The sequence below is a fragment of the Paraburkholderia eburnea genome (assembly GCF_002917095.1).
GTDB classification, from domain to species: domain Bacteria; phylum Pseudomonadota; class Gammaproteobacteria; order Burkholderiales; family Burkholderiaceae; genus Paraburkholderia; species Paraburkholderia eburnea.
On sequence record NZ_PQGA01000002.1, the window covers coordinates 337,628 to 450,905 of the forward strand.

Below are 113,278 nucleotides of genomic sequence, written 5' to 3' on the forward strand. Positions count from 1 at the left end.
CAATGCGCCACCGGTTCTGCTCACTGCCAGTGACGGAGAGGCGGATGCCAATTACGAGTACGAGATGTACGGCATCGCCAGGAAACTCTATCCGAGCTGTCCGAGTGCATGGATGGCGTTCGTTTCTCCGGCAAGGGAATGATCCAGTTAACCGGCGGCGACAATTATCGAGGCTATCAGTCCTATCGCGGCGGCCTGAACGTCACGGTCGATCCCGGCCCGGAATCGATCATCACGGACGCGAACAACGCGTGCGATGCGGGCGGCTACTTCTGGACCAGCAAGCAACGTATGCATAGTGATCCGGTGACCCATCATCTGGTGCCGTACGGGAAAATGAGCATCAATTTCTGGGCCGACAAGGATATTCGTCTTGATCTCGGCGACGACCAGAGCCTGGCGGTGTTTGCCGATGTCACTCGATGCGTGAATACGGCGCAGGACCAGGTGGAAAACCGCCGAAGGTATTTCAAGCATGCGTATTCATACCTTTCCGATTTCGCAAGCGGCCTGCCAGCCGAATATCAACCACTCAGGGACTAAGATGGCTGCATCAAAATTGATCGCATTTCTCGGTACGCTTGTATTCTCGGCGTCCGCGTTGGCGTCTTCCGCCTGTGGCTTTGCGATACCAGACGATGGCGCGATGAAATTGCAGGTGGACGACGGCTGTACCTACGTCATTCAGGACAAGAAGAATTATGCACGCCTCGATTATCTCGGCTTCTCCGATTCCCGCAGCATTCAAACCTTGCTTGGCGACGATACGTACTTCATCGAAGAAAACGGCGCGCATTATTTCATCAGCGAGGACGTCGAAGATGCGCGCGTCACGATCAAGACGCTGCATCTCGATCCCGCCCGGCCTGTCTCGTTCAACGGTTTGACCGGCTATGCCGGATCGGGCGAGTTTTTCGTCCAGGTGCTGCCGGCGTGGCAGAACAGAAAGGAGGGAGGCTATTCCCTGAAACTCATGTGCAGTTTCATGGCCGCCGGCAACGACAAAAAATCCTTCCGCTCGCGCCTTTGCGTGCCGGAAACCGCTGCTGGCAAGAAACTCGCCGAAAGCTATTACGCGAAACTTATGGCCATCAAGCCGCTCGACTGAGCGCCAGGCCACCCCGGCACACGGGATGGCATTCGTCCCTCGCTGCCACATCCTCACCAACGCAGGCGCAATACCTCCGCGAGCCGCGCGTCGATCCGATTCGACCCAGACCGGCCCAGCTCGCTATTTTCACCGAATGGATCAATAACTGAACTCGTCATGCATGATTTCGAGCTGTTCGCCGAGCCTTCCTCTGTCTTGCAGCAATCGTGCTGCTGATCAACCTGACGTCGATGCGGGGCATGGCATTGAGTCCAGGGATCAGAACGGTGAGAATCCGGTGCCACCTCACGACTCGACTCTCGGGCGTTGCAATCGGGGCTGTCCGAATGGCTAAATTGGTGCCGAATAGCCTGGGGGCTTGGCCGTATCCCGCGCTTTGAACTGCGTGAAATCCGGCTTGACAGGGCCTTTTTTCTAGCACGCGCCCCTCAAACCGCCCGACTAACCAGCAACGGATCAACCGCGCCAATCGCCTCGATATCCCGGCTCGCATACGGCATCTTCTGCAGCACATATCGCATCGCATTCAGCCGTGCACGTTTTTTGCAATCAGAGCGGATCACCGTCCACGGCGCGTCTGCCGTATCGGTCTGCGCAAACATCGCTTCCTTGGCCTGCGTGTAATCGTCCCATTTGTCGAGTGACGCGAGATCGACGGGACTCAGCTTCCATTGCTTGAGCGGATGCACGCTGCGTTCCTTGAAGCGCCGGCGCTGCTCCGCGCGGCTCACCGAAAACCAGAACTTGATGAGGTGGATGCCGCTGCGGATCAACTGACGCTCGAACTCCGGCGCTTGCTGCATGAAGTCGGCGTATTCATCGGCGGAGCAGAAACCCATCACGCGCTCCACGCCCGCGCGGTTGTACCAGGAGCGATCGAAAAGAACGATCTCGCCCGCCGACGGCAGGTGTTGCACATAACGCTGGAAATACCACTGGCCGCGCTCAAGCTCGGTGGGTTTTTCCAGCGCGACGACACGTGCGCCGCGTGGGTTCAGATGCTCCATGAAGCGTTTGATCGTGCCGCCCTTGCCAGCCGCGTCGCGTCCTTCGAAGAGAATGACCACACGCTGCCCGGTCTCGCGCACCCACGCCTGGAGTTTCAGCAACTCGACCTGTAGCCGATATTTCTGGCGCTCGTAAGCGCGCCGCGACATCAGATTGCGATAGGGATAAGTGCCGTCGCGCCAGCCGCTTGCGAGTTCGTCGTCGGGGTGACGCGAATGGGACTGGCTCCAGTCCGCCGGATTGCCTTCGAGGACGAGGCCGCGCAGCCGCGCGCCCTCGTCGGGCGATAGCCCGCGCATGAGCGCGGCGATGGAATCAAGCAACGTCGCGGGCGGAGTGCCGCTCGCGTCGCGCGCCGCATGACTGCGCGTGGCGATCACGTCCTGCATGGCGCCGGCAATGACCTGCGACGCCGCTTCTACCGATGCATCGACCGTCCGCAATTCGGCGCTGTGCGGCGTGACGTTGGGTTGGCGCGCGCCGGGGCCGTGGGCGCTGTCATCGGCAATTTGCGTGAGTTGTACGGAGTTCGGACCGAGGGATTGGGACGCGGTTCTGGACATAGTTGTTCTCGCGTGTTGGGCAGGGCCAGACGCGGAAGTCGGCCCGATTGGCGCTCCCGCGCGGCAAGCCCACCAGCATGCCGCGTAACGAGAGATTTTTTGAAGCGGTTTAAAAAGAAAGACTTGGCGCGCGACGCTCAGGCGTTGGTGGTCTTGCGCAGGATCGTGTAGAGCGAATCCTTGAGGTGCAGTTTCTCTTTCTTCAGATGCTCGATGGCCACGCCGTTGGTCGGAACGATGCCGGCTTCCATGTTCTTGATCTGCTGGTCCAGTTCGTTATGGCGATTGAAGAGCCGCGCGAAATGTTCGTCGTGGACCTTGAGATGCGAGATTTGTTCTCTGTATTCGGGGAACACTCAATACTCCTTATAAAAATTAGATTAATCGAAACGATATCCAGGTATTTTTCCACCTTCGTCTCCTGTCGGTCTTGATCGCCGTCAGCTAGCGCAAGCGAAGGCGCAGACTGTTCCCGAAAGTATCGAAAGTGCTCCATCGTGTACTATCGGGGCGGTAACGCGGTCGCGCCAACGAACCCTGGAGCGTTCATGGTCCGTCGTCTGGAACTCGTGCTGGATGTCGTGAATATCGAGCCGCAGGCCTTGTCCCCGGCTATCCCTGCGACGCATTGTCAATGTGCGTCGATCTTGTGCGCTGCATTGCCGTCTCTCGTGAGGCAGGCCGCGGCGGACGAATCCGTCTCGAACATCTCAAACGTCTCGATCGTCACGTTCGACCGCGATGGCGCGCTTGCGAAGGCGGGCTGGCGGATTGCGGTCGAAATGCGCGGAACGGCGCACTGTGTCGTCGTGTCCAGCCGACGCGAGTGGACGCCGGGCGTCGCCGTCGTCGAGCCGATATTCTCGGCGCATCTCGAAACAGAAGGCCTCGACGATGCGCTGTTCGACGCGGCTCCCGCGGCATTTCGCGAGGCATTGGCAGCGGCCGCCCCACTGGCGCCGTCGGCCTCGCTGACCGCGATGCGTAGCGCATGGGCGTGGCCGCGCGCGAGCGGCGAGGTGGAACTCCAGCTCGATGCCGATGTGCGTGCGCCACGCGACGAAATGGCGCGCCTGCATGAATTACGCGTGAGCGTGTGCTGGCCCGAAGGAACCCAGGCGGCATCACTTGTCGATACTTTATTTTCCTGTGCGCACGAACTGGTCGATGCGCTGCCCGCGTTCGTGCGCGTGACCGATGCGCTCGAACGCGCGGCGCAAGGCAGCATCGCCGGCGACGAGCAGGCGGTTCACGCCGCCCCAGTCGATCTGCGCGGCGCGTCGAGCGCACAGGAGGCGCTGGCGGCGATCGGCGCCAATATCAGCGCGCAATGGTTCGGTAACGACGCGGGCGTGCGCGATTCGGCCAACACGGAGTTCATCCACCAGATGCGCGTTTCGCAGCGGCGGCTGCGTACGGCCATGCGGATCTTCTCGCGCTGGCAGGACGACACGTGGCGCGTGCGCATCCAGCCCGATCTCAAATGGCTCGGGGCGCTGCTCGGCGAGGCGCGGGACCGGGATGTGTTCGTCGAGTCGACGCTACCGGCGTTGGCCGGCGCCGACGCGGATGCGGCGCGCTGGCAAGCCGTGCGCGACGAGGCCGAGGCCGGGCGGCTTGCCGCGCGCGCGCGGGTGCGCGAAGCGCTGGCGTCGCCGCGATATGCCCATGCGGCGCTCGCCTGGCTGCAATGGCTGGCGGTATTCGCGCAGCATATGGATGCGGCGGACAAGGCCGGACCTTCGTTGCATCGTCATGCGCAGAAGCGCGTGCGTCGCTATTACGAGCGGCTTGCGCAGGCGCAGAAACTCACAGCCATCGACGAGGCGAGCCGCCATCGCGTGCGCATCAACGCGAAATATCTGCGCTATACGCTCGAGTTCTTCGCGTCCGTCACGTCGCGCCGCACGCGTACGGAGACCGCGCGCACGCTTGCACGCCTTCAAGGCGTGCTCGGCGACGGCAACGATGCTGCGGTTGCATTGCGCTTTCTTGAGCACATGGACGCCGAGCCTTATCAGTTGGGATTTGCGCGCGGCTGGTGCGAAGCGGTGAAGCGCTATACCGCGAAAGAGGGCGAACGCCTTTTGCGCGAACTGCGTCCGCCGAAGGTCGCGCGCGGCGCTTGAGCCATGTGTCATGCGTACAGGTGAACGCCGCGCCGTCTCTATAATCGGCGTCACGTTCTGGCTCTCGATGACTGCGATGCGCGATGACAACCGCTTCCCCGAATTCTTCTGATTTCGATTCCGACAATCCTGGCGCTGCGGCCGATCTGGGCCTTGGCGGCTCGGTCTGGTTTCAGGCCGGCCCGCAGATGCTGGGCGGCAGCGCGCGCATCGCGCTGCTCGCGGCGATTCGCGACACCGGTTCGATTACGGGCGCGGCCAAAGCCGTCGGCATGAGCTACAAGGGCGCATGGGACGCCATCGATGCCATGAACAATCTCGCCGGCGAGCCGCTCGTGATTCGCGCAACGGGCGGCAAAGGCGGCGGCGGCACGAAGCTCACGCCGCGCGCTCTGCGGCTGATTGAGATGTTTGCGGCGATCGAGCGCGAGCATCGGCGTTTTCTGGAGCGCGCGGCGGCGGCCGTGAGTGCTTTGGATCTCGCTGTGGGTCAGGACGCGGGGCAGGGCCTGTCAGGCGATCTGGCCGTGCTTGGCCGCTTCGGCTTGCGCACGAGCGCGCGCAATCAGCTTTATGGGACCGTCGCGGCGATTGCACGCGGCGTTGTCAACGACGAAGTCTCGATCGGGTTGCCGGGCGGTCAGCGACTCGCGGCGACCGTCACGCGAGAGAGCGCCGAAGCACTGGGTCTGGCCGAAGGCGCGGCTGTGGTCGCGCTGGTCAAGGCGTCGTCGGTCGTGCTGGTCGCAGGGAGCGAAGGCGTGGCGGCGCGGCTGTCGGCGCGCAATCAGTTGAGCGGCGTGGTGAATGGTGTGCGGCGCGGCGAAGTTAATGCGGAGGTGACGCTCGAACTGCCTGGCGGCATCGTGATTGCCGCAGTCGTCACCGATGCCAGCGTCGATGCGCTCGGTCTCGACATCGGCGTGAGCGCGACGGCTGTTTTCAAGGCGTCGAGCGTGCTGCTCGGCGTGGGCAACTAGATAGCGGTGGAGCGGCGAGCGCCACTCCGGTTAGGCCTCAGGCGTGACGCTGCGTGGCCGGCGTGAGGGTGTCGCGCGTCTGCGAGATCGGTGCGGTCGGCGTGCCGGGCGTGTGGATCGGCCGGTTGGCCTTCCACTTTGCGCGCACATAAGGCTGATCGTGACCCGAAACGGTCAGGGCGATATCCGTGACCCAGCGGTGCGTGGGCACGCGCACGTCATGCAGGGCGAGCGTGAGGGCAGCGAGACTCACCGTGACCACGGCCGTCGAAATCCCGCCCGAACGTGCTTCCCACCAATAGCGCACGAACACCAACGCCGTCAGCGCGCCGACGATGGTGCCGGTGACGGCTTCCGACGGCGAATGCGCGTCCAGCACGACGCGCGAGAAAGCCACCACGATGCCGATCACCAGGCCCAGCGCGACGCCCGCCGCCCGCAACGTGGGCCGCGCGCCTTGCAGCATCAGGAAAAAGGCCACCGGATAAACCGAGGTGGACATCATCGCGTGGCCGCTCAGCCCTGTGAAATCGTACGAGCGAACCCCGACGCCCCAGCCCAGGAAAGCGATTTTCGTCAACGTGACGAGGCCGATTGCCGCACCGAGGAGCGCCAGCCAGCTAGCCGCCATGCGCCACGAATAGCCTGCGGCGAGCCACAGCGCGATCGCAAAAGCAAGCGGAAACGTGAGACCCGCGCCACCGAGGTTGGTGATCGAGGTCCAGAGGTCAAGAGGCAAGTCGGGCATGAGTCGGTGCCGTGACGGCGCGTTCGCAGGATGATGTCTTTTGAGTAACGCGCAGGCGGCGGGTTGGGCCGACAAGTGCGTCCAGGGATTTTCCAGTATAGCCGTGATTCGTTACGCTCAATGCGCCGCAACGAACGTCGCATGGACTTTAGAATTCATTCGACTGCAGTGCTGTCAGATTGGTGTTATTGTGCATCGCACAACAACGGTACGTAGTGAGCTTTTACTTCGTATCCGACCCCTTTCACGAGGCCGCTGATGACGAAAGATCTGACGAAGCTGTGGGCGGGTGGCATGCGACGTCTGCTCGCCATCCAGAATCGTGCGGCGCGTACCGCGCTGCGCGAGGCCGGTTTGCGCGCTTCCGACGCCCAGGCCATATGGCTGGCCGCGCAGCCCGCCGCCGCGCAGGCCGATGCTGCACCGGCTCCCGCCGCTGAAAATACCAAACCGCGCCAGGCGCCCGCCACGGCTCCAATACGCGAATCGCGCGTGGGGCCTCGCGCCGCAGCATGGGCCGCTGGCGAATGGCAGCGCGCCGAACATTTGCCGAAGGGCGCATCGCGCGCGCTGGCCTATGGGCTTTATCTGCCGGCGGATCGCCCGACGGCGGGCATGCCGGTGGTCGTGATGCTGCACGGTTGCCAACAGACGATGAATTCGTTCGCCGAAGGCACGCGCATGAATCTGCTGGCCGACCGGTACGGCTTTGCCGTGGTGTATCCGGAACAGTCCACGCTGGCGCACCCGCATCAATGCTGGCACTGGTACGACGCGCGCCAGTCGGCGGGCGGCGGGGAGGTTGCCGCGATCGTCTCGCTCGTCGATACGCTTGCCCAGGAGCATGGTTTCGACCGCTCGCGTGTCTATCTGGCGGGGTTATCGGCGGGGGCAGGGCTCGCGTCCTTGCTGGCGATGCGCGCGCCGGGCCGTTTCGCGGCGATCGCGCTGCATTCGGGTCCCGCGTTCGGCGAGGCGCGCTCGGGCGTGGCCGCGCTCGACGTCATGCGGCGCGGCCTGCATCACGACCCGGTCGCTCTGGTCGATGGCGAACTGGCGGGGCGCCGGCATCCCGGTATGCCGACGCTGATCGTGCAGGGCAGCAACGACGCCGTCGTGGCGCCCGTGAACGCCGAGCAACTGACCACGCAGTTCCTGCATCTGAACGGTCTTGCCGATGGCGAAGGCGTGCGTCAGGGCGTGGTTTCGCATGAACACGATGGCGACGGCTACACGCTCCACGATTACCTGCGCGATGGCGCGAGCGTCGTGCGTTTGTGCCGCGTGGACGCGCTTGACCACGCGTGGAGCGGCGGCGACGATACCGTGCCGTTTCATTCCTCCTCGGGCCCGGACGCCAGCACGATGATCTGGGACTTTTTCGATGCACACCGACGCGCCGATGCGGACACCGCCTTCGACGACGAACTGGCGCAGGGCGCGGGCTGATTGCAGATGATCGCGCCGCCCGATGCGGCGTGGCTTGGCGGGCTAGTAAGGTTCAAGCAGGGCTGCGACAATCCGCAGCAATTCAAGGGTTTACCCTGATAAGGGTTTTCCCTTATAATGGCTCCATTCCTTCCGAGGGCATGTGCCCGTATTCCGGAGCCAGACCATGTATCTGCTTAGCCGCCTTTTCCTGTTCCTCACGAAATCGTCCGACGTCGCCCGCAAGGAGCGCGAGGAAGCCTATCTGGCCGAATCGGCCGATATCTACGATCTGGAATTCCGCATGCGCAAGCTCGACCGCGAGAAGACCGGTCGTCATCCCTCGTGGATGAATCACTACGGCTAAGCCGTAGCCATAAAAACGGGGCGCATGATGGCGCCCCGCGAAGGTGCTGGCTTTCTCGCCGCGTCATGATGTGATGACGTAACGACTAGCGGCCCGAATCGGGCGCCTGCTCGGCCGGTTTCTCCTGAATGCCGTAGCAGCCGCGATAAGTCGCGTAGAACGAGCAGTAGATCATCGTCGTCACGAGGATCAGCGCCGGCATCACGATTGCCAGTGCATATTCCCCCGCGCCGAGCGCACGCAGCAGATTCGACAGGCCGACGGCCACGCCCATCGACAGCGCAAACCACAGCGCGCCATACACCGTGAACGCGCCCTTGTTGCGCCAGCAGCTCACGATGCTGAAGAACATCGCCTTGACGGGCGGCACGTCATGCCAGGCCGTCAGCACCGGCGCGAACCAGAACAGCATCGATACCGGCACGTAGAACGCCAGCGACGCCAGCACGGCGAGCGGCACGTTGCTGTTCTCGATCGCATCGGTATCCAGCGTCCCGCCCAGCGTCATCAGGCGCAGCAGCTCGCCGCCGTCCACCAGGGCGGACGCCGCGAGCACCAGCGTCATCGCCACTACATAGATTCCGCCCAGCGCGAACAGATGCTTCGTGACGCCAGGTCCATACGAGCGGAATCCGTCCACCAGGATCGTCGGGAACACAGGCTTGCCCGCGATCGTGTCGCGGCACGCGGCCATGAAGCCGACCGCCACGCCTGGCACGAACAGCAGCGGCAACACGCCGCCGATCAGCGGGATCGCCGAGATCAGCGTCATGGCGAGCAGATACGCGAAGAACAGCGTGAGAAACGCCAGCGGATTGCGGCGGAACAGCCAGATGCCCTGGCGGAACCACACATAGCCCTGCTTGGCGGGGACTTCGATCAGTTGCATGAGCGGGGCAGGCCAGAAAGTGCATGGATGTCGCCGGGCGCGTGGTCGTGAAACTGCGCGCGGCGCTCGCGCAAAATGCGCTCGAAATGACCCGGATCGTGCGGCTTGAGCAACTCCGCCGAGCGCGGCAGATAAAAATCATACAGGCGCGAGACCCAGAAACGGTAAGCGCCGGCGCGCAGCATGTCGCCCCAGTGGGCGATTTCAGCCGGCGTGAACGGGCGCACCGTCTGGTACGCACGCAGCAGCGCTTCGGCGCGAGTCGCGTCGAGCGTGCCCGTCGCGAGATCGACGCACCAGTCGTTGACCGTCACCGCCACATCGAACACCCATTTGTCGCAACCGGCGAAATAGAAGTCGAAGAAGCCGCCAAGGCGCACCGTATGGCCCGTTTCGGGTTTGGCGTGCGCAAACAGCGCGTTGTCGCGGAACAGGTCGCAGTGGCACGGGCCGCCGGGCAGCGCCGCGTAGTCGTCGCTGGCGAAGAAAGCCTGCTGGTGGGCGAGTTCGCTCGTGAGCAGGTCGCGCTGCGCGTCGTCCAGAAACGGCAGCACCGTCGGCACCGTCTCTTCCCACCACGGCAGGCTGCGCAGATTCGGCTGGTTGCCCGCGTAATCGCGGCCTGCGAGGTGCATGCGCGCGAGCATCTGGCCGACTTCGGCGCAATGCTCGACCTGCGGGGCCAGTTCGGGCGCACCGTCGAGTTTCGTGACGATGGCGGCCGGCTTGCCGTGCAGCATGCCGAACAGCGAGCCGTCGGCGCGCGGCATCGGATCCGGCACCGGCACGCTATGCGACGCGAGATGGCGCATCAGATCCAGGTAAAACGGCAACTGCTGTGCTGTCAGCTTTTCGAAGATCGTCAGGACGTATTCGCCGCGCGTCGTCGTCAGGAAGAAGTTGCTGTTTTCAATGCCGGACTGGATGCCGCGAAAATCGACTACGTCGCCAAGATCGTAGTCGCGCAGCCATTGGGCGAGCTGGGTGTCGGTGACAGCGGTGAAGACGGCCATGCGGGAGGTCGTGTGGTTTTCGTAAGGGGGCCCGGCTCACGCACGAGCGCCGGGGCGTGCCGGGGTGAACAGGCGCTCGCCCGGGCAGGAGGCGGCGCGGACAGCGCACGCCGCCCACGCGCGAGGGCGGTGTGTCAGTAATGCAGGTTGATCGACGGCAGGCGCGTGCTGGCCTGACCGTTCGGGCGGACTTGCGGCGAGGTGTCGGGACTGGCGCTCATCGTGTAACGCGTGCCGAAGTTGGAATGCACGTTGATCTCGACGGGCTTGCCCTTGTCGCGGTATTCGGTGATTTCGGTGCCGCTCGGGCTCACTTCATGAAAGCTCGGCGTGCGCGGCACGTCGTTGATGTCGACCTTCGAGCTGACCTGCGCAGCGGGACGGTTGATCGCCGCGAGATCGGGCAGACCGGCCCGCTCGTTCTCGGACTGCGCGGACTGGGCCTCGACAGCCGTTTTGGCGTCGTCGGCCGGCGCCGCCATGGCCAGGCCGCTAAACGCAAGCGTCGCGGCGACAGCGGCAAGAAGATGCGACTTCATGGTGATTCTCCGATGGGATTCTCGAATTCTAGCAAATCCGCGCCGCGCCGCCCGACCCGGACCGCCTCGCGCGCGGCGCGCGCCTTGGCTCGCGCATTTCCGCGCTGTGTGAAGGGCGTTGTCAGATTTTCCTGCTTCCGTGCTAATGTCGTTCAAACGAACTCAGGCGAACGACAATGAACAACGACACCCACCGGCGAACCTTCATGACGCCCCCGCACGACTTCCCGCTTGAATCCTTCGAAGACGCCGCCGATGCCGTGACGCGTCTCGCCGCCATCTACGAAGCCAACACCTCGTTCCTGCGCGACGCCTTCGCGCGCTATCGGCGCGGCGAGGCGTTCGAGCGCCGCGTGCGCGCCTGCTATCCGTTCGTGCGTATCCGTACCGAAGTCAACACGCACATCGACTCGCGCCGCTCGTATGGTTTCGTCGCGGGTCCCGGCGTATTCGAGACGACCCTCACGCGTCCCGACCTGTTCGGCAACTACTATCGCGAACAACTGCGCCTGCTCGCGAAGAACCATCATGTGTCGATCGAAGTGGGCGTGTCGGATCAGCCGATTCCGGTTCACTTCGCGTTTGCCGAAGGCATCCACCTCGAAGGCGACCTCGACCGCGAGCGTCTCTTCGCGATGCGCGACGTGTTCGACACGCCCGATCTGGCCACGCTCGACGACCGCATCGTCAACGGCACGTACGAGCCCGCGCCCGGCGAGCCGTTCCCGCTTGCGCTCTTCACGGCCGCGCGCGTGGACTTTTCGCTGCATCGGCTCAAGCACTACACCGCCACTTCGCCCACGCACGTGCAGAACTACGTGCTGTACACGAACTACCAGTTCTATATCGACGAATTCGTGAAACTCGGCCGCGCGATGATGGCGCGCACCGACGACGCCGATCTGCGCAACTATCGCAGCGAGTACACCTCCTTCGTGGAGCCGGGCGACGTGGTGACGTACAACGCGAACCTCGGCGAGCAGGACGACGAAGGCGCGGCGCCCGCGCGCCTGCCGCAGATGCCCGCGTATCACCTCAAGCGCGCCGACGGCAGCGGCATCACGATGGTCAACATCGGCGTGGGGCCGTCGAACGCGAAGACGATCACCGATCACATCGCCGTGCTGCGTCCGCACGCGTGGATCATGCTGGGTCACTGCGCGGGGCTGCGCAACACGCAGCGCCTGGGCGACTACGTGCTGGCGCACGGCTATGTGCGCGAGGATCATGTGCTCGATGATGATTTGCCGCTGTGGGTGCCGATTCCGGCGCTCGCGGAAGTGCAGCTCGCGCTGGAGCGGGCGGTGGCGGACGTCACGCGTCTGGACGGCGCGGAGCTTAAACGCGTGATGCGCACGGGCACGGTCGCGAGCGTGGATAACCGCAACTGGGAGCTGCGCGATCATCGCGAGCCGGTGTTGCGTCTTTCGCAGAGCCGCGCGGTCGCGCTCGATATGGAAAGCGCGACCATCGCGGCGAATGGCTTCCGTTTCCGCGTGCCGTACGGCACCTTGCTATGTGTCTCCGACAAGCCGCTGCACGGCGAACTCAAGCTGCCGGGCATGGCCGATTCGTTCTATCGCGCGCAGGTGGATCAGCATTTGCAGATCGGCGTGAAGGCGATGGAGATTCTGCGGACCAACGGGTTGCACAAGCTTCACAGCCGCAAGCTGCGTAGTTTTGCCGAGGTGGCATTCCAGTAAGGCGCGACGCGCCCGCTGAGCGGCATGCACTTTTCCCGAATGGAATCGTGCGTGCCCCGAATTTCATTCAAACCCAAGCACGACCATGACGTTCAAGCCAGTTCTCATTGTTGCGACCGGGCGCACGCTCCCGCAGATCGCCGAATCTCAAGGCGACTTCGGCGAGTGGATTGCCAAAGGTCTGGGCGATACCGTGTCTCATCGTCTGGTGGATGCGCAAACCGCTGAAGTGCTGCCCGATCCGTCGGGACTTGCCGGTGTGGTGTTGAGCGGCTCGCCTTCGATGGTGAGCGATCGCGAGCCGTGGAGCGAGCGCCTGGCGCAATGGCTGACACAGTGCGTCGCTGCGGACGTGCCCGTGCTGGGCATCTGCTATGGCCATCAGTTGCTCGCTCATGCGTTTGGCGGTGTGGTGGCAGACAGGGCAAACCGCGATTTCGAGATCGGCACGCATACGATCGAATTGAACGCCGAAGCCCAAAGCGATCCCTTGTTCAACGGAATGCCGCAACGCTTCGGCGCACAACTGGTCCACCGGCAATCGGTCTCGCGTTTGCCGGCCGGCGCGGTTCTGCTGGCGGGCAGCGAAGGCGAAGCATGCCAGGCATTCAGGGTCGGGCGGGCCGCATGGGGCGTCCAGTTCCATCCGGAGTTCTCGACGGAGGCAATGCGCGCATACATCCGCGAAATGCCTATCGAAGCGCGCGACGAAGGCTACGACGCCGATGCGTTGAGCGCCGGCGTGCGCGCAACGTCCGATGCGGCGAGTCTCTTGCGCCGATTCGCGGCCATCGTAAGCGGCCAAAGCCATCCGGCGGGGCAAGCCTGCGCGAGCGAGGCCGTGTAGCGGTTCAACGCAAATCGACCGGCCAAACTACTGCCCAAACCCCGTCAGCCCGATCAAACTCCCCGCCGCCAGCAACCAGAGCGGATGAATCTTCGTGCGGAACGCCAGCACGGCGCATACGCCCGTGACGGCCCACGCGATCCACGACGGGTCGGAGGCCTTCGCGATCAGCACCGCGCTCGCGGCCACCAGACCCGCCGTCACCGGCACGAGTCCGCGCTGGGCGATGCGTCGCCACGGCCGGTCCTTGAAGCGGTCCCACGCGTGCAACGCGGCGATCGTCACCAGCGACGACGGCCCGAACTTCGCCACCGACGTCACGAGCATTCCCGCCCAGCCGGCCACGTGCCAGCCCACCAGCGTCACGATCATCATGTTCGGCCCGGGGGCGGCCTGCGCGAGCGCGAAGAGCGCGCTGAACTCGCGGGCGGGCATCCAGTGGTGAACCTCCACGACCTGGCGCTGCATCTCCGGCAGGATGGTGTTGCCGCCGCCGAATGCGAGCAGCGAAAGCTGGCTGAAAATCGTGGCGAGCGCAAGCAGCGTGGCATTCATTGCGCGGCTCCCGAGCGACGGGCGGCGCGCGCCGCGACGGCGATGCCGACGGGCGTGAGCACGAGCATGGTCGGCAGGAGCGGCGTGCGCAACAGTGCGATGGCGACGAAGCCGAGCGCGGCGATGACCGCGGCTGCGGGATCGCGGCGCAACGGCAGGATGATCTTCAGGGCCATCGATATCAGCAAACCGGCCGCCGCTGCGGCGAGGCCAACGAACAGATGCCGCACATGCGGATCGTTCTGCGTGCGTTCATAAAGCACCCCAAGCCCGATCACCACCAGCGACGGTCCTGCGATCAGCCCGAGCAGGCCGGCGAGCGCGCCGCGCCAGCCCTGAAAACGCATGCCGATCGCGACCGACAGGTTGATCACATTGCCGCCGGGCAGGAACTGGCACAGCCCGAGCAGATCCGTGAATTCGGCGCCCGAGAGCCAGCGGCGCTGCTCGACGATGGTACGGCGCGCGAGTGGCAGCGCGCCGCCGAAGGACGTGAAACCCAGGCCGAGAAAACCGAGGAATATATCTTTGACGCCGGGTGTCACGAGCGCGTCGTGGGCGTGGATGTCGGCATGTGAATCGGCATGTGAATCAGCGCGGGATTCGGCCGGAGCGGGAACAGGATTTTGTTTCATGCGGAGACCTCTGAGGCAAGCTGGGAGCGTAGCGCGAATTGCCGGGCCGCAAAACGATTTTTTGGGCGCTCCTTTGTGACCTGGCGTCACAAGCGTGGCACGTTCACTGCCTTCTTTTCGCGCGCTTACCGAAGACGGTCGGTGTTGCCTGGGTAGGGTGCCGGCTGCGTTGGATGTCGCCGTGCGGCGCGGTCTTCTCGCCCGATGCGTGGCGACAGGTGGGATGCGGGGAGAGCGGGCGGAGCAAGCGCAAACATCGCGCCTGAAAGCAGGAGGAAAGGCGTGCGGCGCGCAGGACGCGCGCCGCGGACAGATGCAGGACCGGCCCGTGCAAGGCCGGCACCTGCATCAGAGGTAGAACATGCGATCTTCGTCCGAATCGGGACGGGCGGGATGTTCCTTGTCGACTTCTTCGCCGCTGTCCTCGTAGAACTTCAGCACCGCTTCGAGCACCTGATCGGGATCGTCGATCACCTGCATCAGATCCATGTCTTCCGGATTGATGAGGCCCATCGGCACGAGCGCCGAACGGAACCACGCAAGCAGTCCTTCCCAGAACTCGGCGCCCACGAGAATGATGGGTACGTGGCGCGATTTCTTTGTCTGGATCAGCGTGAGTACTTCGGCCAGTTCGTCGAGCGTGCCGAAGCCGCCCGGCATCACGATCACGGCGTCCGAGTTCTTCACGAAGGTGACTTTACGCGTGAAGAAATGGCGGAATCGCAGCGAGATGTCCTGCCACTGATTGCCCGACTGTTCGTGCGGCAATTCGATGTTCAGGCCCACCGAAGGCGACTTGCCGGCATGAGCGCCCTGGTTCGCGGCTTCCATGATGCCGGGGCCGCCGCCGGAGATCACGGCGAAGCCCGCATCCGAGACTTTTCGCGCGATCGTGGACGCCAGTTGGTAGTACTTTGAGTCCGGTTTCAGGCGCGCAGAGCCGTAGATGCTGACCGCTGGCCGGATCTCGGACAGGTATTCGGTCGCCTCGATAAACTCTGCCATAATCGTGAACATCTGCCACGATGCGCGCGCCTTTTTGGCCGTTGCGCGCTCTTGATCTGCGAGTGAACGCAGACTCGGAATCACTTTTCTCTTGTCCATAATGCCTGAAGAACTACGCGTGGAAACGAAGCTACAAAATGAGCTGGAAGGTAAGACCCTGTTGCTGGTCGACGGTTCTAGCTATCTCTATCGGGCCTTCCATGCGATGCCGGATCTGCGCGGTCCCGACGGCGAACCCACAGGTGCACTCTACGGCATCATCAACATGTTGCGTCGTATGCGCAAGGACGTTACGGCAGAGTATAGCGCGTGCGTGTTCGATGCCAAGGGCAAGACGTTTCGTGATGACTGGTATCCCGACTATAAGGCCAACCGGCCTTCCATGCCGGAGCCGCTTGCCGCACAGATCGAGCCTATCCACGCAGCCGTGCGCGCGCTTGGCTGGCCGCTGCTGATGGTCGAAGGCGTGGAGGCCGACGACGTGATCGGCACGCTCGCTTGCCAAGCCGAAAAGCTCGGCATGAAAGTGGTCGTTTCCACGGGCGACAAGGATCTCGCGCAGCTCGTGACCGACCACGTCACGCTCATCAACACGATGTCGAACGAAACGCTCGATCGCGAAGGGGTGATCGCGAAGTTCGGCGTGCCGCCGGAGCGCATCGTCGACTATCTTTCGCTGATCGGCGACACCGTCGACAACGTGCCGGGCGTGAACAAGTGCGGCCCCAAGACGGCGGTGAAGTGGCTCACGCAATATGGCTCGCTCGACGGCATCGTCGAACATGCGGACGAAATCAAGGGCACCGTGGGCGGTTATCTGCGCGATGCGCTCGACTTCCTGCCGATGGCGAGAAAGCTCGTCACCGTGGAAACGGCTTGTGATCTCGCTCCGCATCTGGAGTCGATCGAAGCGTCGCTTGCCACGCGCCCCGAAGCGCGCGAGGAAATGCGTGACATCTTCGCGCGTCATGGCTTCAAGACGTGGTTGCGTGAAATCAACGAAGCCGGCCAGAACGAGACCGTCGCGGCAGCCGCCAGCAGCGACGTGCAGGAGCAAGACGCGAACGTGCAGCCCGCGCTGTTCGTCGACGCGCCGCGTCACTACGAAACGATCCAGACGTGGGAGCAGTTCGACGCGTGGCTCAAGAAGATCGAAGCCGCGAAACTCACCGCATTCGACACCGAAACCACGGCGCTCGATCCGATGCAGGCGAAGCTCGTGGGCATGTCGTTTTCGACGGAGCCGGGCAGCGCGGCCTATCTGCCGCTCGCGCATCGCGGGCCCGATTTGCCCGAGCAGTTGCCGATCGACGAAGTCCTCGCGCGCCTGACGCCCTGGCTCGAAAGCACGCAGCACAAGAAAGTCGGCCAGCACATGAAATACGACGAGCAGGTGCTCGCGAACTACGGTATCGAACTTAACGGCATCGAGCACGACACGCTGCTCGAATCCTATGTGCTCGAATCGCATCGCACGCACGACATGGACAGCCTCGCGCTGCGCCATCTCGGCATCAAGACGATCAAGTACGAAGAGGTGGCGGGCAAGGGCGCGCAGCAGATCGGCTTCGATGAGGTCTCGCTGGAGCAGGCCGCCGAATACGCGGCGGAAGATGCCGATATCACGCTGCAACTGCACCTCGCGCTTTATCCGCAGATCGAGCCGGAAAAAGGCCTCGACTACGTCTATCGCAGCATCGAGCTACCCACGTCGCGCGTGCTGCGCAAGATGGAGCGCAACGGTGTGCTGATCGACACTCAGCGTCTGGAAAAGCAGAGCGCCGAAATCGCGGTGCGTCTCGTCGAGCTTGAAAAGGAGGCCTATGTATTGGCTGAAGGCGAGTTCAATCTCGGCTCGCCCAAGCAGATCGGCCAGATCTTCTTCGAAAAGCTGAAGCTGCCCGTCGTGAAGAAAACGCCGAGCGGCGCGCCCTCCACCGACGAAGAAGTGCTGCAGAAGCTCGCGGAAGATTACCCGCTGCCCAAGCTGCTGCTCGAACATCGCGGCCTCTCGAAGCTCAAGTCGACCTATACCGACAAGCTGCCGCGCATGGTCAACGCGCAGACGGGACGCGTGCATACGAACTACGCCCAGGCCGTGGCGGTCACGGGACGTCTGGCCTCGAACGATCCGAATCTGCAGAACATTCCGGTTCGCACGGGCGAAGGCCGGCGCATTCGCGAGGCGTTCATTGCCTCGCCGGGCTGCAAGATCGTTTCCGCCGATTATTCGCAGATCGAACTGCGCATCATGGCGCATATCTCGGGCGATGAATCGCTGCTCGCGGCCTTCGCGCGCGGCGACGATATTCACCGCGCGACCGCCGCCGAAGTGTTCGGCGTGACGCCGATCGAAGTGAGCAACGATCAGCGCCGCATCGCCAAGGTCATCAATTTCGGCTTGATTTACGGCATGAGCGCGTTTGGGCTGGCGTCGAATCTCGGCATCACGCGCGATGCGGCCAAGCTCTATATCGACCGCTATTTCGCTCGTTATCCGGGCGTCGCGCGCTACATGGACGAGACGCGCATGGACGCGAAATCGCGCGGTTATGTCGAGACCGTGTTCGGCCGCCGTCTGTGGCTGCCCGAAATCAACGGCGGCAACGGTCCGCGCCGCCAGGCCGCCGAGCGCGCCGCAATCAATGCGCCGATGCAGGGCACGGCCGCCGATCTCATCAAGCTCTCGATGATCGCCGTGCAGAAGTGGCTCGACGAGCGCAAGATCGGCACGAAGATGATCATGCAGGTGCACGATGAACTGGTGCTCGAAGTGCCCGACGCGGAGTTGTCCGAAGTGCGCAAATGCCTGCCGGAACTGATGTGCTCGGTCGCGAAACTCAAGGTGCCGCTCGTCGCGGAAGTGGGCGTCGGCGCGAACTGGGAAGAAGCGCACTGAAGGCGTACTGAGCCCGCACTGAGCCTGGTGAGCGCTCATAACCGCGCGCGCGGGAATGCACAAGCGGGGCGCTACACATGATCTCAATGTGCCCGCTGCGTCTTGCTGTCGCGTGACCCGTCAGCCGACAATGACCCGAAGGGCGGCGCCGCTGTGTGATTCGAAGTTTGAGGCGCGCACGCGTCGGCGGTTCTATCGCCCATCGACATGCACGGAGAGTCTATGCATCGTTTTATCGTTGTAGGTGGGGGTGCAGGCGGGCTGGAGCTGGCCACGCGGCTGGGCGACCGTTACGGCAAGGCGCTCCGTGGCCGCCAGCCGCGCGCGACGGTCACGCTGGTCGACCGCAATCCGACACATATCTGGAAGCCGCTGCTGCACGAAGTCGCGGCGGGCAGCATGGACCCGTTCACGCAGGAACTCGAATATGCGGCGCAGGCGCGCTGGCATGGCTTCGAGTTTCAGCAGGGCGAACTGGTCGAACTCGACCGCGCGGCCAGGCGCATCACCATCGGCGCGGTGCCGGACGAAGACGGCGCTGCGATGCTACCGGAGCGCTCGCTCGAATACGACACACTCGTGCTCGCCATCGGCAGCACGACGCATTTTTTCGGCGTGCCGGGCGCGGCGGAAAACTCCATCGCGCTGGATACCGTCGAGCAGGCCGAGCGCTTTCGCAAGCGCCTGATCGCGGCGTGCGTGCGCGCCGAGCATCAGACCGATCCCGTCACCACGCGCGATCACGAGGGCAAGGAGGAGCCGCGCGTGCAGGTGGCGATCGTCGGCGCGGGGGCAACGGGCGTGGAATTGTCCGCCGAGTTGCGCAATACCGCGCAGGTGTTGTCGGCTTATGGGCTGCACAAGCTCGATCCGGGTCATGACGTGGGTATTGCGCTGATCGAATCGGGGCCGCGCATTTTGCCGGCGCTGCCCGAGCGCGTGTCGACGGCGACGGCGGAACTGCTGCTCAAGCTCGGCGTGCGTATTCTCACCGGCGAGCGCGTGACGGAGGTGGCGCCCGGCGTCGTGCGCACGGCGAGCGGCAAGGCTATCCGCGCCGATCTCACTGTCTGGGCCGCGGGCATCAAGGCGCCGGCGGTGCTCTCGCAACTCGACGGCCTGCCGGTCAACAAGCTCGGGCAACTGGTCGTGCGCCGCACGCTGCAAACCGAAATCGACGCTAACGTCTTCGCACTCGGCGACTGCGCGGCGTGCGTATGGCCCGGCACCGAACGCAACGTGCCGCCGCGCGCCCAGGCCGCGCATCAGCAGGCCTCGTTCCTGTTCAAGTCGATGGGCAACCTGCTCGATGGACGGCCATTGCCCGAATTCACCTATCGCGACTTTGGCTCGCTGGTTTCGCTGGGACACTTCAGCGCGGTCGGCAATCTGATGGGCGGCTTGATCGGCGGCAGCATGCTGATCGAGGGGCTGTTCGCGCGCTTCATGTACATGTCGCTGTACCGGCTGCATATCGCGGCGCTGCATGGCTATGCGCGCATGGTGCTGGACACCGTCGCGCACTGGCTGCGGCGCACGACGCTGCCGCGCGTCAAGCTGCACTGATTCGACCATGCGCCTGCGGGCGCATTTTTTTTGGCGCTGTTTTTATCGCAAGGAGCGTTGCATGCTCAAGCCTGAAATCGATAGCCTCGTCCCGCACGTGCCGTTCGATCGGCGCACGTTTATCAAGGCCGCGCTCGGCACGGGTTTTGCCGCCGCCGTGCTGCCGGTTTCCGCGCAGACCATTCATACGGATACCGAAGGATTGGATGCCGGCGAAATCGGCTTCCAGTCGGGCGGCACGCTGGTGCCCGCGTATCGTGCGCAGCCGCGCGGCAAGACGCATTTGCCCGTCATCATCGTGATTCACGAGATTTTTGGCGTGCATGAGCATATCGCCGATGTGTGTCGCCGTTTCGCGAAGCTCGGTTATCTGGCCATCGCGCCGGACTTTTTCGTGCGCGAGGGCGATGCCTCCGTGTACCCGACGATCCAGCAGATCACCCAGAACATCGCGAGCAAGGTGCCCGATCCGCAGGTGATGGGCGATATCGACGCGGCCATCGCATGGGCGGGCGAGCACGGCGGCGATACGACGCGCGTGGGCATCAATGGCTTTTGCTGGGGCGGCCGCTACGCGTGGCTTTATGCGGAGCACAACCCGCGCGTGAAGGCGGCGGTGGCGTGGTACGGGCGCGTGGCGGGGGATCACACGGCGAACGCGCCGCAGAATCCGCTCGATCTCGCGGGCACGCTGCAGGTGCCCGTGCTGGGCCTCTATGGGCGGCAGGACACCAGTATTCCGCAGGACACGCTGGAGCAGATGAAAGCGGCGGTCGCACAGGGGCCGCAAGGCGGGCGCGGCTCGCAGATCGTCGTCTATGACGACGCGGGCCACGCTTTTTTTGCCGATTACCGGCCGAGCTATCGCAAGGCCGACGCCGAGGACGGGTGGAAGCGCACGATTGCGTGGTTCAAGGGACACGGCGTCGGTTGATGCCGACGCCGTGTTGACGCAGGTTCAGGGATTCGCGCCCGTCGCCACCGGCCGCGAGGGATCGGCGACCCACTCGCTCCACGAACCGCCGTAGAGCGCGGCGCCGTGCATGCCGGCGATCTCCATGGCCAGCGCGTTGTGACACGCCGTTACCCCCGAGCCGCATTGCAGCACCACATGCTCGGGCGTGATGCCCGGCAGCAGCGCCGTGAACTCTTCGCGCAGCGTATGCGCCGACTTGAAGCGCCCATCGGCGCTCAGGTTGTCCTTGAAGAAGCGATTCACCGCTCCGGGGATATGGCCGCCGACGGGATCGATCGTTTCGTTTTCGCCGCGATAGCGATCGTTGGCGCGTGCATCGACGACGGTCAGCTCGCGCGTGCCCAGATTGCGCACGACGGCCGCGACGTCGACGGTCACCTGCAACGGCGCGGCCGCCTTGAAGGTGCCTTGCGTGGCGGCGGGCACGTCCCTGGAGAGCGGATAGCCGGCCGCTTCCCACGCTTGCAGGCCGCCATCGAGCACGGCGACCGAGTCGTGGCCGAGCCAGCGCAGCAGCCACCACAGACGCGCGGCGTACGAGCCGCCCTGCGCGTCATAGGCCACCACTTGCTGTCCCGCGTTCAAGCCCCAGTCGGCCAGCGTGGCGACGAGCGAGGCGCGGTCGGGCAGCGGATGGCGGCCGTTCTTGCCGGTCTTCGGGCCGGACAGGTCGCGGTCGAGGTGGAGATAGCGCGCGCCCGGCAGATGGCCGGCGGCGTAGGCGGTTTCGCCCGCTTTGGGATCGAGCAGATCGAAGCGGCAGTCGACGACGAGCACGCTGCCCGGCGCGGCGGTCATGCGCTCGTGCAGGTTGGCGGCCGAAATCAACGTGGTGTAGTGCGTGTGGGGCATGACGGCTCCTTTACCTGAATCCCTGAATCGTGCATGGCCGACTCACCGTCTCCTGGCATGCAGGCGTTTGCACACGCGGCTGAGCCGGCCCGATGCCGTCAGTCTAAACAAAAAGACGGGCCGAAGCCCGTCTTTCCGTGATGCGATCCAGCAGCCCCAGAGGCTACGCGCGTCAGATTTCGCCCAGCTCGCGGCGCAGGAACTCGTGGAAGTGCTGCATGCCGTCTTCCATCGGGCTCTGATACGGGCCGACTTCCGACACGCCGCGCTCGAACAGCGCGCGGCGGCCGGCGTCCATGCGCTCGGCGATCTCGTCGTCTTCCACGGCCGTTTCCATATAGGCGGCTCGCTCGGCTTCGACGAACTCGCGCTCAAACAGCACGATTTCCTCGGGGTAATAGAATTCGACGATATTCGTCGTCTTCTGCGTGCCGTTCGGGATCAGCCACGAGCAGATGAGCACGTGCGGATACCACTCGATCATCAGGCCAGGATAGTAGACCATCCAGATCGCGCCGAACTCGGGCGGCTCGCCGTTACGGAAGCGCAGGACTTCGTCGTGCCACTTGCGGTACGTCGGGCTGCCCGGCTTGCCGAGCTGGCTGTGCACGCCCACGGTCTGCACGCTGTACCACTCGCCGAACTCCCACTTCAGGTCGTCGCACGAGACGAACTGGCCGAGACCCGGATGGAACGGGACGACGTGGTAGTCCTCCAGATAGACCTCGATGAAGGTCTTCCAGTTGTAGTTGCACTCGTGGACCTCGACGTGATCGAACATATAGTCCGTGAAGTCGAGGTGTCTGGCGGGGCCAAGGCGCGCGAGATCGCGCGCGACGTCGCGTCCGGCCGTCTCGAACAGCAGGCCGTTCCACTGTTGCAGCGGCGTGCTGTTCAGGTTCAGGCAGGGCTTGTCCGCGAAGTGCGGTGCGCCGAGCAGTTCGCCCTTGAGGTCATACGTCCAGCGATGCAGCGGACATACAATGTTGTCTGCCGTGCCGCGACCGTTTAGCATGATGGCCTGACGGTGACGGCAAACGTTGGAAAGCAGCTCGATCTCGTTGCTTTTGTTGCGAACGAGTACGCGACCCTCTTTCTCGCCGGGCAGCGCAAAATAATTCCCCGCTTCAGGCACCATCAATTCGTGCCCGACGTAGCGAGGACCTTTCTGGAAAAGCGTGTCGATTTCGCGCTTCAGTAGCGCTTCGTCAAAGTAAGCCGTGACTGGCAGCTGGCTGTGGATGGACTTCAGCTGCAATGCATTGCTCAGATTGGACATTCCCACTCCCGATTAGACGTGAAAGCAGTGAACAACCCAACCATCGAAGATTCGATTTAGGGAGCCGGCAAGTATATCCGGTTTACCCTTAAAAGGGTAGCTAAGTGGCTGATTTTTGCCGGAATTGCGCCTGAAAGGCGGCGTGAGTGCGTCGGGCGCCGCGCGGAAAATGCCCCAAAAATGGCCTCTGGAACTGATTTGGGTCGCGCCCGGCAATGGCCTTGGGAACGTCGGGTAATGTGGTCGAGAGAGGACACGAGCCGGCGAGCGGGGCGGCCAGGGTGCTTTTGCCGTAGAATGTCCGCCTTGTTTCATTTTGGCGACCCCAGATGGCGAAATCCGCATCGAAAGACCGTGCAGCGGACGGTGCAGCGGCGTCTCAGACGGCCGCCGCCGAAGCCCTGCCCGAGAGCTACGAAGCCGCTCTGGCGGAACTCGACGCGCTGGTGGCGCGCATGGAAGGCGGCAGTTTGAGCCTCGAGGAATCGCTGGCCGCGTACCGCCGCGGCGCGGTGCTGGTGAAGTTCTGCCAGCAGCAGCTCGAAAAGGTTGAACAACAGGTGCGCGTGCTCGACGGCGAGACGCTTCGGCCCGTGCCCCTCAATACGACATCCGCAAATGGCGGAGACGACGATCTATGAATTTTGACCAATGGACCCGGACGGTGCTCGACCGGGTCGAGAGCGCGCTCGATCACTATTTGCCGGCCGCCGACGTGCAGCCCGCGCCCCTGCATGACGCGATGCGTTATGCCGTGCTGGGCGGAGGCAAGCGCGTGCGCCCGCTCCTGTGCTTCGCCGCAGGCGAACTCACCCATGCCACGCCGCAGGCGCTCGACGCCGCCGCTTGCGCGCTGGAGATGATCCACGTCTATTCGCTCGTGCACGACGACATGCCGTGCATGGACGACGACGACATGCGCCGCGGCAAACCCACGGTACACGTCAAATATGACGAACCGACGGCGCTGCTGGTGGGCGACGCGCTGCAGTCGCAGGCATTCGTGGCGCTGACCTCCGAGGTGCTGGATGCGCCGCGCCAGGCCGCGCTCGTGCGCGAACTCGCGCTGGCGAGCGGCTCGATCGGCATGGCCGGCGGTCAGGCGATCGATCTCGCGAGCGTGGGCCATTCGCTCACGCGCGAGCAGCTCGAAACCATGCACTGCCTGAAGACCGGCGCGCTGCTGCGCGCCTCGGTCCGCATGGGCGCGGTGGCGGGCGACACGCCTGGCGCCGACACCCTCGCCGCGCTGGACAAGTACGCGGCGGCCGTGGGCCTCGCGTTCCAGGTGGTGGACGATATTCTCGACGTGACCGCCGACTCGGCGACGCTGGGCAAGACCGCTGGCAAGGACGCGAAGGACGGCAAGCCGACCTACGTGTCGATCATCGGTCTGGATGCCTCGCGTGCCCTCGCGCAGCAGTTGCGCGCCGATGCACACGCGGCGCTCGAACCGTTCGGCGCACGCGCCCAGCGCCTCGCCGAACTCGCTGACCTGATCGTGAACCGGGTTAGCTGATTGCGCCAACCCGCCCGCGCGCATGAACGGGAAGTAATGCGTGACAGAAGTGCGGGAGCGCCCGATTTCCTACAATGGAACGACGATGTACGACTTGCTGAAAACCATTGACGACCCTGCGGATTTGCGCCGCCTTGATCGCCGCCAGTTGCAACCGCTTGCCGACGAACTGCGTGCCTTCGTTCTCGACAGCGTGTCGCAAACGGGCGGCCACCTGTCGTCCAACCTCGGCACGGTCGAACTGACGATCGCGCTGCATTACGTGTTCGACACGCCGCGCGATCGTATCGTCTGGGACGTGGGCCATCAGACCTATCCCCACAAGATCCTGACGGGCCGCCGCGACCAGATGCACACGCTGCGTCAGCTCGGCGGTATCTCGGGTTTCCCGAAGCGGGACGAATCGGAATACGACACCTTCGGCACCGCGCACTCGAGCACGTCGATTTCGGCGGCGCTCGGCATGGCCGTCGCGAGCAAGCTCAAGGGCGATAACGCCATGGGCATCGCCGTGATCGGCGACGGCGCGATGACGGCCGGCATGGCCTTCGAGGCGCTGAACAACGGCGGCGTCGAAGACGACGTGCCGCTGCTCGTGATCCTCAACGACAACGACATGTCGATCTCGCCGCCGGTCGGCGCCCTGAACCGCCACCTCGCGCGCCTCATGTCGGGCCGCTTCTACGCCGCCGCGCGCGCGGGCGTGGAACGCGTGCTGCGTCATGCGCCGCCGGTGCTCGATCTCGCCCGCAAGCTCGAAGAGCACGCGAAGGGCATGATCGTGCCGGCCACGCTGTTCGAGGAGTTCGGCTTCAACTACATCGGGCCGATCGACGGTCACGATCTCGACTCGCTGATCCCCACGCTTCAGAACATCAAGGAACTGCGCGGTCCGCAATTCCTGCACGTCGTGACGAAGAAAGGCCAGGGCTACAAGCTCGCCGAAGCCGACCCGGTCCTGTACCACGGTCCCGGCAAGTTCAACCCGGCCGAAGGCATCAAGCCGTCGACGGCGCCGAGCAAGAAGACCTATACGCAGGTCTTCGGCGAATGGCTGTGCGATGCGGCGGAACTCGACTCGCGCGTGGTCGGCATCACGCCGGCGATGCGCGAAGGCTCGGGCATGGTCGAATTCGAAAAGCGTTTCCCGGATCGCTACTTCGACGTCGGCATCGCCGAGCAGCATGCGGTGACGTTCGCGGGCGGTCTGGCGGCCGAGGGCATGAAGCCGGTGGTCGCGATCTACTCGACTTTCCTGCAGCGCGCCTATGACCAGTTGATCCACGACGTGGCGCTGCAGAATCTGCCGGTCGTGTTCGCGATCGACCGCGCGGGCCTGGTTGGCGCGGACGGTGCGACGCACGCGGGCGCGTACGATCTCGCCTTCATGCGCTGCATCCCGAAGATGATGATCATGGCGGCGTCGGACGAAAACGAATGCCGTCAGATGCTCTATACGGCGCTCCAGCAGGACTGCCCGACGGCCGTGCGTTACCCGCGCGGCGCGGGCACGGGTGTCGCGACCGTCAAGCAGATGGCCGCGCTGCCGGTGGGCAAGGGCGAAGTGCGCCGCGAAAGCCAGGCGCCGGCCGGCAAGCGTGTGGCGATCCTCGCGTTCGGCACGATGGTTGCGCCGTCGCTGGCCGCTGCGGAACAACTGGACGCCACCGTGGCGAACATGCGCTTCGTGAAGCCGGTCGACGCGGAGCTGATCAAGCAGCTCGCCGAGACGCACGATTACCTTGTGACCGTCGAGGAAGGCTGCATCATGGGCGGCGCGGGTTCGGCCTGCGTGGAATCCCTGCTTGAGAGTGGGGTTATCAAGCCCGTACTACAATTGGGCCTCCCCGACACCTTCATCGATCACGGCGATCCGGCGAAGCTGCTGGCGGGCGTCGGCCTCGACGCGGCAGGCATCGCGAAGTCGATTCGCGAGCGCTTCCTCGATGGCGCGGCGAACGCGTCGGGCAAGTCGGTGATGCGCGTCGCGTAAGCGGGCGCAGCCGCTCATACACCTTGAACCGTCGGAAAGGGCGCTGTGTCGCCCTGTTCCGCCAGCCAGCGCCGGCTCATGCCGGCGCTTGCCATTTGCGCGCCACGTTTGGCGTGACTTGAGGATAAGAACATGAATCAGATGAACCCGGCTTTCGTGATGCCGGACGTCCAGAGCTCCGTCGATACCCGCCAGATCCCGATCCAGCGTGTGGGCGTAAAAGGTGTGCGCCATCCGCTCACGGTGAAGACGCTCGCGGGCGACGTCCAGCCGAGCGTCGGCACGTGGAACCTCGACGTTCATCTGCCCGCGGACCAGAAGGGCACGCACATGTCGCGCTTCGTCGCGCTGCTCGAAGAGAACAAGACGCCGCTCGAACCGGCAACATTCCGCGCGATGCTGGCCGCGATGCTCTTGAAGCTCGAATCGCAGGCGGGCCGCATCGAGGTGTCGTTCCCGTACTTCGTGAAGAAGGTCGCGCCGGTGTCGGGCGTGGAAAGTCTGCTGGACTACGAAGTGACGCTCACGGGCGATGTGCGCGACGGCGTCACGCGCCTGTTCCTCAAGGTGCTGGTGCCGGTGACGAGCCTGTGCCCGTGCTCGAAGAAGATCTCGCAGTACGGCGCGCATAACCAGCGCTCGCATGTGACGATCGACGTCGAGTTCGACGGCGATCTGCCGGTGGAAGAACTGATCCTTATTGCCGAGCAGGAAGCGTCGTGCGAACTGTGGGGCCTGCTCAAGCGCCCCGACGAAAAGTTCGTGACGGAGCGCGCCTATGAGAACCCGAAGTTCGTGGAAGACCTCGTGCGCGACGTGGCCGTGCGCCTGAACGCCGATGCTCGCGTGATCGCCTATACGCTCGAAGCCGAAAACTTCGAGTCGATTCACAATCACAGCGCCTATGCCGTGATCGAGCACGACAAGCGCGTGGCTTGATAGCTGTTTAGCAGCACGCTTGAAGTAAAAAAGCCGCCTTTCGGGCGGCTTTTTCATTGGCGCACTGGCTGCGTTATTGCTGTGCCAGCGACGTCAGATCCCAGCGCGGCTTCACCGTGAACGCGTAATCGTGCGTCGCCTGGTCGGGCCAGCGTTGCAGACGCAGCGCGCCGGCCAGCGCGATCATCGCGCCGTTGTCGGTGCACAGCGAAAGATCGGGGTAGTGGACTTCGAAGCCGCGTTTTTGCGCCGCCGCCGAAAGCTTCTCGCGCAACTGCTTGTTCGCGCCCACGCCGCCCGCCACCACGAGCCGCTTCATTTTCGTCTGCTTGAGCGCGGCCAGCGACTTCGCGGCCAGCACGTCGACGGCGGCATCGACGAAGCCGCGCGCGATATCGGCCTTGCCCTGCTCGCAGATGTTCGGCCCGAGCTTCTTCACGTGCGTGAGCACGGCCGTTTTCAGGCCGCTGAAGCTGAAGTCCAGATCGCCCGAATGCAGCATCGGGCGCGGCAGCTCGATTGCGCCAGGCGTGCCGAATTCGGCGAGGCGCGAGACTTCCGGGCCGCCCGGATAGCCGAGGCCCAGCAGCTTGGCCGTCTTGTCGAAGGCTTCGCCGGCGGCGTCATCAAGCGTTTCGCCGAGCGTCTCGTACACGCCCACGTCCGCCACGCGCATGAGCTGCGTATGGCCGCCGGAAACGAGCAGCGCAACGAACGGGAACGGCGGCGGCGCATCGACAAGCAGCGGCGAGAGCAAATGCCCTTCCAGGTGATGAATGCCGACCGTCGGGCGATTCCAGGCCATGGCGAGCGCGTTGGCGATGCTCGCGCCCACCAGCAGCGCGCCGGCGAGACCGGGACCCTGGGTGAAGGCGATGGCGTCGATGTCGCTGCGCGCGGCGCCGCTTTTCGCGAGCACCTCTTCGAGCAGCGGCAGGGCGCGGCGGATATGGTCGCGCGAGGCCAGTTCGGGCACGACGCCGCCGTACTCGCGGTGCATGGCGATCTGCGAATGCAGCGCGTGCGCGAGCAGGCCGCGCTCGCTGTCATAGAGCGCGAGGCCGGTTTCGTCGCAGGAGCTTTCGATGCCAAGAACGAGCATGGTGTGGCGTGCAACGGTGCTCGCTCAAGGCAGAAGCCAAAGCAAAAACCGTCGCTAAATCAAAGTAAAAGGGAAGCCTGAAAGTATAGCAGCGCGGGTGAAACCCGGCTGAGGCCGACCGGCGCGCGCGATACGCTGGCGAGCCACCGGGGCGCGGCGCGCAGGTAGAATGCGCGCCATGGAATCTTTCGACATCGCCGTGATCGGCGCAGGAGCCGCCGGCATGATGAGCGCGGCGGTGGCGGGCCAGCGGGGCCGCCGCGTGGCGCTGATCGACCACGCACCGCGCCTCGCGGAAAAAATCCGCATTTCGGGCGGCGGGCGCTGCAATTTCACGAATCTGCACGCCAGCCCCGCCAATTACCTCTCGAATAACCCGCATTTTTGCCGTTCGGCGCTCGCGCGCTATACGCCGCGCGACTTCATGGCGCTGCTGCGCCAGCATCGTGTGACCTGGCACGAGAAGCACAAGGGCCAGTTGTTCTGCGACCAGTCGAGCGAGGCGATCATCGACGTGCTGCGCTCGGAATGCGACGCCGGCAAGGTGGCCTGGCGCCGCCCGCTGCCCGTCGAGGACGTCGCGCACGCCGACGGCGCGGGCTTCACGCTCGGCACGCCGCAAGGGCAGATTCGCGCGAAGGCGCTCGTGATCGCCACGGGCGGTTTGTCGATTCCGAAGATCGGCGCGACGGATTTCGCGTACCGCGTGGCCAAGCAGTTCGGCCACAAGCTGATCGATATGCGCCCTGCGCTCGTGCCGCTGACCTTTGCGCAGCAGGAGTGGGAGCCGTATGTGCCGCTGTCCGGAGTCTCGCTCGACGTCCATGTGGCGACCGGCGAGCGCAAGACCGGTGGCGCCTTCGACGAAGACCTGCTGTTCACGCATCGCGGCCTCTCGGGGCCGGGCGTGTTGCAGATTTCGAGCTACTGGCAGCCGGGGCAGCCAATCCGCGTGAACCTGCTGCCCGAGCGCGATGCCACCGAGGCGCTGATCGAGGCCAAAGGTACGACGAAACGCCAGATCGGCAATCTGCTGGCCGAATGGGTGCCCGCGCGCCTCGCGCACGCATGGCTGGAGACGCACGGCGTATCGCTCGATGCGCGGCTGGCCGATCTGCCGGACAAGACGCTGCGCCGCATCGGCGAAGGCCTTTCGCAGTGGACCCTGACGCCGACCGGCACCGAAGGCTACAAGAAGGCCGAAGTGACGCGCGGCGGCGTGGATACGCGCGAACTGTCGTCGGCGACGATGATGAGCCAGCGCGTGCCGGGTCTTTACTTCGTCGGCGAAGCGGTGGACGTGACGGGTTGGCTCGGCGGCTACAACTTCCAGTGGGCGTGGGCGTCCGGCGTCGCTGCGGGTGAGGCCGCGGCTGAATTCGCGCTCGCGGGGTAAGGCCGCAACACGGCTGCGACAGCGCTGCAACCGCGCCGCGACAGGCCGCCTGCATTGGGGTTTTCCTTCCGGCGGCCTCGCGATGCCCAGACATGGATTTGCTATACTGGCTCCCTTTACCTCCGATCCGTTATTGGAAAATGACGACCATCCGCGTAAAAGAAAATGAACCCTTTGAAGTGGCCATGCGCCGCTTCAAGCGCACGATCGAAAAAAATGGCCTGTTGACCGAACTTCGTGCGCGTGAGTTTTACGAGAAGCCCACGGCTGAACGCAAGCGCAAGAAGGCAGCGGCGGTGAAGCGCCACTTCAAGCGCATTCGCAGCCAGACGCTTCCAAAGAAAATGTACTGATTTCGGCGTCGTCGTGGTTTTGCCCGGGTTTTGCTGTTTTTTGCGGCTCTTTCCATAACCCGGAAATCCCACTGCGACGCAAAACAGCCGGTTGCGCCAAGCGCCGCGCTGTCTCTCTGGTGTGGTCGCAACCAGTCGAACCCGCACCGACCCGCCTGGAAACGCTTCCAGGCGGGTTTTTGCATTACTGCGATGCTTCGTGCGAAGTTCTGCTTGAGTGGCCGCGCTGCCCGGTGAATCCGGGATTGTGCAACCCCAACGCATTTCAGGTGAGTGATGAGTCTCAAGGACCGGATCAACGACGACATGAAGGCCGCGATGCGCGCCCGCGAAAGCGAGCGCCTCGCCACGATTCGTCTGCTGCTCGCCGCCATCAAGCAACGTGAAGTCGACGAGCGTGTGACGCTCGACGACGCCGGCATCACGGCGGTCATCGACAAGATGATCAAGCAGCGCAAGGATTCGATCAGCCAGTTCGAAGCCGCTTCCCGCACCGACCTCGTCGAAAAGGAACAGGCCGAACTGGCCGTGCTCGCGACGTACATGCCCGAGCAGCTAACGGATGCGGAAATCGCCGCCGAAGTGCAGGCGGCAGTCGCCCAGGTGGGCGCCGCGGGCCCGCAGGACATGGGCAAGGTCATGGGCGTGCTCAAACCGAAGCTCGCTGGCCGCGCCGATATGACGGCCGTCTCGGGCCTCGTCAAGGCCGCACTCTCGAAGTAAGGGCGTCGCCCAGCCCTTCGTCCGCCGCCTGGAGCTTTCCCGGCGACAGGCGCGCGAGGGGCTTGCGACGGGCGCGCGCACGCGTGCCCAGCCCATCTGAAACGAGCGACCGAGCCTGATGATTCCGCATTCGTTCCTGCAGGATCTGCTTAACCGCGTCGATATCGTCGACGTGGTGGGCCGCTTCGTGCAGCTCAAGAAGGGCGGCGCGAACTTCATGGGCCTGTGCCCGTTCCACAACGAGAAGAGCCCTTCCTTTACCGTTAGTCCAACGAAGCAGTTCTATCACTGCTTCGGTTGCGGCGCGCACGGTACGGCGATCGGCTTTCTCATGGAGCACGCGGGCCTGACGTTCCCCGAGGCCGTCAACGACCTGGCCCAGTCGGTTGGCCTGACCGTGCCGCAGGAACCGTCGCCCGTGCGCGGCGGCGCTGGCTATGGCGGCGGCCGCGGCGGGCAGGGCGAGGGCGGTTACGCGCCCGGCGTCTCGAAAGCCGTCTCCACTGCGCTGTCCGATGTGATGCAGACCGCCTGCGACTATTACCGCAAGCAGCTGCGCAGCGCGCCCAATGCGATCCAGTACCTCAAAAAGCGCGGGCTGACGGGCGAAATCGCGGCCCGCTTCGGGCTGGGTTACTCGCCTGATGGATGGCAGAACCTCGAATCCGCGTTTACCGATTATCGCGACGACTCGCTCGTCGAATCGGGCCTCGTGATCGTCAGCGAAAAGCAGGACGCGCAAGGCCAGGCGCGCCGCTACGACCGCTTCCGCGATCGCGTGATGTTTCCCATCCGCAACGTGAAGGGCCAGGTGATCGGCTTCGGCGGCCGTGTGCTGGACGGCGGCGAGCCCAAGTATTTGAATTCCCCCGAAACGCCGCTATTTAACAAGGGCAGCGAATTGTACGGGCTGTTCGAGGCGCGTCTCGCGATCCGCGAACAGCATTACGTGCTGGTGGTGGAGGGGTATATGGACGTGGTGGCGCTCGCGCAGCTCGGTTTCCAGAACGCCGTGGCGACGCTGGGCACGGCCTGCACGCCGATCCACGTCCAGAAGCTGATGCGTCAGACCGATACGGTGATCTTCAGCTTCGATGGCGACTCGGCGGGCCGTCGCGCCGCGCGGCGCGCGCTGGACGCCTGCCTGCCGCACGCCGCGGACAACCGCACGATCCGCTTCCTGTTCCTGCCGGCCGAACACGACCCGGACAGCTACGTGCGCGAATTCGGCACGGAAGCCTTCAAGGAACAGGTCGAGCGCGCCATGCCGCTCTCGCAGTTCATGTTGAACGAAGTGATGGCGGGCAAGGAGCTGGACCAGCCCGAAGGGCGCGCCCGCGCGCTGTTCGACGCCAAGCCGCTGTTGCAGGCGCTGCCGGCGAATGCGCTGCGCGCGCAGATCATGCACATGATCGCGGACCGTCTGGACGTGCCGTTCGAGGAAGTGGCGGGGCTGTGCGAAGTCGACGCGCGCATCGCCCAGGCGGCGCGTCGGGCGCCGGCGCGCAAGGATCGGCACCTCGTAACCGGGATCGAGCGCAAGGCGCTGCGCAACCTTGTGATGCATCCGCGCATCGTGGCGCAGCTCGACGAAGAGGCCGAGCAGGCGCTCATTGCGTTCACGCGGCACGGCGAACTGTTCGAGGAAGTGACCACACACGCCCGTGCACTGGGCGATGCGGCCGAATTCCAGCTGCTGTCGGATCTATTGAGAAATGGGGCCAATGCTGCCACCTTCGAGGAGATTTTTCGCGAAATTCTGGACTATGATGAAAACGTTCGGGATTTGCTGATGAAAAATCCAGAAGATGGTGCCGTGCTGGAGGAGCGCCGCGAGCAGGAACGGCTCGTCAGCGAAGAGTTGACGGCGGCAATCCTGAAAATGCGATTCGACGCCTGCAGCGAGCGGCTGGAAGTGCTTTCGCGGCAGTCGCGGCACACGCCCGAGGAGCTGGCCGAATACGTTAAATTGAATCAGGCACGGGCTGACATGAAGCGTCAGCTCGGGCTATAGAGGGAGGGTCGCGCGCGGGCAATTATTACCGTGCGTGCTAAAATCGAGGGTTTTCAGCGGTTTGTTTTTGTTGTTTTTGTTTTTTCCGGGCGGGCAGCTCAAGTATCACTCGGAGGTCGTTTCGCCGGGGGATGCTCGAAGGTGTCCAGTTTCCAGCTAGGGGCGGAATGGCAATGGCAAAGACTACAGGTGGAAAGAAGGCGGCAGGCGCTAGCTCGACGGAGCAGACCGATACGGTCACCGCGGCCACGCACGCAGCTTCCGCCCGTTCCCGCCGCGATGCGGCAACCGCCAGTCATGAAGTTCCTGCAGTCCCGAAGAAAACCCGGGCTGTTTCGGCCGCGCGAGCGGCGCCCACGCGTGCGGCGAAAGCCGTCTCGCATCCGGCAACGAAGCGGTCCGGTGGTCCGAGTAGTGCAAGGCAAGTGCCTGCCGTTGCGGACGATGCGGCAGAGCGCGAGGCTCCAGTATCCACGGTTCAAGAGGCTGTTGTCCAACAGCCGCGAGTCGAGACTACAGCAGGTACGGCGAACTCCATGACGAAAAAGCTGAATGAAGTGTCCGTCGATGACGACGCAAACCAGAGCGAAGAAAGCACGCCCACCGCGGGCAAGGGTGAGAAAACCACCCGTGCGCGCGACCGGCGAGCGAAGGAGAAGGCGCTACTGAAAGACGCGTTCGCCTCCTCGCAGCCCGGGACCGTCGAGGAACTCGAAGAGCGCCGCAACAAGCTGCGTGCGCTCATCAAGCTTGGCAAGGAGCGCGGCTACCTTACCTACGCCGAAATCAACGATCACCTTCCGGACAACTTCACCGAAACCGAGGCGATCGAAGGCATCATCAGCACGTTCAACGACATGGGCGTCGCCGTCTACGAACAGGCGCCCGATGCTGAAACGCTGCTGCTCAACGACAACGCTCCCAACGCCTCTTCCGACGACGAAGTCGAAGAAGAAGCGGAAGTGGCGCTCTCCACCGTCGATTCCGAATTCGGCCGCACGACCGACCCGGTGCGTATGTACATGCGCGAAATGGGCACGGTCGAACTCCTCACGCGCGAAGGCGAAATCGAAATCGCCAAGCGCATCGAAGACGGCCTGATGCACATGGTCATGGCGATCTCCGCCTGCCCGACCACCATCGCCGACATTCTCGCCATGGCCGAACGCGTCGCCAACGACGAGATTCGTGTGGATGAGCTGGTTGACGGCCTGATCGATCCGAACGCCGAGGACACCGACGGCTTCAACGCCAAGGAAGCGGAAGAGATCGAGAACGAAGACGCGGACGCCGAAGAGGAAGAAGAGGAAGAGGGCGAAGAAGAGGAAGACGACGGCGCCGCACAGGCGACGGCCAACGCGGCGCAACTGGAAGCCCTCAAGCGCGCCTCGCTCGAAAAATTCGCGCTCATCAGCGAATGGTTCGACAAGATGCGCCGCGCGTTCGAAAAGGAAGGCTACAAGTCGAAGGCCTATCTGAAGGCGCAGGAAACGATCCAGACCGAACTGATGTCGATCCGCTTCACGGCGCGTACCGTCGAGCGTCTGTGCGACACGCTGCGCGCGCAGGTGGACGAAGTGCGTCAGGTCGAGCGTCAGATCCTGCACACGGTCGTCGACAAGTGTGGCATGCCGCGCTCGGAATTCATCACGCGCTTCCCCGGCAACGAAACCGATCTGGACTGGGCCGACAAGGTTGTCGCGGAAAGTCACGCGTACAGCGCGATCCTCTCGCGCAACGTGCCGGCGATCCGCGAACAGCAGCAGCGCCTGCTCGACCTGCAGGCGCGCGTGGTGCTGCCGCTCAAGGATCTCAAGGAAACCAACCGCCAGATGGCGGCCGGTGAATTGAAGGCGCGTCAGGCGAAGCGCGAAATGACCGAGGCCAACCTGCGTCTGGTGATTTCGATCGCGAAGAAGTACACCAACCGTGGCCTGCAGTTCCTCGACCTGATCCAGGAAGGCAACATCGGCCTGATGAAGGCGGTGGACAAGTTCGAATATCGGCGCGGCTACAAGTTTTCGACCTATGCGACGTGGTGGATCCGTCAGGCCATCACGCGCTCGATCGCCGACCAGGCGCGCACGATCCGCATTCCGGTTCACATGATCGAGACGATCAACAAGATGAACCGCATTTCGCGGCAGATCCTGCAGGAAACCGGTCTTGAGCCGGACCCGGCGACGCTTGCCGAGAAGATGGAGATGCCGGAGGACAAGATTCGCAAGATCATGAAGATCGCGAAGGAACCGATCTCCATGGAAACGCCGATCGGCGACGACGACGATTCGCATCTGGGCGATTTCATCGAGGACAACAACACGGTGGCGCCCGCCGATGCCGCGTTGCATGCGTCGATGCGCGATGTGGTGAAGGACGTGCTCGACTCGCTTACGCCGCGCGAGGCCAAGGTATTGCGCATGCGCTTCGGTATCGAGATGAGCACCGATCACACGCTCGAAGAAGTGGGCAAGCAGTTCGACGTGACGCGTGAGCGGATTCGCCAGATCGAGGCGAAGGCGCTGCGCAAGCTGCGTCACCCGAGCCGCTCGGACAAGCTCAAGTCCTTCCTTGAAGGGAATTGATGGCGTGTGCGTCGTCTGTGCGTTTCGTCTGGATTTCAGGCGGAACGCATGTAGCGCAAGTAATTGCGCGTGATGGATGGTCAGGCAGGCCTGGTTTCGTGTAGTATGTCGGCCTGCCGTCGGAAAGCCCGGCTCCTGTTCAGCCCGGGCTTTTTTGTTGGCGCTTCCTCGTTTTAGCTTCGTGGGCCGGACGCCGTGTTGGTTGCAGGCAGCGGACTCATAATCCGCCGGAGAGATCCCGTCGTCGGTTCGAACCCGACCCGGCCCACCACGGGTTTCAGCGATTTTCGAAGCAACTTCTTTGCTCCGCAAAAAGCCCCATTGCTCCGCAATTAGGCCTATCTCGAAGGGCCGACCTTATCCCTCCCGCCTTTTCCGCACGTAGTGCTCCGCCATCGTCAGCGACTTGTGATCTGGTTGCCGCTGTGCCTGGCGAATGTCGCCCGACGAGTCCGTCTTGTCTGTACCCGCTTTCGCGCGCAGATCACAACTTTTAGTTATCCTACAATCTCCATCCGCAGCTTCTGTCGTGTCTTTCCTTGGCCAATCGCGATGAATCCATCACGAATGTCGCGCTCGGCATAGCTGAGCGTATCTTGAGGTCTCAGCCCGGCCAGGTAGGCGAGATCCATTGCATCGCGCGTTGGTTGATCGGCGCAGACATATACGCGCTGAAACACATCATCCTCGACATATATGTCGCGTCCGCTCTCTGTGTTTTTGCTAGATCAGCACTTTCACGAGTGCTCCCGAATCACGGTTATTGTCGACGAGCGCGCAGGACGCCCCCAACGCTGTCCCGCACGCTCTCAGTTGCTCAGTTCAGTCGCGGGGCATCGCTGCTCCCGTGTCCACCACGGAGCCGAAATCGGTCGACAGCGTGACGTCGCGCCAGTGTTCGCCCTCGGCGGCGCGTGCGGCGTCGGCGGCGTTCGAGAATTGCAGCGCGTCGCTGCCGAGCAGCAGGTGGGCTGGCGGTGCGTCGTGGCGCGTCAGTTGCAGTACTACCTGCGCGACGCGCGCGGGATCGCTGCGCTCCTTGCCGATGTGCTCCGCGAAGAGTTGCAGCAGCGCGCCGATCGACGGTTCGTACTCGGGCAGCAGCGGGGGAATCTGGGAGCCGGCTTCGGTGCCCCAGTCCGTCGCCATGCCGCCGGGTTCGAGCGCCGTCATATGGATGCCGATGGGCGCGAGTTCCTGGCGCAGCACTTCGGTAAAGCCGCCGACCGCCCATTTGGCCGACTGGTAAGCGGCAAGACCAGGATTGCCGATTCGCCCGCCCACCGACGAAACATGCAGGATATGCCCGGACTTCTGCGCGCGCATGACGGGCAGCACAGCACGTGTGACGTTGACGACGCCATAGAAGTTCGTATCGATCTGCGCGCGGAAGTCGTCTTCGGGGCTTTGCTCGAAGGGCGAGATGTGGCCGAAGCCCGCATTATTGACGAGCACGTCGATGCGCCCGAACGCATCGACCGCGGTTTGCACGGCTGCCCGGGCCGCCGCGGGATCGGTAACGTCGAGCGCCGCCGTTTTCACCCGGTCGCCATAGCGGGCCACGAGATCGTCGAGCCGCTGCGGGTCGCGCGCCGTGGCCAGCACGCGTTCGCCCGCTTCCAGCGCGGTTTCGACGATATGACGGCCAAGGCCGCGAGCACTGCCAGTGACAAGCCAGACTTTCGACATGATAAGCTCCTTTTGCTCAATAAATGAGTGCGTATTCACTCATTTATAAATGAAAAAAACGCGCACTCAAGTATGCGCAATGGCGTTCCAGAAAGTGTTGAAACCGGCGTCGCAGTAGCGATCGCGTTGCGCGGGTTCGCGCACGATGAAATCCATGGTTGTTTCGGCGAGCGCGCCCATGATCGCGGAGGCGAAAGCCGGGGAGTGCCCTTGCAGATGGCCTTGCGCGGTGCAGCTTTCGAGGAGTGTATGGGCCTCCGCGAAGGCCTGCATGCCGGCGGCGCGCGATTGTTCGGTGACGCGATCGGAGGCGCTCAGGACCAGCATGACCTTGCGTTTATCCGGGTTGGCGACACCCCAATCCACGTAGCGCCGCCAGAGGTGCTGTACGCGCTCGCGCAGGCTGGCGTCGCGCGGAAACTCGGGCACCAGCGCCTCGCGCAATTCGGCTTTAATGGACAGGTAGAGCGCGTTGACCAGCTCGTCCTTGTTGTCGAAATAGGTGAAGAGCGTGCCTTCGGCGACGCCCGCCATCTTCGCGATCCTGGCCGTGGGCGCGCCCAATCCCTGTTCTGCCATCATCTGGATGGCGGCGGCAAGGATGGCGTTGCGCTTGTCTTCGCTCTTCGGGCGGGCCATGGATACGGTGCTGTACGAATAGTATGGGTGAGTGATTGCTCAATCATACCTCATATTTTCTGCGTGCGGTCCGCGTTTTGAACGCAGGGGAGCGTCCCGCGCAGCTTGAGCCGCGCGGGATAACCGAACTTTATCTGCGTGAGATGCCTGGGAATGACAGAGATGCAGGTTTTTCAGCCGTACCCGGTATGCCTTGCGGGCCCGAAGACTAGAACTGGAGAAGCTGCTCGCTGAGCCGCCAAAGCTCGTCAGCGCATTCAGGGTCGATGGCATACGGCACCACGCCCTTCAGCCGCATCGCATCTGCCATGTCCATCTCATCCGGCCGCTCCATCATCACCGGGGCGATATCGACGTTTTCGCAATACACGCCGCCCATGCCGTCCAGTTGCGGGCTCGTCGCGCACCAGACCTGGGTGGCCGCGCCTTGCCCGACGGTCTTGAGCTGCCGCGACGGATCGCGCACCGGCTTGCCCTGTTCATCGAGGACGCCGGCGGCGGTCAATTGCTCCTGCGTCAGATATTTCCCGAGCCCGGTCTCGACAATGGCTCCGGGATGCAGCGAAAGCGCACGCACTCCGTGGGCTTTTTCGCGCTGGTCGAGCGCGACGGCGAAAAGAATATTGGCCGTCTTCGACTGCCCGTATCCCAGCCACGGCGTATAGGCGCGCCGCTCGAAATGCGGATCGTCGAAAACCACGGGCGAATAGCGGTGACCGATCGATGACACCGACACCACGCGAGCACCGTCCGCATTGCGCAGCGCGGGCAAGAGCCGCCGCGCCAGCTGGAAATGGCCGAGATGGTTCGTCGCGAACTGCGCTTCATAACCTCGCGCGTCACGCGTCAATTCGGGCACGGCCATGATCGCGGCGCTGTTGACCAGCATGTGCAGCGCCGATGCCGATTCGATAAACGACGCCGCAAAGGCGTCGATCGAAGCCGGATCGAGCAGGTCCATCGATGCGATTTCGACGTCGATGCCCGCCAGCGCGTCGCGGGCACGGCGCACGTCGCGCGCCGGGACGATCACGCGGGCACCGGCGGCGCGTAGAACGCGCGCGGTTTCGCGCCCGAGACCCGAGTAACCTCCGGTCACGATCGCGGTCTGGCCGGAAAGATCGAGGCCGGCGACGACCTCGTCGGCGGTGGTGGCGGCCCCGAAACCGGAGCCGAGAGGCTTTTGCTGCGTCGTCATGGCGTTTCCCTCGCTGAATGATGGACGCAGTGTGCGGCTAAATTCCGGTACGATGAATAATCAAAGATTCGGAATACTGTCGCGTGAGTTCAAAAATAGAAGGCGATCCGCTTTCGGACATTCTCCGGCTTCTCGGCGCGCAGCCTGTCGTGGCGGGCGGATTCTCCGCGGGCGGCCTATGGGCGATCCGCTTTCCTCAGCCGAAGAAGATCAAGTTTTTCGCGCTGGTCAAGGGCAACTGCTGGCTTTGCATCGACGGGCAGAAGGAGCCGGTCGCGGTCGGTGAAGGCGACGTTTTTCTGCTGACGGGCGAGAAGTCGTTTGTGCTGGCAAGCGCTCCGGATGTGGAGCCGGTCGACGCGGCCACCGTGTTCTCCGGCGAGGCAAGCCGGAGCGCGACGATCGGTGACGGCAGCGGCTGCACGCAGATCGGCGGGCATGTGAGGCTGGCGCCGTCCAACGACGCATTGCTCACCGATGTCCTTCCGCCGCTGATCCACATACGCGCGGACTGCGAGCAGGCGTCGGTCCTTCGATGGCTGCTTGCTCGCCTCGTCAGCGAGTTCGCTTCGGATCTGCCCGGACGTGGATTGGCGGCAACATATCTCGCACAACTGATGTTCGTCGAAATGTTGCGCGTCCATCTAGGTACAGGCACGGAAATCCCCAGTGGCTGGCTGCGCGCGATCGGCGACAGACGGCTCGCTCCAGTGCTGCGGCTGATGCATGGCGATCCGGGCCGGGCATGGCGGCTGGACGAGCTTGCGGCGGCATCGGCGATGTCGCGCACGGCGTTTTGCGTGTACTTCAGGACGGTTGTGGGCATGGCTCCGCTTACGTGGCTCACGCAATGGCGCATGCGCATGGCAAGACAGACGCTGGTCGACGAGAAAACACCGATTGCCGTTCTCGCGGCGAAGTTGGGTTACGCATCCGAAAGTGCGTTCAGCAGTGCGTTCAAGCGCGTGTCGGGAATGTCGCCGAGCGAATACAGACGGGCAGGTTAGCGAGGAGGGAGTTCGCAAACTGGCGATCGCCTTTTACCGAATACGGTTGGAGCCAGGGACCTGGATTTGACGGCCTTGGCGACTTGGCCGCGCGGAGTGCTGCGAGAGCACTGAGGGTTTGTGAATCACACCGAGTCGCCGGCCAGAGCCGTCTTACGTCTTAGCAGATAGACGAGCCCGCTTGCCGCGCCGGTCAGTCCCGCGAGCGCACCGACGCCGAGCGCCCAACGCGGCCCCACGTGATCCGCGATCCAGCCGACCATCGGTGCGCCGAGCGGCGTGCCGCCGAGTGCGGCCGCCAGCAGGATCGCGATCACGCGGCCGCGCATTGCGGGCTCGGTCGACAGCTGGACGAAACTGTTCGTCGACGTCGTGACTGTCTGCGCGGCGACGCCGACGATCACGAGCGCCGCTCCAAAAAGCGTGTAGGCCGGCATCACCGCGGCGAGCGCGCAGCCTGCGCCGAACAGCGCGGCGCTCGCGAACAGCAGGCCGATGCGCGGCTTGTCGCGCCGCGCGGCCAGCAACGCAGCGCTGACCGAACCGATCGCCATCATCGACGTGAGCAGGCCGTAACGGCCAGCGCCCACATGAAAGACGGTCACCGACATCGTTGAAATGAAGATCGGAAAATTCAGCCCGAACGTGCCGATCAGGAACAGCACCAACAGCACGGTCCGCAGGTCGTCGCGCCGCCACACGTAGCGAAAGCCGTCGATCAGGCTGCCGCGCCCGCGCTTCGCGCGCTCGTTGCGATGGAGATCTGCGACGCGCAGACGCGTCATCGCGACGATCACCGCGCCGAACGATACGGCGTTGATCACGAACACCCAGCCCGAGCCGACCACCGCAATCAGCAGCCCCGCGATGGCCGGGCCGATCATCCGACCGATGTTGAACGACGTCGAGTTCAACGCGACTGCATTCGACAGGTCGGCCTCGCCGACGAGTTCGGCGACGAACGTTTGCCGCACGGGGGTATCGAACGCCGTCACGCAGCCGAGCGCGAACGCGAAGCCATAGACGTGCCATAGCCGCACGGCGCCCGTCAGCGTGAGCAGCCCGAGCGCGAGCGCCAGCAGTCCGAGCGCGCCCTGCGTGACGAACAGCAGGCGGCGCCGGTCGAAATGGTCGGCGGCGAAGCCGGTCAGCGCGATCAGCAGCACCTGCGGCGCGAACTGCAACGCCATCACGACGCCGACCGCCCCCGCGCTGTGCTGCGTGAGGCCGGTCAGGACCAGCCAGTCCTGCGCGGTGCGTTGCATCCACGTGCCGACGTTCGACACGATGGCGCCGCTCGCCCACAGCCGGTAGTTGTAGATTCTCAATGAACGAAACATCGTGTCTGTGCTGATTCCCCGGGAGCTTGCCGTACGCACCAACAGCCGGCGCGTTGACGAATCCTAATTCAATTAGGTAAAGTTCGGAAGTCAATTAGGCTTGGGAGCCACGCGCAGCCATGAAAGTAGATATCGACCGCATCCGCTGCGAGGCGACCGCGCTCGCGAACCGGAACGGCATCGACGGGTTGTCGATGAACGATCTTGCCGCGGCGCTCGGCATTCGCGCGCCGTCGCTCTATGCGCATGTCGATGGCCTCCACGCGGTGCGGCGCCTGCTCGCGCTGCACGGGCTCGCCGAACTCGAACGTGGTGTCGCGCGGCTGACGGCCGGCAAGTCGGGGGCCGATGCCGTGCGCGCGTTGATGAACGGATATCGGAACTTCGCGCGCAAGAACCCCGGCGTCTACGCAGCGATGTTGCCGACGCCGCCGCGCACTGACGGCGCGTGGCGTGAAGGCGTGGACCGCCTCGTGCAGACGCTGGTTGCGTCGCTGCACGGCTATCGCCTCGAAGGGCCGGACCGCGTTCACGTACTGAGAGGACTGCGTAGCGTCGTGCATGGCTTCGTGTCGCTCGAATCGTCCGGTGCGCTGAACAACCCGGTGAGCCGCGACGCGAGTTTCGAATGGCTCGTCGAGGCGTTCCTGCGGATGCTGGAACCGTTCGAAGTCAAGGCGCCGACGGCGCGCAGGAAGTGAAGCGGCGACGAGCGCCGTTTCGTTGTACCGGACCTGTTGAACGTCCAGCGCTTCGGTCCGCGCGCACTATGGACCGCGTGGAGCAGACGTCGAGTGTCGCGTTCCGCGGACTGCGGCGCTTACCGGTGACGCTGCAATGATTGCTGTTCTTTCGTTCCTTCAACCCCTCTCTGCCGATTCGTCGGCTAATCCATGCACTACATCACTCTCTTTTTCGCTGGTGCGTTTCTGTGCAACTGCATTCCCCATCTGGTCGCTGGGCTGCAGGGCAGGCCGTTTCCGACGCCGTTTGCGAAACCGCGCGGCGTCGGCGATTCGTCGCCGCTCGTCAATTTCCTGTGGGGCGCGTTCAACCTGCTGATCGCGCTCGTGCGGCTCGTGCGGCATCCGGTGACGCTCGGCGCGAACTTCGAATGTGTCGCGCTCGCATTGGGTGCGCTTGTGATCGGCGTTTACCTCGCGAGGCATTTCGGCCGGGTGCAGCAGCAGGCGAGGGCGCGCGGCCTGTAAAACGCCATTCCGGATTCGGGAATTGAGAATGGACGATTGTTGCCATTTATTCGTATGCTTCGCGCGCTCATAATCGCAGCACTTTGTCGAAGTTGCGACCCGAACTGAAGGAGAGGAAATGATGCAGACACGTACGCTGGGTAAGAGCGGGCTCACGGTGTCATCGCTGGGGCTCGGCTGCATGGGCATGAGCTGGGCTTACGGCGCGGCCGGCGACCGGCAGGACATGATCAAGCTGATTCGCGACGCCGTTGACCTCGGCGTCACGTTTTTCGACACCGCCGAAGTCTACGGACCGAAGGTCAACGAGGAACTGGTCGGCGAGGCGCTGCAGCCGCTGCGCGACCGGGTCGTCATCGCGACGAAGTTCGGTTTTGCGCTCGACCCTGCTGGCGGTCCGATGCCGGTCGGCGTGAACAGCCGGCCCGACCACATCAAGGCGGTCGCGGACGCCGCGCTGAAGCGGCTGCGCACCGACCATATCGACCTGTTCTATCAACATCGCGTCGATCCGACCGTGCCGATCGAAGACGTCGCCGGGGCGGTCGGCGATCTCGTGAAGGCTGGCAAGGTCAAGCATTTCGGGCTGTCCGAAGCGAGCGTCGCGACGATCCGCAAGGCACACGCGGTACATCCGGTGGCCGCCGTGCAATCCGAATACTCGCTGTGGACGCGCGATCCCGAACAGGCACTGTTCGCGGCACTCGAAGAACTCGGCATTGGTTTTGTCGCGTACAGCCCGCTCGGCCGAGGTTTTCTGGCCGGGGCGTTTCGCGATGCAGGCGCGCTTGCCGACAACGATCTGCGCAACCGGCATCCGCGCTTCCAGCCGGACGCGCTGAAGAAAAACCTCGCGCTCGTCGAAAGCCTGACCGCGCTCGCCGTGGGCAAGGGCATCACGGTCGGCCAGCTCGCGCTTGCGTGGGTGCTTGCGCAGAAGCCGTGGATCGTCGCGATTCCGGGCACGCGCAAGCGCTCGCGTCTCGAAGAAAACCTCGGCGCGGACGGCGTGACGCTGACACAGCCGGACCTCGCCGCGATCGACGCCGCGCTTGCCGAACACGGCGTCGCAGGCGCGCGGTATGGCGAAAAAGAAATGGCGATGCTCAATCTTTGATGCAGCCGGGCCGCGCTGCGCGCGCGGCCCGATTTCACACGCGCGGCACCACGCTTATGCGCGCGACGTCGCTGCCGCGAGCCGCGTCACGAGCTCGTCGAACACGACGCGCACCCGTTTCGGCACCGGCCCGCGCTGCGGCCGGTACACATGCAGCTTCCACGGTTCCGGTTCTAGCCTCGGCAACACGCGCACCAGTTGTCCGCGCTCGACATAAGGGCGGATCAGATACTCCGCGCACTGGCTGAAACCGACGCCCGCACACGCGGCGTCGATTTCCGCTTCGGTGTCGTCGGTCACGAATGCCGGCGACGGCGGCTGGAAATGCCGCTCCCCGCGAAAAATCCACGGCCACGGCCGTCCGCTCGCCTGGTCGATCAGACTCGTGACCGGCCGCGCTTCCAGTTCCTTCAGATTCTTCGGTTCACCGACCGCGTCGATCAGCGCGGGCGCGCCGACCACCCACATCGGCAACGGCCCGACCACGCGCGCGACGAAGCGGTTGTCGCCGATCGCCCCCGCGCGGATGCCGACGTCGATCTGTTCGTCGACGACCGCCGACGGCGCATCCGACAGTCGCAGGTCCGGCACGAGGCCCGGGTGCCGCGTCATCAGTTCGAGCAGCACCGGTTGCACGTAACGCCGGCCAAGCCCCGACGGCGCGGTGATTCGCACGACCCCGACCGCCTCGTCGGTGCGAGTGTTAGCGGGGCCGAACAGTCCGTCGACAGCCGCGAGCGCCGCCTGCGCGCTGACCGCGAACGACTGTCCGAACGTCGTGATCTGCACGCGCCGCGTGTTGCGGTGAAACAGCGTTTCGCCGAGCGTCTGCTCCAGTTCGCGCACTGCGCGCGTGATGACCTGCGGCGATACGCCGAGCCGCTTCGCGGCTTCGCGGAACGTCGGACAGGTGGCGGCCACCGAGAAGATCTTCAGGATTTCGAGCCGATTGAGCATGACTGTTCCGCAAACGAGAATGGTGACAGGGCGGGTGTTCCGCAGCGCCATTGTCGTCAGCGGCCGGCGCAGCGGTCAAGCGTAGCGGCGATATGGCGCTCCCACAGTTTCAAAGTTCCCATTTAAGGAATTTTAAATGCCGAACTGTTCCATTTATCTGCCTTGTCGAAATGCCCATACTTCGCAGCAGGCGTGAGGCGTAGCACACGAAAAAGCGCATCGCGGCCCACGAATCCGGCAGTCATGCCGAACCATGAACTTATTGAGAGAAACGAATCATGAACACAAGCACGACTCAACGCCCGCTCGCCGGTCGCATCGCGCTGGTGACGGGCGCCAGCTCCGGCATCGGCCGCGCGTCCGCCATCGAACTCGCGCGCCGCGGTGCAAAGGTGGTCGTCGCGGCCCGGCGTCAGCCGGAACTCGACCAGTTGGTGAAGGACATCGCGGACGCCGGCGGCGAAGCGCGCGCGTTCGTTGCCGATGTGGCGAAGGAGGACGACATCCGCAAGCTCGTCGACTTCACGGTGGCGACTTACGGCCGCCTCGACATCGCGTTCAACAACGCGGGTACCGAAGGCGTGTTCGCGCCGCTCGTCGAGCAGAACGCCGAACGCTTCGACATGGTGTTCGAGCCGAACGTGCGCGGCGTGCTGAACTCGATGAAGTACGAGGCCGAAGTGATGCTGCGCCAGGGTTCGGGCAGCATCATCAACAATGCGTCGATGGGCGGGCTGATCGGTTTCGAAAACGCGTCGGTGTACATCGCGAGCAAACATGCGGTGGTCGGCATGACGAAAACCGCGTCGATCGAGTGGTTCCGCAAAGGCGTGCGCGTGAACGCGCTGTGCCCAGGGCTGATCGAGACGCCGTTCCACCATCGCGGCATCTGGCCGTCGGCCGATGTGCAGCAGGCGTTTGCAGCCGGCACGCCGGCGGGCCGCTGGGGCTCGGCCGAGGAAATGGCGACGATCGTTGCGTTCCTCGCGTCCGACGATTCGACGTACGTGTCGGGCCACGCGCTCGTCGCGGACGGCGGGTATTCGATCGCCTGATGTGCGCGCGGTGGCCGTGTCGCCGCCGTTCATCTCACCTCGCGCATCTCACTGGCTTGAGAGCGAAGCCCTTCTTCTCCTGCCGCCTGGTAGCGGCGCAACCACTTGCCGCGTGTTGGTCTGGAGTCGCCGCAGCGCATGTGGCCACCTGGAAGGCAAAGTTTCAGGCGGCGCTCACGCTACGCAGCCGAAGATCGCTCCCTCAGGATGCGAATAGCTACCGCGGCAGCAGCCCGTACATGTGCACGACATGCGGCGCCGGTTGCGACGGGATCCCTTTTTTCAATTGCGTCGATGACTTGCCCGATCTCTTCTACCGTCTCCGGTAGACGATCCGGACTCGACAGCGATGTCGCCCGCAATTGGCTATTGCGGATCAGTAACTGCCCCAACATGCGTGTCGCGAGTGCGTTGCCGCTGCCAGCCGTCAGGATTTCGTAGAAGCGTTGCTTGATATCGAGCAGCGCTTCGCGGGGGGTGTCGGCGCGTGCATCGCACAACTCCTGATACACGGCACGCAACGTAGCGCGTTGCTCGTCGGTTGCACGTAAGGCGAAGCCCTCGCCCGCGAGTGCTTCGAGGGCGGCACGGACTTCGTAGATATCGGTGGCGTCTTCCTCGGACAGTATCGCGACAAACGGCCCGCGATTCGGATGCACGACCACTAGCCCCTCAGCCTCCAACAGCCGCACGGCTTCCCGCACGACGCTGCGGCTGGTGCCGAAAGTTTCGCAGAGCATCCGGTCGGGAAGATGGTCGCCCGGCAGGAACCGGCCCGAAATGATCGCGGCGCGCAATCCATCTTCCACCTGCCGGCGTACGGGTTGCGGCACAACTTTCAGAGAACTGCTGCTCATCGCTAATTCGAGTGATGGAACGGATGCGTCATTGTACATCGACGTTTGCGGACTGCCATATTGACTGGCAATTCTCGATGTGACATATTGACGGACAATCTGGCAATTGAACACAAGCGAACGCAAGCAGATCAACAAGGAGACACAGGACATGGACGACATAAGCCACCGGATGGATCAGTTACCGATTACGGCGTTTCACCGAATAGCCATCTGGGCTCTGGCGTTTGCCTATTTTTTCGAACTTGCCGATCTGAATACGTTTGCGTACGCAGCGCCAGCCATCATTGGGAGCTGGCATATCCCTGTGAGCGACGTGGCGCTGATCACATCGACCAGCTTTGGGGGAATGTTTATCGGCGGGACCTTCGGTGGCGTGCTCGCGCACCGTCTCGGTCGTAAGCCCGCGTTCATCCTGAGCATTGTTGTCTACACGTTTTTCTCCCTGCTGAACGCGGCGTCGTGGGATGTCATGTCGCTCGCCGTGTTCCGCTTTCTCACCGGGATTGGGCTCTCCGGCATGACGGTGATCGCCAACGTCTACGTCAGCGAATTCTTCCCGGCCCGGCTGCGCGGCAAATACATGAGTCTGATATTCACGCTCGGCCTGATCGGCATTCCTGCTACGGCATGGGTTGCACGGTTCGTTGTGCCAATCGCTCCGTGGGCATGGCGGCTCGTATTCGTGTGGGGTAGCCTGGGCTTGCTGGCAATTCCGTTCGCGCTGAAACTGATGGAATCGCCGCGCTGGCTTCTGGCGAAGGGCCGCACCGATGAGGCGCGAAAAGTGCTGGAGAAGCTGGAACAGGCGGCAGGCATCAATGCAGTCGGTAGTGTGTCCCTCGGCACGCCAGTGATGCCCCAATCGACGTTTGGAGAAATGTTCAGTGGTGCTTATCGTAGGAAGACCATTGGACTATCGTTGATCTGGGTTTTCCAGACGCTCGGTTTCTACGGTTTCGTCGCATGGGTGCCCACGCTCCTCGTGCAGCACGGATTCACGATCACGAAGTCCCTCGAATACTCCAGCCTGATCGCTATCTGCAATCCGCTCGGCGCGTGGCTCGGGACCTTCATCATCGAACGGTTCGAGCGCAAATGGATTGTCGCGGTCGACGCCGTTGTCATTGCGGTTGCCGGGGTGGCTTATGGGCTTGCACCATCGGCAATCTTCATCGTGATCTTCGGCGCGCTGGTGATCATTGCGATCCAGTTGATGAATGCAACGCTTTACATCTATACGCCGGAATCCTATCCGACTCATCTCCGTTCGGCGGGTGCCGGGTTTTGTTACGGACTCGGGCGCCTGACCAACGTGATTGGTCCTTTCATCGTGAGCATGCTGTATGTGAACGCCGGTTATCTCAGCGTGTTTGCGTACATTTCCGCGTGCTGGCTGATCGTCTCCGCCGTCGTGGCGGCGATCGGACCGCGCACGACTGGCCGTTCACTGGAACTGGTCAACATTACTGAACCTTCACTCATTCAAAAAGGAGTTCAATCATGAAAGACGATGACGCACTGTTCGAAAAAGGTATGCCGATCCGCCGTGCGGTGTTGGGCGCGGAGTACGTTGACGCGTCGATGCAGAAGGCCGACGAGTTCATGATGTCATTCCAGCGCGCGACCACATCGTGGGCATGGGGCTGGGCATGGGGTGATCCGACGCTCGACCGCAAGACGCGGAGTCTGATGAATCTCGCGATGCTGACGGTGGCTGGCCATACCGACGAATTGAAGCTGCACGTGAAGGGTGCGTTGAACAACGGTGTAACGGTCGAAGAGATCAAAGCTACGCTTTTGCACGCCACGGCTTATTCGGGTATTCCCAGCGGGCTGGGTGCGTTCAAGGCGGCGCATGAAGTGCTGGTGAAGGAAGGGGCGCTGTGATGAGCGACGGCACGTTTTCCCGGGTCGCGTTCATCGGCATCGGCAACATGGGGTGGCCGATGGCCGCCCGACTCGTCGGGGCCGGTTTTCACGTGGCGGTTTATGACGTCGCGCCCGGACACGCCGGGAAGTTTGCGGCTGAAGTGGGCGGTGAGGCGGCCGCCAGCGTCGCGGAAGCGGCGAAGGACGCAGATGCCGTCATCACCATTTTGCCGACCAGCAAGCACGTCGCCGAAGTGGTCGCTCAGGTTCGCCCGGTGTTGGCGAAAGGCGCGCTGATTGTCGATATGACGTCTGGCGTCCCGACTGTCACCAAGGGGCTTGCGGTTTCCCTTGAAGCCGACGGCATGATGATGATCGACGCGCCGGTATCGGGCGGCGTCGCGCGGGCGAAGACGGGCGAACTCGCGATCATGACGGGCGGATCGCCGGCTGCGGTAAAGCGTGCGATGCCCCTGCTGCGCGCGATGGGCACGACGATTACGGAAGTCGGCGCGATCGGTGCAGGCCAGGCGATGAAGGCGCTGAACAATCTGGTGTCGGCCGGCGGTTTTCTGATCGGCGTCGAGGCTTTGTTGATTGGGCAGCGTTTCGGTCTGGATGCGGAAAAGATGGTCGACGTACTGAACGCATCGACCGGGACAAACAATAGCACGCAGAAGAAGTTCAAGCAGTTTGTGCTGTCCCGCGAGTTCAACAGTAACTTCGGACTCGATCTGCTGGCGAAAGATCTCGGCATCGCGCTGGAGGTGGCCCACGACGGCGGAGTGGCTGTGCCGTTTTCATCGTTGTGCCGGGAACTCTGGTCTGCCGCGGCGACCAGCCTTGGGAAAGGGCATGACCATACGGAGATGGCGAAGTTCTCCGAGACGCTTGCAGGTTTGACACTCGAAGCAAACAGCGCAAGCTGAGCGCGTGGCGAGCATGTCTGCGCCGCTATATTGGGCGTGAAACGATGAGACCCGGGGCGGGTTCGCCCCGGGCTGCCCGCGTGAAACGTGGTGAAAACGTGTTGTTCGCCTGGAATGGTTCCGCTCACGGGTCGAAGCCAAAGTCGTGATTGAGCAGTGGTGGCGTCATTACAATGCGATTCGGCCGCATTCGGCGCTGGACTACCTGACGCCCAACGAGTTTAAGCAGCAGTGTTGTTCAACTGAAGCAACCGAGGCCGTTCTCCAAAATTAAACCGGTCCGAAAAAATCAGGCAGGTCAGTCACCTCAGTGATAAATCGCCAGCAGGCGTAGCTTGACGGACAAGTTATGCCTTATTTTCAAGTCACTTTACGCTTAACGGCACCCACGGTCTTTCCGAAAAATCACGTTTTGCGCTGCAGCGATTTCATCGCGTCGGGCTGACCTTTTCTCCCCGTTTTTTTCGCACATCGTGCGCCGTCATCGTCAGAGATGGGTGGCCCAGTTGGCGCTGCGCCTGGCGAATGTCACCCCACGAGTCCGTCTTGCCCGTTCCCTCCTTCGCTCGGGGGCGGCGGAACTGAAAGTCGCCAACCGGTACGCGCGCGGGCCGGGCTAAAGCGCTTTTGTAGTGCGCTTAGCGCCATCCACTCACCATTCTCTTTGACGACGAGTGCGTTACTCACAACTCTTAGGCTAGACCTACGAGCACATATGCGGTCGATCACTTCATTTAGCTATCCTATCATTTAGATTCGAAGCTTTTGCCCCGCCTGACCTTGTCCAATCGCGATGTATCCGTCACGAATGCCGCGCTCGTCATTGCCAAGCGGATCTTATGGTCTCTGCCCTGCTAGATAGGCCAGATTCATTGCATCGCGTGTCGGCCGAGGCGGCGCGTAGCGCCTTCTAATTCGCGGATCAGCATTCCTTCTGCTCCTTCAATTCGCTTTCTGCTGTCGCGAGCGCGGCATTCAGTTCGGTCATCGCGTTGTGGGAACTGCCTGGGCGGTCTGGATGATGTTGCTGAATCATCCGGCGATACGCTTGACGAACAATCGAACGGTCTCGCTTCTGGGGGCGAACGCCCAATACCTCTCGCCACGTGCGCGGAGCGCCGGGCGCGCTGAGAATCCCGTAAAAGCTGCAGCCATCATGTCGCCGGTGCTCCAGCGCGCGATTCCCCCGTGCATTGAGCGCACGACCCATCTCATCTGGGCGCTGAGCGTCGAACTCTGGACCGGATGTTTCCTGGCCATCGCGCGCCATGACCCGAGGTGGGATAGGATTTTGAGTATGGTACCATTCTAGTATTGATGGCGTGCCGTTTTGAGCAAACTCTTAATAGAGAGACGGACCTTGGTGACCACCATCGCCGAATTGGGATATCCGCAGCTCTGATCGCAAGCGTCGAGATCGGTCTGCGTGCGCGAGTTCGATGAATCGGCGAGTCGCTGGCGGTATTGCTCGGGCCAAGGCGGACGACCGGGGCTCGTGGTCATCCAGCGACTTTTGTTCAGTCGTTGTCGCGCGGGCCATGGCGGCGGCAGCGCAACCTTGCTGAGCGTCTTGCGGATGTGCAGAAGAGTCGTAGCGCCACTATTAGGAATGCTGAACGACGAGATAAACGGGGGAGTTCCATGAAGGTTTCAACGCGTCTTGCCCTTTTGACGGTAGCGGCCCTCACGGCGCTTCTTGCAATCGGCGGTGGTAGCCTGTACAGCGTCCGGCAGGCAATGATGGAGCAAAAGCGTGAGCAGATTACCCACTTGCTCCTGATGGCCGAGCACCTCGCCAGCTACTTTCACGACGAGGAGGTCGCCGGAAGAATGACGACCGGGCAGGCACAAGCGGCAACCAGAGTGGCGCTTGGTCAACTGAACTATACGGATGCGAGTTTTTTGTGGGTGCGATTGCCGAACGGCTATACGCTCGTACACCGCGATCCGTCCGCCATCAACAAGGTCCACGTGGGAAGGACTGCGGACGGCCGGCCAGACGGCGATCTTTATAGCGAAATGCTGGCTCGGGAGCGTCTTCCGATCATGTCCGTATTCGCGAAGCATCCCGCTACCGGACAACTGATGGAAAAATTGACCGGCCTGCTCGAATTCAGACCTTGGGGCTGGTGGATCGGAACGGGATTCTTCACCGACGATATCGATGCTGCGTTCTGGCGCATCGCCGGGGTTATGGTCGGTCTGATTGTCGTTGCGACGGCCGGTATCGCGCTCATCGCCTGGCAGATCATTCGGAGTGTGACAGGAACGCTTGGCGGAGAACCTGCCTACGCGAGCGAAGTGATGAGCCGAATGGCTGCCGGTGATCTTGGCGTGACGATTGAGCTTGGACGCGGGGACAAAAATAACCTGCTGGCAACGGTTGCAGATATGCGCCAAAGTCTGGTGGAAATGGTCACGCGTATCCGCTCGGGTTCGGATTCAGTATCCACGGGGACGGCGCAGATCGCCGCCGGCAATGCGGATCTCTCTTCCCGTACCGAGGAGCAGGCTGCCTCGCTGCAGCAGACCGCGGCGAGCATGGAGGAGTTGACCGCTGCGGTCAGACAGAACTCGGAAAACGCCCGTCAGGCCAACGGCCTCGCAGGCAGTGCCACGGCGATCGCGACCGAAGGCAGGGAGATCGTCGGCGAGGTGATCACTGCGATGGCGGAGATCAAGGACGGTGCTGACAGGATTTCCGACATCATCGGCATCATTGAGGGCATTGCATTTCAGACCAATATTCTCGCGCTCAATGCGGCGGTGGAGGCGGCGCGCGCAGGCGAGCAGGGCCGCGGCTTCGCAGTAGTCGCAGGAGAGGTGCGTAATCTGGCGCAGCGCGCCTCGGCGGCGGCCAGGGAGATCAAGGAACTGATCGGGGCGTCCGGCAACCGCGTGCACGAAGGCGCGGAACTGGTCACGCGAGCCGGCGAGACGATGGCCAATATTGGTGTGGCAATCCAGCGCGTGACGGACATCATGGGCGAGATTGCCGCAGCCTCACACGAACAAAGTCGCGGTATCGAAGAAGTCAACCGGGCCGTCACGCAGATGGACGAGGTGACACAGCAGAACGCGGCGCTCGTCGAGGAAGCTGCTGCGGCGGCGAACTCACTGCACGATCAAGCGGAACAATTGCGCGAGGCAGTGTCGCTATTCCGCATCTAGATACTGCGCGGGGCACTCTCCGCCGCAGCGTGTCCAGCTGCAGCAGATGTTGTGCGGCCGCCTTTTCAGTTCATCCCAGGCTGCCCAACTGGCTGATGCGGTCAATGTGTCCCGCTAGACGCGCAACGAGTGACAGGATGATGGCGATGGCCGGTGATGTACTCAGTGACATTGGCGTGATGAATTATTCCTGGCTGCTGCTCGCGCAGCGGCTGCTGCACGAAAACAGGGTTACGGGTATGGCTTGTCTCGGGGTGACGGAGCCTATGGCGCAAGCCCTGAGCAATCTGTCGCTAGAACAGGTCCGGCGGTTGGCGCGGTCGCCCCAGGTGTTGTGTCGATTCCACGTGAACGATCACGCCCTGCTCGCCGCGCTGTCCGACAGGGGCGTTGCCATGGCGGACGTGCCAACGCGTGCTCATATCCTGATGGCCGGGGCAGCTAGTGAACTCCCTGGCCAGGTGGCTCGCGAAGGAGTCCGGCCATGACGTCATCGAAGCCGTTGTTTGGGCCACGATTGCTTGACGTCGAGGATCGCTTATAACGTCACGATCTTGTCAAAAAAAGTCTTTCATTTGAATTGATCTGATGATTGATTATTTAGGATCACTACAACAGCGTGGCTTCCCTATAGCCGAACCGGACCCGGCGGACTCCGTTATTGCCTGAATTGTCGAGGGGCGATCATAAAGAGGTGCAGGTTTGTGCCGATAACAAAGTGAGTTGCGCCATTCGGATAGTCGATTCGTACGGGGATTTCATGACGATCAAGCTAAAGCTTCAAATAGTGATGTTGGTGACCTTGCTGGCCATCGGTGCCGGGGTAGCTGCAACGGTCGCTGGCTTTAATGCGGTAGCCAGTGCCAATGCCGACAAGGATCGCCGCGCGCTGGAAGTGCGTAGCATGACGGAAATCAAGGGGAGCATGTTGTCGACGGTTGAACTCGATCCAACCGCCGACGATACGAAAAAAATCTTCGCGACCGCCGAACAGAACATCAATAGATGGACCGACACGCTCATGTCGACGTTTGTCAATCCCGTGTACCAGCAGAAGTTTCGGGCGGTGCGGCAACAGTGGGATGCATACGATCAAAAATCGCATCAACTGTTCGATCTGGCGTCGCACGATGCAAAATCAGCCAACGATCAGGTCGCGGCTGTTTACCACTCCGATTTCCAGCCGATGAATGCGAGCGTTCAAGCCCTGACGGATTCACTCTCTAGTCTGGAGCAGATGAGCAGCGAGCAGGCAGCCAGTATCAGCCGCATCTCGCAGATCAGCGTGACGGTCGTACTCGCCATGGTGATGGTGCTCGTGATCGGCTGTGTCTTCATCCTGTCCCGTTCGATCGTGCGTTCGCTTACGGGCATTCAGGGCACCTTGCAGGCCGCGAGCGAGACGCTCGACCTCGGTCTGCGGGTGCGCCTGGAGAGCAAGGATGAAATCGGCCAGACCGGTGTGGCCTTCAATCATCTGATGGACCGCGTTTCCAGCGTCATGACGACGGTACACAATGCTGTGGCTTCGGTGAACACCGCATCGCGCGAAATCTCCACAGGCAATATCGACTTGTCTTCTCGCACCGAGGAACAGGCAGCTTCGCTGGAAGAGACGGCCGCAAGCATGGAGGAGCTGACGGGCACCGTCCGGCAGAACGCGGAAAACGCCGGGCAGGCGATGGCATTGGCCTCCAATGCGTCGGATATCGCGCGGCGCGGTAATGAGGTCGTAAGCCAGGTCGTGGACACGATGCACCGGATCAGCAGCAGCTCGGCGAAAATCGCCGATATCACGGGAATGATCGAAGGCATCGCATTCCAGACGAACATTCTTGCGCTCAATGCAGCGGTGGAAGCGGCGCGCGCAGGTGAACAGGGCCGCGGCTTCGCCGTGGTTGCAGGTGAGGTGCGTAATCTGGCCCAGCGTGCCTCGACGGCGGCCAAGGAAATCAAGGAGCTGATCGAAGAGTCGGTCGCTACTTCCGCGCAGGGTAGTGAGCTGGCAGCTCGCGCCGGTCACACGATGGGGGACGTTATCGGTGCGGTGTCGCGCGTGACCGACATCATGTCTGAAATAGCTGCCGCCTCGGATGAGCAGAGCAAGGGCATCGACCAGATCGGTCAGGCTGTGTCGCAAATGGATCAGATGACCCAGCAGAATGCAGCGCTGGTGGAACAGGCGGCCGCCGCTGCCCAGTCGATGCAGGACCAGGCCGGCCGGCTCAGGGCCGTAGTCGATGAGTTCAAATTCTCGGGCAGCCAGCAGACGGCGGCGCGTCCCGTCGTTGCGCTATCCACTCCGACCCGCGCATCAGCCGTCCAGCTCAAAAAATCCGTGGCCGCGCCCAAGGTCGTTCCGGGCTTGAAACGTCCAGTTCGGCCGCTCGCTACGGAAGCCGGGGAGCTGTCGATAGCGTCGAACGACGAGTGGACAACTTTCTGAGTCCGATCTTCGATGGCGGTATGCCAAGCCCCTTGCGTTTCAGAGCCGAATCTGGGAAGTTAGGAGGTGGGGCACGGGGAACAGACGGGTTGCCGTCGATTGCTAAGGCGGAGATTGACCAATTTGTAAGGAGTCCAATGAAGAGCGGGGCAAGACCAGCCGCGTCGCTTCATATGCCTGGGGGCATCCGGGGCGTGTGCCGTTTCGAATTATTTCAATAACATAGGGCGGTTCTCAGTGCTGAACAGACTGCTTCCGACGATAAAAAGTAGAGTCATATTTGCTCTTGCCATTTATGCTCTGAGCACAATAACTATCGGACTGTACAGCGCGTTTAGCGCAACCCAGATGCGTACCGGCGTGAGCAGAATCAATGTTCAGAACACGCAGCAGATGGGACGACTCTCCAAACTGACGATCGCTATCCTCAATAGCCGCACGACGCTGCGGCGTCTCCAGGCGACCCGGCTGCCCGCGGACGTCGAAGTTTTTGCTCCGGTCATTCGAAAGGATCTCGACGCCGCCGAGCAGCAGTGGGCAGCATATTACGCATCCTATGTGCGCGATGATCGCGACCGGCAATTCATCGATAAACTGGGCTTGCTTATTGCCGGGAACAGGCGTTACGCAAATGAAGCGCTTGCTGCCTATGTGGTTGGGAATTTTGACGCGGGTGCGGATGCGGTGAATCGCGGGGCGGCTGTCGCTGCCGAACTAACCAGCGTGTTGAAGGAGACGGTGGATCTGGACCTTCGGATCGCCAGTCAGGCGTCGGACGAAAGCACGTCGAGCGCAAGCCGCATCAGCAGGATTTCGTTTGGGCTGGTTGTCTTCAACCTGCTGATCGCCATTGTTGTCTCGGTGGCGACATTGCGCTCGATACTCATACCGCTGAAGAACGCTATCAATGTGGCCAACAATATCGCGTCGGGCAAGCTGGAAAATCAGTTCACGGTCGAATCGTGCGATGAGGTCGCTCAGTTGCTTGCTGCCATGAAGGAAATGGAACAGCAACTGCAACGGATGATTTACCAGGATCCGCTCACGACGTTGCCAAATCGTACTTTCTTCAACGAACGATTGAAACAGATGATCGCCAGTTCGGCGCATGGGGTGCTGGCCGGCGTAATGATGGTTGATCTGGACCAGTTCAAACGTGTCAACGACACGATGGGGCACGCTGCCGGAGACGAACTGCTGAATGCGGCGGCAGGGCGGCTCTCGGCCTGCATCCGGTCGAATGATATCGTTGCGAGATTCAGTGGCGACGAGTTTGCCATACTCCTGCCGGGCGTTCCGGATCTCCACACACTGGAAGAAATTGCGAGGCGGATCATTGCCAGCTTCGACAAACGTTTCGTGCTGAATGGGACGGAGATATACGTTACGTGCAGTGTCGGAATCGCGTTGTATCCAATCGACAGCGCTGAACCGGTCGATCTGCTGAAGTATGTGGATTCCGCCATGTATTGTGCCAAACGCGCGGGACGCCGCCGTTTCAGTTTTTATTCGAAGGAACTTACGGAGACCGCCCGCAAGCGATTCACAATAGAGAGGGAGCTGCGGCGCGCTACCGAGCGCGGAGAATTCGAACTGCACTACCAACCCAAGATCTCGATTCGTCAAAATGAGGTGACCGGATCGGAGGCGCTCCTCAGGTGGCGCCGTTCAGACGGTACGCTGGTTGCGCCGAACGAATTTATCTCCGTTGCCGAGGAAACGGGCCTGATCGTGGAGATCGGAAAGTGGGTGCTCCATGAAGCTTGCAGTACGGCAGTAGCATGGAATACCGGTCGCGTGGTTCCGCATAAAGTGGCGATCAATCTGTCGGTTAGACAGTTCCAGTCTTCCGATCTGGTTTCCGTGGTCACCGGAATTCTGGAAAAGACCGGTTGTCGACCTGCATGGCTGGAATTCGAAATCACCGAAAGCTTGCTGCTGGACTCCAATGACGCAATTTTAGCGGCCATATCGACATTCAGATCAATGGGTATTTCGATTGCAATCGACGATTTTGGCACTGGGTACTCGTCGCTTAGCTATCTGACCAGATTTCCGGTCGATACGCTGAAGATCGACAAATCCTTTGTTCAGAAGGCGACAACGGCCCGGCACCATGCCGAACTCGTCAAGGCAATCATTTCGATTGGGCAGTGTTTGGGAATGCAAACCGTTGCGGAAGGTGTGGAGACGGAGGAGCAGGCGGCTTTTCTGGCCAGCAGTGGTTGCGAGATCGCGCAGGGGTTTCTGTATTGCAAGCCGCTGTCCAGGTTGGACATGAGCAGGCTGCCGCCGCAGCTTGCTCCATCCCCATCGCAATCGGCAATAGTGTGAACGGGTGCCAGTCGCGCCTCGGCATGATGGCATAGGCGTACCGGCTGATGGGGCGCGCGAGCCCTGTACCTGACCTGCGCCCACCGCCTTTTCTACCGTGCGTATTGTGCAATCGCACTGCGCGCACCATGGCCAATCGCCACCAGGGCATCGGTCACCGCATGCTGGAAGACGAGATTTTCGGCGAGCTCGGCGGGGAAAATCTCCCGCATGGATAGCAATGCGTTCAACCGTTTTTCAGGCAAAGGGCCGGCCGCAGCAACGAGCGATGTCAGTCTGTCGGCCAATGGGTCCTTGATTTCATAGTGCGAGCCGTCGTCAGCGTGGCCACGCAAAAATACCATCCATGCGGCGATGGCCAGCGCGAGTCGCGCGAACGGCTGTCCGGCTTCGATGCGAGTTGCAATCGCGCCGAGCAGACGCTGCGGGATCTTCTGGCTGCCATCCATTGCTATTTGCGCGCAACGGTGTTTGAGCGCCGGATTGGCATACCGCGAAAGGAGCGCGTCGCGGTATGCCAGCGTGTCGAATGAGGCCGGCATGGCAAGCGTGGGAATGATTTCGTAGGTCATCATCGAATGAATCAACCGGTGCATATCCGGTTCGCGGATCGCCGCGTCGATGGTTTCAAAGCCGGCAAGCATGGACAGATAGGCGAGCGCGGAGTGGGTGCCGTTCAACATCCGCAATTTGGCCAGTTCAAACGGCGCGACATCGCTGACCAGTTGTGCCCCGGCCAATTCCCATTCGGGGCGTCCTGCGGGGAAGCAATCTTCAATAACCCATTGCCGGAATGGCTCGCAAGGAACGGGCAGGGCATCGGCGTGAGCGAGCGCTGTGGCAGCGGAGACCCGATCGGAGTCAGAGGTGGCAGGGACAATGCGATCGACCATGGTGGACGGAAATGCGACCGCTGTGGCAATCCACTCGCCCAGGGCAGGATCGATCGCATTCGCAAAGCTACAGGTCACCTGGCGTAACGCCGCTCCGTTGTGCATGAGGTTGTCGCACGAGAGCACCGTGAACGGATTGTCACGGCGTTCCCGGAGAGCGGCGACGAGAATGCCAGGCACCGTTTTCGGCTCGGCGGGGTGGGCAAGGTCGTGGATGATATCGGGATGCCCAAAATCGACATCACCGGTCTTTCCGTCACGGCAATAGCCCTTTTCCGTCACGGTTAGCGAGACGATTCGCACACGGGGATCGGCGAGCCGCGCGAAAAGCGCGGCACGGTCGTACGGCAGGGCGAGAACTTCTCGAAGAATCCGCACGACCGTCACGCGCTCCGCGTCCGGGCCCCGCTCCACTACGCTATACAGCCCCTCCTGTGCGGCCAGGGCGTCGCGTTTGGCGACATCGCCTTGCAGCGTCACGCCGCAAATTCCCCATTCTCCACCGGCGCCTGCGACGGCTTCTTCCGTGTAGATCGCCTGATGGGCGCGATGGAAGTTGCCGATCCCCAGATGGACGATGCCGATATCCGGATCGCGCCACGCCGGCGAAAGCAGATGGTCGGTCAATGAAGTCAGCGCCTTGCGGCAAAGCCTTGATTCCGTATTCATTTCTGGCCCTTGGGTCGGGAATACCCCGTGTTGACGATAAAATATACTTGTATGGTAGCATCGCTTCCATCGAATGCCACTCAAGGAAATCCCCATGAAAATCGTCCGGGCTGATGTGATCGTTACGTGTCCGGGGCGCAACTTCGTCACGCTGAAAGTGGTGACGGATGAAGGCGTGTACGGTATCGGTGACGCTACGCTCAACGGTCGCGAACTCGCAGTAGCCGCGTATCTAAAGGAGCATGTGTGCCCGTTGCTGATCGGCCGCGATCCCGGCCGTATTGAGGATATCTGGCAGTTCCTCTACAAGGGCGCGTACTGGCGGCGCGGCCCCGTCACGATGACCGCGATCGCCGCGGTGGACATGGCGCTCTGGGACATTCTCGGCAAGGTCACGGGGATGCCGCTTTACAAGCTGTTGGGCGGGGCTTCGCGCGATAGCGTGATGGTCTACGGGCATGCTACTGGGCGCGACATTCCCGAAGCGCTCGACCGCTATGCGGAGCATATCGATCAGGGATACCAGGCAATTCGCATCCAATGCGGGGTGCCCAATATGCGCTCCGTTTACGGCGTTTCGAAAGGCAATGGTGTTTACGAGCCGGCGACCAAGGGCGGGGTCGAGGAGCAGAGCTGGTCGACTGAGAAGTACCTCGATTTCGTTCCGAAGCTTTTCGAGGCTGTACGCGACAGGTTCGGTTTCGGCACGCATCTGCTGCACGATGCTCATCACCGTCTTACCCCGATTGAAGCCGCAAGGCTCGGTAAAGCGGTCGAACCTTATCGCCTGTTCTGGATCGAGGACCCGACGCCGGCTGAAAATCAGGAAGGCTTCCGTCTGATTCGCGAACACACCGTCACGCCGATTGCGGTGGGTGAAGTATTCAACAGCATCTGGGACTGCAAGCAGTTGATCGAAGAGCAGTTGATCGACTACATCCGCGCAACGCTGACGCACGCCGGCGGCATCACCCATCTGCGGCGCATTGCGGACTTCGCCTCGCTGTATCAGGTGCGCACGGGTTGTCATGGTGCATCGGACCTGTCGCCCGTGTGCATGGGCGCGGCGTTGCACTTCGACTTATGGGTGCCGAATTTCGGTGTCCAGGAATACATGGGTTTCCCGGAGGCGGCGCTCGAGGTGTTTCCTCATGCCTGGCAGTTCGACCGGGGAACGATGCATCCCGGCGACGTGCCCGGTCATGGCGTGGACATCGACGAGGCGCTGGCCGCGCGCTATCCATACGACCCGGCCTATCTACCCGTTGCGCGCCTCGAAGACGGCACGCTTTGGAACTGGTGAGCATCCTGGGGCGCTGACCCCGAGCACCGACAACAGAACGGCCGCTGGCCTGCATGCCGGCACACCGGATTCTGCTCGCGCATTCTCGTTTAGCCTGTGACGCCGGTCGCGACGAGTCACGGCGAAACATACAGGAGGAGACAGATTTATGAATAGCACCGTATCGTCCGCCACCGCGCAGGGCGTAGTCACGCCCCAGATGTTGCGCAAGGTCGCAACCGCCTCAACGATTGGCACCCTGGTTGAGTGGTATGACTTTTTCATCTACGCAACGGCTTCCTCGCTTGTTTTCAACAAACTCTTCTTTCCGAACCTGCCTCCTCTGATCGGCACGCTCGTCTCGCTGGGAACCTATGCTGCCGGGTTCCTGGCTCGCCCCGTGGGCGGTTTGTTGTTCGGCTACATCGGCGATCGCTTTGGCCGCAAGTCGGCGCTCGTCGCCACACTGCTGATCGTGGGCTGCGCGACCTTCGTCGTGGGCTTGATGCCCACCTACGAGACGATCGGCATCGCGGCCCCGCTCGCGCTGGTGTTCGTGCGGATGCTGCACGGCTTCGGAATTGGCGGAGAGCAGGGGAATGCGATTCTGATTTGCTGCGAACATGCGCCGGCCGCTCGCCGCGGGTATTTCGGCTCGTGGGTGATGATTGGCGCACCGGCTGGCTTCGTCATCCCTCTGGGCATATTCGCACTGCTGGATACGACGCTCACGGCCGGGCAGTTCCTTGCCTGGGGGTGGCGCATTCCGTTCCTGCTCAGCCTGGTTCTGGTCGCGGTTGGCCTGTACATCCGCCTCAGCTTGAGCGAATCCCCCCTCTTTGCCCGTTTGCGAGGCGAAAGCAAAGAAGAGGGCAGTCCGCTGGCAGCCGCGTTCAAAGAGCAAAAGCGCAGTCTGCTGTGGGGCTGTTGCGCCAAACTGGGAGAGAGCACCACTTTCACGACGTTCGCCGTCATCATCGTCGGTTACGCAGTGAGCCAGGGCATTCCGCGGCAGGTCATGATTGACGCCACATTGATCGCAATCCTTATTGAACTGGTGACGCTTCCGGTATTCGGCCATCTGTCCGATAAGTTCGGCCGGCGCAATGTGTACCTTTTCGGCGCGACCGTGTGTCTTCTCTTACTGGTGCCGAGCTTTGCCCTCGTCTACTACAAGGTGCAGGCGTGGATCTGGCTATGCCTCGTCGGCGTGCTGGCAGCGGGCCATAGCGCGATGTACGCAACTCAGGCAGCGTTCTTCTCAGAACTGTTCCCCACGCGCATGCGTGCGAGCGGCGTATCCGTGATCCAGCAATTCGGCGCGCTATTCGGTTCGGTGGGGGCATTGGGTGCCGGCTGGCTGCTTGCCGCGCAACATGGCGCGCCTTGGTTTTACTGTGCCTATATGGCGGTCACGATCGCGATCACGATTGCCGGCGCGATCATGCTGCCCGAGACGGCCCCCGCGCGACGCAAGCAGGGCAGCCAGGTGCCGGACTGGAACCCGACTGCCTGAGCGAAACACCGGCGCTGTCCTGGCGAACGATGTCGGGTAAAGGCAGCGAAGCAAAGCTGAAGCAGATGGGTTCCCTTGAGAAGAACCCACTTAATAAACTTACCCGAAGCGATCGGGTGCATCGATTATTTAGCTTTACTAAATTTTTAATAAGACACCACGGAGATCCCGCAATGAAAAAGACCCTTTTTGCACTGATCGCGGCAGGCGCGTATATGGCGAATGCGCAGGCGCAAAGCAGTGTGACGCTATATGGCATTCTCGACGAGGGCGTGATGTTCCTGAGCAATGCTGGAGGTGCCTCGGGGGGCCGCAAAATCACCCTGGATTCAACAAACGGCATTAGCAGCAGCCGTTGGGGATTGAAAGGTATTGAAGACCTGGGTGGCGGCTTGCAGGCAATATTCACACTTGAGCCGGGCGTGAATTTGAATAGTGGCGCTTTCGCGCAGGGTGGAACGCCGTTTGGGCGGCAGGCGTTCGTCGGTCTGAACAGCAACCGGTTCGGCAGCCTGACGCTCGGCCGTCAATACGACATGGTCTTTTACTTCGCCCAGCCGGTGACCGCCCTGGGGTCGCAGGCCGGCTCGACGGCTTTTATGCATCCGGGCGATCTGGATAATGCGGGCAACTCCGTGCGCGTCAACAACTCGATCCGCTACATGAGCCCGAATTATGGCGGCCTTACGTTCGGGGGTGAATATAGCGTAGGCGGCGTGGCCGGTAATGTGACGGCGAACAGCGGATATTCGATCGGCGCAGCGTATGCGAATGGGCCACTTGTCCTGGGTGCTGCATTCGAATACTTCAAGGACCCGACGGGGAGCGCAAGCTCGGGCTTCTTCACCGATACCGTCGGCGGCAGTTCCCAGCTCGCCTATTCGTTGAATTCAGGCTATGCCAGCGCGACCTCCTATCAGGTTGGAATCGTGGGCGCGGGATATACGCTTGGACCGGTTACCGTCACGACATCGTACTCGAACATCCAGTACGGCAATATCACCCATGGTTTTGACGGCGCAACGGCGCGCTTCAACAATATCGACGTCGCCATCCGGTACATGTACAGCCCGTTTCTGTTCTTCAGCGCGGGCTATGACTACCTGAAGGGCGCAGGCGTGACGAAGGCCGATGGGACTTCGGTCGGCAATCAGCACTTCAATCAGTTCAGCCTGCTGGCCGACTACCTTCTTTCCAAGCGCACGGATGTCTACCTGGAAGGTACATATCAGCGGGCGTCGGGCACCTCGTCTCTGGGTACGGCAGCGGTTGCCGACATTGGCAACCTCGGCGATTCCTCGAACCGCAATCAGGCGCTGATTCGCGCTGCGCTGCGCGTCCGGTTCTGATTCCCTTGCCAGGAGGAGAGAGCGAACCGGGGGAAGTGAAGCAATTCGCGGAAATGCATGCTAGTATGGTAAGCGGTCGGTCTTGGCATGAGAGAGCACGAGGCGCGACCGCTCTTGTCAGATCCTGCACCCCACGCCGATGAAAACTGCCCTCGCGGACGCCGCTCCTACCGGCCCCTTTTCTGCCGACACGCCACGCCCGAAGCGCCGGGCGGGGCGTGCCGCCGCACCGTCGACGCTCCCTGATTTGACGGCAGTGATATCGCTCGATTCGCACGAACCCATCAGCAAGCAGATTTTCCGCGCGTTGCGCCAGGCGATTTTTGTTGGACTGATGCCACCGGGAACGCCGCTGTCCGAAAAGGAAATTGCTGAAAAGTTCGAGGTATCCCGACAGCCGGTGCGTGAGGCGTTTATCAAGCTGGCGGAAGTCGGCGTATTGCAGATATTGCCGCAGCGGGGCACCTTCGTGAAGAAAATCTCGCCTCGCAAGGTACGCGAGGGCCGGTTCATCCGGGAAGCCATCGAATCAGCCGTGGTTCGCAAGGCGGCTGACTCGATTACCGATGCGCAGTTGCAACTCCTTGGTGAAAACCTGCGCGAGCAGCGCCTTGCGGCCAGGTTGAATGACATGCCGGCGTTCCTTGCACTAGACGAATCATTTCACCGTTCAATCGCCCAGGCGATCGACTGTGCCGCGGCTTGGGATACGATCCAGGACATCAAGGCCCAGATGGATCGCGTGCGCTATTTGAGCCTGCCTGACGTATCGCCGCTCGAACTGGTAATCAGGCAACACGCGAAGATTCTCGCCGCGTTGCGCGCTCACGATCCGGGTGCGGCGGAAGATGCGATGAGGGTGCACCTGCGCGAAATCCTCGAATCCCTCGGCCCGATTGCGGCGCGCAACCTGAACTGGTTCGAGGCAGACGAGCCCGAGCGCGTACCGCTTGCGGTCTAGATCGGCGGTTTGCCCAGCGGCGGAAGTCGGCTGGAATGACGCTTACTCTGAAGCGGACCGTTTGCCGTTGCGTCGGCGGCGGCGGTTCGCACCAATCTGTTTGTTTGTGCGTGTCTATTTGCGCGACGACTGATTGGTTTTCCCACCAGGGTGTTTGTCCCGCAAGCAAGTCAATAGCTTTGTAGCGGGAAAGATTGCGATTCGATATTAGCGGCTAACGACGGTTAAATAAGCGTCAAAACTTCTGAGTGTAAAAATATCAGGATTCCTGATTATAGGAGAAAGCACATGGTCAATGCGCCCAACATCGTCACTTTCGGCGAGGCAATGGCGCTCTTTGTAGCATCGGAATCCGGGCCGCTGTCAAGAGTAAGCGCCTTCGCCAAACGTGCTGCAGGAGCTGAGCTCAATGTCGCGATCGGGCTTGCCCGGCTTGGCCACCGGGTCGGCTGGATCAGCCGCCTGGGCCGGGATTCGTTTGGCCAGTTCATTCTGGATACCCTGGCCGCCGAAAATATCGACGCGGCCTGCGTCACGATCGACGAACACCATCCAACCGGGATGATGCTCAAGGATAAGTGCGATGACGGTTCCGATCCGAAGACGGAATATTTTCGCAAAGGCTCGGCGGCCAGCTTTCTTTCCGTGGATGACTATGTGCGGGAATACGTTCTGGGTGCCCGGCATCTTCACCTCACCGGCATCTCGCCAGCGCTGTCATCATCGGCCAGGGAGTTTTCATTTCATCTGGCGAGCGAAATGAGAGCCGCTGGCAACACCATTTCCTTCGATCCGAACCTTCGTCCTTCCTTGTGGCCTTCCCGTGAGGAAATGGTCGAAACGCTCAATGCGCTCTCGGCGTACGCAGACATTGTCATGCCGGGGTTGGGTGAGGGGCGCATTCTGACCGGCCGCGAGCATCCAGAGAGTATTGCCGATTACTACCTGGAGCGTGGGGCGAAACTTGTCGTCGTAAAACTGGGCGAGGCCGGTGCATATTTCAGGACTGAATCTGCTTGCGGGATATCACCTGCCGTCGCCGTGCCGAAGGTCGTGGACACCGTGGGCGCAGGAGATGGATTCGCAGTGGGGGTGCTGAGCGCGATTCTCGAAGGCAGGACAGCAGAAGCAGCCGTGGCTCGCGGAAACTGGATTGGATCGCTAGCGGTCCAGGTGATCGGCGATTCGGAAGGGCTTCCTGGACGCGAGGCGCTCATGAAGTATGAGGCCGCCGGGCCGAAAATCGTATGACCCGTTGCGCTCTTCTCGAAGGCGTATGCGGGCTGGAAGCGACGGGGCATCGCTGACTATCGAGCGATGTATGCAGCGAGTTCACCCAAAGGATGGCGGGCGAAATCAACGACTACCAGGTCGGCCAAACCGGCAAGATCGTTGCGCCGCAGCTATACATCGCGGTGGGTATCTCGGGCGCGATCCAGCACCTGCCTGGCCGACATGAAAGACTCGAAGGTCATCGTCGCGATCAATAAGGACGCGGAAGCGCCGATCTTCAGCGTGGCCGACTACGGCCTTGTCGGCGACCTGTTCACAGCCGTTCTGGAGTTTGCGGGCACCCTTTAAGGGTACAACGGTGCTCGAGCGTGAACGGGGTTTTGTGGGCGCGCTGGCAGGCCGGACGGAGCAGCGGGCATCTCAATGCTTGTCCCGCTGCCTTGGGAAAGTCGGCTGGCGACCCATCTCCTGGTTTTTTGTTTGCCTTTGTTGTCCGGTTCGCTTATAATCTCAATCGCGGGGTGGAGCAGTCTGGCAGCTCGTCGGGCTCATAACCCGAAGGTCATAGGTTCAAATCCTATCCCCGCAACCAACATCAAAGCCCGCTCTGCGAAAGCAAGCGGGCTTTCTGTTCTGGCCCGCTCGTGAGCATCGCTTTTTTCATTGGCCCGCCATCACACAACTTGCTCCTTTGCGCCAATTGCTTCGCATACCGAAGTATTGGGCTATTCTGTCTGATTGCCGTCATCACCCCGCGGAGCGCGCCCCGTCCAGCGCCGGAACGCATGACGAAAGCTGCGCGGCTCGCTATAGCCCAGCCGTTCAGCAACAGCGGCAACCGTGAGCGCATCGTCATCCAGCAACAGAATCGCCGTTTGACGGCGCACGTCGTCGAGCAGCGCCTGAAACGAAAGCCCATCTTTCTCCAACCGCCTGCGCAGCGTGCGCTCGGTCATGTGCAGCGCGCCAGCCAGCGCCGTCATCGATTTGAAGCGCGCCAGGTCGCGTCCCATCAGCTCCTTCGCGCGGTCGGCAAAGCGCGTCCCGATCGAGGCGGCCCATTCGCGTTCGAGGACTTCGCATTGACGATGCAGCGCGTTGAAACTCACTTCGTTCGCGAGTCGCGGCGTTTCCATACCGCTCACGGCGGTAAATACGAGCGCGTCCTCGCTCGCCTTAAAACGTACGCGGCAGCCGTAGTGTTGAGCGTAGTCGGCGGCGTAGTGCGGCGTACGTCGAGCCAGATGAACCTCCGATGGCCAGACCGGACGCCCGACCAGGTCGGAGACGATCAGACGCAGGCTGGAGAGACACATATCGGCCTGAAAGGTCTCGATATCAGGCTCGCCGTTGTAGCGGCCGATCGACACCGTCATGCCGTCTGACGCCGCCCGCGCACGCACGTCGAAGTAGAGACCCATGAACAAGGGAAACTGGCTCATGCAGCCGAATGCCTGCATCACCGAGCCGCTAATCAGCATCGCATAGCCCGCAAGACCCAGCGTCGACACATGCAGCCGGCCGCCGATCGCAAGTCCTATCGACGGACTTTCGCTATGGCGTAAAAGGTTGCGAAAGCAACGTTGTTCCTGATTGCGATTCACATGAATCGTAGGGGAAGCGACCGCGCGCGCTTCGAGGCCGGTGCCTTCGAGCAAGGCGGCATCGTCGATATGGCGCACGCGGCATTCGTCCAGCGCGGCGGCAATCGCGTGGACGGTCGCCGGAATGTCTTCCTGGCGTCCGATTGGATCCCCCAGGCCGAGCGATGAACGCAGGCGGCGCTCCGCCATGCTCTGACTGTGGTGGGATTCGTCTTTCATGGGCTCGCACTTACATATGGTATGTGCCAAACATAGCGGGAATGCGCGTCGTGCGCCAGTGCGAAAGTGCTCCGGTGGCCGTCGCAGTCGCGGTCTTTCGGCCGCGTCCCGTCAGGTGTGTCCGAAAATATCCCCTTATAACGTCCTCTTTTCTCATTCGTTGTCGACTTTTTGTCGTACCACACTCTCTCCTGAGCAACGACAGGAGACGAGCCGTGCAAGAAGAAGTCGGGCATACAGCCAACCCTACGCGAACGCGTCGGCTGGGACTGTTCACGTTGGTGATCTTCGGCGTCGCATACATGCTGCCGATGACAGTGTTCACCACCTATGGTCTCGTCAGCAGTCAGACGAACGGGCATCTCGCCGCCGCGTATGCGCTCACGCTGATCGCGATGCTGTTTACGGCGTGCAGTTACGGGCACATGGCGCGCCTCATGCCGAGCGCCGGTTCGGCCTACACGTTCGCGACGCGCAATTTCGGCACATCGGCGGGCTTCATGGTTGGCTGGTCGCTGCTGCTGGATTACCTCTTCATTCCGATGATCAGCTATCTGGTGATCGGCGTATATATGAAGCAGATTTTTCCGGCGGTGCCGGCGGCCGTCTGGGTCGTCGCCAGCATCGCCATCGTCACGGGGCTGAACGTCTTGGGCATCAAACTCGTCAGCCGCGTGAACCTGATTCTGATCGCAGGCCAGATGGTGTTCATCGCAGTGTTTCTGGCTGCGGCCTCCCGGCTTGCCGTTGTGCACGATATGCCGGTGTCGTTCGCGCTGCCGCATCCCGCCAATGCGAGCGCGATCTTCGCGGGCTCGGCCATCCTGTGCCTCTCGTTTCTGGGCTTCGACGCCGTATCCACGCTCTCCGAGGAAACGCGCGATCCGCGCCGCACGGTGCCGCGCGCGATTCTCCTGTGCACGCTGGTGAGCGGTGTGCTGTTCTTCCTCGTAGCCTTTGTCGGGCAGGTGGTCTACCCGGACTGGCACACGTTCAAGGATCTCGACTCCGCGAGCCTCGAACTCATGCAGCGGGTGGGCGGCAACACGCTGTCCGCGTTCTTCGTGGCCGTGTACGTTGCCGGCTGCTTTGCGAGTGCGATGGCCGGGCAGGCGAGCGTGACGCGCGTGCTGTTCGCCATGGGCCGCGACCAGGTGTTGCCCGAACGGGTCTTCGGACATTTGCACGTGCGGCTGGGCACGCCGGTGCGTGCGACGCTCGTGGTCGGCGCGCTGTCGTTTTCCGCGCTGTTCATCACGCTCGATCTGGCGTCCACGATGATCAGCTTCGGTGCGCTCGTTGCCTTCGCCGGCGTGAATCTGTGCGTGATCCGCAGCTATCTCACGCGCCGCGAAAACCGTCATTTTTCCGGCTGGATCAAGTTCGGCGTGATGCCGGCGATTGGCTTCGCGATGAATGTGTGGCTCTGGTCGGGGCTGTCGCGGCAGACGTTTTACGTTGGCGTGAGCTGGCTAGTGGTCGGGCTTTGCCAGCTCGTGTGGCTGACGCGCGGCTTCACGCGTCCCGCGCCAACGCTGACGATCAGCTAAGACGACCAATTTCATAAGCAAGCAAATACGTTGTTGAACTCATGAAGAAGGAGCAAGACTATGAGCGGTAAGGATACCCAACAGAATTTGCAGGAACTGGGCAAGCGCCATCTGCTGATGCACTTCACGCACGCCGACGCCTACGGCGACAAGGACTTGACGGTATTCGACCGCGGCGAAGGGTGCTGGCTCATCGACCAGTACGGCAAGCGCTATTTCGATGCGCTGGCGGGGCTGTATTGCGTGCAGGTAGGCTACAGCCATGGCGCGGAGATCGGCGACGCCGTGCGCGAGCAGATGGTGCGCCTGCCGTTCGCGACCAACTGGGGCAATGGCCATGAAAGCTCGATCCGTCTCGCGCACAAGCTCGCGACGCTCGCGCCCGAAGGGCTGAACCGCGTGTTCTTCACGTCGAGCGGTTCCGAGTCGAACGAATCGGCAATCAAACTCGTTCGCCAGTATCACCAGGCGCGCGGCGAACCGCAGCGGCGCAAATTCATCGCGCGACGCGTCGCCTATCACGGCACGTCGTTCGGCGCGCTCGCGCTGAATGGGATGACGAACTTCCGTAAGCATTTCGAACCGTTGATGGCGGGCGTGCGTCACGTCAACAACACGAAGCGTTATGGCCGCCCGGTGGGCGAGACCGAAGCGCAGTTCACGCGCTTCCTGCTCGATGAAATCGAATCGTTGATCGTGCAGGAAGGCCCGGACACGGTCGCCGCCATCGTCATCGAACCGCTGCAGAACGCGGGCGGCAGCCTCACGCCGCCGGCCGGTTACGCAGCGGGTTTGCGCGAGATCTGCGATCGTCATGGCGTGTTGCTCGTCGCCGATGAAGTGATTTGCGGCTTTGGCCGTCTCGGCGAATATTTCGGTTCGCGCCGCTACGGCCTGAAGCCGGACGTCATTACGTTCGCGAAGGGCATCGCGTCGGGCTATGTGCCGCTTGGCGGCGTGATTGCAAGCGATACGGTAGTCGACACGGTGCTCAAGGGCCCGCAGCAGATGTTCCTGCACGGCGCGACCTATGGCGGTCATCCGGTTGCATGCACGGCAGCGCTCGCGAATCTCGCGATCATCGAACGCGAAGGCGTGATTGACAACGTGCGCGAAAACGAGCGTTATTTCCGCGCTGCGCTCGATGCGCTGCTCGAACTGCCGTGCGTGGGCGATGTGCGCGGCGACGGTTATCACTATTCGCTTGAACTCGTGTCCGATAAGGAGGCGCGTCGCTGGACGGCGGCCATGAGCGCACAGACTTTTGTGTCGACGGTGTTGGCTCCGGCGCTTTTCGATGCCGGTCTGCTGTGCCGCGCGGGCGTCGATCACGAGGGCACGCCCATCGTGCAGTTTTCGCCGCCGCTCGTGATGTCGCGTGATGAGATTACGTGGTTCGTCGCGCAGATCCGCGACATCCTTACCACTGCCTACGCGCGCGCCGTGTAAGGGGAGCTTGCGATGCGAATGACGCGACAAAGCTTTATCGCGGGCGAATGGTTCGATCCGGATCGCGCGCAGGCGATCGACGTGATCGACCCGTCCAATGAGAAGCCCTATGCACAACTGAAGATCGGCAGTGAAGTCGATGTCGATCGTGCAGTGCGCGCGGCGAAACAGGCCTTCGAAACGTTTTCGCGCTGGAGCGTCGAGCAGCGCGTGGCGCTACTTGAGCGCGTGCTGGCGATCTATCAGCGCCGCTACGAAGAGGTCGCGCAGACCATCAGCCAGGAAATGGGTGCGTCGATAGCGTTCGCGCGCGCGATGCAGGCTGCGGTAGGTACCGCGCATCTAGAACAGACGATCCGCGCGCTGAAGACATTTCCGTTCAGCAAGCAGACGGATTCGATGCTGGTCTCGCACGAACCGATCGGCGTGTGCGCGCTGATCACGCCATGGAACTGGCCGATCAACCAGATCGTCTGCAAGGTGGCGCCCGCGCTCGCCGCGGGCTGTACGATGGTGCTCAAGCCCAGCGAAGTCGCGCCGTTCAGCGGCATCCTGTTCGCCGAAATCCTGGACGAAGCGGGCGTGCCGCCCGGTGTGTTCAATCTGGTGCATGGCTACGGACATGGGGTGGGCGACGCGCTTGCGCGTCATCCCGATGTCGATATGGTGTCGTTTACGGGGTCGACGCGCGCCGGCATTGAGGTCGCCAAAGCCGCCGCCGATACCGTCAAACGCGTGCATCAGGAACTGGGCAGCAAGAGTCCGAACCTCATCCTGCCCGATGCCGATATCGAGCACGCTGTCACGCTTGGCGCGCGCAGTTGCTTCAGCAACAGCGGGCAGTCGTGCAACGCGCCTACGCGGATGCTCGTGCATGTGGATCATCTGGCGATCGCGGAACAGGCCGCCCGCGCCGAGGCGCAACGCACCGTCGTCGGCGATCCACGCGCGGCTCAGACCGCCATCGGGCCGGTGGTGAGCCGGGTGCAGTTCGATCGCATCCAGCAACTCATCGGCACGGGTATCGAGGAGGGCGCGACGCTCGTGGCGGGCGGCCTGGGACGGCCGGAAGGACTGCGCGAAGGTTTCTATGTGCAGCCAACGGTGTTTTCGAATGTGCTGCCGCACATGACGATCGCGCGAGAGGAAATCTTCGGGCCGGTGCTGTCCATCATGACGTATCGCACCGAGGACGAAGCGATCGCGCTCGCCAACGATTCGGTCTATGGGCTGGCGGGCTACGTGCAGTCGACGGACCTGGCGCACGCACGCCGCGTGGCGGCGCGGCTGCGTGTCGGCAACGTCCACATCAACTATCCGGCGTGGAATCCGGCCGCGCCTTTTGGCGGTTTCAAGCGATCAGGCAATGGCCGCGAATATGCGGAATACGGCCTCGTCGAATACCTGGAAATCAAGGGCACCACGGGATACGCGTAAGCGGTTCGTTCGCCGCCGGGCCATGCGCGTGCGGCGAACGGGTTCTCTATTCAGTCACCTCGATCGACGCGATCAAAAAAACGCGCGGGCCTTAAGCACCGTCGCACAGTTCCAATGCGCGCGTTTGACCGGCCGTCGCGCTTCCGCGCGGCCGTCGTCGTTTCTCCCCCTCCAGCCTTGCGCCATCGCCACTCATTCCCACATGCCTCTGGGTTTTCCCTGACTCTGCTAGAACACGCATTTTTGGTAATGTTATAAACATAACAAATCATGTTCCAATGATCTCATATCGATGAGATATTCAAGACAGATAAGGAAGCCGACCGTGGACCCAAGGAGGAGACCGTGGCGCACAGCACCGCACACATCGCAACGCCGTACCTACTCATTCGCCGTTCTGGCCGTATCCGCCGCTGCACTTGCGTTGAGCGCAGCGCAAGCCCGTGCCGACACGCTCGCCGAGACCGGCGGCACGGCGCCTGAGCTGAACACGCCGGTCTTGACCGGCACGCAGCCCGCGCCGTACTACCTGTCGGACTGGCTGCACCAGAGCATCGGTGTGATTGGTTCGAAGGACATTCGCTTCGGTCCGTATCGCACCAACGACGTGTACATCGAGTACGAATATTTCGGCCGCAAGGGTCCGTTCGACCTGTACGGCTATGTCGACGTGCCGCGCGCCTTCGGTGTGGGCAACGGCTATGACACGGGCATCACCAACAAAGGCTCGCCGCTCTTCACGGAGCAGGAGCCGCGCGTCTCCATCGACGATCTGCTGGGCAAGCATCTGGGCTTCGGGCCGTTCAAGGAGTGGTACGCCGCGTTCGACTGGATCTACGACCAGGGGCATAACGTCTCGGGCCGACAGAACACGCTTTACATGGGCCTCGGCACCGATATCGCCACGCCTTTGCCGGTCTATCTCTCGGCGAACCTGTACGTGCGTCGCCAGTGGGAAAACTACGGCGCGGCTAACGCGAACAGTTGGGACGGCTACCGCGCGCAGATGAAGATGGTCTATCCGATCGGCACGCTCAAAGGCGGCAATCTCACGTTCGTGAGCTTTTTCAATTACGACTTCGGCTCGCGCCTAGCCGAAGAAACCGGCGGCAACACGCGCAGCGACACCGCATTCGTCTCGACCAACGTGTTGATCTACGAGTTCAAACACTGGCGCTTCTGGACCGCGGCGCGCTATTTCCACAACGGCGGCCAGTGGAATGGCAGCACGCTGAATTTTGGCAGTGGACCCTTCCAGAACCGCTCGACCGGCTGGGGCTATTACGCCAGCGTCGGGTACCGGTTTTAAAGCCCGTTTTAAAGCAAGCCCCCATCCCTCAAGGATTCGATATGGATATCCTGCGCAGTCTATGCGGCATTCTCGTGCTGCTGGTGTTTGGCTACTGTCTGTCGATGAACCGTGGCGCGGTGCGTCCGCGCACGGTGCTGGCGGCGCTCGCGACGCAGATCGTGATCGGCGCGCTCGTGCTGTTCGTGCCGATGGGCCGTCACGTGCTGGCGCTCGTCGCCAACGCCGTGAATGGCGTGCTCGAAATGGGCCAGCACGGTCTGGCGTTTCTGTTCGGCGGTCTGGTCGGCGACAAGATGTTCGCGCTGTTCGGCGCCGATGGTTTCGCGTTCGGCCTGCGCGTGCTGCCGATGATCATCTTCGTGACGTCGCTGATCGCCGTGCTGTACTACCTTGGCGTGATGAAGTGGATTATCGCGGTCATCGGCACGTCGCTTTCGAAGCTGCTGGGCGTGAGCCGCGCCGAAGGATGCGCGGCGGTGGCGACCATTTTCCTCGGCCAGAGCGAAATGCCCGCGTTCGTCAAGCCGTTCGTGCGCCGTCTTTCGGGGCCGGAGATTTTCGCGGTGATGTCGAGCGGCATGGCGTCCGTGGCCGGTTCGGTGCTGGCGGGTTATGCGGGCCTCGGCGTGAAGATGGAGTATCTGCTTGCGGCCTCGTTCATGGCGATTCCCGGCGGTCTGCTGTTCGGCAAGATGCTGTGCCCGTCGGTCGAGGCGAGCCAGGTGGACATCGGCTCGCTCGAATTCGACGAAAAGCGCGCCACCAGCGTGATCGAGGCGGGCGCTTCGGGCGCGAGCGTGGGCATGAAGATCGCGGTGAACGTGGGCACCATGCTGGTGGCTTTCATCGGCCTGATCGCGCTGCTCAACGCGGGCGTGGGCGTGGTGGCCGGCTGGCTCGGGTTCGCGCACGTCACGCTGCAATCCTTGCTGGGCGCGCTGTTTGCACCGCTCGCGTGGATGATCGGCGTACCGTGGCAGGATTCGGTGGTGGCCGGCAATTTCATCGGCCAGAAGCTGATTCTCAACGAGTTTGTCGCGTATAGCGGGCTGTCGCCGTATCTGCAGGACAGCGCGCACGTCTTGGCGGCGGGGCTGCCGCTGCTTACGCCCAAGACCATCGCGATCGTCTCGTTCGCGCTGTGCGGTTTCGCCAATTTTTCTTCGATCGCGATCCTCACGGGCGGCTTCACCGCCGTCGCTCCGGAACTGCGCGGCGAGGTCGCGCGCTTCGGTATGCGCGCGCTAGCCGCCGCGACGCTCTCGAACCTGATGAGCGCGACGATCGCCGGACTGTTTTTCTCTCTTTCCTGACGGGCTTTTTTCATGGACCAGGCACTGACACGCAACCAGCTCGCCGAGCGCGCATTGCAGGCGTTGCATCTCATCGATCTCACGTCGCTCAATGACGACGACACTCACGCGTCGATCGAAGCGTTGGCCGCGTCGGCGAATACGCCCGTGGGCACGCCGGCCGCGTTGTGCGTGTTTGCGCGCTTCGTGGGCACCGCGCGCGCGGCGCTGACGGCGCAGGGCCTTGCCCTGCCGATCGCGACCGTCACGAATTTCCCTGCTGGTGGGGCCGACCCGCACGCGGCGGCGCGCGAAACCGCCGACGCCGTTGCGCTGGGCGCCGATGAAGTCGACGTGGTGTTCCCGTACCGCGCGCTGCTCGCGGGCGATGCGCAGGTGGGCCGCGAACTCGTCGCGCAATGCCGCGTGGCGGCGGGCGACAAGTGCCTCAAGGTGATTCTGGAAACGGGCGAGCTGCGCGACGCGGCGCTGATACGCCACGCGAGCGAGATCGCCATCGAAGCGGGCGCGGACTTCATCAAGACCTCGACAGGGAAAGTGCCCGTCAACGCCACGCTCGACGCGGCGGCGGCCATGCTCGCCGCGATCCGCGAGGCGGGGCGCACGGTGGGATTCAAGGCGGCGGGCGGCGTGCGCACGGCGCAGGAAGCCGCCGCCTATCTCGCGCTGGCGGAGCGCGAACTGGGGATCGGCTATACGGTGCCCGCGAAATTCCGCTTCGGTGCGTCGGGCTTGCTTGGCAGCTTGCTCGCGACGCTCGGCCACGGCAAGGACGCAAAGCGTCCCGGCGCTTATTGAATGCACATCGCACGCCCATCGAACGCGGCTTGATCGCAAATCATTCGGAGAACACATCATGTTTCTACCTCAGGAATTCGTGCGCAAGGTGCGCGACCGCCAACCGCTCGACAAGCAGGAAATCGCCCAATTCGTCGAAGGCGTGACGAGCGGCCAGGTGACCGAAGGCCAGATCGCCGCCTTCGCGATGGCGGTCTACTTCAACGAATTGCCGATCGACGCGCGCGTGGCGCTCACGCTCGCGCAACGCGATTCCGGCGACGTGCTCGACTGGCGCGCGCTTAATCTGAACGGCCCGGTCGTGGACAAACACTCGACGGGCGGCGTCGGCGATCTGACTTCGCTGCTGCTCGGGCCGATGGTGGCCGCGTGCGGCGGCTACGTGCCGATGATCTCGGGGCGGGGCCTGGGCCACACGGGCGGCACGCTCGACAAGTTCGAATCGATTCCGGGCTACAACGTCGCGCCCGACACCGATACCTTCCGCCGCGTGGTGAAGGAGGTGGGCGTGGCGATCATCGGCCAGACCGCGCGTCTCGCGCCCGCCGACAAGCGCATCTACGCGGTGCGCGACGTCACGGCCACGGTCGAATCGGTATCGATGATCACGGCGTCGATCCTTTCGAAGAAGCTCTCGGCGGGCCTCGATGGCCTCGCGATGGACGTGAAGGTCGGCTCGGGCGCCTTCATGCCGACCTACGAAAAGTCGGTCGAACTGGCGCGCAGCATCGTCGATGTCGGCAACGGTGCGGGCATGAAGACCACGGCCACGCTCACCGATATGAGCCAGTCGCTCGCGCCCTGCGCGGGCAATGCGCTGGAGGTGGCCTGCGCGATCGACTATCTGAGCGGTAAAGCTCGTCCCGCGCGTCTGCATGAAGTGACGATGGCGCTGGCCGCGCAGATGCTGCTGATCGGCAAGCTCGCAAAGGACGAGGCCGATGCGCACGCGCGCCTGCTGGCGGTGCTCGAATCGGGCGCTGCGGCCGAGCGCTTCGCGCGCATGGTAAAGGCGTTGGGCGGCCCGGCCGATCTGCTGGAGCGCCCGCACACGCATCTGGCGCGCGCCGACGTGATCGTGCCGGTGCCCGCGCCGCGCGGCGGGCACGTGGCGCGCGTCGATGCGCGCGCGCTCGGCATCGCCGTGGTGGGGTTGGGCGGTGGCCGCATGAAGACGACCGATACGCTCGATTATTCGGTGGGCCTGTCCGGGCTGATCGAACTGGGCGAGCGCGTGGAAGAGGGGCAGCCGCTGGGCGTCGTGCATGCGCGCAACGAGGACGCCGCGAAGCGCGCCGTGAGCGAGGTGCAGCGCGCCTATACGATCGGCGATGACGCGGGCGCGTTGCCGCCGGTGATTCACGCCTTGCTCGATTGAGCGCGGGAGATCCGGATGCGTGCAATCGTACTGGTGCTGGACTCGCTTGGCATCGGCGCGGCGCCTGACGCCGCGCGTTTCAACGACACGGGCTCGAACACGTTCGGTCATATCGCCGGGCGCTGTTCGCAAGGGGCATGCGACACCGCCGAACGCAGCGGCCCGCTCAAGGTGCCGAATCTGGAACGTCACGGCCTGGCGCTCGCGAGCCAACTGGCGACGGGCACGCTGCCCGCCGGAATGGCCGCGCGGCCTGCGCTGCTGGGCGCGTATGGCGCGGCCTGCGAAGTCTCGTCGGGCAAGGACACGCCGTCGGGACACTGGGAGCTGGCGGGCGTGCCGGTGCGTTTCGACTGGGGTTACTTCTCGCAGCCCACGCAGACCTTTCCGCGTGAACTGCTCGACACGCTCGTGCGTCGCGCGGGCTTGCCCGGTTACCTCGGCGATTGCCACGCGTCGGGCACGGAAATCATCACGGCATTGGGCGAAGAGCACATCGCGACCGGCAAGCCGATCTTCTACACCTCCGCCGATTCGGTGTTCCAGATCGCCTGTCACGAAGACACGTTCGGGCTGGAGCGGCTCTACGCGCTCTGCGAGATCGCGCGCGAGGAGGTCGATCGCTACAACATCTGCCGCGTGATCGCGCGCCCGTTCACGGGTTCGAGCCGCGCCGATTTCAAACGCACGGGCAATCGCCGCGATCTGGCCGTGCCGCCGCCCGCGCCGACCGTGCTCGAAAAGCTCGCGCAGGCAGGCGGGGAAGTGATCGCCATCGGCAAGATTTCGGATATCTACGCGGGCGTCGGTGTGACGCAGAAGATCAAGGCGGACGGACTCGACGCCTTGTGGCGTGCGACGCTCGACGCCGTGCGCGAGGCGCCCGAATCGAGCCTCGTGATGACGAATCTCGTCGACTTCGACCAGCTTTACGGGCATCGCCGCAACGTCGCGGGCTATGCGGCGGAACTGGAGCGCTTCGACGCGCTGCTGCCGCAGCTGTACCCGCTGCTGCGCGAGGACGACGTGCTGATTCTCACCGCCGACCACGGATGCGATCCCACCTGGCCCGGCTCCGATCACACGCGCGAACACGTGCCGCTGCTCGCATACGGCGCGCGCGTTGCACCGGGGAGCCTGGGCGTGCGCGGCACGTTCGCCGATCTCGGCCAGAGCCTTGCCAACTGGTATGGACTGGAACCGTTCGCGGACGGCGTCGCGTTTCTGGAACGCTCCTGAACCGCTTCTGAACCGATCAAACAAGAGGACAACGACATGGAAGCACACACCCTGATCGACGCGGCGAAAGCCGCCCGCGAAAAAGCGTATGCGCCGTATTCGCGCTTCAAGGTAGGCGCTGCATTACATACTAAGGATGGCCAGGTTTTTCACGGCTGCAACGTGGAAAACGCATCGTATGGCCTGTGCAATTGCGCGGAACGCACGGCTTTGTTTTCGGCGATCGCGGCGGGCTATCGGCCAGGCGACTTCGCGACGCTTGCCGTGGTCGCGGAAACGGATGGCCCCGTCGCGCCGTGCGGCGCTTGCCGCCAGGTGATGATCGAACTGGGCACGCCGGCGCTGGAAGTGATACTCGTGAATCTCAAGGGCGACGTGCGCGTGACGAGCGCTGACGCCTTGCTGCCCGAAGCGTTCTATCTGAAGCCGGCGGAATAAAGTCGTCAACCCGTGCGGTGGCGCGTGCGCGCCGCCGCATCAAACGGCGCGCTCGCGCAGCGTCTGCCCCTGCTCGGTGATGATCGAATCGAATTCGCCGATCTGCGAGAAACGCGCTGCCTTCACCACCCCGAACTTGCTGCTGTCGATGACCAGATGCCGCTCCACGGCGCTCTGCATCGCGGCCTGCTTGATGGCCACTTCGTGAAAATTCCAGCAGGTCACGCCGCGCGTCTCGTCCACGCCGCCCGCCGAAATAAAGGCCTTGTTGATGCCCATGCGGCGCAGGATATCGAGGGTTTCATCGGCGGAAAACGAATCGGACGCGCTCACGTAGAGGCCGCCTAGCAATATCATGCGCACATTGGGTTTGCGCCGAAGAATCTCCGCGACGTTGAGCGAATAGCACACCACGGTCACGTGCAGATCGGCGCGAATCAACCGTGCGAGCGTGGTGAGCGTCGTGCCGCAATCGACGAACAGCGTGTCGTTATCGGCGATCAGTTTTGCCGCTATGGCAGAGGCTTCGGCCTTGGCTTGCGCAAAATGATCCTTTTCCTGCTCCAGCGAATAACCCGCGCCGTTCTGCACGTCGGTCGCGCTGACGATATAGCCGCGCAGATAGGTGAATTGATCGGGACTTGCGGCAATATCGCGGCGTACTGTCATTTCCGATACGCCCAGCAGCGCGGCTGCATCGCGCAGATGCACGACCTTGTGTTGGGCGATGGCATCGGCGAGTGCGCAAAGACGTTCAGATTTCAGCATGGAAGTCCTGAGGGACTGGATGCGGCGCAGGGCGCGTTCGAGGCTTGAGAATGAAAGGATTATAACAAGAGGAGGAGGGCGGCCCGGCTTCGTTTGTGAAATAGCGCGATAGCGCGCTTGTGTGAAGCAGGCACATTGCGCGCTCGCGAATATAGCAAGGGTGCCGCCATGCACGTGATGGTGTACGAGCCGGGCGGCATCCGCATCGAGTTCGATCTCGCACCGGCCGCGTGAGCGCTAAACCGCACCCTCCACGATATCGACGACGACCTTGCCTTCTGCCTGTCGCGTTTCCACGAGCGCATGCGCGGCGTCGACATTCGCCAGCGTGAAGCGCCGCGCATCGAGCGTCACATCGATCTTGCCTTGCTCCGCGAGCTTGCTGGTCTCGCGCAGGATCTGGCCATGCGCCGCGCGGCCTTCGCCGCTGAGCAGCGGCAGCAGCGTGAACACGCCCGAGTAACTGGCGGCGCGAAACGAGAGCGGCGCTAGCGCATGGGTGCCCCAGCCGAGCGCGCTGACGACATGACCGAAGCGCGCCACGGCATGAAAGGCACGGTCGAGACTTTCGCCACCCGCCGTGTCGTACACCACGTCGAAGCCGCGCCCGCCCGTGTAGCGCGCGACGAGATCCTTCATGTCGGACGCCGCCGCGCTATCAATAATTTGGATGCCGAATCGATTGAGCATCGCGTGGCGTGATGCGCCTGCCGTGGCGAATACCGCCGCTCCCAGCGCCTTCGCAAGTTGAATGGCCGCCTGGCCCACTGCGCCGGTGCCCCCCAGTACGAGCACGGTCTGACCGGGCTGCACGCGCGCGCGATCGACCAGTCCTTCCCATGCGGTGATGAACGCGAGCGGCAACGTGGCCGCTTCGCGCAAGCTCAGGGTCGAAGGGGCCGGCGCAAGCAGCCGCGCATCGACGGCAGCGAATTCAGCCAGCGATCCTTGCACGCCGCCGACGCCGCCCGTCATGCCATATACCTTGTCGCCGGGTCTGAATCCGGTGACACCGTTGCCCACTTCCACGACTTCGCCCGCGGTGTCGATGCCGAGGATCGCCGGCAACGGGTGTTGCGCATGGCCGGCCGCACCGCGCCGGATCTTGGTGTCGAGCGGATTCACCGCGCTCGCGTGGATGCGCACGAGCACGTCGCCTGCACCGGCATAAGGGCGCGGCACGTCGGTGAGCGTGAACGGCGCATTGGGCGCGGCGAGCAGCGCGGCTTTCATGGTGGTGGGTGACATGACCTATCCGGATGGCGCCGTAAGGGGCGGCGACCAGGGGTTTAACGAAGCGGGTTTAACGAAGCATTCGCGCGCAGGCGCTCGATCGCCAGATCGAGGAACGCGCGCACCTTGCGCGTGGCGTGACGGCCCTCGCGGTGCAGCACGTGAATCGGCAGCGGCTGCGGCTCGTAGTCGGCCATCACGACCTGCAACTGGCCGGCTTCGAGCTGGCGCGCGACCTGATACGAAAGCGCCTGGGTGAGGCCGAAGCCATCGATGGCGGCGCTAATGGCGGAATCGTTGGTCGTGGTGGATAAACGCGCGCGCTTTTGTGCTGTCATGCGCGGCGCGCCCGCGCCGAAGCGCCATTCGGGCAGCGACGACGCGCCGCTCACGGTAATCAGCACATGTCCTTCGAGTTGATCGGGTCGCGGCGGCACGCCGTGCTTCTCCAGATAGTCCGGCGATGCGACGACCACGCGCCGCACGCTGCCGACGCGCACCGCCTGCATCGACGAATCGGCCAGTTCGCCGATACGCACGCCCACGTCGATACCTTCGTCGATCAGATTGACCACGCGGTCGAGAAACCAGCAGCGCACGTCGGCCTCGTCATACGCGCGCAGATATTCGAGCACAACGGGCATGACGAAGATACGTCCGAACAACACGGAAGCAGTAATGCTCAGGAGTCCTCGTGGAACTTCCAGGCTACCGGCGACGGCATGGTCGGCTTGCTCGATATCGCTGAGAATGCGCCGACAGCTTTCGGCATAAGCCGCACCGGCTTCGGTCACGCGCACGACGCGCGTGGTGCGCGTGAGCAGGCGCACGCCGAGCGTATCCTCAAGCTCGCTCACGATGCGCGTGACGACCGAGGGTGAGACCTTGAGCTTGCGCGCGGCGGCGGCAAAGCCGCCGGTATCCACCACTGAGAGGAAAGCGGTCATCGCCTGCAGACGGTCCATGGCGCGGGGTCCGCGCGAGGGCGGAACGAGGGTGACAGGTGCCCGCAGTATACAGTGGGGTGTCATCGTCGCGTGGGCCATGCCGTTACAGATCGAGCACCAGCGGGGCCGCTGCGCCGTCGTCGCCGGCCGCCGGCACCGCGCAGCAGATCAGGGCTTCATGCTCGCCGACGGCCGCGGACGGCGGCTGATCCGGGTAGGCGACTGCGCCTTCCAGAACGCGAGTGCGGCAGGTTCCGCAACTGCCGCCCCGACAACTGAATTCGGGCGCGAGACCATTCGCTTCGGCGAGGTCGAGCAACGTGCCGCTGGTTTGCGGTGTCCACCGCGCGTCCTTTGCGGCGCGCGCGAAACGTACCGGTATCTCGACGCTCGCAGCGGCGCGCGGCGGCGTGGCCGGTTGCGCGCCGGGATCGGACTGGCGCTTGAGCGCGGCGGGGCCGAACGCTTCGGCATGAATGCGCGTATCGGCGATATTCAGGCCGCGCAGGCCGTCGTAGAGCGATTGCATGAAGCCACCAGGACCGCACAGATAAAAGTCGTAGTCGTTGAACGGCAGCACTTCGCTGAGCATGGCCATGTCGATGCGACCGAGCGCCTGATAGTCGCGACCCGCCAACGCATCCGTCGAATCGCTGAGCACGTTGACGAGCGTGACCGAGCCGCCCGACGCGCGCACGAGCGCCTGGAGTTCCTCGTCGAAGGCGCGCTCCGCTTTCGTGCGGGCCGCGTAGACAAACCACGTCGGGCGGATGCCGCGCGTGCGCAGCCCTTCGTAGATGAGATGGCGCAGCATCGCGAGCATCGGCGTGACGCCCACGCCCGCCGCGAGCAGCACAGCCGGTCTGGTTGCGTGCGCATCGATCGTGAATTCGCCTGCGGGCGCACGCGCCTCGATGCGGTCCCCGACTTTTAGCGTGTCGTGCAGATAGCTCGACACGCGGCCCTCGCGCTTCACGCTAATGCGGTACTGGCCGTCCGAAGGCGCGACCGAAAGCGTATACGTGCGCAGCGTGGGCTTCGTGTCGCCGGGCAGTGTCACGCGGATAGGCAGATGCTGGCCGGCTTCGTGGCGCACGAGGCCCGCTCCGTCGGCGGGTTGCAGATAAAACGAGCGGATCGTGCGGCTTTCGTCGGCGATGCGCGCGACCGTGAACGGCCGCCACGTGTTGACCAGCGCCTGCGCCTTCATGCGCTCAGCGGCTTCGAACCAGTCGCCCGTCAACGCGGCATTGGGCGACGCGCCGTCGGCGCGCGAAGCCCAGCGCAGCGGTAGCGCCGCCGCGCGATAGATCACGCGCTGCGGCGTGAAGCGCCACAGGCGTTCCGCACCCTGAAAAGCGGCGGTTTCCGCTGAATCCATCAGCACCTCGGCGGTACCCGTCAATTGCAGCAGATCGCCCGTGGCGTAGTCCACGAACACGAGTCCGGCGCGCGGATTGACCAGGATATTGCCGAGCGTGTTGAAGAACAGATTGCCCGCGAAGTCGGGCACCGTGAAGACGCCATGCTCGTCCACGCGCACGAAACCGGCCTTGCCGCCGCGATGGGAAACGTCCACCTGGCGATGCCCGTCCTCGCGATCGACATAGGTGGCGACGAAGAACGAATCGGCGCGCGCGACGATGGCGCGCGCACGCTCGTCGAGACGATCGCTCACAACCGGCGCGAGTTCGCTGCGCAGATCGGGATCGCGCACGAACTGCGCGTCGCGCTGAAAGATGTATTGTGGGCAGTTGCCGTAGCTGTGCTCGACCAGCACGTCAAAGCCCACCGGTGTGCTTTGCGCCGCGCGTTGCACGGTGCCATTGAGGCGGTTGCGGCGGCGCGTCGGCAACTCGATGCCGAGCAGGGCGAGCGCCGCCCCGTCGTGCATGCCCGCATCGCCGGGATCGTCCGGATCGTGGTCGAGATCGACATGCAGATGCTTTTCGTCGGGTGCCTGCAGAAAGCCGGGGTGGTGCGCGCGCACCGTCGCCCACACATCGCCGGCGGGATCGACGGCGCCCAGCACCACGAACGGCAATTGCGGATAGAACTGCCGATGCTGTTCGATCAGATGATCGCGCAGATTGCGCCGCCCGACTGCGTCCATGTGTTGCTCGACACCGGCTGCGCGCTGCATCGCAAGCTCCCCGGCGTGCCACGGCGAGGGCGCGGGAGTGCTGGCAGTACCAACAGAAGCGGTTGTGGTGTCCATGGTCGGATGTCTCTGGTCGGGCGGCTGTTCGGCCAGGTCAGGCGCGCAGGCCCACGCGGCTTTGCGGGAACGGCACGAAGCGCGGCAAGGCTTCGATGCGCTTGAGCCACGCCTCGACGTGACGGTACGCGCCGATATCGACATTGCCCTCGGGCGCGTTCGCGGTATAGCTGTACAGCGCGATGTCGGCGATGGTCGGATGCGTGGCCGCGATCCATTCGCGCTGCGCGAGTTCGGCGTCGATGACGGCGAGGCTCGCGTGGGCGCGGGCGATCACTTCATCGGTATCGAACGCGGCGTTGAAGAGCGTGTTGAGCCGTGCCGCGCAGACGCCATAGGCGATCTGGCCCGCCGCGACGGACAGCCAGCGCTGCACCTGCGCCGCGCCCAGCGGCGTTTCGGGCAGCCAGTCGGTGCGTTCGTACTTCTTCGCGAGATAGACCAGGATCGCATTCGAATCGGCGATGACAGTCTCGCCGTCTTCGAGCACCGGCACCTGGCCGAAGCGATTCATCGCGAGAAAGGCGGGCGTCTTGTGTTCGCCGGCGGCAAGATCGACCGGCACGAGTTCGTGCTCGACGCCGAGCAGCGCCAGAAACAGTTGTGCGCGGTGCGAATGACCTGACAGCGGTACGTAATGGAGCTTCATGAGCGGTTTCCTGGGCTGGGTTGAAAACACGGAGGCGACCGTGTTGAGAGGCAGTCTAGGCAAGCGCGTGAGGGAACAGAATCGGCCGCTGTGCGATTTCACTATTGCGCCAACGCGAATGATGGGCGACGCCGCGTTCGCGGCGCCGGTCGTCTCAGCATCATGCGCAATGCATCATGATTGCAAATGATAGTGATTTGCATTTACAATTCGAGCGCCCCGAGACCGGTAACAGCAGATAACAAACAACAAACGCACAAACACGCTGAGACGCTGTCGTGGCCCATAAGCCGGGGAATCGATGCGAGTCAGGTTACAGCGTGTGGCGCTGGGCAACACGCTGCCGTCGGTTTCGGTCAAGGCCGACCGCGAAACGGCCTATGCCCCGCTCAACGGCTATGGAGACAGACGAATTGAAGGATTCCTGCAATAACGATAACCCCGACACGCCCGATGCCGCCGTGTGCGCTTTCCTGCGCGCGAAAGGGCTCAATGTGACGAAAGCGCGGCTGCATGTGCTCGCGTTGCTCAGCGAGTTCGATCGCCCGGTCAATGGCGAAACGCTCTTTCGCCACATCGTCCTGAAGCGCCAGACCATGAGCAAGGCAACGATCTACCGCACGCTCGTGGAGTTTGAAAAGGCTGGCGTGGTGAGCCGTCAGTGGGTTGCGGGGCTGACCGGCGCGCGGGCCGCTTACGTGTCGTTGCAGAAGCTCGGCGGCCCGACGGTCCATCAACTCGTGTGCCGCGATTGCGACCGGCGTCACGTGGTTGCGGACGAAGGCGTGCTGGAGCGGCTTCGTTTTTCGTTGCAGAACGAAGCGGCGCTAAGCAGTCTGCCGCAGCCGCTCACGATCTACTATCAATGCGCGGGCTGTGCCGCTCGCAGCCCGCTCGATCGCGCGGAAGCCATGAAGAGCGCGCGGAATTAACCCCACCCCTTGAACGAAGCCGCTTCCGGCGATTTCAGCCCGTCGGGCAAGTCCAGATTCGGTAAAGGCCGGCCTTCGAGCGTGGCGAGCAGCGCGGGCTTCATCGTCGCGCGTGGATGCTCAGCCGGGGCCGACCCGGACAACATGGTCGGGGCTTGATGGCAAGCAAACCTGCCTGGTAGTCCTGAAGCTATGCTCGCGCCGGCCTTATTCCGGAGTGTAGCCATCGTGAAGAAATCCCTCCTCGCATCCACCGCGCTTGCGCTTGTTCTGTGCGTCGGCAATGCCGTCGCGCAGACGCCTCCCGCGTCGCCGTCGGCAGCGTCCATCGAACAGGGCGACGGTTTCTACGCCGCCTGCCAACAAGAAGAAAATCTCACCGCCTGTGCCATGTATCTGGCTGGCTATTCGAATGGCGCGCTGGTGCAGGCGCTAATCGACCGGCAGCGGCCCCGATACTGCCTGCCACCGAATCTCACGCGCAAGGACCAGTTGCGCGTGGTTCTCGCCTATATGAAGGGGCATTTCGAACTGATGCTCGAACCGACCGGCGCCATCATCTACAAGGCGATGCTCGCCGCTTTCCCCTGCAAATAGTGTTAGGGCTTTCAGATCACCAGATGCTTCGTGATCTGTTCGATGCCACGGCGCATGCGGCTGACCGCTTCCGCTGCGTTGACCACCTTGCTATAGGTTGGGCTGAACTCGGGGCCGCGCGACGCATGGCTCTCGAAGCCGTTGAGGGCGTCGTTGTCGAGCGGGGGCACGATATGGGACCCGCTGTTGAACAGATGCCGCGGCAGATGCGATTCGAGCATCTTGAACAGCGCGGCGAACTCGTCATTTGCGAGGCGCACCTGCTCGTGCAGCAGTTCGAACGCGTCGTTGAGCCTGGGCACCGACGGGGTTGGAATGGGGCTGGCCAGTGTGTCGCTCTGGAGGCCTGCCTGTTGCAGGCGCTCCATCGCAATGGCGGCGGTGATGGTAGGGGCCGCGTGGCGGCCATCGTTTTGAGTAGTGTCCATCGATCAATTCCTGTTGCAAAGGTTCCAGATATTCCGGATGTCGCGACATGAAAGGCGCAGGGCGCATGTCGCGCGGGAGTCTAAGGGCCTTTACTCGCCTTTCATCCTGAAAACAAGGACGAACGCGCAGGAACGTGACCAGGACTTCATGAGCGCCGCACCAGCATGCAGAGATTGCGAAACTCGCGACGCTCTTGTTCATAGCCTGTAAGCGGGGTTTGACACCACCAGTAGCGCTGCCGCAGCCGTGCTTCGTGCGCGAGTTGTTCGGCAGAAGGAACCCAGTAACGGTTGTCAGCCGATCTACCGGCTTCGCGCAGCGCACCGGCCTTGAGCGCCTGCACGAGAACCTCGTTTAGCACCGGGGCGCGGACGCCAAGAAGTTTCCCGAGTTCACGCGCGCTATAACGTACGTCGACTTTCATGACAGCGATGATTTCCGGTATGCCGGGCCCTTTGATTGGGACATCACCGTGCAAGGTTTCGCTGGCGATCGGCTGGATTGGCTTTTCGGCGCTCACGTGCTGGATAGGCATGAATTTCTCCTGCGGTAATCAAATGCAAGGGAATGGAACGGAACGGGTGGCGTCGACTGCAAGGCGCGACGTAGCTCGTGACTATAGGCGTTCAGCCTCTGCACGAAATGACGTGTATCAAGACTCAGGCGGGGTCAATCAGGCAATTGCGCGCGGAATGATCCATACGCTGTATTCACGCATGGGAGAGCTTTAAGAAGGGTTAGATTGGCTGCGCGCGATGCGCGCATACTTGCGGTAAGATGCGCGCTTGAATGGTAGGGCGGCGCTGCCGCAGGGTGCAAAAATGGATCAGAAGAAAGCCGAAAGCCTTCTCGTCGATGCGGACAGGATGGCCGAATTCGTTCTCAAGTGTTTCGATCTCACGCTGGATTCGCAGGCGGGCCGGGATCTCTACGAACGCGCATTTGGAACCTATATCCGCACCGAGGTGGGCGATATGCCAATGGCCGAGATTTACGACGCGCTCAAGACCGAGCCGGTTCTCGATGCGGCGCTGGGCGCGTGACCGAAGCCTGAATCAGCCTGAATAGCAATGCGGATAAAATTCGCGTAGATCGCAGATAATACGGATAACTGATTAATAGGCGTGTCCCCATGTGGCGCGTCGGGTGCACGCTCATTATTGTCGCCGCTGTCAGTCATTGATGCGTGTTTGGACATTGATCTGGGCGCCTTGCTCTGTCAGGCTCCCGGGTTGGCCCGCGCTCTGCCGCCGGTCCCCGTCCATTACACGCGTATTCCATGTCCGCACCGCAACCCCTCGCGCCGCTCAGCGGCGCCAAGCTCGCTATCGGCACCGTCGCCGTGTCGCTGGCGATGTTCATGAACGTGCTTGATTCGTCGATTGCCAATGTCGCGATCCCGACCATCTCGGGCGACCTCGGCGTGTCCGTCGACGAAGGCACGTGGGTCATCACCATCTTCGCGGCGGCCAATGCCGTCTCGATTCCGCTCACTGGCTGGCTCACGCAGCGCTTTGGCACCGTGAAGCTGTTCGTCTCGTCGATCCTGCTGTTCGTGCTTGCCTCCTGGCTGTGCGGCATCGCGCCGAATCTGCCCACGCTGCTGGGCGCGCGGATTCTGCAAGGCGTCGTGGCCGGACCGCTCGCGCCGCTTTCGCAGGCGCTGCTGCTCGGTTCCTGGCCCAAACAGAAGTCATCGACGGCGCTCGCGCTCTGGTCGATGACGGCGCTGGTCGGTCCGATCGCGGGGCCGTCGCTGGGCGGCTGGATCACTTACGACTACAACTGGTCGTGGATTTTCTATATCAACATTCCCGTGGGCCTGTTCGCGGCCGCCGTCACGTGGGCCATCTATCGCGACCGCGAATCGGCTACGCGGCGCATGCCGATCGACGGTGTCGGCCTGTTCCTGCTGGTCGTCTGGGTGGCCTCGCTGCAGATCATGCTCGACAAGGGTAAGGATCTGGCGTGGTTCGATTCGCCGCTGATCGTGGCTCTCGGTCTGGTCGCGCTGGTGGGCTTCGCGTTCTTCATCGTCTGGGAACTGACCGAAGAGAACCCGGTGGTCGATATTCGTCTCTTCACACAGCGCAATTTCGCGGGCGGGACGATTTCGATCTCAGTGGCCTACGGCATGTTCTTCGGCACGCTGGTGCTGTTGCCGCAGTGGATGCAGGGCTATCTCGGCTACCGCGCCGTGGATTCGGGCCTGGCGACCGCGCCGCTCGGCGTGTTTGCCGTGCTGCTCACGCCCGTCATCGGCCGCCTGCTGCCGCGTAGCGATCCACGCTACATCGCGACCGTGGCTTTTATCGGCTTCGCGGTGGTCTTCATGATGCGTACGCAGTTCTATACCGACGTCTCGCATTGGGACATCGTGCTGCCCACGCTGCTGCAGGGCATTCCGATGGCGATGTTCTTCGTGCCGCTCACCTCGATCATTCTCTCGGGCCTGCCGCCCGAGAAGATTCCGGCAGCGGCGGGGCTGTCGAACTTCGCGCGCACGTTCTGCGGCGCGGTGGGCACGTCGCTGATCGGCAACGCCTTCAACGACCGCACGATCCTGCATCACGTGCGCCTCACCGAGCAGGCGAGTCCGACCAACCCGGTGTTCACGCAGCAGATGGATACGGTGCACGGCGCGCTGCATCTGGGCGGCGATTCGGCTTATGCGCTTTTCAACACCTCGGTGGATTCGCAGGCCGCGGTAATGGGCCTGAACGACATTTTCTATATCTCGGCGATCATCTTTATCGCCATCATTCCGCTGATCTGGATTACGCGGCCTTCGCGCAGCGCTGCCGATACATCGAGTGCGGCGGGCGCGCATTAATGCCCGACTTAATGCGGATATTGACACTCAGTCATAACGCGTTACGGTTTGTAAATTAACTGGCGGATTTTTCGTGTGCCGGCGTGCCGATTATGGGTGCGCCGGCTTTTGCATTTGATGGCTTTCGACACCTTCGACACCCTTACGCGGCGCAAATAAAAAGGGGTGACCGCAGACTCGGCCACCCCATTTGTCTTCGGCCACTGTTCCGGAGTGACCTCAGACAACGGAATACTAGCACGGGGGTCTAGTCCTAATTGGCCTTGTTTTGACAATAATCAAATTCACTAACTTGACAACAGCGTCGCGTGATTGCCACACGTGTGTGACATCCCGATGACGGTCTCAGCAAGAATTTTTCCTTTTGAGACAAGGTTTTAAGCGCCAAAAACTGGATATTTCCATATTTCGCAAATATCTGTTCCACCGCGCAAATCATCCGTTTGCACGTCTGTGGCACTTAAACTTCGCCGGAGATTGCGGGACGGGTCCAATACCCGGATCCGTTTCATTGCGATCTGCAAGTCAAGCAAGTTACTTTAGGAAAGTCATGAAGAACACTCTGATCATCGCGGGCGTCCTGAGCGCGTTCGCAGTTTCGGCTCACGCACAAAGCAGCGTCACGCTTTACGGTTCGCTGGATGCGGGTATCGTCTACGCGAACAACGCAGGCGGCCACTCGGCATGGAACCAGGGCAGCGGCTCGCTGTCGGACACGTACTTCGGCCTGAAGGGTAGCGAAGACCTGGGCGGCGGTCTGCATGCGGTCTTCACGTTGGAAAATGGCTTCGACCTGAACAACGGCAAGCAAGCTGAAAGCAACACGATGTTCAACCGCCAGGCGTTCGTCGGTCTGCAAAGCGACCGTTTCGGCACGCTGACGCTGGGCCGCCAGTACGACTCGATGGTTGACTTCCTGTCGCCGCTGTCGGAAGCAGGCGCTGGCTACGGCAACAACCTGGCCGCTCACCCGTTCGACAACGACAACCTTGATCACTCGTTCTCGATCAAGAACGCGGTCAAGTACACGAGCGTCAACTACGCTGGCTTCAAGTTCGGCGGCATGTACGGCTTCAGCAATGACGCTGGCCAGTTCTCGAACAACCGCGCATGGAGCGTCGGTGCTTCGTACAACAACGGCCCGCTGAATGCATCGGCAGCTTACCTGCAGATGAACAACGCGATCAGCCAGTCGAACCAGTCGAGCGGCGCGGTCAACGCAGGCAACAGCAACAACTTCAACCTGACGGCGCAAACGCAGCGCACGATGGGTGCAGGCGTGAACTACACGTACGGCCCGGCAACGGTCGGCTTCGTGTGGACCCACACGCAATACGAAAACCTGCTGGCTGGCTCGCAAAACGGCGCGGCGACGAACTTCGTCGTTCCGACCGGCACGAACCTGCACCTCGACAACTTCGAGCTGAACGGCCGCTACGCACTGACCCCGGCCCTGAGCCTGGACGCATCGTACACGTTCACGGACGGCAAGCTGAAGAGCTCGGCTGGTTCGACCGATCCGAAGTGGCAAACGGCTTCGCTGCAAGCTGACTACTCGCTGTCGAAGCGCACCGACGTGTACGTCGAAGGCGTCTACCAGCACGCTTCGGGTTCGTTCGGCGATGGCCGTGCAAACGTCGCCATGATCAACACGCTGTCGCCGTCGACCACGCAAAACCAGGTCGCTGCAACGGTTGGTCTGCGTCACCGCTTCTAATCGAAGCCTGACTGCTTGATACGCAGTCTGAACAGCGCGCGGCGGATCGGCCGGTTCGCCCGCGCGTTCGCCAGGCTTGCGTCGCAACTGGCCCGTCGTGCGAAATGTGCCCACAAGGCATGTTTCGCCGGCGGGCCGGCTGCGTTTTGAAGCCTTGTTTTATGGGGCCGATGCGTTGAAGGCCGCGCGATAGCGGCGCGCCAGATCGTCTGCCGTGTGGCGCAGCAATGCGGTGTCCGCTTGCAGCGCGGCGCTGATTGCGTCTGCCAGTTCTTCTCCATACGCCGTCGCGGCGATCTCCCGCGGCTCCCATGTCGCCGCAAAGGCGGCCTGCTTGGGCGGCTGCAAATTTTCCTCTGTGTGAACGATGTTGATGCGTGGTCGCGCGAACGCCATGGCCACGATCCTGCCGTGCAGACTGCTGCCGCAGTAGACGCGACTGGACGCGATCAGCGCGCAGATGTCCCAGATGTCGAGCGAAGCGAATAACACGCTCCTTGCGGCCAGGCGCTGCTTCAGACGCGCATGGATAGCGGGATCGTCGTGCCACGGCGCGGCGCCCGCGCGAAACAGCACGATGCCCAAACCATATTCCCTGGCGACCCACGAGAGCGCGCGCGCGAAGACATCGAGCGTGGCGTCGTCGCCGAAACCCGCATCGAACTGAATTGCCGCGTAGCCCTGCGGGAAAGCGTTGGCGATCGCTTGTAGAGGCGCTTGCGTCGCGCGAGCGCGGATGTGGGCTCCGAATAGTTCGGCCACCATCACGGCGGGATCGGGGATGAGTTGCGCGTCGATACCTTGCGCGCGCAGATGAGCGTGTGTCTGGCGGTCTCGCACGCTGACTTCATCCGCTTGCTTGAGCTTGCCGATGACTTCCTCGCGAAAGGACTCGTCGCGACGATCGAGGTCCGCGCCGCCCATCGCGTGAAAGACGACGCGCCATCCGTGTAATAAGGTTTTGGAAAGCAGATACGGCGCACGCGCCGCGATGCCCAGATGATTGCTCGACCACGCGAGCGGATCGGCTTTCCATGCATTTTCCTGTGCGATTAGCGCTTGCACGCGTTCCGCCGGCGCGAGCATGACGGCGGCTTCCCACGCATCGCAGGTCAGGAGTTCGCCGCCTGCGTGAATCAGATCGACCGTTGAAGCGCGAGTGAGGATCTCGCCGATTGCGTGGATTCGATGTCCGCCGAACGCGCGCAGATCGCGCGCGACAAGCCCTGCAAAAAGCATCTTGCGCGGTGCAAGCATGTGCGCGAGCACATGAGGAAACAGCAGGTCGCCGAAATTGTGGCGGTCAAACGCGCCGAATAAAACCGCAGGTCGAGATGAGGGCATGGGCACGCCTCGAAACGTATCGCAGCGCAGGGTAACTGCGCCGATACTACGCCTTCACATCGCGGCCCTGATTGCAAGCCGCCGCGAACGGCCTTAATCTGACCTGCCCGAACCCGCGAGAGGACTGTTCCATGCAGGCGCTCCCCCTGAGATTGCCGCCCGGCGCCGATCTGCGCGATGCGCTCGGCCGGTTGCTTGCGCAGCAGCACGTGGACGCCGCCTGGGTCGTGCAGGGGATCGGCAGTCTGAGTGCGGTGGAATTGCGCTTCGCGGGCGTCGATGCGCCCACGTCGTTGCGCAGCGATTACGAAATTCTCACGCTCGCGGGCTCGCTGTCGCCCGATGGTCCGCATCTGCACATGAGCGTGGCCGATGCGCAGGGCCGCGTGCTGGGCGGTCATGTCGCGCATGGCTGCATCGTGCGCACCACGGCCGAAGTGCTGGTCATGCTGCTGCCGGGCTTTCGCTTCTCGCGCGAGCACGATGCACGGTCGGGTTTTCCCGAGCTAGTCGTGCGCAAGGAAGCATAAAACAAGGGCTAAAACGCAACGCGGCGGCGCGCCGGTCTTCGGGACCGTTCGCACCGCCGCGTTCACTGCATGAATTCAGGCTTGCGCCCGGGACATCAGAACTTCAGGCGCATGCCTGCCGCCACCACGGCCTGCGTGTTGCTCGACGAAGCCGCGAGGTTATAGACCGACGCATTGCCCAGCACCGAGATGCCGTTCGCACCCGAGACGCGCTGGTACACGCCTTCGAGGTACACGTCGGTGCGCTTCGAGAGCGCGTAGTCAGCCTGGAGCATGAACTGGTTCCAGTGCGGCGACGCATTGCCCGACGTGCGGCTCAGCGAACCGTCCGTATAGGTGTACGCGCCGCCCAGGCTGAATTGCGGCGTGAGCTGATAGCGGCCGTTCAGTTCGAAGTTGTTGAACGTGAGATAGTTCGCGTCGAACGTGTTGAGCGAGCCGCCCTGGGCGATTTCCGTCGGCGAGGCGATCATCGTGCGCGTGAACACGAGGCCGACCTTGGCCGCGCCGATCGTATAGCTGCCGCCCGCGCCCAGCGTGCGCGTGCGCTCGGCGACGAACATCGGATCGTTGTCGGTGTTGGCGCCGGCCGACAGTGCGCCGCTCGTGGTCGAGCCCGGCTGGTTGCCCTGGAAGTACGCGACCGCGAGGTTGATCGGGCCGCCATTCCACGACGCGCCGAAGGTGTAGGCGTCGTTCTGCGAGAAGCCGCCGCCTTCGTTGCTGAACGCGAAGGCTGCTTCGGCCTGGAGGCCCGCGTAGGTCGCACTGCGGAACTTGATCGCATTGTTCATGCGCACGTCGTTGTTCAGGTTGTCGTTGTCGAACGGATGCTCGGCGATATTGCCGCCAAAGCCCGAACCCGTCGCCGACATCGGCGCGATCATGTCCACCAGCGCGTCATACTGGCGGCCCAGCGTCACCGTGCCGTACTGATCGCTCGACAGACCCACCCAGGCTTGACGACCGAACAGGTAGCCGCCGTTCGAACCCTTGCCGTTGACGACCGAGAAGCCGTTTTCAAGGTCGAAAATCGCCTTCAGACCGCCGCCCAGATCCTCGGCGCCGCGCAGACCCCAGCGGCTCGTGCTGAGATTGCCGGACTCCACGCCATACGTGGCGCCATGACCCGCCGCCGATTTCTGGTTGCTGATGTAGTCGAGCCCCGCGTCGACGGTGCCGTACAGGGTGACGCTGCTTTGCGCGTGCGCCATCGACGACGCAGCCATGGTGGCGAGCGCGAGAGTATTCAACAACGCTTTTTTCATGTCGATTCCGTAGTAGAAAGATAAGTCACCATGCGTATGGACGAGCGTTTGGTTAGGAGTCCAATTCACATGATTCGCAGCGATGCAGCAGGAACCGGGAATTTAAGGAATTGCCATTACACGTACATGTCGAAAATGGCCTGAAAAATGAAATCTCGTTTAAGTTTCTGACATGAAAAATTTAAGTGCGTGTTAATCGCGGACTGGAGAAATACAATGAAAGGCAAATTGCGCGCTGGCGGACGCCGCGCGGCGGGGAGGAAGCGAGGTCCTGCAAAGTGGCTCAAGTACGCATCGAGGCCGGGCCGGCGCGGCCATCTGGGCAGCGCCGGCCCGCACGCTAATCGACAATCTTCTTCGCGACGAAAACCCCGAGCAGCAGGAACGCGATGCACAGGACGAGGAAGATGAAGAACAGGATCTTGGCGATGGCGGCCGCACCCGCGGCCACGCCTGTGAAGCCGAGCAGGGCCGCAATGACGGCCACGATAGCAAAGAACAGAGCCAGTTTCAGCATTTCGATTTTCTCCTCGCGTGTGGGCGGTGTAAGCCTGCGCCGGAACAGGGCTGATTGGACACGGTAAGGCGCGAGCAAGCGGTGTGCCCGCATCGACTGATGAAGGCCTGCATTGCTCAATGCGCGGCGCGCGCGCCCAGACTGCCGGGGAATGGCACGAATGCAAGGCTGCAATCGACAGGCGGATTCGCCGCGCCGCTTGCCGATTGCGTCAGCGTCACGCTGTTACCCAGCCCCTGTAGCGGCAGGTTCGTGCCGCCCACACCCACGGCGATCTGCGCGTCGGCTGCCGTGATCGACGCTGGCGCGACATCCGCGACCACGTTGTTCAGCGTGATCTGCAGCGGATTGACGACCGGCGGATTCGGCAGACCGGACGTGCCCGCCGACCAGCCCTTGCCCGCAAGGATCGGGCTTGCCGTATTGAAACCCTGGAACGTATAGCCCGACGCATTGACGATGCGAATGCCGTCAAGATTGATATTGCGGAAGTTCGGGTAAAGCCCTGCATTGGTCGTCGGGCTGTAGTAGGGCGAGAAGATCAGCGCCTGCGGACTTAGCGACGCGGTGGGCGCGGCCGTGCGGATGCAGACGTTCCGATAGTTGATGTTGGCGATCAGGCCGCTGCGGCTCCAGTCCGATTTGATGCGCAGACCGTTATCGGTGCCGTCCATCACCAGGTCGTAGACGTTCACATTGCTGACGCTGGGATAGACGCCGTCAACGGCGGTGACGTCCGCGTTGGCGGTCCCATTGTCCGATCCCGCGAATTCGCTGCCGATCGACATGCCGTGGCCTTCGTAGAAGTGGCTGTGCGCGATCGTGACGTTATAGGTGCGGCCATTGACGGCACCCGTGCCGCCCTTGATGGCGATGTTGTCGTCGCCGGTGCGGATCGAGGTGTAGGCGATGAGGATATTGCTCGCGTCGCCGGCGAGCTTGCCGGGGTTGCCCGGATTGCTCGTGATCGGCCCGGAGCTGGCGGGGTCGATGCCGTCGGTGTTCTTCGCGTTGAGCGTGCTGTAGGGTGCGCCGAGGTAATTCGTCATCGACTCGTAGGCGGCGGTCGGCGTGAAGATCTTGACGCCCCATGCGACGAAGCCGTCGGTGCCGCTCGGCACGACGTGGAATTTCGGCGCGTTTTGCAGGGTGATGCGGTAGAGCGTGAAGTTGCGGCCGTTGTTGATCTGGATAAGGCGCGGGTTGTTCTGCGAGGCGTTCTGCACGACGTTGGCTTGCCAGCCGATATCCCACCAGCTCATGGCCGTGCCGTCCGGTCGCTTGAGCAGCGCCGGGTCGCCGGGAATGCTGCTGACGAGCGGACTGCCGCCGCGACCGTCGATGACGCCGTCGCCCATCACGGCGCTGTTACTCGTTTTGGCGGCCGTGATGAGCGCGTTGCAGCCGTTGTCGCTCGACGTAATCAGGCCGCAGCTTGCGGTGCCTTTGGTCTTGTCGTACTGACGCGGATCGCGCGAGGCGAACAGCGTCACGCCGCCGTCGATCCAGAGCGTCACGCCGCTCGGCAGGTTGAGCGGGCCGGACAGGAACGCGTTCGCGCCGCCGGGGCCGGCTATCAGGCGCACGGCCTTGTTGGTGGCGAGGCCGGTGCTCGCGGTGTTCGCGCAACTGGTGAGCGCCGCCTGGATGCGCGAGGTGTCGGGCGCGGTGTTGGCGGCGTCGGCGCTATCGGGCAGCAGGCCGTTGGGTTGCGCGGTGAGGTTCGCGTTCAGCGTCGCACAGATCTGGCTGGCGGCGGGCAACGTGGGCTCGGGCGGCAGTGCGCTGTCCGTGGTGGTCGTGCCGACCGGGAAGCCGGGCGCGGCGGGAGTGGCGCCGCCCGTCGCATCGCTGGCGGGTGTGTCGGGATTAACGGGATTAACGGGGTTGATGGGATTAACGGGTGTAGTGGGCGTAACGGGCGCAGCGGGCGTAACCGCCGTATCGCTTGCGACTTGCGGACTGTCCGCGCTTTGGCTTGCCGATGCGGCCATGGGTGCCGAGGTGGTGTCTTCGACGCTGCCGTTACCCGAGGCGCCCGATCCCGAACCGCCGCATGAGGCAAGCGCGAGCGCGACGGTCATGGCTCCTGCCAGGCCGGGCAGCGTCAACGCGCTCCGCGAGCGCGGCACGTGAGCGTCATCGGGGAAGCTGGAGTCCTTGCCGGAGTGAGGTGCCATGTGTGATCCCTTCGGAGTGCGTGGAACTGCGCGGTGATCGGCAAGCCACTCGTTTGACAATGTGCTTGCCGTCGATACGTTGTCTTACAACGTCGCGTAGTGTAGTGATCCGATGAAGAGACATCCCACCTGGTAGATGCCCTGACAATTTTTCAGGATAACTGACTAAAAGGGACGAAATCCGCGTACTGGAGCAGTTGAATACGGGTTAATCGATCGGACGATCGCGAGTCAAATATTGTCGGATATCAATGCGGGCACGCTATGAGAACGAAAAATCCCGCTGCGATATTGATGCCGAGCAATGAGCATTCACTTCGACGCGCCTGCTCTTGCGCTGACAACGCCGGTCATGAATCGGCACAGACAAGTCGGAAGCCGCATGCGTCTTTATTTGACGGCGCGCAAATTCAGGAAAACGGCCCGTCGCGCTGAAGGGACGCGCGACGGGTCAAAACGGCGCCGCGCAGGGGCGTCGCCGTCCGAGGGAGGGCGGTGCGCCCGCTCAGAGATAGCAGGCGCCGTCGACGTAGGCCTTGCGCCAGCGAACGATGCTCACGCGTTCGAACAGGCCCGCGTGCGAGAACGGGTCCTGCGCGATAAAGGCTTCGGCTTGCTCGCGGGTCTCGACGTCGACGATGTAGATGCCGCCGCCCGCGCTCGATCCGTCATCGTTGAGCTTGGCGCCGCAGGCGAGCAGCAGCGCCTTGTGCTGCGCGAGAAAATCCAGATGCGCGTCGCGTTCTCGTGCGCGCACATGGGCGTGGTCGGGCTTGTCGAATGTCTCGATCAGAAACGGCATGGCTTGCTCCGCGCAGCGTAGGTTCGGTTCAGTTCGGCGCGATCGCGGAAGGATGCTGCGCCAGCGGCGTCACGCTGATCTTCATGAACGGAAACAGCGGCAGCGCTGACAGCAGCGTGTGCAGTTCGTCGTTCGATTCCACGTCGAACACGCTGTAATTCGCGTATTCGCCCGCGACGCGCCACAGATGACGCCATTTGCCTTCGTGCTGGAGCCGCTGCGAAAAGGCCTTTTCCTCGGCCTTGAGTTTATCGGCGTATGCGGCGTCGGTGCCGTGCGGAATCTGCACCTGCATGTGCACGAGATATAGCATGGTTAATCTCCGATGATTGCTGATTTCAGAAAGGCGCTCAACCCCACGCGAGAATCGCGACCGAATAGACGATGCCGATCCAGAACATCATGATGACCGTATAGCCCATGATGTCCTTGAGTTTGAGCTTCGAAAGCGCGAGCGCAGGCAAAATCCAGAACGGCTGGATCAGATCGTTCCATGCGTTGCCGAGCATCACCGCCGTCGACGTATGGCCCACCGATGCGCCGATCGTCTTCGCCGCTTCGATCATGAACGGCCCCTGGATGACCCAGTGGCCGCCGCCCGAAGGCGCGAAGAAGTTAATGACGAACGAGCTGATCAAACCCCAGAACGGCAGCGTCGCGGGCGTCGCCACTTTTACGAAAGCCTCGGAAAACGTATTGACGAGACCCGACGACGCCATGATCGCCATGATGCCCGCGTAGAACGGGTATTGAAGGATGATGCCGCTGATCGTGCGAATGCCTTCGTTGAGCTTCTCAACATAGCGGATCGGCGTGCCGAGCAGCAGGATGCCGAGAAAGAGAATAAAGAAGTTGATGAGGTTCAGGTCGATCGAGCCGCCCTGCACGAAATGCAGCGCCACATAGCCCATGCCGATCGCGCCGATCACATAGCTCAGCACGCGGCTGTTGTTCAGGCGATTGGCGAGCGTCTTGCCATCGTCGATATCGAGAGCGGGTGCGGCCTTGGGGGCTTCTTCCAGCGCGCGGTCGATTTCCTTCACGGGCTGGCCCGCCTTCGGATGTAGCCACGCATTGAGCAGCGGCAGCGTAACGATGGTAACGAGGCTCGTGATGAGCATCGTGGGGGAGAAAATCGTTTCGGAGAGCGGAATAACGCCCATCTGCGCTTCGAGCGGATGACCCTTGGTCGAGATCAGCACGGGAATGCTCGCCGACAACCCGAGCCCATAGAGCGTGAAGCCGCTATACGCCGACGCGATGATGAGCGGGTAGTGCACGCCCTTGACGCGCAGCGCGAGCTTGCGCGCGACGATGCCGCCCACCACGAGGCCGAAGCCCCAGTTCAGATAGCTGCCGACGCCGCCCACCAGCGTGGCGACAATGATGGCCATGCGCGGCGAGTCGACGTGCGAGACGAGGCGGTTGAGAAAGCGGTCGGTGAGCGGCGCGGTGGCGAGCACATAGCCCATGGCGAGAATCACGGCCATCTGCGTCGTGAACGCGAGCAGCGCCCAGAAGCCCTTGCCCCAGCTCGTGGTGAGCGCGGTGATGCTCTGGCCTTGCACGATGACGGCCAGCGCCATGGTGAGCAGGGTGAGGCCGATCGCGAAGACGAAGGGATCGGGCAGATACCGGCGCATCAGCTCGGTAAAGAAGGCAGTGACTCGCTGCATGGTGGTGTCTCTTTCTGGTCTTGATAATTCTTGGGTCTCTCTCGCATCGCGGCGAGCGGGTGTGACGTGCGTGCGATGTGTGCGCGCTTCAGTCGTCCGTGCGTGCGGCGCTTCTGCGGTGCCGCGCGAGTTGCATGAGTTGGCGGTCGCGCCAGGCCACACGCGTGTCCCAACGGTCGAGCGGCAACGCCGCGCGCCGCGCGGCTTCCACTTGCGCGACCAGTTCGGGCGTCCATGGGTCGTGCTGGCCGCGCTCGGCGCCCATGCGTTCGTACGATGGCCCCATCTTCTGCGCATGCGAGGCGATGCCGCCGCGTGTGTTCAGATCGACGGTCTCGAACGGGCCGATCACCGACCAGCGCGGCGCGAGGCCTTCGCGCATCACGGTGTCGATATCGTCCACGGAGGCCACGCCGTCGCGCACGAGACAATAGGCCTCGCGCAGCACGGCGCCTTGCAGGCGGTTGAAAATGAAGCCGGCGACTTCCTTCTTCACGCGCACCGGCATGAGGCCCGCCTCGCCATAAAGCGCGATGGCGCGCGTGGTCGCGGCGGCGGATGTGAAGGGCGCGGGCACGATCTCGACCACGGGCACCAGATAGGGCGGGTTGCCCGGATGCGCAATGAGGCAGCGCGCGTGTCCGGGCAGGCTTTCGTCGACGAATTCCGATGCGGCGAGAAATGACGATGCGCTCGCGAGGATCGCCTGAGGCGGCGCCCATTTATCCAGTTGTGCGAACAGTTCGCGTTTGAGATCGGCGCGCTCGGGGGCGCATTCCTGCACGAGATCGGCATCCTTGGCTGCCGCTTCGAGCGTATCGACGATTTCCACCCGCGCCGCGATTTGCGCGGCGCTTTCGTCGATCAGCGCGAAACGCGTGAGATCGTCGAGCCGTTGTGCGATTTCGCCAGGCGCGGCGGCACGCCGTTGCGCATCGGGATCGAACAGGCGCACGCGCCAGCCCGCGCGCGCGAACACGATCGCGAAGGCTACGCCGATGCTGCCCGCCCCGACAATGCCCGCACGCCGCAATTCGGTGGGTGCCATGATCAGACTCCTGCGACGCCGACCGTCATGCCGCCGCACACATAGAGCACCTGACCCGTGACGAAGCCGCTGCGCGCATCGAGCAGATACGAGGCCGCATGCGAGATATCGTCGGGCGTGCCCACGCGCTTGACCGGCACGGCGTCGATGATGGCCTGGGTGCGCGGCGCGCCGGGCGGGTTGGCGCGGTCGAACAGCTCGGTACGGATCGGGCCGGGGCCGATGGCGTTCGCGGTGATGCCGTGCACGCCCAGTTCCAGGGCCCACACGCGCGTCATGCCGATCAGCGCGGCTTTGGTGGCCGAGTACGCGGTGCGCAGTTCCTTGCCGAGCGCCGCGCGCGACGACATATTGACGATGCGCCCGAAGCCCGCCGCCTTCATGCCCGGCAGCAGCGCCTGCATGCACTGCTGCGCGCAGCGCACGTTGAGCGCCCACGCGAGTTCGAGTTCTTCGAGCGTCTGGTGTTCGGCATCGTTCGGCACCACGATGCCCACGTTGTTGACGAGGCGCGTGATCGGGCCGCCCGCGAGCGCGCGTTCGAGCGCGGCGGCGGTCGCCTGCGTGTCGGCGAGATCGGCGAGGATGCCGTCGCCCACGCGGTCGATCACGACCGCTTCGTAACCGTCCGCCTCGCAGCGTGCGGCGCACGCGGCGCCGATGCCGGCGGCGCCGCCGGTAATCAAAACTCGTTCTTTAGCCATGTCGAAGATACGGATCGCAGTTGCTGATGGAGCTGCCGGTCTGTTGCCGGATCGGCAGGATTGCTTATCGAATTCGAACCATGTCGGGGTCGAATAACGCGCGAAATTACGTCAAACCGTGGCGACCGGTGTGACCGGCGAGCCCATCGCGCCGGGCAGGCGCAGCGGCGGGGCGGTCAGCATGAAGCGCGAACGCCCATGCTCGCGCAGCCAGACGGCCAGATCGCGCAGATACCAAAGCTCGCCGAGCGGCAGCCCCAGCTTGAACAGGCAGTGATGATGCAGTGGCATCAGCGGATATTCGCCCGGCGTCGCCGGCTCGCGCGCGGGATAGCGCTCGACCGCATAGTTGTCGGCCGCCAGCGCGGCGATGCCGGAATCGCTGATCCATTGCAGCAGCCGGTCGTCGCGGCCATCGAGCGCGCCGCAATGGCTCGCGAGCGCCGCCTCGTCCGGCTGTTTGTTCATCTCCAGCACCATCTCGGCGAAACCGGTGCGCAGCAACAGCATGTCGCCGCGTTCGACTTCCACCTTGTCCGCTGCCACCACGCGCATCAGGTCGTCGTAGCCGATCGTGCGGAATTCACGCCCGAAATGCGCCGCGAAATCGATCAGCACGCCGCGGCCCTGCATGCCCTTGACGGCGAGATTCTCGATGCCGAGCACGTCCGCGTGGCTGTGCTCGCCGCCGCACGCATGTGGCGCGAAGCCGTTTTCCGCGCGATATTCCATGGGGCCGACGATGTCGCGGTTGGCGCGATAGCCGTTGTAGTAGACGCTTTCGGCCATGCCGTCGCCATCGGCGTCGAAACGCGCGCCCACGTGCGCGAGCGCATCCCATTGCGTCGAATACTGGAGCGAGAGCAGCACCTGGTCGTCGCTCACGATGTCGGTGGCCAGCGGCTCGTTGCGCGCGAACGGGAAATTCACATAAGGCAGGCCGTCGCGAAACGTCGGCCGCAGCACCGGCGGATGGCGGCGCACATTGAGCTTGCTCTCCCCCGGGAAATCGAGCGGCAGCGAGAGCGTGAAGCTCAGCCCCGCGCGGATTTCCTGCGCGCCCTTGAGGACCTGCTCGGCACCGATCAGATTGGGGCGGCCCAGCTGATCATCGGGTCCGAAGTCGCCCCAGTTCGAGCCTTCCGGCCGGTTCTTCCAACGCATGCTGTCTTCCTCCACATCTTTTTGCGGCGCGGCTTTCGCTTGCGATTGGCTAAATCAAGCGGCGAGCAGCGACGGCGGTATCTGCGCGTACACGTCGAGCAGCGCCTGCACGGCTTGCGGCTCGTTGCGCAGCAGACGCGCCTTGGGCGCGCCGATGACGAGTGCAAACGCCTCGCCGTGAATCAGGAAACCGCGCGCGAGACCGGCCACGTCCTCGACGCTTTCGCCCGTCGAGCGGTGCCAGCCATCGATCACGCCTTGTTCGATCTCGCGCTCGAACTTCTCTCGCTCGAGCACGGAACCGTTGGCCGCGAGCGGCAGCGGCACGTTGTTGTCGAGGAACTTGCGGCGGCCCTTGGCGCCGAGCGCGCCCAGCAGGGCCTTGCCCGCCGCGCTCGCGATCGACATGAAGCCGCCCGGCTCGTCGCTGTAGCGGATCTTCTGACGCGACTGGATCACGTCGAGATAAACCACGCGATTGCCCGCGAGCGTCGCCAGCCCCGCCGTTTCGCCAGTCGCGTCGCGCAGGGCGCCCAGCAGCGGCTGGAACATCAGCGTGAGCGGGTCCTCGCTGCAAATGTCGCGGGCGACGTGCAGCAGGCGCTGCGTGGGGTAATAACCCGCCTTCACGCCCGGCGCGTAGAGGTAGCCCTTGGCCACCATCGTTTGCAGGAGGGCATGACAGCTCGAAAGCGGGATCTCGGTTCGACGCGCAATTTCGCTGTAGATCATCGGCTGCCGGACTTCGGCAAAGAGGTTGATTACATCGAAGACGCGTACTGCAGTTTTCACATCCATGAGAGCATTATCGGCATACCGATAACTATCTGACAATACACTTACGGGTAAACACCTAAAACGCGCGCGGCGCTGTCCCGTCTGGGCGCGGCGCGAACGCGGGTTATCCCTTAATTGACGGTATGAAACGGGCGCTTCATATTCCGCATCTTCTGGCCGAAGTTCGATAAATGAAAGAATGTTCGTAATTTGAACATTGCAGAATACTTTCGGGCGACGCACGAATCTCAGCCGTTAGCGGCGAGTTTCGTATCGGAAAGACGGTCGGATTCCCCGTGTTTCGGATGGGAAACACGGCGGTCGAAAACGAAATCTGGAGACGTACCTTGGCAGCTTCCTCACTCGACACCCAGCATCGCCAGGCCCGCAAGGCCGGCATCGCCTCGTTCGTCGGTACGACGATCGAGTGGTACGACTTTTACGCGTACAGCACGGCGGCGGCGCTCGTGCTCGGCAAGCTGTTTTTCCCCTCGACCAATGCGGTGGTGGGCACGCTCGCGGCGTTCGCCTCGTTCTGGGTGGGCTTTCTGGCGCGCCCGATCGGCGGCATCGTGTTCGGCCATCTTGGCGACAAGGTGGGCCGCAAGAAGACGCTGATCATCACGCTCATGCTGATGGGTTGCTGCACCACGGCCATGGGCCTGCTGCCGACTTACGGGCAGGTGGGTGTGCTCGCGCCGGTGCTGCTGATTCTGCTGCGCCTGCTGCAAGGGATCGCGATGGGCGGCGAGTGGGGCGGCGCGGTGGTGCTCTCGTCGGAGCACGCACCCAAGGGCAAGGAGATTTTCTATTCGGCGTTCGCGCAGCAGGGCTCGCCTGCGGGCAATCTGCTGGCGACGGTGGCGTTTCTCGTGATCTCGACGCTGCCCGACCACGAGTTCATGACCTGGGGCTGGCGCGTGCCGTTCCTGATGTCGGCGCTGCTCGTGATCGTGGGCATGTTTATCCGCATGAGCGTGGACGAATCGCCGGCCATGAAGGAACTGCAGGCGCAGAACAAAGTGGTGAAACTGCCGATCGGCGAGGTGCTGCGCCATCACAAGGCGCTCGTGGCGATGGGCGTGGGCGCATGCGTGATTGCGTTGTCGGCGACTTACTTCAAGACCACGTTTGCGTTGTCGTGGGCGGTGACGTCGATCGGTTTCGACCGCACGCAGTTCCTGGGCGTGATTACGTTCGCCATCGTCGTGCAATTGATCGTTCAGCCGTTCGGCGCGGTGCTGGCCACGAAGCTCGATCTGCGCAAGGCCATCATCTACATGCTGGTGCCTGAAATCGTGGCGCTGCCGATCATGTTCTCGCTGATCGCGACGGGCTCGACGAAGCTCGCGATGTTCGGCATGGCGCTCGCGTCGATTCCGCATTCGCTTTACTACGCGGCGATGGCGGGTATGCTCGCGAAGGCGTTTCCGGCGCAGGTGCGCTATACGGGCATCTCGCTCGCGTATCAGATCTGCGGGATGGTGTTCGCGGGCACGACGCCGATTCTCGGCCAGTTTTTGCTGGGCGCGACGGGCAGCATCGTGTCGGTGGTGGCGCTGGGCATCGTGCACGTATTGATTACGCTGGTCTGCGCGCTGATGCTGGTGTCGCGCATGCAGGGCGACGCGGTTGCGAGCGAAGCGGGCGTGGTGACGGCGCGCACTTGAGGCGGGTGTTCTGACGCGTGCCTGACGGCGCGTGATGTTTAGTGTCCAGCTCTGCCGGGCGCAGGTTAAAACTTGCGTCCGGCAGTTTGTTTTATAGGCCCCGAAAGATGGATTTACGCGTCTCTTGCTCCGCTTGCGCTTTTTAACGTATCATTTTGATACGTTAAAGAATAGGCCATAAGGACGCGCCATGCACTCCCGCTTTGACCGTTTCCGGACCACCGCACTGGCCAGCCAGTTGGAGGCGCTGATCGACACACCGCAGCGCTATGTCGAATACGCCGTGCTCTCGCGCGTGGGCGTGGCCGCCGTTTCGGCCGTCATAGACGAAATCGCCCTGAAATTCCCGGAAGTCGAGCAGGATCACACCGCGCGGCAGTTCTGCGGCGCGATGGTGGCGGAGGTGATGCGGCGTCACGGACACGAGGTCGCGCAGGCGCGCGGGCGCGTGGGCGGCGCGCTCTTCAGCTATGGGGCGGTCTTCAGCGCCCAGCCGGTGAGCTTGCCGTTCGCCGATGTGATCGACGCGCTTGCGGGAATGCCCGAGCGTTTTGATGCGCTCGTCGCCCGCGTGCCGCACGCGCTCTGGTCGCGCCGCCCGCAAGGCACCGGCTTTTCGCTGCTGGAACACGCGTGCCATTTGCGCGATCTCGACGCCGTGTTCGCCGCGCGTTTCAGTGCGGTGCGCAAGGCCGATCTGCCGTTGATCGAATCGGTGAACGGCACGACGATCGCCGAGGAACGCAACTATATGGCGCAGGATCTTGCGGCGGCGCGCGACGAATTCGCCATCAACCGGCAGCGGCTATGCGCGTCGCTCAAGCGGCTCACGCCTGGGCAACTGGCGCGCTGCGGGCTGCGCGACGGGGTGCGCCGCATGACGCTGGAGGAATTGGTGCGCGAATTGCTCGATCACGACAAGACGCACGCGCTCGAACTCGAAGAACTCGAACACGAACTGCAGGCACTCGCCGAGCAAGCATAAACGCCCTTGAAAACAAGGGGAAAACCTCAGCGCCGCGCGGCTTCCGCTTCCAGATAAAGCTCGCGCAGCGCCTGGCCGAACACGCCGTCCACTTCGCGCAGCACGCCTGCGCGCGTGAACAGGGCGATGGGCGGCAGCGTCCAGTCGAAGGTGTACGGCACGATCGCCACGCCCGCGATATGCACGAGTTCCTCGGCGATATCGGCGGGCACGATGGAAACGGCGTTCTCGTTCGCCGCGATCATCTCGCCGATCAGGCGCGACGTGTAGCTCTCCATGATCGGCACCGGCGGCACCACGCCCGCGTGCAGGAAGAGATCGGCAATCTGCTCGCGGATCGGCGTATTGGGCGCGCCCAGAATCCAGTCGAGTTCCGCGAGTTTTTGCCAGTTCGCCTTGCTGCGCCCGAGTCGCGCCGCGAGGCGCCGGCTCGCGATCAGCCGTGGCGTCTGCTGATACAGCACCTCGAAGCGCAATTGCGTGACGTCCACCGTGGCCGACGCGCGCCCGATCACAATATCGAGCGTATGGTCGCGCAGTTGCGGCAGCAGCGCGTCGCTAGTGCCTTCGTGGATCGTCATGGTGACGCGTTGCGGCAGGCGCGACTGCGCCAGGCGAATCGCCGTGGCCAGCGTGCGCCCCGAAATGAACGGAATCACGCCCACGTGCAGGCGCGTGGCATGGCCGGCGACCACGGCTTCGATATCGCGCGCGAGGTGGTCGAGATCGTGCAGCATCGCCTGGGCGCGCGTGAGCACCACATTGCCGAGCGGCGTGGGCGTCATGCCGCGCGGCGAGCGCTCGAATAGCGGCGCGCCGAACATGCTTTCCATTTCGGCGAGCGCGTTGGTCACGGCCGGCTGGCTCGTGGCCATATGTTCGGCCACGCGCGTGAGAGAGCCGTGCTGGCGAATCTGCAGCAGCAGCACCAGATGACGCATTTTGAGGCGCGAAAGGAGGCGCCGGGTGACTTCTTCGATACTGAACGACACGATCCGCTTATCCGGGAGACCCGCTGGGTGAGGCTGGGATGCCGGGGACGCCCGCGCCGCCCGCCGGGGCAGCGCCGTGGCGGCGCTGGGGCGGGAACCGGGACGGGAATCGGGGAGGCATCATGAAAAAATAATGGCCCCATACTAAATCAAAATGGCCAGCTTATGACGGCTCACTAGAATCGCCTCATTCGAACATGACCGCCGCGCCGTCCGTGCGCGGGGCCCATCATCAGAGTGAGGAACATGAACAAGACCGATCGCCAGGCCGCCCTCGAGTATCACGAATTCCCCACCCCGGGCAAGATCTCGGTGACGGCGAGCAAGCCGCTCGTCACCCAGCGCGATCTCGCGCTCGCCTATACGCCGGGCGTGGCGGTGGCCTGCGAGGAGATCGTCACCGATCCGCAGAACTCGTTCCGCTACACGGCGCGCGGCAATCTGGTCGGCGTGATCACCAACGGCACGGCCGTGCTCGGTCTGGGCAACATCGGCGCGCTGGCGTCGAAGCCGGTCATGGAAGGCAAGGCGGTCCTGTTCAAGAAGTTCGCCGGCATCGACGTGTTCGACATCGAAGTCACGGAAAGCGATCCGGACAAGCTCGTCGATATCATCGCGAGCCTCGAAGCCACCTTCGGCGGCATCAATCTGGAAGACATCAAGGCGCCGGACTGCTTCACGGTCGAGCGCAAGCTGCGCGAGCGCATGAAGATTCCGGTCTTCCACGACGATCAGCACGGCACGGCGATCACCGTTTCGGCGGCCTTCCTCAATGGTCTGAAGGTGATCGGCAAGGACATCACCAAGGTCAAGGTCGTGACCTCGGGCGCGGGCGCGGCGGCGCTGGCCTGTCTGGACCTGATGGTCGATCTGGGCCTGCCGCTCAGGAACATCTGGGTGACGGACATCGACGGCGTGGTCTATCAAGGCCGCACGACGCTGATGGATCCGGACAAGGAACGCTTCGCGCAGGATACGTCCGCGCGCTCGCTTGGCGAAGTGATCGAAGGCGCGGACGTGTTCCTCGGTCTGTCGGCCGGCGGCGTGCTGAAGGCCGAGATGGTCAAGAAGATGGCCGACAAGCCGCTGATTCTGGCGCTCGCGAACCCGACGCCGGAAATCTTCCCGGAAGTCGCGCTCGAAGCGCGCCCGGATGCGGTGCTGGCCACGGGCCGTTCGGACTTCCCGAACCAGGTCAACAACGTGCTGTGCTTCCCGTACATTTTCCGCGGCGCACTCGATGTGGGCGCAACGACCATCACGCGCCGCATGGAAATCGCGGCCGTGCACGCCATTGCCGGTCTCGCGGAAGAAGAACTCAACGACTCGGTCGCGGCGGCTTATGGCGCGTACGATCTGCGCTTTGGCCCGAAGTACCTGATTCCGAAGCCGTTCGATTCGCGCCTGATCGTGCGTATCGCGCCGGCGGTGGCCAAGGCCGCCATGGAAGACGGCGTGGCGACGCGTCCGATCGACGACTTCGCCGCCTACACGAACGAGCTGCAACAGTTCGTCTACCACTCGGGCGCGTTCATGAAGCCGATCTTCGCGGCCGCCAAGCAGTTCGTGCGTGACGGCGCCAAATCGCGCATCGTGTTCGCGGAAGGCGAGGAAGAGCGCGTGCTGCGCGCGGTGCAGGTGATCGTCGACGAAAAGCTCGCACGTCCGATCCTGATCGGCCGTCCCGAAGTGCTGCTGGCGCGCATCGAGAAGTTCGGCCTGCGCCTGAAGCTGGGCGAAGATGTCGAAGTCACCAATCCTGAGTACGACGAACGATTCCACCAGTACTGGACCACATATTGGGAACTGCGTTGCCGCGATGGCATTTCGAAGGAAATGGCGCGCGTGGAAATGCGCCGTCGTCTCACGCTGATCGGCGCGATGATGGTGCGCCTGGGCGACGCCGACGGCATGGTGTGCGGCACGGTCGGTGCGTACCACGACCACCTGCGCTTCGTCGACGAAGCCATCGGCATGCAGCGCAACGCGAAAACCTACGCAGCGATGAACATCCTGCTGCTGGACAAGCGCACGGTCGCCATCGTCGATACGCACATCAACGATAACCCGAACGCCGAGCAGATCGCCGAATTCACGCTGGCGGCCGCACGTCAGATGGAATGGCTCAATCTGCAACCGAAGGTGGCGCTGCTGTCGCGCTCGAACTTCGGCTCGGGCAGCTCGGCCTCGGGCACGAAGATGCGCGAAGTGCTCAAGCTCGTGACCGAACAGGCGCCGGACCTGGAAATCGACGGCGAAATGCACGGCGATTGCGCGCTCGACGAAGCGCTGCGCCAGCGCATCCTGCCGCATTCGCGTCTGCAAGGCTCGGCGAATCTGCTGGTGTGCCCGAACGTGGACTCGGGCAACATCGCCTACAACCTGCTCAAGACGGGCGCGGGCAGCAACGTGGCGGTGGGACCGTTCCTGCTGGGCGTGAACGCGCCGGTGAACATTCTCACGTCGAGCTCGACGGTGCGACGCATCATCAACATGGCGGCGCTCACGGTGCTCCAGGCTAATCGCGACTAAGACAGCATAAAGCCAGGATATACCCGAAGTAAAAGGCGGCGACCCGAAAGGGCGCCGCCTTTTTTGCGTCTGCAACTGGCAGCGCCGCACCGCGATCCACTTTTGTTATCGCCCCATGCGCCAATCGGATTGTCCGGCTATCGCAGCCTGCCTATATTGGTGACCAATGCTCAAGTCCAATATCAGGAGACACCGCATGAAGCTGGTCCGCTGGGGCGGTAAGGGTAGGGAAAAACCGGGCGTGCTCGACCGCGAAGGCCGCGTGCGCGACCTCTCGGCCGTACTGCCCGATCTCGCGGGCGAGGCGCTGGGCGCGGCGTCGCTCGATCGACTCGGCGCGCTCGATCTGGCGCAACTGCCGCTCGTGCCCGCCGACGCGCGCCTGGGGCCTTGCGTCGGCCAGGTGGGCAAGATCGTCTGCGTGGGGCTGAACTACTCGGACCACGCGGCTGAATCCAATATGCCGGTGCCCGCCGAACCTGTACTGTTCTTCAAGGCCACCAGTTCACTTAGCGGTCCTCATGACGATGTCGTGATCCCGCCCGGCGCGCAAAAAGTCGATTGGGAAGTCGAACTGGGCGTCGTGATCGGCAAGGCAGCGCGCTACGTGTCGCGTGAACGCGCGCTCGACCATGTGGCGGGCTATTGCATCGTCAACGATGTGTCCGAGCGCGCCTGGCAGATCGAGCGCGGCGGTCAGTGGGACAAGGGCAAGAGCGCCGATACCTTCGCGCCACTTGGGCCGTGGCTCGTCACGCGCGACGAGATCGCCGATCCGCAGGCGCTCGACATGTGGCTCGAAGTCGACGGCAAGCGCTATCAGCAGGGCAATACGCGCACGATGATCTTCGACGTGGCCACTTGCGTGTCCTACATCAGCCATTTCATGAGCCTGCAACCCGGCGACGTGATTTCGACGGGCACGCCGCCTGGCGTCGGCATGGGGCAGAAGCCGCAGCCCGTCTATCTGCGGGCGGGACAGACCATGCGCCTGTCCGTGGCGGGGCTGGGCGAACAACAACAGCGTGCCGTCGCTCCGACGGTCGATGCATGAGGAGACGGCCAACATGAACCAGCTTGATCTCAAGAATCGTGTGATGGTGGTGACGGGCGGCGCGCGTGGCCTCGGCTACGCGGTCGCGCAGCGCGCGCTGTGCTCGGGCGCGGCGGTGGCGTTGTGGGACATCGACGCCGATCGGCTGGAACGCTCGCGCGCCGAACTCTCCGAACTCGGCAGCGTGTCGGCCGTGAAGGTCGAATTGACCGACGAAGCCTCGGTCGAAGACGCCGCGCAGCGCACGGTGGCAACGCACGGCGCGATTCACGCACTCGTCAATAGCGCGGGCATCACGGGCGGCAACGGTCTCACGTGGGAATTACCCGTGGAGACGTGGCGCCGGGTGATCGAGGTGAATCTGATCGGCAGCTATCTGACCTGTCGCGCGGTCGTGCCGCAGATGATTGCGCAGGGCTATGGGCGCATCGTCAATATCGCTTCGGTGGCCGGCAAGGAAGGCAATCCCAATGCTTCGCACTACAGCGCATCGAAGGCGGGCTTGATTGGCCTCACCAAGTCGCTCGGCAAGGAACTGGCCACGAAAAACGTGCTCGTGAACGCGGTCACGCCGGCGGCGGCGAAAACCGAGATCTTCGACTCCATGTCGCAGCAGCATATCGACTACATGCTCGCGAAGATCCCGATGAACCGCTTCCTGATGCCGGACGAAGCGGCCGCGATGATCGTCTGGCTCTCGTCGGAGGATTGCGCGTTCAGTACCGGCGCTGTGTTCGATCTTTCGGGCGGGCGCGCGACGTACTAATCGAGGCGTTTCGATTCGATGCGCCAGCCAGGCGCACGGCGAGAGAAAAAGGGCGGCCGCAGCGCGGACCGCTCTGCAAGGGATCGACAGGAGACATCGATGCCGGACGAAGCGTCACCTTCGCAATTGTCACAACCGCAGCAGGCGTTGCAGCGCGCGGGCAGCAAGGCCATGCGGCGTCTGTTGCCGTTCCTGCTGCTCATGTACGTGCTCGCGTTTCTGGACCGGGCGAACATTGGTTTCGCGCAAAAGGCGCTGCAACACGATACGGGGTTGTCCGATGCCGCGTTTGCTTTCGGCGCGGGCGTCTTTTTCCTGGGCTATGCAGTGTTCGAGGTGCCGAGCAATCTGTTGCTCCATCGCGTCGGCGCGCGGCTCTGGATGTGCCGGATCATGGTGACGTGGGGGCTGATTTCCGCCGCGATGGCGTGGGTGCATTCGCCCGCATCGTTTTATACACTGCGTTTTTTGCTGGGCGTGGCCGAAGCGGGTTTCTTCCCGGGCATCATCTTTTACCTTACGCAGTGGTTTCCGCAATCGGCGCGGGCGCGCGCGATTGGCGTGTTCTACTTTGGCGCGCCGCTGGCTTTCATCTTCGGCGGCCCATTGTCGGGACTGCTTATCGATATGCATGGCGTGGGCGGTCTCGCGGGCTGGCAATGGCTCTTTCTCGTCGAAGGCGCGCTGGCGTCGCTGGTGGGCGTCTGGGCCTTCTGGTATCTGACCGACCGTCCCGAGCACGCCCATTGGCTCGACGCCGATGAGCGACGCGCGCTGACTGCCGCGCTGCTCGTCGATGCTGGCGAGGCCGCCGCGCACGGCGCGCGTAATGCGTTTGCGGCTTTGGTCGACCGCCGCGTGCTGGCGTATGCCGCGATCTACGCGCTGATCCAGATGAGCGTCTATGGCGTGATTTTCTTTTTGCCGCAACAGGTGGCGTCGCTCGCGGGCGCGGCCGTGGGGCTGAAGGTCGGGCTGCTGGCGGCGGTGCCGTGGGTGTGTGCGCTTGCGCTGACATGGCTTGTGCCGCGCCGCGCCGACCGCATGGGCAGTCATCGCGTATGGACGGTTGGCCTGCTCGTGCTGTCTGGACTGGGCATCGCGATGTCCGGCATGGCCGGCGATCTGGGCGTACCCATCGTCGCCATGATCGGCCTGTGCTGCGCGGCCAGCGGCTTTATCGCGGCGCAACCGCTGTTCTGGACCTTTCCGGCGCGCGATCTTGCGGGCGCGGCGTCAGCGAGCGGCATCGCGTTGATCAACGCGCTCGGTGGCCTGGGCGGCTTTCTTGCACCGCTGCTGCGCGCCGCCGCCGATCGACATTTCGGCTCGCACGCGGCAGGCCTTGAATTGCTGGGCTTTGCGAGCCTCGCGGCTGCGGCACTTGTTTTCATCGTCGTGCCGCGCGGTGGTGGGCCTCGCGCCAACGTATTCGCGCAGCCCACTGGCAGCGCGCATTGAATCGCATACCTGATTAATTGACCTGGCGTCAAGCACCCTCACTCTCAGGAGCAAGCATCCATGGCCATGCCTACCATCAAACACGTTCGCGCTTTCACGGTGCGCGGCGGCGGCGCGGATTATCACGATCAGGCCGACGGACACTGGATCGACAATCATATTTCGACGCCGATGGCACGCTATCCCGAGTATCGCCAGAGCCGCCGCTCGTTTGGCATCGACGTGCTGGGCACCCTCGTTGTCGAGGTGGAAGCGAGCGATGGCACCGTGGGCTTCGCGGTCACGACGGGCGGCGAGATTGGCGCGTTCATCGTCGAAAAGCATCTCGCTCGCTTTCTTGAGGGCCAGCGCGTGACGGATCTGGAAAAGATCTGGGACCAGATGTATTACTCCACGCTTTACTACGGCCGCAAGGGCGTGGTGCTCAATACGATTTCGGGCGTGGATCTGGCGCTCTGGGATCTGCTCGGCAAGCTGCGCGAGGAGCCGGTCTATCAACTGCTGGGCGGTCCGGTGCGTGACGAACTCGTGTTCTATGCGACCGGCGCGCGACCCGACCTCGCAAAGGAGATGGGCTTTATCGGCGGCAAGCTGCCTTTGCTGCACGGTCCCGCCGAAGGTGAGGAGGGCCTCAGAAAGAACATCGAAACGCTCGCCACGATGCGCGAGCGCGTGGGCGACGACTTCTGGCTCATGTATGACTGCTGGATGAGTCTGGACGTGCGCTACGCCACGCGTCTGGCCGAAGCCGCGCACGAATACGGTCTCAAGTGGATCGAGGAATGCCTGCCGCCCGACGACTATTGGGGCTATGCCGAACTGCGACGCAACGTGCCGCGCGGCATGATGGTTTCGACGGGCGAGCACGAGGCCACGCGCTGGGGCTTTCGCATGCTGCTGGAAATGGGCTGCTGCGATCTGATCCAGCCCGATGTGAACTGGTGCGGCGGCATGACGGAGCTCATCAAGATTTCCGCGCTTGCCGACGCGCACAACACGCTGGTGGTGCCGCACGGATCGTCCGTGTACAGCTATCACTTCGTGGTTACGCGCCACAACTCGCCGTTCGCCGAGTTTCTGATGATGGCGCCCAAGGCCGATCAGGTGGTGCCGATGTTCACACCGTTGTTGCTGGACGAACCGGTGCCGGTGAAAGGCCGCATGAAGGTGCCGGACCGGCCGGGCTTCGGCGTGCGGCTGAATCCGGATTGCAAGCTTTCGCGTCCCTACCAACATTAAGCCCGATCGACATCGCTCAGGAGGAAGCATCGTGCTGCTCAAGGACAAGGTGGTGATCGTCACCGGCG

At 63.0% G+C, this 113,278-nt stretch carries 103 protein-coding genes, 2 tRNA genes and 2 pseudogenes (2 of these 107 cut by a window edge); 66 read left to right on the top strand and 41 right to left on the bottom strand.

The window, feature by feature from the left end; translation table 11 throughout:
* The 3 genes in view from B0G62_RS31085 to B0G62_RS06025 are tightly spaced (each overlapping or abutting the next) and all read left to right on the top strand, a layout consistent with a single transcriptional unit that may run on beyond the window.
* On the top strand, nt 1–142 hold the final stretch of the coding sequence (locus B0G62_RS31085) for a hypothetical protein (RefSeq protein WP_146055209.1). Its footprint begins 218 nt before the window's first position; the window shows 142 of its 360 coding nt (coding positions 219–360); its start codon lies off the left edge, out of view; the stop codon is at nt 140–142.
* A complete protein-coding gene (locus tag B0G62_RS06020) occupies nt 139–543 on the top strand; it encodes a hypothetical protein (protein WP_146055210.1) in 405 nt (134 codons plus the stop codon). Before B0G62_RS31085 ends, B0G62_RS06020 begins: the two co-directional genes overlap by 4 nt.
* The gene (locus B0G62_RS06025; RefSeq protein ID WP_146055211.1) at nt 476–1,108 is read left to right on the top strand and encodes a hypothetical protein; all 633 of its coding nucleotides are present in this window, start codon (nt 476–478) and stop codon (nt 1,106–1,108) included. The genes B0G62_RS06020 and B0G62_RS06025 overlap by 68 nt, the downstream gene beginning before the upstream one ends.
* A gap of 431 nt (nt 1,109–1,539) precedes the next feature.
* On the opposite strand, the gene ppk2 is transcribed toward B0G62_RS06025, so the two are convergent.
* Both ppk2 and B0G62_RS06035 read right to left on the bottom strand, forming a co-directional pair.
* A complete protein-coding gene (gene ppk2 / locus B0G62_RS06030) occupies nt 1,540–2,682 on the bottom strand; it encodes a polyphosphate kinase 2 (protein WP_103703265.1) in 1,143 nt (380 codons plus the stop codon).
* Between the two features lie 137 nt (nt 2,683–2,819).
* Nucleotides 2,820–3,038, bottom strand: a complete 219-nt coding sequence (locus B0G62_RS06035) for an HP1242/YdcH family protein (RefSeq protein ID WP_103703266.1) — start codon at nt 3,036–3,038, stop codon at nt 2,820–2,822.
* 192 nt (nt 3,039–3,230) lie between these two features.
* Here B0G62_RS06035 and B0G62_RS06040 point away from each other — a divergent pair, with 192 nt between their 5' ends.
* The gene (locus tag B0G62_RS06040) at nt 3,231–4,811 is read left to right on the top strand and encodes a CHAD domain-containing protein (RefSeq protein ID WP_103703267.1); all 1,581 of its coding nucleotides are present in this window, start codon (nt 3,231–3,233) and stop codon (nt 4,809–4,811) included.
* An 83-nt stretch (nt 4,812–4,894) separates the two neighbouring features.
* The gene (locus B0G62_RS06045) at nt 4,895–5,791 is read left to right on the top strand and encodes a TOBE domain-containing protein (protein ID WP_103703268.1); all 897 of its coding nucleotides are present in this window, start codon (nt 4,895–4,897) and stop codon (nt 5,789–5,791) included.
* Between the two features lie 37 nt (nt 5,792–5,828).
* On the opposite strand, the gene B0G62_RS06050 is transcribed toward B0G62_RS06045, so the two are convergent.
* Nucleotides 5,829–6,539 (bottom strand): phosphatase PAP2 family protein, encoded by a 711-nt coding sequence (locus tag B0G62_RS06050; RefSeq protein WP_103703269.1) that lies wholly within the window; start codon nt 6,537–6,539, stop codon nt 5,829–5,831.
* A 258-nt stretch (nt 6,540–6,797) separates the two neighbouring features.
* Here B0G62_RS06050 and B0G62_RS06055 point away from each other — a divergent pair, with 258 nt between their 5' ends.
* The gene (locus tag B0G62_RS06055; protein ID WP_103703270.1) at nt 6,798–7,988 is read left to right on the top strand and encodes an extracellular catalytic domain type 1 short-chain-length polyhydroxyalkanoate depolymerase; all 1,191 of its coding nucleotides are present in this window, start codon (nt 6,798–6,800) and stop codon (nt 7,986–7,988) included.
* Nucleotides 7,989–8,154: 166 nt separating this feature from the next.
* Nucleotides 8,155–8,334: a DUF3563 family protein gene (locus B0G62_RS06060; RefSeq protein WP_027819116.1), complete on the top strand. Its 180-nt coding sequence runs from the start codon at nt 8,155–8,157 to the stop codon at nt 8,332–8,334.
* A gap of 85 nt (nt 8,335–8,419) precedes the next feature.
* Here B0G62_RS06060 and B0G62_RS06065 read toward each other — a convergent pair whose 3' ends face one another.
* The 3 genes from B0G62_RS06065 to B0G62_RS06075 form a co-directional block, all read right to left on the bottom strand.
* Complete coding sequence (locus B0G62_RS06065; protein ID WP_103703271.1) at nt 8,420–9,223, bottom strand: BPSS1780 family membrane protein; 804 nt, start codon at nt 9,221–9,223, stop codon at nt 8,420–8,422.
* Nucleotides 9,214–10,236: a homoserine kinase gene (locus B0G62_RS06070; protein ID WP_103703272.1), complete on the bottom strand. Its 1,023-nt coding sequence runs from the start codon at nt 10,234–10,236 to the stop codon at nt 9,214–9,216. Before B0G62_RS06070 ends, B0G62_RS06065 begins: the two co-directional genes overlap by 10 nt.
* A 134-nt stretch (nt 10,237–10,370) precedes the next feature.
* The gene (locus B0G62_RS06075; RefSeq protein WP_103703273.1) at nt 10,371–10,775 is read right to left on the bottom strand and encodes a hypothetical protein; all 405 of its coding nucleotides are present in this window, start codon (nt 10,773–10,775) and stop codon (nt 10,371–10,373) included.
* Nucleotides 10,776–10,951: 176 nt separating this feature from the next.
* Here B0G62_RS06075 and B0G62_RS06080 point away from each other — a divergent pair, with 176 nt between their 5' ends.
* On the top strand, nt 10,952–12,478 hold the full coding sequence (locus tag B0G62_RS06080) for an AMP nucleosidase (RefSeq protein ID WP_103703274.1): 1,527 nt from the start codon (nt 10,952–10,954) through the stop codon (nt 12,476–12,478).
* An 85-nt stretch (nt 12,479–12,563) separates the two neighbouring features.
* Nucleotides 12,564–13,325 carry a glutamine amidotransferase gene (locus tag B0G62_RS06085; RefSeq protein WP_103703275.1) on the top strand — a complete coding sequence of 254 codons (762 nt, stop codon included), beginning with the start codon at nt 12,564–12,566 and terminating at the stop codon, nt 13,323–13,325.
* Between the two features lie 27 nt (nt 13,326–13,352).
* On the opposite strand, the gene B0G62_RS06090 is transcribed toward B0G62_RS06085, so the two are convergent.
* From B0G62_RS06090 to B0G62_RS06100, 3 genes are all read right to left on the bottom strand, one after another.
* Nucleotides 13,353–13,880 (bottom strand): chromate transporter, encoded by a 528-nt coding sequence (locus B0G62_RS06090; RefSeq protein WP_103703276.1) that lies wholly within the window; start codon nt 13,878–13,880, stop codon nt 13,353–13,355.
* Nucleotides 13,877–14,515, bottom strand: a complete 639-nt coding sequence (locus B0G62_RS06095; protein WP_103703277.1) for a chromate transporter — start codon at nt 14,513–14,515, stop codon at nt 13,877–13,879. Before B0G62_RS06095 ends, B0G62_RS06090 begins: the two co-directional genes overlap by 4 nt.
* 348 nt (nt 14,516–14,863) lie before the next feature.
* On the bottom strand, nt 14,864–15,619 hold the full coding sequence (locus B0G62_RS06100; RefSeq protein ID WP_103703278.1) for an LOG family protein: 756 nt from the start codon (nt 15,617–15,619) through the stop codon (nt 14,864–14,866).
* Nucleotide 15,620: 1 nt separating this feature from the next.
* Between B0G62_RS06100 and polA the strand changes: the two genes are divergently transcribed.
* From polA to B0G62_RS06115, 3 genes are all read left to right on the top strand, one after another.
* On the top strand, nt 15,621–18,419 hold the full coding sequence (gene polA, locus B0G62_RS06105) for a DNA polymerase I (protein ID WP_103703279.1): 2,799 nt from the start codon (nt 15,621–15,623) through the stop codon (nt 18,417–18,419).
* 222 nt (nt 18,420–18,641) lie between these two features.
* Entirely contained in the window at nt 18,642–19,985 is a 1,344-nt protein-coding gene (locus B0G62_RS06110) for an NAD(P)/FAD-dependent oxidoreductase (RefSeq protein WP_103703280.1), read from the top strand.
* 61 nt (nt 19,986–20,046) lie between these two features.
* Complete coding sequence (locus B0G62_RS06115; protein ID WP_103703281.1) at nt 20,047–20,919, top strand: dienelactone hydrolase family protein; 873 nt, start codon at nt 20,047–20,049, stop codon at nt 20,917–20,919.
* 24 nt (nt 20,920–20,943) lie between these two features.
* Here B0G62_RS06115 and B0G62_RS06120 read toward each other — a convergent pair whose 3' ends face one another.
* Nucleotides 20,944–21,813, bottom strand: coding sequence for a sulfurtransferase (locus B0G62_RS06120; protein ID WP_103703282.1), 870 nt, complete (start codon nt 21,811–21,813; stop codon nt 20,944–20,946).
* A 172-nt stretch (nt 21,814–21,985) separates the two neighbouring features.
* The gene (locus B0G62_RS06125) at nt 21,986–23,092 is read right to left on the bottom strand and encodes an aromatic ring-hydroxylating oxygenase subunit alpha (protein ID WP_103703283.1); all 1,107 of its coding nucleotides are present in this window, start codon (nt 23,090–23,092) and stop codon (nt 21,986–21,988) included.
* 329 nt (nt 23,093–23,421) lie between these two features.
* Here B0G62_RS06125 and B0G62_RS06130 point away from each other — a divergent pair, with 329 nt between their 5' ends.
* The 4 genes from B0G62_RS06130 to folE2 all read left to right on the top strand — a co-directional run bounded on the left by B0G62_RS06130 (nt 23,422) and on the right by folE2 (nt 27,543).
* A complete protein-coding gene (locus B0G62_RS06130; protein ID WP_103703284.1) occupies nt 23,422–23,733 on the top strand; it encodes an exodeoxyribonuclease VII small subunit in 312 nt (103 codons plus the stop codon).
* Complete coding sequence (locus tag B0G62_RS06135) at nt 23,730–24,611, top strand: polyprenyl synthetase family protein (RefSeq protein ID WP_103703285.1); 882 nt, start codon at nt 23,730–23,732, stop codon at nt 24,609–24,611. The genes B0G62_RS06130 and B0G62_RS06135 overlap by 4 nt, the downstream gene beginning before the upstream one ends.
* Before the next feature lie 85 nt (nt 24,612–24,696).
* Nucleotides 24,697–26,604 (top strand): 1-deoxy-D-xylulose-5-phosphate synthase, encoded by a 1,908-nt coding sequence (dxs, locus tag B0G62_RS06140; protein WP_103703286.1) that lies wholly within the window; start codon nt 24,697–24,699, stop codon nt 26,602–26,604.
* Nucleotides 26,605–26,736: 132 nt separating this feature from the next.
* Nucleotides 26,737–27,543, top strand: a complete 807-nt coding sequence (gene folE2, locus B0G62_RS06145) for a GTP cyclohydrolase FolE2 (RefSeq protein WP_103703287.1) — start codon at nt 26,737–26,739, stop codon at nt 27,541–27,543.
* Nucleotides 27,544–27,616: 73 nt separating this feature from the next.
* Here folE2 and tsaD read toward each other — a convergent pair whose 3' ends face one another.
* Nucleotides 27,617–28,645: a tRNA (adenosine(37)-N6)-threonylcarbamoyltransferase complex transferase subunit TsaD gene (tsaD, locus tag B0G62_RS06150; protein WP_103703288.1), complete on the bottom strand. Its 1,029-nt coding sequence runs from the start codon at nt 28,643–28,645 to the stop codon at nt 27,617–27,619.
* Between the two features lie 178 nt (nt 28,646–28,823).
* Between tsaD and B0G62_RS06155 the strand changes: the two genes are divergently transcribed.
* From B0G62_RS06155 to B0G62_RS06180, 6 genes are all read left to right on the top strand, one after another.
* On the top strand, nt 28,824–30,041 hold the full coding sequence (locus B0G62_RS06155) for a BaiN/RdsA family NAD(P)/FAD-dependent oxidoreductase (protein ID WP_103703289.1): 1,218 nt from the start codon (nt 28,824–28,826) through the stop codon (nt 30,039–30,041).
* A 140-nt stretch (nt 30,042–30,181) separates the two neighbouring features.
* Nucleotides 30,182–30,394: a 30S ribosomal protein S21 gene (rpsU, locus tag B0G62_RS06160; protein ID WP_027819095.1), complete on the top strand. Its 213-nt coding sequence runs from the start codon at nt 30,182–30,184 to the stop codon at nt 30,392–30,394.
* A gap of 276 nt (nt 30,395–30,670) precedes the next feature.
* Nucleotides 30,671–31,117, top strand: coding sequence for a GatB/YqeY domain-containing protein (locus B0G62_RS06165; RefSeq protein WP_103703290.1), 447 nt, complete (start codon nt 30,671–30,673; stop codon nt 31,115–31,117).
* A gap of 118 nt (nt 31,118–31,235) precedes the next feature.
* Nucleotides 31,236–33,131 (top strand): DNA primase, encoded by a 1,896-nt coding sequence (dnaG, locus tag B0G62_RS06170; protein WP_103703291.1) that lies wholly within the window; start codon nt 31,236–31,238, stop codon nt 33,129–33,131.
* Nucleotides 33,132–33,304: 173 nt separating this feature from the next.
* Nucleotides 33,305–35,716: an RNA polymerase sigma factor RpoD gene (gene rpoD / locus B0G62_RS06175; RefSeq protein WP_103703292.1), complete on the top strand. Its 2,412-nt coding sequence runs from the start codon at nt 33,305–33,307 to the stop codon at nt 35,714–35,716.
* 183 nt (nt 35,717–35,899) lie between these two features.
* Nucleotides 35,900–35,987: transfer RNA gene (locus tag B0G62_RS06180), tRNA-Ile, on the top strand.
* A gap of 226 nt (nt 35,988–36,213) precedes the next feature.
* Here B0G62_RS06180 and B0G62_RS32440 read toward each other — a convergent pair.
* From B0G62_RS32440 to B0G62_RS06200, 4 genes are all read right to left on the bottom strand, one after another.
* On the bottom strand, nt 36,214–36,348 hold the full coding sequence (locus tag B0G62_RS32440; protein WP_279629741.1) for a site-specific integrase: 135 nt from the start codon (nt 36,346–36,348) through the stop codon (nt 36,214–36,216).
* Between the two features lie 190 nt (nt 36,349–36,538).
* Nucleotides 36,539–37,405, bottom strand: coding sequence for an SDR family NAD(P)-dependent oxidoreductase (locus B0G62_RS06190; protein WP_103703293.1), 867 nt, complete (start codon nt 37,403–37,405; stop codon nt 36,539–36,541).
* 66 nt (nt 37,406–37,471) lie between these two features.
* A complete protein-coding gene (locus tag B0G62_RS06195) occupies nt 37,472–38,044 on the bottom strand; it encodes a TetR/AcrR family transcriptional regulator (protein WP_103703294.1) in 573 nt (190 codons plus the stop codon).
* Nucleotides 38,045–38,252: 208 nt separating this feature from the next.
* A complete protein-coding gene (locus B0G62_RS06200; RefSeq protein ID WP_103703295.1) occupies nt 38,253–39,242 on the bottom strand; it encodes an oxidoreductase in 990 nt (329 codons plus the stop codon).
* A gap of 83 nt (nt 39,243–39,325) precedes the next feature.
* Here B0G62_RS06200 and B0G62_RS06205 point away from each other — a divergent pair, with 83 nt between their 5' ends.
* Nucleotides 39,326–40,249: an AraC family transcriptional regulator gene (locus tag B0G62_RS06205; protein ID WP_103703296.1), complete on the top strand. Its 924-nt coding sequence runs from the start codon at nt 39,326–39,328 to the stop codon at nt 40,247–40,249.
* Nucleotides 40,250–40,374: 125 nt separating this feature from the next.
* Here B0G62_RS06205 and B0G62_RS06210 read toward each other — a convergent pair whose 3' ends face one another.
* Nucleotides 40,375–41,589 (bottom strand): MFS transporter, encoded by a 1,215-nt coding sequence (locus B0G62_RS06210; protein ID WP_103703297.1) that lies wholly within the window; start codon nt 41,587–41,589, stop codon nt 40,375–40,377.
* Between the two features lie 119 nt (nt 41,590–41,708).
* On the opposite strand from B0G62_RS06210, the gene B0G62_RS06215 reads away from it, so the two are divergent.
* The 3 genes from B0G62_RS06215 (at nt 41,709) to B0G62_RS06225 (ending at nt 43,917) form a co-directional block, all read left to right on the top strand.
* Nucleotides 41,709–42,290 (top strand): TetR/AcrR family transcriptional regulator, encoded by a 582-nt coding sequence (locus B0G62_RS06215; protein ID WP_103703298.1) that lies wholly within the window; start codon nt 41,709–41,711, stop codon nt 42,288–42,290.
* Nucleotides 42,291–42,482: 192 nt separating this feature from the next.
* Nucleotides 42,483–42,800 carry a hypothetical protein gene (locus B0G62_RS06220; RefSeq protein ID WP_103703299.1) on the top strand — a complete coding sequence of 106 codons (318 nt, stop codon included), beginning with the start codon at nt 42,483–42,485 and terminating at the stop codon, nt 42,798–42,800.
* Nucleotides 42,801–42,921: 121 nt separating this feature from the next.
* Nucleotides 42,922–43,917 (top strand): aldo/keto reductase, encoded by a 996-nt coding sequence (locus B0G62_RS06225; protein WP_103703644.1) that lies wholly within the window; start codon nt 42,922–42,924, stop codon nt 43,915–43,917.
* 54 nt (nt 43,918–43,971) lie between these two features.
* Here the strand turns inward: B0G62_RS06225 and B0G62_RS06230 are convergent, their stop codons facing one another.
* Entirely contained in the window at nt 43,972–44,874 is a 903-nt protein-coding gene (locus tag B0G62_RS06230) for a LysR family transcriptional regulator (protein ID WP_103703300.1), read from the bottom strand.
* Nucleotides 44,875–45,152: 278 nt separating this feature from the next.
* Between B0G62_RS06230 and B0G62_RS06235 the strand changes: the two genes are divergently transcribed.
* Nucleotides 45,153–45,929 carry an SDR family NAD(P)-dependent oxidoreductase gene (locus B0G62_RS06235; RefSeq protein WP_103703301.1) on the top strand — a complete coding sequence of 259 codons (777 nt, stop codon included), beginning with the start codon at nt 45,153–45,155 and terminating at the stop codon, nt 45,927–45,929.
* 179 nt (nt 45,930–46,108) lie between these two features.
* On the opposite strand, the gene B0G62_RS06240 is transcribed toward B0G62_RS06235, so the two are convergent.
* On the bottom strand, nt 46,109–46,939 hold the full coding sequence (locus B0G62_RS06240) for a GntR family transcriptional regulator (protein WP_227473047.1): 831 nt from the start codon (nt 46,937–46,939) through the stop codon (nt 46,109–46,111).
* On the opposite strand from B0G62_RS06240, the gene B0G62_RS06245 reads away from it, so the two are divergent.
* The 8 genes and pseudogenes from B0G62_RS06245 (at nt 46,938) to B0G62_RS06295 (ending at nt 57,538) form a co-directional block, all read left to right on the top strand.
* Nucleotides 46,938–48,293 carry an MFS transporter gene (locus B0G62_RS06245; protein ID WP_103703645.1) on the top strand — a complete coding sequence of 452 codons (1,356 nt, stop codon included), beginning with the start codon at nt 46,938–46,940 and terminating at the stop codon, nt 48,291–48,293. The two genes, B0G62_RS06240 and B0G62_RS06245, sit on opposite strands and share 2 nt — an antisense overlap.
* Nucleotides 48,290–48,676, top strand: coding sequence for a carboxymuconolactone decarboxylase family protein (locus B0G62_RS06250; RefSeq protein WP_103703303.1), 387 nt, complete (start codon nt 48,290–48,292; stop codon nt 48,674–48,676). Before B0G62_RS06245 ends, B0G62_RS06250 begins: the two co-directional genes overlap by 4 nt.
* Nucleotides 48,676–49,587, top strand: a complete 912-nt coding sequence (locus B0G62_RS06255) for an NAD(P)-dependent oxidoreductase (protein WP_103703304.1) — start codon at nt 48,676–48,678, stop codon at nt 49,585–49,587. Before B0G62_RS06250 ends, B0G62_RS06255 begins: the two co-directional genes overlap by 1 nt.
* Nucleotides 49,588–49,696: 109 nt before the next feature.
* Nucleotides 49,697–49,861 (top strand): annotated as a pseudogene (locus B0G62_RS06260) (integrase core domain-containing protein); the annotation flags it as partial.
* Nucleotides 49,862–51,228: 1,367 nt separating this feature from the next.
* The gene (locus B0G62_RS06280) at nt 51,229–52,758 is read left to right on the top strand and encodes a methyl-accepting chemotaxis protein (protein WP_103703307.1); all 1,530 of its coding nucleotides are present in this window, start codon (nt 51,229–51,231) and stop codon (nt 52,756–52,758) included.
* A 137-nt stretch (nt 52,759–52,895) separates the two neighbouring features.
* The gene (locus tag B0G62_RS06285) at nt 52,896–53,246 is read left to right on the top strand and encodes a flagellar transcriptional regulator FlhD (protein ID WP_244193123.1); all 351 of its coding nucleotides are present in this window, start codon (nt 52,896–52,898) and stop codon (nt 53,244–53,246) included.
* A gap of 272 nt (nt 53,247–53,518) precedes the next feature.
* The gene (locus tag B0G62_RS32445; protein WP_103703647.1) at nt 53,519–55,204 is read left to right on the top strand and encodes a methyl-accepting chemotaxis protein; all 1,686 of its coding nucleotides are present in this window, start codon (nt 53,519–53,521) and stop codon (nt 55,202–55,204) included.
* Between the two features lie 237 nt (nt 55,205–55,441).
* Nucleotides 55,442–57,538 (top strand): putative bifunctional diguanylate cyclase/phosphodiesterase, encoded by a 2,097-nt coding sequence (locus B0G62_RS06295; RefSeq protein ID WP_103703308.1) that lies wholly within the window; start codon nt 55,442–55,444, stop codon nt 57,536–57,538.
* 92 nt (nt 57,539–57,630) lie between these two features.
* Here B0G62_RS06295 and B0G62_RS06300 read toward each other — a convergent pair whose 3' ends face one another.
* A complete protein-coding gene (locus tag B0G62_RS06300) occupies nt 57,631–59,058 on the bottom strand; it encodes a mannitol dehydrogenase family protein (protein ID WP_482811926.1) in 1,428 nt (475 codons plus the stop codon).
* Nucleotides 59,059–59,194: 136 nt separating this feature from the next.
* Here B0G62_RS06300 and manD point away from each other — a divergent pair, with 136 nt between their 5' ends.
* From manD to B0G62_RS06335, 7 genes and pseudogenes are all read left to right on the top strand, one after another.
* Nucleotides 59,195–60,403 carry a D-mannonate dehydratase ManD gene (manD, locus tag B0G62_RS06305; RefSeq protein WP_103703310.1) on the top strand — a complete coding sequence of 403 codons (1,209 nt, stop codon included), beginning with the start codon at nt 59,195–59,197 and terminating at the stop codon, nt 60,401–60,403.
* Between the two features lie 148 nt (nt 60,404–60,551).
* Complete coding sequence (locus tag B0G62_RS06310; protein ID WP_208624208.1) at nt 60,552–61,898, top strand: MFS transporter; 1,347 nt, start codon at nt 60,552–60,554, stop codon at nt 61,896–61,898.
* A 173-nt stretch (nt 61,899–62,071) separates the two neighbouring features.
* Entirely contained in the window at nt 62,072–63,247 is a 1,176-nt protein-coding gene (locus tag B0G62_RS06315; protein ID WP_103703311.1) for a porin, read from the top strand.
* Between the two features lie 139 nt (nt 63,248–63,386).
* Nucleotides 63,387–64,208: a GntR family transcriptional regulator gene (locus B0G62_RS06320; RefSeq protein ID WP_103703312.1), complete on the top strand. Its 822-nt coding sequence runs from the start codon at nt 63,387–63,389 to the stop codon at nt 64,206–64,208.
* A gap of 288 nt (nt 64,209–64,496) precedes the next feature.
* Nucleotides 64,497–65,459: a sugar kinase gene (locus B0G62_RS06325; protein WP_103703313.1), complete on the top strand. Its 963-nt coding sequence runs from the start codon at nt 64,497–64,499 to the stop codon at nt 65,457–65,459.
* 107 nt (nt 65,460–65,566) lie between these two features.
* Nucleotides 65,567–65,789 (top strand): annotated as a pseudogene (locus tag B0G62_RS06330) (FAD-binding protein); the annotation flags it as partial.
* A gap of 167 nt (nt 65,790–65,956) precedes the next feature.
* Nucleotides 65,957–66,033: transfer RNA gene (locus B0G62_RS06335), tRNA-Met, on the top strand.
* 133 nt (nt 66,034–66,166) lie between these two features.
* Here the strand turns inward: B0G62_RS06335 and B0G62_RS06340 are convergent.
* Nucleotides 66,167–67,264 (bottom strand): AraC family transcriptional regulator, encoded by a 1,098-nt coding sequence (locus tag B0G62_RS06340; RefSeq protein WP_103703314.1) that lies wholly within the window; start codon nt 67,262–67,264, stop codon nt 66,167–66,169.
* 215 nt (nt 67,265–67,479) lie between these two features.
* On the opposite strand from B0G62_RS06340, the gene B0G62_RS06345 reads away from it, so the two are divergent.
* From B0G62_RS06345 to cdd, 9 genes are all read left to right on the top strand, one after another.
* Complete coding sequence (locus B0G62_RS06345) at nt 67,480–68,814, top strand: APC family permease (protein ID WP_407671134.1); 1,335 nt, start codon at nt 67,480–67,482, stop codon at nt 68,812–68,814.
* Between the two features lie 60 nt (nt 68,815–68,874).
* A complete protein-coding gene (locus B0G62_RS06350) occupies nt 68,875–70,263 on the top strand; it encodes an aspartate aminotransferase family protein (protein WP_103703315.1) in 1,389 nt (462 codons plus the stop codon).
* A gap of 12 nt (nt 70,264–70,275) precedes the next feature.
* Nucleotides 70,276–71,700 carry an aldehyde dehydrogenase family protein gene (locus tag B0G62_RS06355; RefSeq protein WP_103703316.1) on the top strand — a complete coding sequence of 475 codons (1,425 nt, stop codon included), beginning with the start codon at nt 70,276–70,278 and terminating at the stop codon, nt 71,698–71,700.
* A gap of 424 nt (nt 71,701–72,124) precedes the next feature.
* Nucleotides 72,125–73,009 carry a nucleoside-specific channel-forming protein Tsx gene (locus B0G62_RS06360; protein ID WP_244193124.1) on the top strand — a complete coding sequence of 295 codons (885 nt, stop codon included), beginning with the start codon at nt 72,125–72,127 and terminating at the stop codon, nt 73,007–73,009.
* A gap of 41 nt (nt 73,010–73,050) precedes the next feature.
* Entirely contained in the window at nt 73,051–74,325 is a 1,275-nt protein-coding gene (locus B0G62_RS06365; protein WP_103703317.1) for a NupC/NupG family nucleoside CNT transporter, read from the top strand.
* Nucleotides 74,326–74,337: 12 nt separating this feature from the next.
* Complete coding sequence (gene deoC, locus B0G62_RS06370; RefSeq protein ID WP_103703318.1) at nt 74,338–75,123, top strand: deoxyribose-phosphate aldolase; 786 nt, start codon at nt 74,338–74,340, stop codon at nt 75,121–75,123.
* Between the two features lie 58 nt (nt 75,124–75,181).
* Nucleotides 75,182–76,501, top strand: a complete 1,320-nt coding sequence (deoA, locus tag B0G62_RS06375) for a thymidine phosphorylase (protein WP_167401191.1) — start codon at nt 75,182–75,184, stop codon at nt 76,499–76,501.
* A gap of 15 nt (nt 76,502–76,516) precedes the next feature.
* Entirely contained in the window at nt 76,517–77,740 is a 1,224-nt protein-coding gene (locus tag B0G62_RS06380) for a phosphopentomutase (protein ID WP_103703319.1), read from the top strand.
* Nucleotides 77,741–77,776: 36 nt separating this feature from the next.
* Nucleotides 77,777–78,178, top strand: a complete 402-nt coding sequence (gene cdd / locus B0G62_RS06385) for a cytidine deaminase (protein WP_103703320.1) — start codon at nt 77,777–77,779, stop codon at nt 78,176–78,178.
* 39 nt (nt 78,179–78,217) lie between these two features.
* On the opposite strand, the gene B0G62_RS06390 is transcribed toward cdd, so the two are convergent.
* From B0G62_RS06390 to B0G62_RS06410, 5 genes are all read right to left on the bottom strand, one after another.
* Entirely contained in the window at nt 78,218–78,946 is a 729-nt protein-coding gene (locus tag B0G62_RS06390) for a DeoR/GlpR family DNA-binding transcription regulator (protein ID WP_103703321.1), read from the bottom strand.
* Between the two features lie 237 nt (nt 78,947–79,183).
* A complete protein-coding gene (locus B0G62_RS06395; RefSeq protein ID WP_208624210.1) occupies nt 79,184–80,194 on the bottom strand; it encodes a zinc-dependent alcohol dehydrogenase family protein in 1,011 nt (336 codons plus the stop codon).
* Nucleotides 80,195–80,235: 41 nt separating this feature from the next.
* Complete coding sequence (locus B0G62_RS06400) at nt 80,236–81,144, bottom strand: LysR family transcriptional regulator (RefSeq protein WP_103703323.1); 909 nt, start codon at nt 81,142–81,144, stop codon at nt 80,236–80,238.
* An 85-nt stretch (nt 81,145–81,229) separates the two neighbouring features.
* A complete protein-coding gene (locus B0G62_RS06405) occupies nt 81,230–83,269 on the bottom strand; it encodes a 2Fe-2S iron-sulfur cluster-binding protein (protein ID WP_244193125.1) in 2,040 nt (679 codons plus the stop codon).
* A 112-nt stretch (nt 83,270–83,381) separates the two neighbouring features.
* Entirely contained in the window at nt 83,382–83,993 is a 612-nt protein-coding gene (locus B0G62_RS06410) for a glutathione S-transferase family protein (RefSeq protein WP_103703325.1), read from the bottom strand.
* Nucleotides 83,994–84,294: 301 nt separating this feature from the next.
* Here B0G62_RS06410 and B0G62_RS32450 point away from each other — a divergent pair, with 301 nt between their 5' ends.
* Nucleotides 84,295–84,426 (top strand): hypothetical protein, encoded by a 132-nt coding sequence (locus B0G62_RS32450; protein ID WP_279629743.1) that lies wholly within the window; start codon nt 84,295–84,297, stop codon nt 84,424–84,426.
* Nucleotides 84,407–84,925 (top strand): Fur family transcriptional regulator, encoded by a 519-nt coding sequence (locus B0G62_RS06415; RefSeq protein ID WP_167401192.1) that lies wholly within the window; start codon nt 84,407–84,409, stop codon nt 84,923–84,925. Before B0G62_RS32450 ends, B0G62_RS06415 begins: the two co-directional genes overlap by 20 nt.
* On the opposite strand, the gene B0G62_RS31560 is transcribed toward B0G62_RS06415, so the two are convergent.
* Entirely contained in the window at nt 84,922–85,071 is a 150-nt protein-coding gene (locus B0G62_RS31560) for a hypothetical protein (protein ID WP_167401193.1), read from the bottom strand. The two genes, B0G62_RS06415 and B0G62_RS31560, sit on opposite strands and share 4 nt — an antisense overlap.
* An 82-nt stretch (nt 85,072–85,153) precedes the next feature.
* On the opposite strand from B0G62_RS31560, the gene B0G62_RS06420 reads away from it, so the two are divergent.
* Nucleotides 85,154–85,522, top strand: a complete 369-nt coding sequence (locus B0G62_RS06420; RefSeq protein ID WP_146055213.1) for a Rap1a/Tai family immunity protein — start codon at nt 85,154–85,156, stop codon at nt 85,520–85,522.
* 11 nt (nt 85,523–85,533) lie between these two features.
* Here the strand turns inward: B0G62_RS06420 and B0G62_RS06425 are convergent, their stop codons facing one another.
* Entirely contained in the window at nt 85,534–85,950 is a 417-nt protein-coding gene (locus B0G62_RS06425) for a hypothetical protein (RefSeq protein ID WP_103703328.1), read from the bottom strand.
* Between the two features lie 146 nt (nt 85,951–86,096).
* The gene (locus tag B0G62_RS06430; protein WP_103703329.1) at nt 86,097–86,486 is read right to left on the bottom strand and encodes a hypothetical protein; all 390 of its coding nucleotides are present in this window, start codon (nt 86,484–86,486) and stop codon (nt 86,097–86,099) included.
* A gap of 286 nt (nt 86,487–86,772) precedes the next feature.
* On the opposite strand from B0G62_RS06430, the gene B0G62_RS06435 reads away from it, so the two are divergent.
* The 3 genes from B0G62_RS06435 to B0G62_RS06445 all read left to right on the top strand — a co-directional run bounded on the left by B0G62_RS06435 (nt 86,773) and on the right by B0G62_RS06445 (nt 90,501).
* Nucleotides 86,773–86,994: a hypothetical protein gene (locus B0G62_RS06435; RefSeq protein WP_103703330.1), complete on the top strand. Its 222-nt coding sequence runs from the start codon at nt 86,773–86,775 to the stop codon at nt 86,992–86,994.
* A 236-nt stretch (nt 86,995–87,230) separates the two neighbouring features.
* Nucleotides 87,231–88,784, top strand: coding sequence for a DHA2 family efflux MFS transporter permease subunit (locus B0G62_RS06440; RefSeq protein WP_103703331.1), 1,554 nt, complete (start codon nt 87,231–87,233; stop codon nt 88,782–88,784).
* Nucleotides 88,785–89,334: 550 nt separating this feature from the next.
* Nucleotides 89,335–90,501, top strand: a complete 1,167-nt coding sequence (locus B0G62_RS06445; RefSeq protein ID WP_103703332.1) for a porin — start codon at nt 89,335–89,337, stop codon at nt 90,499–90,501.
* A gap of 159 nt (nt 90,502–90,660) precedes the next feature.
* Here the strand turns inward: B0G62_RS06445 and B0G62_RS06450 are convergent, their stop codons facing one another.
* Nucleotides 90,661–91,845: a polysaccharide pyruvyl transferase family protein gene (locus B0G62_RS06450; RefSeq protein ID WP_103703333.1), complete on the bottom strand. Its 1,185-nt coding sequence runs from the start codon at nt 91,843–91,845 to the stop codon at nt 90,661–90,663.
* Nucleotides 91,846–91,976: 131 nt separating this feature from the next.
* Here B0G62_RS06450 and B0G62_RS06455 point away from each other — a divergent pair, with 131 nt between their 5' ends.
* Nucleotides 91,977–92,375, top strand: coding sequence for a PPC domain-containing DNA-binding protein (locus tag B0G62_RS06455; RefSeq protein WP_103703334.1), 399 nt, complete (start codon nt 91,977–91,979; stop codon nt 92,373–92,375).
* A gap of 95 nt (nt 92,376–92,470) precedes the next feature.
* Here the strand turns inward: B0G62_RS06455 and B0G62_RS06460 are convergent, their stop codons facing one another.
* From B0G62_RS06460 to B0G62_RS06505, 10 genes are all read right to left on the bottom strand, one after another.
* Nucleotides 92,471–93,643 carry a porin gene (locus B0G62_RS06460; RefSeq protein ID WP_103703335.1) on the bottom strand — a complete coding sequence of 391 codons (1,173 nt, stop codon included), beginning with the start codon at nt 93,641–93,643 and terminating at the stop codon, nt 92,471–92,473.
* Nucleotides 93,644–93,983: 340 nt separating this feature from the next.
* Nucleotides 93,984–94,160, bottom strand: coding sequence for a DUF1328 domain-containing protein (locus B0G62_RS06465; protein WP_103703336.1), 177 nt, complete (start codon nt 94,158–94,160; stop codon nt 93,984–93,986).
* A gap of 116 nt (nt 94,161–94,276) precedes the next feature.
* The gene (locus B0G62_RS06470) at nt 94,277–96,340 is read right to left on the bottom strand and encodes a glycoside hydrolase family 28 protein (RefSeq protein ID WP_103703337.1); all 2,064 of its coding nucleotides are present in this window, start codon (nt 96,338–96,340) and stop codon (nt 94,277–94,279) included.
* A 505-nt stretch (nt 96,341–96,845) separates the two neighbouring features.
* Complete coding sequence (locus B0G62_RS06475; RefSeq protein ID WP_103703338.1) at nt 96,846–97,142, bottom strand: YciI family protein; 297 nt, start codon at nt 97,140–97,142, stop codon at nt 96,846–96,848.
* Between the two features lie 28 nt (nt 97,143–97,170).
* Nucleotides 97,171–97,455, bottom strand: a complete 285-nt coding sequence (gene catC, locus B0G62_RS06480; protein WP_027819040.1) for a muconolactone Delta-isomerase — start codon at nt 97,453–97,455, stop codon at nt 97,171–97,173.
* A 37-nt stretch (nt 97,456–97,492) separates the two neighbouring features.
* A complete protein-coding gene (locus tag B0G62_RS06485; RefSeq protein ID WP_103703339.1) occupies nt 97,493–98,818 on the bottom strand; it encodes a short-chain fatty acid transporter in 1,326 nt (441 codons plus the stop codon).
* An 88-nt stretch (nt 98,819–98,906) separates the two neighbouring features.
* The gene (locus B0G62_RS06490) at nt 98,907–99,866 is read right to left on the bottom strand and encodes a 3-hydroxyacyl-CoA dehydrogenase (protein ID WP_103703340.1); all 960 of its coding nucleotides are present in this window, start codon (nt 99,864–99,866) and stop codon (nt 98,907–98,909) included.
* 2 nt (nt 99,867–99,868) lie between these two features.
* Entirely contained in the window at nt 99,869–100,570 is a 702-nt protein-coding gene (locus B0G62_RS06495; protein WP_103703341.1) for an SDR family oxidoreductase, read from the bottom strand.
* A 111-nt stretch (nt 100,571–100,681) separates the two neighbouring features.
* A complete protein-coding gene (locus tag B0G62_RS06500; RefSeq protein WP_103703342.1) occupies nt 100,682–101,734 on the bottom strand; it encodes a cyclase family protein in 1,053 nt (350 codons plus the stop codon).
* 54 nt (nt 101,735–101,788) lie between these two features.
* Complete coding sequence (locus B0G62_RS06505; protein WP_103703343.1) at nt 101,789–102,532, bottom strand: IclR family transcriptional regulator; 744 nt, start codon at nt 102,530–102,532, stop codon at nt 101,789–101,791.
* A 326-nt stretch (nt 102,533–102,858) separates the two neighbouring features.
* On the opposite strand from B0G62_RS06505, the gene B0G62_RS06510 reads away from it, so the two are divergent.
* Together B0G62_RS06510 and B0G62_RS06515 are read left to right on the top strand one after the other, a co-directional pair.
* Complete coding sequence (locus B0G62_RS06510; RefSeq protein WP_103703344.1) at nt 102,859–104,181, top strand: MFS transporter; 1,323 nt, start codon at nt 102,859–102,861, stop codon at nt 104,179–104,181.
* A 190-nt stretch (nt 104,182–104,371) separates the two neighbouring features.
* Nucleotides 104,372–105,166 carry a DinB family protein gene (locus tag B0G62_RS06515; protein WP_103703345.1) on the top strand — a complete coding sequence of 265 codons (795 nt, stop codon included), beginning with the start codon at nt 104,372–104,374 and terminating at the stop codon, nt 105,164–105,166.
* Between the two features lie 26 nt (nt 105,167–105,192).
* Here the strand turns inward: B0G62_RS06515 and B0G62_RS06520 are convergent, their stop codons facing one another.
* Nucleotides 105,193–106,107, bottom strand: coding sequence for a LysR family transcriptional regulator (locus B0G62_RS06520; RefSeq protein WP_407671142.1), 915 nt, complete (start codon nt 106,105–106,107; stop codon nt 105,193–105,195).
* Between the two features lie 297 nt (nt 106,108–106,404).
* Between B0G62_RS06520 and B0G62_RS06525 the strand changes: the two genes are divergently transcribed.
* The 6 genes from B0G62_RS06525 to lra1 all read left to right on the top strand — a co-directional run.
* A complete protein-coding gene (locus B0G62_RS06525) occupies nt 106,405–108,690 on the top strand; it encodes an NADP-dependent malic enzyme (RefSeq protein WP_103703347.1) in 2,286 nt (761 codons plus the stop codon).
* A gap of 196 nt (nt 108,691–108,886) precedes the next feature.
* A complete protein-coding gene (locus B0G62_RS06530) occupies nt 108,887–109,744 on the top strand; it encodes a fumarylacetoacetate hydrolase family protein (protein ID WP_103703348.1) in 858 nt (285 codons plus the stop codon).
* A gap of 13 nt (nt 109,745–109,757) precedes the next feature.
* On the top strand, nt 109,758–110,510 hold the full coding sequence (locus tag B0G62_RS06535) for an SDR family NAD(P)-dependent oxidoreductase (protein WP_103703349.1): 753 nt from the start codon (nt 109,758–109,760) through the stop codon (nt 110,508–110,510).
* A 171-nt stretch (nt 110,511–110,681) separates the two neighbouring features.
* Nucleotides 110,682–111,971: an MFS transporter gene (locus B0G62_RS06540; RefSeq protein WP_244193147.1), complete on the top strand. Its 1,290-nt coding sequence runs from the start codon at nt 110,682–110,684 to the stop codon at nt 111,969–111,971.
* Between the two features lie 60 nt (nt 111,972–112,031).
* Nucleotides 112,032–113,210 (top strand): L-rhamnonate dehydratase, encoded by a 1,179-nt coding sequence (gene rhmD, locus B0G62_RS06545; RefSeq protein ID WP_103703351.1) that lies wholly within the window; start codon nt 112,032–112,034, stop codon nt 113,208–113,210.
* 31 nt (nt 113,211–113,241) lie between these two features.
* A protein-coding gene (gene lra1 / locus B0G62_RS06550) for an L-rhamnose 1-dehydrogenase Lra1 (RefSeq protein ID WP_103703352.1) crosses the window boundary here: on the top strand, nt 113,242–113,278 show its beginning. It continues 746 nt past the right edge of the window; only the first 37 of its 783 coding nucleotides appear in the window; its start codon is at nt 113,242–113,244; its stop codon lies off the right edge, out of view.

What these genes read in the sequence shown, in the direction of transcription:
- B0G62_RS06255 (WP_103703304.1), top strand. Translation starts at nt 48,676, where the DNA reads ATGAGCGACGGCACGTTTTCCCGGGTCGCGTTCATCGGCATCGGCAAC.
- polA (WP_103703279.1), top strand. Translation starts at nt 15,621, where the DNA reads ATGCCTGAAGAACTACGCGTGGAAACGAAGCTACAAAATGAGCTGGAA.
- B0G62_RS06405 (WP_244193125.1), bottom strand. Translation starts at nt 83,269, where the DNA reads ATGCAGCGCGCAGCCGGTGTCGAGCAACACATGGACGCAGTCGGGCGG.
- B0G62_RS06050 (WP_103703269.1), bottom strand. Translation starts at nt 6,539, where the DNA reads ATGCCCGACTTGCCTCTTGACCTCTGGACCTCGATCACCAACCTCGGT.
- B0G62_RS06395 (WP_208624210.1), bottom strand. Translation starts at nt 80,194, where the DNA reads ATGTCACCCACCACCATGAAAGCCGCGCTGCTCGCCGCGCCCAATGCG.
- B0G62_RS06485 (WP_103703339.1), bottom strand. Translation starts at nt 98,818, where the DNA reads ATGCAGCGAGTCACTGCCTTCTTTACCGAGCTGATGCGCCGGTATCTG.
- tsaD (WP_103703288.1), bottom strand. Translation starts at nt 28,645, where the DNA reads ATGCTCGTTCTTGGCATCGAAAGCTCCTGCGACGAAACCGGCCTCGCG.
- B0G62_RS06155 (WP_103703289.1), top strand. Translation starts at nt 28,824, where the DNA reads ATGGAATCTTTCGACATCGCCGTGATCGGCGCAGGAGCCGCCGGCATG.
- B0G62_RS06495 (WP_103703341.1), bottom strand. Translation starts at nt 100,570, where the DNA reads ATGGCTAAAGAACGAGTTTTGATTACCGGCGGCGCCGCCGGCATCGGC.
- B0G62_RS32450 (WP_279629743.1), top strand. Translation starts at nt 84,295, where the DNA reads ATGCGAGTCAGGTTACAGCGTGTGGCGCTGGGCAACACGCTGCCGTCG.
- B0G62_RS06380 (WP_103703319.1), top strand. Translation starts at nt 76,517, where the DNA reads ATGCGTGCAATCGTACTGGTGCTGGACTCGCTTGGCATCGGCGCGGCG.
- B0G62_RS06475 (WP_103703338.1), bottom strand. Translation starts at nt 97,142, where the DNA reads ATGCCGTTTCTGATCGAGACATTCGACAAGCCCGACCACGCCCATGTG.
- B0G62_RS06245 (WP_103703645.1), top strand. Translation starts at nt 46,938, where the DNA reads ATGGACGACATAAGCCACCGGATGGATCAGTTACCGATTACGGCGTTT.
- B0G62_RS06085 (WP_103703275.1), top strand. Translation starts at nt 12,564, where the DNA reads ATGACGTTCAAGCCAGTTCTCATTGTTGCGACCGGGCGCACGCTCCCG.
- B0G62_RS06430 (WP_103703329.1), bottom strand. Translation starts at nt 86,486, where the DNA reads ATGCCTATCCAGCACGTGAGCGCCGAAAAGCCAATCCAGCCGATCGCC.
- manD (WP_103703310.1), top strand. Translation starts at nt 59,195, where the DNA reads ATGAAAATCGTCCGGGCTGATGTGATCGTTACGTGTCCGGGGCGCAAC.
- B0G62_RS06410 (WP_103703325.1), bottom strand. Translation starts at nt 83,993, where the DNA reads ATGAAGCTCCATTACGTACCGCTGTCAGGTCATTCGCACCGCGCACAA.
- deoA (WP_167401191.1), top strand. Translation starts at nt 75,182, where the DNA reads ATGTTTCTACCTCAGGAATTCGTGCGCAAGGTGCGCGACCGCCAACCG.
- B0G62_RS06400 (WP_103703323.1), bottom strand. Translation starts at nt 81,144, where the DNA reads ATGGACCGTCTGCAGGCGATGACCGCTTTCCTCTCAGTGGTGGATACC.
- B0G62_RS32445 (WP_103703647.1), top strand. Translation starts at nt 53,519, where the DNA reads ATGACGATCAAGCTAAAGCTTCAAATAGTGATGTTGGTGACCTTGCTG.
- B0G62_RS06130 (WP_103703284.1), top strand. Translation starts at nt 23,422, where the DNA reads ATGGCGAAATCCGCATCGAAAGACCGTGCAGCGGACGGTGCAGCGGCG.
- B0G62_RS06240 (WP_227473047.1), bottom strand. Translation starts at nt 46,939, where the DNA reads ATGTCCTGTGTCTCCTTGTTGATCTGCTTGCGTTCGCTTGTGTTCAAT.
- B0G62_RS06365 (WP_103703317.1), top strand. Translation starts at nt 73,051, where the DNA reads ATGGATATCCTGCGCAGTCTATGCGGCATTCTCGTGCTGCTGGTGTTT.
- B0G62_RS06285 (WP_244193123.1), top strand. Translation starts at nt 52,896, where the DNA reads ATGATGGCGATGGCCGGTGATGTACTCAGTGACATTGGCGTGATGAAT.
- B0G62_RS06350 (WP_103703315.1), top strand. Translation starts at nt 68,875, where the DNA reads ATGAGCGGTAAGGATACCCAACAGAATTTGCAGGAACTGGGCAAGCGC.
- B0G62_RS06460 (WP_103703335.1), bottom strand. Translation starts at nt 93,643, where the DNA reads ATGAAAAAAGCGTTGTTGAATACTCTCGCGCTCGCCACCATGGCTGCG.
- B0G62_RS06100 (WP_103703278.1), bottom strand. Translation starts at nt 15,619, where the DNA reads ATGGACAAGAGAAAAGTGATTCCGAGTCTGCGTTCACTCGCAGATCAA.
- B0G62_RS06045 (WP_103703268.1), top strand. Translation starts at nt 4,895, where the DNA reads ATGACAACCGCTTCCCCGAATTCTTCTGATTTCGATTCCGACAATCCT.
- B0G62_RS06220 (WP_103703299.1), top strand. Translation starts at nt 42,483, where the DNA reads ATGCACTACATCACTCTCTTTTTCGCTGGTGCGTTTCTGTGCAACTGC.
- B0G62_RS06055 (WP_103703270.1), top strand. Translation starts at nt 6,798, where the DNA reads ATGACGAAAGATCTGACGAAGCTGTGGGCGGGTGGCATGCGACGTCTG.
- B0G62_RS06525 (WP_103703347.1), top strand. Translation starts at nt 106,405, where the DNA reads ATGAACAAGACCGATCGCCAGGCCGCCCTCGAGTATCACGAATTCCCC.
- B0G62_RS06020 (WP_146055210.1), top strand. Translation starts at nt 139, where the DNA reads ATGATCCAGTTAACCGGCGGCGACAATTATCGAGGCTATCAGTCCTAT.
- B0G62_RS06065 (WP_103703271.1), bottom strand. Translation starts at nt 9,223, where the DNA reads ATGCAACTGATCGAAGTCCCCGCCAAGCAGGGCTATGTGTGGTTCCGC.
- B0G62_RS06440 (WP_103703331.1), top strand. Translation starts at nt 87,231, where the DNA reads ATGTCCGCACCGCAACCCCTCGCGCCGCTCAGCGGCGCCAAGCTCGCT.
- rhmD (WP_103703351.1), top strand. Translation starts at nt 112,032, where the DNA reads ATGGCCATGCCTACCATCAAACACGTTCGCGCTTTCACGGTGCGCGGC.
- B0G62_RS06445 (WP_103703332.1), top strand. Translation starts at nt 89,335, where the DNA reads ATGAAGAACACTCTGATCATCGCGGGCGTCCTGAGCGCGTTCGCAGTT.
- B0G62_RS32440 (WP_279629741.1), bottom strand. Translation starts at nt 36,348, where the DNA reads ATGGATCTCGCCTACCTGGCCGGGCTGAGACCTCAAGATACGCTCAGC.
- B0G62_RS06520 (WP_407671142.1), bottom strand. Translation starts at nt 106,107, where the DNA reads ATGCGTCATCTGGTGCTGCTGCTGCAGATTCGCCAGCACGGCTCTCTC.
- B0G62_RS06355 (WP_103703316.1), top strand. Translation starts at nt 70,276, where the DNA reads ATGCGAATGACGCGACAAAGCTTTATCGCGGGCGAATGGTTCGATCCG.
- B0G62_RS06250 (WP_103703303.1), top strand. Translation starts at nt 48,290, where the DNA reads ATGAAAGACGATGACGCACTGTTCGAAAAAGGTATGCCGATCCGCCGT.
- B0G62_RS06125 (WP_103703283.1), bottom strand. Translation starts at nt 23,092, where the DNA reads ATGTCCAATCTGAGCAATGCATTGCAGCTGAAGTCCATCCACAGCCAG.
- rpsU (WP_027819095.1), top strand. Translation starts at nt 30,182, where the DNA reads ATGACGACCATCCGCGTAAAAGAAAATGAACCCTTTGAAGTGGCCATG.
- dnaG (WP_103703291.1), top strand. Translation starts at nt 31,236, where the DNA reads ATGATTCCGCATTCGTTCCTGCAGGATCTGCTTAACCGCGTCGATATC.
- B0G62_RS06425 (WP_103703328.1), bottom strand. Translation starts at nt 85,950, where the DNA reads ATGGACACTACTCAAAACGATGGCCGCCACGCGGCCCCTACCATCACC.
- B0G62_RS06230 (WP_103703300.1), bottom strand. Translation starts at nt 44,874, where the DNA reads ATGCTCAATCGGCTCGAAATCCTGAAGATCTTCTCGGTGGCCGCCACC.
- B0G62_RS06315 (WP_103703311.1), top strand. Translation starts at nt 62,072, where the DNA reads ATGAAAAAGACCCTTTTTGCACTGATCGCGGCAGGCGCGTATATGGCG.
- B0G62_RS06500 (WP_103703342.1), bottom strand. Translation starts at nt 101,734, where the DNA reads ATGCGTTGGAAGAACCGGCCGGAAGGCTCGAACTGGGGCGACTTCGGA.
- catC (WP_027819040.1), bottom strand. Translation starts at nt 97,455, where the DNA reads ATGCTATATCTCGTGCACATGCAGGTGCAGATTCCGCACGGCACCGAC.
- ppk2 (WP_103703265.1), bottom strand. Translation starts at nt 2,682, where the DNA reads ATGTCCAGAACCGCGTCCCAATCCCTCGGTCCGAACTCCGTACAACTC.
- B0G62_RS06210 (WP_103703297.1), bottom strand. Translation starts at nt 41,589, where the DNA reads ATGTTTCGTTCATTGAGAATCTACAACTACCGGCTGTGGGCGAGCGGC.
- B0G62_RS06530 (WP_103703348.1), top strand. Translation starts at nt 108,887, where the DNA reads ATGAAGCTGGTCCGCTGGGGCGGTAAGGGTAGGGAAAAACCGGGCGTG.
- B0G62_RS06225 (WP_103703644.1), top strand. Translation starts at nt 42,922, where the DNA reads ATGCAGACACGTACGCTGGGTAAGAGCGGGCTCACGGTGTCATCGCTG.
- B0G62_RS06325 (WP_103703313.1), top strand. Translation starts at nt 64,497, where the DNA reads ATGGTCAATGCGCCCAACATCGTCACTTTCGGCGAGGCAATGGCGCTC.
- B0G62_RS06320 (WP_103703312.1), top strand. Translation starts at nt 63,387, where the DNA reads ATGAAAACTGCCCTCGCGGACGCCGCTCCTACCGGCCCCTTTTCTGCC.
- B0G62_RS06465 (WP_103703336.1), bottom strand. Translation starts at nt 94,160, where the DNA reads ATGCTGAAACTGGCTCTGTTCTTTGCTATCGTGGCCGTCATTGCGGCC.
- B0G62_RS06090 (WP_103703276.1), bottom strand. Translation starts at nt 13,880, where the DNA reads ATGAATGCCACGCTGCTTGCGCTCGCCACGATTTTCAGCCAGCTTTCG.
- B0G62_RS06040 (WP_103703267.1), top strand. Translation starts at nt 3,231, where the DNA reads ATGGTCCGTCGTCTGGAACTCGTGCTGGATGTCGTGAATATCGAGCCG.
- B0G62_RS06190 (WP_103703293.1), bottom strand. Translation starts at nt 37,405, where the DNA reads ATGTCGAAAGTCTGGCTTGTCACTGGCAGTGCTCGCGGCCTTGGCCGT.
- B0G62_RS06110 (WP_103703280.1), top strand. Translation starts at nt 18,642, where the DNA reads ATGCATCGTTTTATCGTTGTAGGTGGGGGTGCAGGCGGGCTGGAGCTG.
- rpoD (WP_103703292.1), top strand. Translation starts at nt 33,305, where the DNA reads ATGGCAAAGACTACAGGTGGAAAGAAGGCGGCAGGCGCTAGCTCGACG.
- folE2 (WP_103703287.1), top strand. Translation starts at nt 26,737, where the DNA reads ATGAATCAGATGAACCCGGCTTTCGTGATGCCGGACGTCCAGAGCTCC.
- B0G62_RS06025 (WP_146055211.1), top strand. Translation starts at nt 476, where the DNA reads ATGCGTATTCATACCTTTCCGATTTCGCAAGCGGCCTGCCAGCCGAAT.
- B0G62_RS06340 (WP_103703314.1), bottom strand. Translation starts at nt 67,264, where the DNA reads ATGAAAGACGAATCCCACCACAGTCAGAGCATGGCGGAGCGCCGCCTG.
- deoC (WP_103703318.1), top strand. Translation starts at nt 74,338, where the DNA reads ATGGACCAGGCACTGACACGCAACCAGCTCGCCGAGCGCGCATTGCAG.
- B0G62_RS06135 (WP_103703285.1), top strand. Translation starts at nt 23,730, where the DNA reads ATGAATTTTGACCAATGGACCCGGACGGTGCTCGACCGGGTCGAGAGC.
- B0G62_RS06080 (WP_103703274.1), top strand. Translation starts at nt 10,952, where the DNA reads ATGAACAACGACACCCACCGGCGAACCTTCATGACGCCCCCGCACGAC.
- B0G62_RS06515 (WP_103703345.1), top strand. Translation starts at nt 104,372, where the DNA reads ATGCACTCCCGCTTTGACCGTTTCCGGACCACCGCACTGGCCAGCCAG.
- B0G62_RS06435 (WP_103703330.1), top strand. Translation starts at nt 86,773, where the DNA reads ATGGATCAGAAGAAAGCCGAAAGCCTTCTCGTCGATGCGGACAGGATG.
- B0G62_RS06535 (WP_103703349.1), top strand. Translation starts at nt 109,758, where the DNA reads ATGAACCAGCTTGATCTCAAGAATCGTGTGATGGTGGTGACGGGCGGC.
- B0G62_RS06450 (WP_103703333.1), bottom strand. Translation starts at nt 91,845, where the DNA reads ATGCCCTCATCTCGACCTGCGGTTTTATTCGGCGCGTTTGACCGCCAC.
- B0G62_RS06200 (WP_103703295.1), bottom strand. Translation starts at nt 39,242, where the DNA reads ATGACGACGCAGCAAAAGCCTCTCGGCTCCGGTTTCGGGGCCGCCACC.
- cdd (WP_103703320.1), top strand. Translation starts at nt 77,777, where the DNA reads ATGGAAGCACACACCCTGATCGACGCGGCGAAAGCCGCCCGCGAAAAA.
- B0G62_RS06095 (WP_103703277.1), bottom strand. Translation starts at nt 14,515, where the DNA reads ATGAAACAAAATCCTGTTCCCGCTCCGGCCGAATCCCGCGCTGATTCA.
- B0G62_RS06390 (WP_103703321.1), bottom strand. Translation starts at nt 78,946, where the DNA reads ATGCTGAAATCTGAACGTCTTTGCGCACTCGCCGATGCCATCGCCCAA.
- B0G62_RS06310 (WP_208624208.1), top strand. Translation starts at nt 60,552, where the DNA reads ATGAATAGCACCGTATCGTCCGCCACCGCGCAGGGCGTAGTCACGCCC.
- B0G62_RS06195 (WP_103703294.1), bottom strand. Translation starts at nt 38,044, where the DNA reads ATGGCCCGCCCGAAGAGCGAAGACAAGCGCAACGCCATCCTTGCCGCC.
- B0G62_RS06490 (WP_103703340.1), bottom strand. Translation starts at nt 99,866, where the DNA reads ATGGCACCCACCGAATTGCGGCGTGCGGGCATTGTCGGGGCGGGCAGC.
- B0G62_RS31560 (WP_167401193.1), bottom strand. Translation starts at nt 85,071, where the DNA reads ATGTTGTCCGGGTCGGCCCCGGCTGAGCATCCACGCGCGACGATGAAG.
- B0G62_RS06060 (WP_027819116.1), top strand. Translation starts at nt 8,155, where the DNA reads ATGTATCTGCTTAGCCGCCTTTTCCTGTTCCTCACGAAATCGTCCGAC.
- B0G62_RS06120 (WP_103703282.1), bottom strand. Translation starts at nt 21,813, where the DNA reads ATGCCCCACACGCACTACACCACGTTGATTTCGGCCGCCAACCTGCAC.
- B0G62_RS06215 (WP_103703298.1), top strand. Translation starts at nt 41,709, where the DNA reads ATGAAAGTAGATATCGACCGCATCCGCTGCGAGGCGACCGCGCTCGCG.
- B0G62_RS06075 (WP_103703273.1), bottom strand. Translation starts at nt 10,775, where the DNA reads ATGAAGTCGCATCTTCTTGCCGCTGTCGCCGCGACGCTTGCGTTTAGC.
- B0G62_RS06235 (WP_103703301.1), top strand. Translation starts at nt 45,153, where the DNA reads ATGAACACAAGCACGACTCAACGCCCGCTCGCCGGTCGCATCGCGCTG.
- B0G62_RS06280 (WP_103703307.1), top strand. Translation starts at nt 51,229, where the DNA reads ATGAAGGTTTCAACGCGTCTTGCCCTTTTGACGGTAGCGGCCCTCACG.
- B0G62_RS06165 (WP_103703290.1), top strand. Translation starts at nt 30,671, where the DNA reads ATGAGTCTCAAGGACCGGATCAACGACGACATGAAGGCCGCGATGCGC.
- B0G62_RS06540 (WP_244193147.1), top strand. Translation starts at nt 110,682, where the DNA reads ATGCGGCGTCTGTTGCCGTTCCTGCTGCTCATGTACGTGCTCGCGTTT.
- B0G62_RS06505 (WP_103703343.1), bottom strand. Translation starts at nt 102,532, where the DNA reads ATGGATGTGAAAACTGCAGTACGCGTCTTCGATGTAATCAACCTCTTT.
- B0G62_RS06470 (WP_103703337.1), bottom strand. Translation starts at nt 96,340, where the DNA reads ATGGCACCTCACTCCGGCAAGGACTCCAGCTTCCCCGATGACGCTCAC.
- B0G62_RS06070 (WP_103703272.1), bottom strand. Translation starts at nt 10,236, where the DNA reads ATGGCCGTCTTCACCGCTGTCACCGACACCCAGCTCGCCCAATGGCTG.
- B0G62_RS06115 (WP_103703281.1), top strand. Translation starts at nt 20,047, where the DNA reads ATGCTCAAGCCTGAAATCGATAGCCTCGTCCCGCACGTGCCGTTCGAT.
- dxs (WP_103703286.1), top strand. Translation starts at nt 24,697, where the DNA reads ATGTACGACTTGCTGAAAACCATTGACGACCCTGCGGATTTGCGCCGC.
- B0G62_RS06455 (WP_103703334.1), top strand. Translation starts at nt 91,977, where the DNA reads ATGCAGGCGCTCCCCCTGAGATTGCCGCCCGGCGCCGATCTGCGCGAT.